Annotated in this window: 93 protein-coding genes and 3 tRNA genes (2 of these 96 only partly in view); 57 read left to right on the forward strand and 39 right to left on the reverse strand. The window is 42.5% G+C overall.

Annotated elements, in window-relative coordinates; translation table 11 throughout:
• A protein-coding gene (locus PSYCG_RS01000; protein ID WP_020442561.1) for an NADPH-dependent 2,4-dienoyl-CoA reductase crosses the window boundary here: on the forward strand, positions 1–785 show its final stretch. 1,351 nt of this gene lie to the left of the window's left edge; only the last 785 of its 2,136 coding nucleotides appear in the window; its start codon lies beyond the left edge, outside the window; it ends in the stop codon at positions 783–785.
• A gap of 74 nt (positions 786–859) precedes the next feature.
• Here PSYCG_RS01000 and PSYCG_RS01005 read toward each other — a convergent pair whose 3' ends face one another.
• Positions 860–2,221, reverse strand: a complete 1,362-nt coding sequence (locus PSYCG_RS01005) for a HEPN domain-containing protein (protein ID WP_020442562.1) — start codon at positions 2,219–2,221, stop codon at positions 860–862.
• Between the two features lie 182 nt (positions 2,222–2,403).
• Here PSYCG_RS01005 and PSYCG_RS01010 point away from each other — a divergent pair, with 182 nt between their 5' ends.
• On the forward strand, positions 2,404–3,603 hold the full coding sequence (locus PSYCG_RS01010; protein WP_020442563.1) for a serine hydrolase domain-containing protein: 1,200 nt from the start codon (positions 2,404–2,406) through the stop codon (positions 3,601–3,603).
• Positions 3,604–3,650: 47 nt separating this feature from the next.
• On the opposite strand, the gene PSYCG_RS01015 is transcribed toward PSYCG_RS01010, so the two are convergent.
• The gene (locus tag PSYCG_RS01015; RefSeq protein ID WP_020442564.1) at positions 3,651–4,655 is read right to left on the reverse strand and encodes a lipoate--protein ligase; all 1,005 of its coding nucleotides are present in this window, start codon (positions 4,653–4,655) and stop codon (positions 3,651–3,653) included.
• A gap of 330 nt (positions 4,656–4,985) precedes the next feature.
• On the opposite strand from PSYCG_RS01015, the gene trpB reads away from it, so the two are divergent.
• The 3 genes from trpB (at position 4,986) to PSYCG_RS01030 (ending at position 8,965) form a co-directional block, all read left to right on the forward strand.
• The gene (trpB, locus tag PSYCG_RS01020) at positions 4,986–6,212 is read left to right on the forward strand and encodes a tryptophan synthase subunit beta (protein ID WP_020442565.1); all 1,227 of its coding nucleotides are present in this window, start codon (positions 4,986–4,988) and stop codon (positions 6,210–6,212) included.
• A 100-nt stretch (positions 6,213–6,312) separates the two neighbouring features.
• Positions 6,313–7,209 carry a DMT family transporter gene (locus PSYCG_RS01025; protein WP_020442566.1) on the forward strand — a complete coding sequence of 299 codons (897 nt, stop codon included), beginning with the start codon at positions 6,313–6,315 and terminating at the stop codon, positions 7,207–7,209.
• Between the two features lie 652 nt (positions 7,210–7,861).
• Positions 7,862–8,965 (forward strand): alkene reductase, encoded by a 1,104-nt coding sequence (locus tag PSYCG_RS01030; RefSeq protein WP_020442567.1) that lies wholly within the window; start codon positions 7,862–7,864, stop codon positions 8,963–8,965.
• A gap of 74 nt (positions 8,966–9,039) precedes the next feature.
• Here PSYCG_RS01030 and PSYCG_RS01035 read toward each other — a convergent pair whose 3' ends face one another.
• Positions 9,040–10,341: an NAD(P)/FAD-dependent oxidoreductase gene (locus PSYCG_RS01035; RefSeq protein WP_020442568.1), complete on the reverse strand. Its 1,302-nt coding sequence runs from the start codon at positions 10,339–10,341 to the stop codon at positions 9,040–9,042.
• 222 nt (positions 10,342–10,563) lie between these two features.
• Here PSYCG_RS01035 and PSYCG_RS13390 point away from each other — a divergent pair, with 222 nt between their 5' ends.
• The 5 genes from PSYCG_RS13390 to pgsA all read left to right on the forward strand — a co-directional run bounded on the left by PSYCG_RS13390 (position 10,564) and on the right by pgsA (position 16,031).
• Positions 10,564–10,713, forward strand: coding sequence for a hypothetical protein (locus tag PSYCG_RS13390; protein ID WP_181209436.1), 150 nt, complete (start codon positions 10,564–10,566; stop codon positions 10,711–10,713).
• 15 nt (positions 10,714–10,728) lie between these two features.
• Positions 10,729–12,696 carry an acetate--CoA ligase gene (gene acs / locus PSYCG_RS01040; RefSeq protein WP_020442569.1) on the forward strand — a complete coding sequence of 656 codons (1,968 nt, stop codon included), beginning with the start codon at positions 10,729–10,731 and terminating at the stop codon, positions 12,694–12,696.
• A 357-nt stretch (positions 12,697–13,053) separates the two neighbouring features.
• Positions 13,054–14,223, forward strand: coding sequence for an NAD(P)/FAD-dependent oxidoreductase (locus tag PSYCG_RS01045; RefSeq protein WP_020442570.1), 1,170 nt, complete (start codon positions 13,054–13,056; stop codon positions 14,221–14,223).
• A 98-nt stretch (positions 14,224–14,321) separates the two neighbouring features.
• The gene (locus PSYCG_RS01050) at positions 14,322–14,753 is read left to right on the forward strand and encodes an MgtC/SapB family protein (protein ID WP_011512578.1); all 432 of its coding nucleotides are present in this window, start codon (positions 14,322–14,324) and stop codon (positions 14,751–14,753) included.
• A gap of 597 nt (positions 14,754–15,350) precedes the next feature.
• A complete protein-coding gene (gene pgsA, locus PSYCG_RS01055; RefSeq protein ID WP_011512579.1) occupies positions 15,351–16,031 on the forward strand; it encodes a CDP-diacylglycerol--glycerol-3-phosphate 3-phosphatidyltransferase in 681 nt (226 codons plus the stop codon).
• A 147-nt stretch (positions 16,032–16,178) separates the two neighbouring features.
• Here pgsA and PSYCG_RS01060 read toward each other — a convergent pair whose 3' ends face one another.
• On the reverse strand, positions 16,179–16,673 hold the full coding sequence (locus PSYCG_RS01060; protein ID WP_020442572.1) for a pyridoxamine 5'-phosphate oxidase family protein: 495 nt from the start codon (positions 16,671–16,673) through the stop codon (positions 16,179–16,181).
• A 436-nt stretch (positions 16,674–17,109) separates the two neighbouring features.
• On the opposite strand from PSYCG_RS01060, the gene purL reads away from it, so the two are divergent.
• On the forward strand, positions 17,110–21,120 hold the full coding sequence (gene purL / locus PSYCG_RS01065; protein ID WP_020442573.1) for a phosphoribosylformylglycinamidine synthase: 4,011 nt from the start codon (positions 17,110–17,112) through the stop codon (positions 21,118–21,120).
• Positions 21,121–21,195: 75 nt separating this feature from the next.
• Here purL and PSYCG_RS01070 read toward each other — a convergent pair whose 3' ends face one another.
• The 4 genes from PSYCG_RS01070 to PSYCG_RS01085 are packed head-to-tail and all read right to left on the reverse strand — an operon-like array spanning position 21,196 to position 26,080.
• Positions 21,196–24,258 (reverse strand): ATP-binding protein, encoded by a 3,063-nt coding sequence (locus PSYCG_RS01070; protein ID WP_020442574.1) that lies wholly within the window; start codon positions 24,256–24,258, stop codon positions 21,196–21,198.
• Positions 24,259–24,307: 49 nt separating this feature from the next.
• Complete coding sequence (locus PSYCG_RS01075) at positions 24,308–24,499, reverse strand: hypothetical protein (protein ID WP_020442575.1); 192 nt, start codon at positions 24,497–24,499, stop codon at positions 24,308–24,310.
• A 27-nt stretch (positions 24,500–24,526) separates the two neighbouring features.
• The gene (locus PSYCG_RS01080) at positions 24,527–25,411 is read right to left on the reverse strand and encodes an N-acetylmuramoyl-L-alanine amidase (protein ID WP_020442576.1); all 885 of its coding nucleotides are present in this window, start codon (positions 25,409–25,411) and stop codon (positions 24,527–24,529) included.
• A gap of 6 nt (positions 25,412–25,417) precedes the next feature.
• Positions 25,418–26,080, reverse strand: coding sequence for an MOSC domain-containing protein (locus PSYCG_RS01085; RefSeq protein ID WP_051130952.1), 663 nt, complete (start codon positions 26,078–26,080; stop codon positions 25,418–25,420).
• On the opposite strand from PSYCG_RS01085, the gene PSYCG_RS13730 reads away from it, so the two are divergent.
• A complete protein-coding gene (locus PSYCG_RS13730) occupies positions 26,079–26,312 on the forward strand; it encodes a pentapeptide repeat-containing protein (protein ID WP_227500750.1) in 234 nt (77 codons plus the stop codon). The genes PSYCG_RS01085 and PSYCG_RS13730 overlap by 2 nt on opposite strands.
• A gap of 202 nt (positions 26,313–26,514) precedes the next feature.
• Here PSYCG_RS13730 and rsfS read toward each other — a convergent pair whose 3' ends face one another.
• From rsfS to PSYCG_RS01105, 4 genes are all read right to left on the reverse strand, one after another.
• The gene (gene rsfS / locus PSYCG_RS01090; RefSeq protein ID WP_011512587.1) at positions 26,515–26,928 is read right to left on the reverse strand and encodes a ribosome silencing factor; all 414 of its coding nucleotides are present in this window, start codon (positions 26,926–26,928) and stop codon (positions 26,515–26,517) included.
• Positions 26,929–27,068: 140 nt separating this feature from the next.
• Positions 27,069–27,977, reverse strand: coding sequence for a nicotinate-nicotinamide nucleotide adenylyltransferase (locus PSYCG_RS01095; protein WP_020442578.1), 909 nt, complete (start codon positions 27,975–27,977; stop codon positions 27,069–27,071).
• A 196-nt stretch (positions 27,978–28,173) separates the two neighbouring features.
• Positions 28,174–30,330, reverse strand: coding sequence for a phosphate acetyltransferase (gene pta, locus PSYCG_RS01100; protein ID WP_020442579.1), 2,157 nt, complete (start codon positions 30,328–30,330; stop codon positions 28,174–28,176).
• 110 nt (positions 30,331–30,440) lie between these two features.
• Positions 30,441–31,673 carry an acetate/propionate family kinase gene (locus tag PSYCG_RS01105; RefSeq protein WP_020442580.1) on the reverse strand — a complete coding sequence of 411 codons (1,233 nt, stop codon included), beginning with the start codon at positions 31,671–31,673 and terminating at the stop codon, positions 30,441–30,443.
• A gap of 601 nt (positions 31,674–32,274) precedes the next feature.
• On the opposite strand from PSYCG_RS01105, the gene lptM reads away from it, so the two are divergent.
• From lptM to PSYCG_RS01125, 4 genes are all read left to right on the forward strand, one after another.
• Positions 32,275–32,586, forward strand: a complete 312-nt coding sequence (gene lptM, locus PSYCG_RS01110; RefSeq protein ID WP_020442581.1) for an LPS translocon maturation chaperone LptM — start codon at positions 32,275–32,277, stop codon at positions 32,584–32,586.
• Between the two features lie 103 nt (positions 32,587–32,689).
• A complete protein-coding gene (lysA, locus tag PSYCG_RS01115) occupies positions 32,690–34,021 on the forward strand; it encodes a diaminopimelate decarboxylase (protein WP_020442582.1) in 1,332 nt (443 codons plus the stop codon).
• A gap of 200 nt (positions 34,022–34,221) precedes the next feature.
• Entirely contained in the window at positions 34,222–35,109 is an 888-nt protein-coding gene (dapF, locus tag PSYCG_RS01120) for a diaminopimelate epimerase (protein ID WP_020442583.1), read from the forward strand.
• A 57-nt stretch (positions 35,110–35,166) separates the two neighbouring features.
• Positions 35,167–36,216 carry a tyrosine recombinase XerC gene (locus tag PSYCG_RS01125; protein ID WP_020442584.1) on the forward strand — a complete coding sequence of 350 codons (1,050 nt, stop codon included), beginning with the start codon at positions 35,167–35,169 and terminating at the stop codon, positions 36,214–36,216.
• A 75-nt stretch (positions 36,217–36,291) separates the two neighbouring features.
• Here the strand turns inward: PSYCG_RS01125 and PSYCG_RS01130 are convergent, their stop codons facing one another.
• Complete coding sequence (locus PSYCG_RS01130) at positions 36,292–37,188, reverse strand: nitrilase-related carbon-nitrogen hydrolase (RefSeq protein WP_020442585.1); 897 nt, start codon at positions 37,186–37,188, stop codon at positions 36,292–36,294.
• Positions 37,189–37,511: 323 nt separating this feature from the next.
• Here PSYCG_RS01130 and rpoN point away from each other — a divergent pair, with 323 nt between their 5' ends.
• On the forward strand, positions 37,512–39,209 hold the full coding sequence (gene rpoN, locus PSYCG_RS01135) for an RNA polymerase factor sigma-54 (RefSeq protein ID WP_020442586.1): 1,698 nt from the start codon (positions 37,512–37,514) through the stop codon (positions 39,207–39,209).
• Between the two features lie 402 nt (positions 39,210–39,611).
• Positions 39,612–39,980: a ribosome hibernation-promoting factor, HPF/YfiA family gene (gene hpf, locus PSYCG_RS01140; protein ID WP_020442587.1), complete on the forward strand. Its 369-nt coding sequence runs from the start codon at positions 39,612–39,614 to the stop codon at positions 39,978–39,980.
• Between the two features lie 298 nt (positions 39,981–40,278).
• Here hpf and thiS read toward each other — a convergent pair whose 3' ends face one another.
• From thiS to PSYCG_RS01160, 4 genes are all read right to left on the reverse strand, one after another.
• Complete coding sequence (gene thiS / locus PSYCG_RS01145) at positions 40,279–40,479, reverse strand: sulfur carrier protein ThiS (protein ID WP_011512598.1); 201 nt, start codon at positions 40,477–40,479, stop codon at positions 40,279–40,281.
• Between the two features lie 111 nt (positions 40,480–40,590).
• Positions 40,591–40,959 (reverse strand): DUF423 domain-containing protein, encoded by a 369-nt coding sequence (locus PSYCG_RS01150; RefSeq protein WP_020442588.1) that lies wholly within the window; start codon positions 40,957–40,959, stop codon positions 40,591–40,593.
• Between the two features lie 65 nt (positions 40,960–41,024).
• The gene (rpoH, locus tag PSYCG_RS01155; RefSeq protein ID WP_011512600.1) at positions 41,025–41,888 is read right to left on the reverse strand and encodes an RNA polymerase sigma factor RpoH; all 864 of its coding nucleotides are present in this window, start codon (positions 41,886–41,888) and stop codon (positions 41,025–41,027) included.
• A 241-nt stretch (positions 41,889–42,129) separates the two neighbouring features.
• A complete protein-coding gene (locus PSYCG_RS01160; protein WP_020442590.1) occupies positions 42,130–42,597 on the reverse strand; it encodes a sulfurtransferase TusA family protein in 468 nt (155 codons plus the stop codon).
• Between the two features lie 409 nt (positions 42,598–43,006).
• Between PSYCG_RS01160 and PSYCG_RS01165 the strand changes: the two genes are divergently transcribed.
• Complete coding sequence (locus PSYCG_RS01165; protein WP_020442591.1) at positions 43,007–44,668, forward strand: M48 family metalloprotease; 1,662 nt, start codon at positions 43,007–43,009, stop codon at positions 44,666–44,668.
• Between the two features lie 74 nt (positions 44,669–44,742).
• On the opposite strand, the gene PSYCG_RS01170 is transcribed toward PSYCG_RS01165, so the two are convergent.
• Together PSYCG_RS01170 and rpsU are read right to left on the reverse strand one after the other, a co-directional pair.
• Entirely contained in the window at positions 44,743–45,192 is a 450-nt protein-coding gene (locus PSYCG_RS01170) for a GatB/YqeY domain-containing protein (protein WP_011512603.1), read from the reverse strand.
• 191 nt (positions 45,193–45,383) lie between these two features.
• Positions 45,384–45,599 (reverse strand): 30S ribosomal protein S21, encoded by a 216-nt coding sequence (rpsU, locus tag PSYCG_RS01175; RefSeq protein ID WP_010195908.1) that lies wholly within the window; start codon positions 45,597–45,599, stop codon positions 45,384–45,386.
• Between the two features lie 392 nt (positions 45,600–45,991).
• On the opposite strand from rpsU, the gene PSYCG_RS01180 reads away from it, so the two are divergent.
• The 4 genes from PSYCG_RS01180 to PSYCG_RS01195 all read left to right on the forward strand — a co-directional run bounded on the left by PSYCG_RS01180 (position 45,992) and on the right by PSYCG_RS01195 (position 48,545).
• Positions 45,992–46,378, forward strand: coding sequence for a hypothetical protein (locus PSYCG_RS01180; protein ID WP_020442592.1), 387 nt, complete (start codon positions 45,992–45,994; stop codon positions 46,376–46,378).
• Positions 46,379–46,444: 66 nt separating this feature from the next.
• A complete protein-coding gene (locus PSYCG_RS01185) occupies positions 46,445–46,960 on the forward strand; it encodes a c-type cytochrome (RefSeq protein ID WP_020442593.1) in 516 nt (171 codons plus the stop codon).
• 96 nt (positions 46,961–47,056) lie between these two features.
• Positions 47,057–48,115: a tRNA (adenosine(37)-N6)-threonylcarbamoyltransferase complex transferase subunit TsaD gene (tsaD, locus tag PSYCG_RS01190; RefSeq protein ID WP_020442594.1), complete on the forward strand. Its 1,059-nt coding sequence runs from the start codon at positions 47,057–47,059 to the stop codon at positions 48,113–48,115.
• Between the two features lie 58 nt (positions 48,116–48,173).
• A complete protein-coding gene (locus PSYCG_RS01195; RefSeq protein WP_020442595.1) occupies positions 48,174–48,545 on the forward strand; it encodes a CrcB family protein in 372 nt (123 codons plus the stop codon).
• Positions 48,546–48,618: 73 nt separating this feature from the next.
• Here PSYCG_RS01195 and PSYCG_RS01200 read toward each other — a convergent pair whose 3' ends face one another.
• The 4 genes from PSYCG_RS01200 to potA all read right to left on the reverse strand — a co-directional run bounded on the left by PSYCG_RS01200 (position 48,619) and on the right by potA (position 52,519).
• Positions 48,619–49,509: a LysR family transcriptional regulator gene (locus PSYCG_RS01200; protein ID WP_020442596.1), complete on the reverse strand. Its 891-nt coding sequence runs from the start codon at positions 49,507–49,509 to the stop codon at positions 48,619–48,621.
• A gap of 93 nt (positions 49,510–49,602) precedes the next feature.
• Complete coding sequence (gene potC, locus PSYCG_RS01205; protein ID WP_020442597.1) at positions 49,603–50,433, reverse strand: spermidine/putrescine ABC transporter permease PotC; 831 nt, start codon at positions 50,431–50,433, stop codon at positions 49,603–49,605.
• Complete coding sequence (gene potB / locus PSYCG_RS01210; RefSeq protein WP_020442598.1) at positions 50,433–51,311, reverse strand: spermidine/putrescine ABC transporter permease PotB; 879 nt, start codon at positions 51,309–51,311, stop codon at positions 50,433–50,435. Before potB ends, potC begins: the two co-directional genes overlap by 1 nt.
• On the reverse strand, positions 51,311–52,519 hold the full coding sequence (gene potA, locus PSYCG_RS01215; RefSeq protein WP_020442599.1) for a spermidine/putrescine ABC transporter ATP-binding protein PotA: 1,209 nt from the start codon (positions 52,517–52,519) through the stop codon (positions 51,311–51,313). The genes potB and potA overlap by 1 nt, the downstream gene beginning before the upstream one ends.
• Before the next feature lie 449 nt (positions 52,520–52,968).
• Between potA and PSYCG_RS01220 the strand changes: the two genes are divergently transcribed.
• Positions 52,969–53,607 (forward strand): carbonic anhydrase, encoded by a 639-nt coding sequence (locus PSYCG_RS01220; RefSeq protein WP_020442600.1) that lies wholly within the window; start codon positions 52,969–52,971, stop codon positions 53,605–53,607.
• 96 nt (positions 53,608–53,703) lie between these two features.
• Positions 53,704–54,270 carry a lactoylglutathione lyase gene (gene gloA, locus PSYCG_RS01225; RefSeq protein ID WP_020442601.1) on the forward strand — a complete coding sequence of 189 codons (567 nt, stop codon included), beginning with the start codon at positions 53,704–53,706 and terminating at the stop codon, positions 54,268–54,270.
• 80 nt (positions 54,271–54,350) lie between these two features.
• Here gloA and PSYCG_RS01230 read toward each other — a convergent pair whose 3' ends face one another.
• From PSYCG_RS01230 to ribA, 3 genes are all read right to left on the reverse strand, one after another.
• On the reverse strand, positions 54,351–54,821 hold the full coding sequence (locus PSYCG_RS01230) for a c-type cytochrome (protein WP_020442602.1): 471 nt from the start codon (positions 54,819–54,821) through the stop codon (positions 54,351–54,353).
• A gap of 574 nt (positions 54,822–55,395) precedes the next feature.
• On the reverse strand, positions 55,396–56,406 hold the full coding sequence (hemF, locus tag PSYCG_RS01235; RefSeq protein ID WP_020442603.1) for an oxygen-dependent coproporphyrinogen oxidase: 1,011 nt from the start codon (positions 56,404–56,406) through the stop codon (positions 55,396–55,398).
• Between the two features lie 18 nt (positions 56,407–56,424).
• On the reverse strand, positions 56,425–57,099 hold the full coding sequence (gene ribA / locus PSYCG_RS01240) for a GTP cyclohydrolase II (protein ID WP_020442604.1): 675 nt from the start codon (positions 57,097–57,099) through the stop codon (positions 56,425–56,427).
• A gap of 563 nt (positions 57,100–57,662) precedes the next feature.
• Between ribA and dxs the strand changes: the two genes are divergently transcribed.
• Positions 57,663–59,705, forward strand: a complete 2,043-nt coding sequence (gene dxs / locus PSYCG_RS01245) for a 1-deoxy-D-xylulose-5-phosphate synthase (RefSeq protein ID WP_020442605.1) — start codon at positions 57,663–57,665, stop codon at positions 59,703–59,705.
• Between the two features lie 368 nt (positions 59,706–60,073).
• Positions 60,074–60,901, forward strand: coding sequence for an inositol monophosphatase family protein (locus tag PSYCG_RS01250; RefSeq protein WP_011512618.1), 828 nt, complete (start codon positions 60,074–60,076; stop codon positions 60,899–60,901).
• 48 nt (positions 60,902–60,949) lie between these two features.
• Here the strand turns inward: PSYCG_RS01250 and PSYCG_RS01255 are convergent, their stop codons facing one another.
• Positions 60,950–62,389 carry a WS/DGAT/MGAT family O-acyltransferase gene (locus PSYCG_RS01255; RefSeq protein ID WP_020442606.1) on the reverse strand — a complete coding sequence of 480 codons (1,440 nt, stop codon included), beginning with the start codon at positions 62,387–62,389 and terminating at the stop codon, positions 60,950–60,952.
• A gap of 50 nt (positions 62,390–62,439) precedes the next feature.
• A complete protein-coding gene (locus tag PSYCG_RS01260) occupies positions 62,440–63,264 on the reverse strand; it encodes a thiazole synthase (RefSeq protein ID WP_020442607.1) in 825 nt (274 codons plus the stop codon).
• Between the two features lie 161 nt (positions 63,265–63,425).
• Between PSYCG_RS01260 and gspE the strand changes: the two genes are divergently transcribed.
• The gene (gene gspE, locus PSYCG_RS01265) at positions 63,426–64,994 is read left to right on the forward strand and encodes a type II secretion system ATPase GspE (protein ID WP_020442608.1); all 1,569 of its coding nucleotides are present in this window, start codon (positions 63,426–63,428) and stop codon (positions 64,992–64,994) included.
• Between the two features lie 22 nt (positions 64,995–65,016).
• Here the strand turns inward: gspE and PSYCG_RS01270 are convergent, their stop codons facing one another.
• Both PSYCG_RS01270 and PSYCG_RS01275 read right to left on the reverse strand, forming a co-directional pair.
• Positions 65,017–65,538 (reverse strand): RidA family protein, encoded by a 522-nt coding sequence (locus PSYCG_RS01270; RefSeq protein ID WP_020442609.1) that lies wholly within the window; start codon positions 65,536–65,538, stop codon positions 65,017–65,019.
• A gap of 146 nt (positions 65,539–65,684) precedes the next feature.
• Positions 65,685–66,395 (reverse strand): DUF4442 domain-containing protein, encoded by a 711-nt coding sequence (locus PSYCG_RS01275; protein ID WP_020442610.1) that lies wholly within the window; start codon positions 66,393–66,395, stop codon positions 65,685–65,687.
• Between the two features lie 287 nt (positions 66,396–66,682).
• Between PSYCG_RS01275 and PSYCG_RS01280 the strand changes: the two genes are divergently transcribed.
• The 21 genes from PSYCG_RS01280 (at position 66,683) to PSYCG_RS01380 (ending at position 90,235) form a co-directional block, all read left to right on the forward strand.
• Positions 66,683–68,140, forward strand: a complete 1,458-nt coding sequence (locus PSYCG_RS01280; protein ID WP_227500751.1) for an McrB family protein — start codon at positions 66,683–66,685, stop codon at positions 68,138–68,140.
• Positions 68,141–68,152: 12 nt separating this feature from the next.
• The gene (locus PSYCG_RS01285) at positions 68,153–69,649 is read left to right on the forward strand and encodes an McrC family protein (protein WP_020442612.1); all 1,497 of its coding nucleotides are present in this window, start codon (positions 68,153–68,155) and stop codon (positions 69,647–69,649) included.
• Between the two features lie 248 nt (positions 69,650–69,897).
• A tRNA-Pro gene (locus tag PSYCG_RS01290) sits at positions 69,898–69,974 on the forward strand.
• Between the two features lie 92 nt (positions 69,975–70,066).
• Positions 70,067–70,143, forward strand: a tRNA-Arg gene (locus PSYCG_RS01295).
• A 40-nt stretch (positions 70,144–70,183) separates the two neighbouring features.
• Positions 70,184–70,259: transfer RNA gene (locus tag PSYCG_RS01300), tRNA-His, on the forward strand.
• 346 nt (positions 70,260–70,605) lie between these two features.
• Entirely contained in the window at positions 70,606–71,541 is a 936-nt protein-coding gene (locus PSYCG_RS01305) for a helix-turn-helix domain-containing protein (RefSeq protein WP_020442614.1), read from the forward strand.
• A 283-nt stretch (positions 71,542–71,824) separates the two neighbouring features.
• Positions 71,825–72,913, forward strand: a complete 1,089-nt coding sequence (locus PSYCG_RS01310; RefSeq protein WP_020442615.1) for a hypothetical protein — start codon at positions 71,825–71,827, stop codon at positions 72,911–72,913.
• A gap of 83 nt (positions 72,914–72,996) precedes the next feature.
• On the forward strand, positions 72,997–74,199 hold the full coding sequence (gspF, locus tag PSYCG_RS01315) for a type II secretion system inner membrane protein GspF (RefSeq protein WP_020442616.1): 1,203 nt from the start codon (positions 72,997–72,999) through the stop codon (positions 74,197–74,199).
• A gap of 620 nt (positions 74,200–74,819) precedes the next feature.
• Positions 74,820–75,248: a type II secretion system major pseudopilin GspG gene (gene gspG / locus PSYCG_RS01320; protein WP_041772381.1), complete on the forward strand. Its 429-nt coding sequence runs from the start codon at positions 74,820–74,822 to the stop codon at positions 75,246–75,248.
• A gap of 269 nt (positions 75,249–75,517) precedes the next feature.
• Complete coding sequence (locus PSYCG_RS01325; RefSeq protein WP_020442618.1) at positions 75,518–76,078, forward strand: protein-disulfide reductase DsbD N-terminal domain-containing protein; 561 nt, start codon at positions 75,518–75,520, stop codon at positions 76,076–76,078.
• Between the two features lie 59 nt (positions 76,079–76,137).
• Positions 76,138–78,372 (forward strand): protein-disulfide reductase DsbD domain-containing protein, encoded by a 2,235-nt coding sequence (locus tag PSYCG_RS01330; RefSeq protein ID WP_020442619.1) that lies wholly within the window; start codon positions 76,138–76,140, stop codon positions 78,370–78,372.
• A 536-nt stretch (positions 78,373–78,908) separates the two neighbouring features.
• Positions 78,909–80,264 carry a phospholipase A gene (locus tag PSYCG_RS01335; RefSeq protein ID WP_020442620.1) on the forward strand — a complete coding sequence of 452 codons (1,356 nt, stop codon included), beginning with the start codon at positions 78,909–78,911 and terminating at the stop codon, positions 80,262–80,264.
• Positions 80,265–80,306: 42 nt separating this feature from the next.
• Positions 80,307–81,149 (forward strand): ComF family protein, encoded by an 843-nt coding sequence (locus PSYCG_RS13500; protein WP_020442621.1) that lies wholly within the window; start codon positions 80,307–80,309, stop codon positions 81,147–81,149.
• 302 nt (positions 81,150–81,451) lie between these two features.
• The gene (locus PSYCG_RS01345) at positions 81,452–81,958 is read left to right on the forward strand and encodes a GspH/FimT family pseudopilin (RefSeq protein ID WP_020442622.1); all 507 of its coding nucleotides are present in this window, start codon (positions 81,452–81,454) and stop codon (positions 81,956–81,958) included.
• Positions 81,958–82,524 (forward strand): type IV pilus modification protein PilV, encoded by a 567-nt coding sequence (pilV, locus tag PSYCG_RS01350; RefSeq protein ID WP_011512635.1) that lies wholly within the window; start codon positions 81,958–81,960, stop codon positions 82,522–82,524. Before PSYCG_RS01345 ends, pilV begins: the two co-directional genes overlap by 1 nt.
• A complete protein-coding gene (locus tag PSYCG_RS01355; protein WP_020442623.1) occupies positions 82,524–83,528 on the forward strand; it encodes a prepilin-type N-terminal cleavage/methylation domain-containing protein in 1,005 nt (334 codons plus the stop codon). Before pilV ends, PSYCG_RS01355 begins: the two co-directional genes overlap by 1 nt.
• Before the next feature lie 22 nt (positions 83,529–83,550).
• Positions 83,551–84,411, forward strand: coding sequence for a PilX N-terminal domain-containing pilus assembly protein (locus tag PSYCG_RS01360; protein WP_020442624.1), 861 nt, complete (start codon positions 83,551–83,553; stop codon positions 84,409–84,411).
• A 42-nt stretch (positions 84,412–84,453) separates the two neighbouring features.
• Positions 84,454–88,428, forward strand: a complete 3,975-nt coding sequence (locus tag PSYCG_RS01365; protein WP_020442625.1) for a pilus assembly protein PilY — start codon at positions 84,454–84,456, stop codon at positions 88,426–88,428.
• A gap of 12 nt (positions 88,429–88,440) precedes the next feature.
• Positions 88,441–88,989 (forward strand): type IV pilin protein, encoded by a 549-nt coding sequence (locus tag PSYCG_RS01370; protein WP_020442626.1) that lies wholly within the window; start codon positions 88,441–88,443, stop codon positions 88,987–88,989.
• Positions 88,989–89,438, forward strand: coding sequence for a type IV pilin protein (locus PSYCG_RS01375; protein WP_020442627.1), 450 nt, complete (start codon positions 88,989–88,991; stop codon positions 89,436–89,438). The genes PSYCG_RS01370 and PSYCG_RS01375 overlap by 1 nt, the downstream gene beginning before the upstream one ends.
• Before the next feature lie 308 nt (positions 89,439–89,746).
• On the forward strand, positions 89,747–90,235 hold the full coding sequence (locus PSYCG_RS01380) for a pilin (RefSeq protein WP_020442628.1): 489 nt from the start codon (positions 89,747–89,749) through the stop codon (positions 90,233–90,235).
• Between the two features lie 426 nt (positions 90,236–90,661).
• On the opposite strand, the gene fdxA is transcribed toward PSYCG_RS01380, so the two are convergent.
• Both fdxA and mutS read right to left on the reverse strand, forming a co-directional pair.
• Positions 90,662–90,985 (reverse strand): ferredoxin FdxA, encoded by a 324-nt coding sequence (fdxA, locus tag PSYCG_RS01385; protein WP_020442629.1) that lies wholly within the window; start codon positions 90,983–90,985, stop codon positions 90,662–90,664.
• A 92-nt stretch (positions 90,986–91,077) separates the two neighbouring features.
• Entirely contained in the window at positions 91,078–94,161 is a 3,084-nt protein-coding gene (gene mutS, locus PSYCG_RS01390; RefSeq protein WP_020442630.1) for a DNA mismatch repair protein MutS, read from the reverse strand.
• Positions 94,162–94,559: 398 nt separating this feature from the next.
• Between mutS and secA the strand changes: the two genes are divergently transcribed.
• Positions 94,560–97,340: a preprotein translocase subunit SecA gene (gene secA, locus PSYCG_RS01395; RefSeq protein ID WP_020442631.1), complete on the forward strand. Its 2,781-nt coding sequence runs from the start codon at positions 94,560–94,562 to the stop codon at positions 97,338–97,340.
• A gap of 234 nt (positions 97,341–97,574) precedes the next feature.
• A complete protein-coding gene (locus tag PSYCG_RS01400) occupies positions 97,575–98,099 on the forward strand; it encodes a hypothetical protein (protein WP_020442632.1) in 525 nt (174 codons plus the stop codon).
• A gap of 94 nt (positions 98,100–98,193) precedes the next feature.
• On the opposite strand, the gene PSYCG_RS01405 is transcribed toward PSYCG_RS01400, so the two are convergent.
• From PSYCG_RS01405 to PSYCG_RS01425, 5 genes are all read right to left on the reverse strand, one after another.
• On the reverse strand, positions 98,194–98,862 hold the full coding sequence (locus PSYCG_RS01405; protein WP_020442633.1) for a YsnF/AvaK domain-containing protein: 669 nt from the start codon (positions 98,860–98,862) through the stop codon (positions 98,194–98,196).
• Positions 98,863–99,033: 171 nt separating this feature from the next.
• Entirely contained in the window at positions 99,034–99,882 is an 849-nt protein-coding gene (locus PSYCG_RS01410; RefSeq protein ID WP_020442634.1) for a DUF2382 domain-containing protein, read from the reverse strand.
• Between the two features lie 387 nt (positions 99,883–100,269).
• Positions 100,270–101,451 carry a thiolase family protein gene (locus PSYCG_RS01415; protein ID WP_020442635.1) on the reverse strand — a complete coding sequence of 394 codons (1,182 nt, stop codon included), beginning with the start codon at positions 101,449–101,451 and terminating at the stop codon, positions 100,270–100,272.
• Between the two features lie 58 nt (positions 101,452–101,509).
• Positions 101,510–102,856 carry a homoserine dehydrogenase gene (locus PSYCG_RS01420; RefSeq protein WP_020442636.1) on the reverse strand — a complete coding sequence of 449 codons (1,347 nt, stop codon included), beginning with the start codon at positions 102,854–102,856 and terminating at the stop codon, positions 101,510–101,512.
• 214 nt (positions 102,857–103,070) lie between these two features.
• Entirely contained in the window at positions 103,071–103,928 is an 858-nt protein-coding gene (locus PSYCG_RS01425; RefSeq protein ID WP_020442637.1) for a DsbC family protein, read from the reverse strand.
• A gap of 400 nt (positions 103,929–104,328) precedes the next feature.
• Between PSYCG_RS01425 and PSYCG_RS01430 the strand changes: the two genes are divergently transcribed.
• Positions 104,329–105,252 carry a DUF808 domain-containing protein gene (locus PSYCG_RS01430; protein ID WP_020442638.1) on the forward strand — a complete coding sequence of 308 codons (924 nt, stop codon included), beginning with the start codon at positions 104,329–104,331 and terminating at the stop codon, positions 105,250–105,252.
• A 124-nt stretch (positions 105,253–105,376) separates the two neighbouring features.
• On the opposite strand, the gene PSYCG_RS01435 is transcribed toward PSYCG_RS01430, so the two are convergent.
• A complete protein-coding gene (locus tag PSYCG_RS01435) occupies positions 105,377–109,717 on the reverse strand; it encodes an Rne/Rng family ribonuclease (protein ID WP_020442639.1) in 4,341 nt (1,446 codons plus the stop codon).
• Between the two features lie 567 nt (positions 109,718–110,284).
• On the opposite strand from PSYCG_RS01435, the gene PSYCG_RS13300 reads away from it, so the two are divergent.
• From PSYCG_RS13300 to PSYCG_RS01445, 3 genes are all read left to right on the forward strand, one after another.
• Positions 110,285–110,542, forward strand: a complete 258-nt coding sequence (locus PSYCG_RS13300) for a hypothetical protein (RefSeq protein WP_144061740.1) — start codon at positions 110,285–110,287, stop codon at positions 110,540–110,542.
• 381 nt (positions 110,543–110,923) lie between these two features.
• Complete coding sequence (locus PSYCG_RS01440) at positions 110,924–111,940, forward strand: RluA family pseudouridine synthase (protein WP_020442640.1); 1,017 nt, start codon at positions 110,924–110,926, stop codon at positions 111,938–111,940.
• 135 nt (positions 111,941–112,075) lie between these two features.
• A complete protein-coding gene (locus tag PSYCG_RS01445) occupies positions 112,076–112,780 on the forward strand; it encodes an HAD-IA family hydrolase (RefSeq protein WP_020442641.1) in 705 nt (234 codons plus the stop codon).
• Positions 112,781–112,887: 107 nt separating this feature from the next.
• Here PSYCG_RS01445 and yihA read toward each other — a convergent pair whose 3' ends face one another.
• Positions 112,888–113,658 (reverse strand): ribosome biogenesis GTP-binding protein YihA/YsxC, encoded by a 771-nt coding sequence (gene yihA / locus PSYCG_RS01450; RefSeq protein WP_084674207.1) that lies wholly within the window; start codon positions 113,656–113,658, stop codon positions 112,888–112,890.
• A 411-nt stretch (positions 113,659–114,069) separates the two neighbouring features.
• Here yihA and PSYCG_RS01455 point away from each other — a divergent pair, with 411 nt between their 5' ends.
• Entirely contained in the window at positions 114,070–114,405 is a 336-nt protein-coding gene (locus tag PSYCG_RS01455) for a c-type cytochrome (protein WP_020442643.1), read from the forward strand.
• A 342-nt stretch (positions 114,406–114,747) separates the two neighbouring features.
• Positions 114,748–115,343: the 5' portion of a c-type cytochrome gene (locus PSYCG_RS01460; RefSeq protein WP_011512659.1), read on the forward strand. The gene runs 73 nt beyond the window's last position; the window shows 596 of its 669 coding nt (coding positions 1–596); the start codon lies at positions 114,748–114,750; its stop codon lies beyond the right edge, outside the window.

Consider the following 115,343-nt stretch of genomic DNA (forward strand, 5'->3'; position numbering starts at 1 on the left):
AGCTTGAGCACTTAGGTGTTGAAATCAAACTCAATACCAAAGTCGATAAAGCCATGCTTGAGAAAGCCAAATTCCATCACGTTATCGTCGCAACTGGTGTTGTTCCACGAAGCCTCGCTGGCAAACTGGAAGGCGCGGATTTGCCACAAGTAATGAGCTATGCTGAATTACTCTCTGGTGAAAAATCAGTTGGCGAAACCGTTGCGGTCATCGGTGCTGGTGGTATTGGTTTTGACGTTAGTGAATATTTGACCGCCAAACATGGTCAGCCGCTTGATGAGCTAGGGCCTGAATTGCTCAAAGACCCAAGCTATCGTCCAAAAGCCCAGTCTATCGAAGAATGGCGTGAAGAATGGGGCGTCACTTCTGCGACCGACTATCAAACCGAGGGCGGACTAATCAAGCCTGAAGCCATTAAGCCTATCCGCCAAGTGTACTTGATGCAGCGTACCAAAGGTCGCTTGGGTAGTGGGCTCAATAAAACCTCTGGCTGGGTACATCGTGCTCATGTCAAATCACACGGCGTCATCCAAGTATCAGGTGCGAAGTACGATAAGATCACCAATGAAGGTATTTGGATCACTAATAACCAAGGTCAAAGCCAGTTGCTCCGTGTCGATAGTGTCGTGGTCTGTGCCGGTCAAGAGTCGGTCGTTGAGCTGATGCCAAACGTTGGCGATGCGCCAGATGCACAGTATCATCTTATCGGTGGTGCAAAGCTTGCCGCTGAGCTGGATGCTAAACGCGCGATTCGTGATGGTGCTGAGGTTGCGGCAGCGATTTAAGGTTTGATTTAAAAGCTTAGTTCGAACATAGAAGCGGTGAGATTAATTATCTCGCCGTTTTTTTGGTTTGGTTATTATGAATTTATAACTTTATTTATTTTATATTGCTCATCTTCACATATTTCGGATATTTCAGAATACATATTTTTTAGCTTTTTTTCATAAGGGTTCAGATCTAGGCCTAACTTATAAAATCCTATACATGCAGAAAGTATAGTTGAGGATGCCAATTGAAACGGATCAAACTCTAATTTTGTTTCATAAGTCTTATAAATGCTTTGTGATCCGTGTACAAGGTCTGACCTTAATTGATATACTTTTTGGGCTTTACTTTTCCACTTATCGATTTCGCCACGATATATAGCAATCAGACAGGAGACTCTACGACAAAAATTTTCTGTTATACCTTTGTTTTCTTCCTCATTTTTCATAGTGACTAGTCTCTCCATTGCTGTTACTAGCTTAACAACTTGAGCACTACTATTATTGTCTCTAGAAGCATCACCGAACCAATAAAAAGCATCAATTAGACGATCAGCCAAATACTCTTTATTAGTAGGAGATGCTGCTCGTAATATAAGTTTTTTAATGACGAACCCTAAATCTGTTTTTAAGTCTTCTTCAAAATAGTTCCAAAAATCTTGTAAATCTTCGCCAAATGCATATGAACCACCAATCCAATATTCATCGCGACTACTGGCAATATAATGATTGATATTATTTTTGGTGGGATTATTCATTAAGTTTACTTGATTAGCTTTGATCTCATAAGAAGTAGTAAAAACTTTAATAACGCCATAGATAAGTGCTGCAACATTCTGCGCTCTACTTTCACTCATTTTATCTGAGCATTTTGGTATTGTAATACTAAGAAGACAATTGAAACTATCAGGGTTGTTGTTTTTTATAAAAAGATCATAGTAACTATTATCTTTGACTTTCGCATAAATATTATCCTTGTGAATTATTTTCGCACCACCTATCTGTATTTCTTTTTCAGGGCTGAGACTAGGTGCATTAAAGGGGAAGAAGTATGTAATATCCTTAGCTTCTCTATCTATATTTTTACGTACTTTTGATATCAACTTCATGCATCCAGACGTATCAAAGCTTCCATTATTTTTCAAATGCAAATACAGTGTATATCTAATTTCATAAATACATTCATTGACTGTTATGTTTTCTAGCGATAAACACTGTCTTTGAGCAATTTCATGTAGTTTCCTTTGAGCTTTAGAGGAAAGAAAGAACTGAACTTGATTTTGAATTGGTTCTGCAGCATTCTGAGGTGATTGTAATAGAGCTGTCATAAGGTCAATATCGCTATCAAACTCCTTTTTATACAATTCGGAAGAACGCTTAAAAATATTTCTTAAATTTTTTATCTCTTCAAAAATAATATTGAGGTCTTTAATGTCTTCATTAGTGGCACTCATGGGATGAAGTCCTTTTTTATAAAAATTATGATTTTAGCACGTGTAATTTGGGATTTTAGCCCAGCCTACAATCTAAACTCACTATTCAAAAAACCCCCTCCCAAAACACCCTATCCATGCTAAATTAAACCCTATCAACGATATTCATATCTATCAATCACACCATAAAAAAGGATTTTATAATGGTAGTGCTAAAAACACTGTTTAAATGGATCGTTTTGCCTATTTTAGCGCTACTCATTATTATCAGCTTGGGCTTAGTAGTGACCGGTAATGCTTATATCTTTCGCGGTTTACAGCTCACTTATTTGAAAGGTGAAGCCACTGCCAATATTGATGATTATATCGATTTTGACAATCGGACTATCCGTGCAAAAGACGCTATCGAATGGGAAAAAGATTCCAATTTTGAGCAAGTCAAACTCACCACAACGTTGCAGAATGCTTTAGACACAGACCAAACGGTGGCCTTTGCTATTATCAAAGATGGCAAGCTACTGTACGAAAACTACTGGCAAGGTTATGGCAGCGATTCGCACACCAACAGCTTTTCGATGGCAAAAACCGTCACGACTATGCTCTATCTCAAAGCGGTGGAGGACGGCTATATCGGTAGCGTTGATGAGCCGATTACCAAGTGGTTGCCTGAATATGCGGACAAGCAATATGCGCAAAACTGTACCCTCGCGGATTTATCAGCGATGACCTCAGGCTATGATTGGACGGAGGATTACTACTTTCCAATTAACCCCACCGCAGAATCCTACTATGGTCATGACTTAGTTAAGCAAATGGTCAATCGAGATTTCGTCGAAGAATGTGGAGGTCAGTTTGAATACTCATCGGGCGATACGCAAATGCTCGGTATTGCTCTATCACGTGCGTTAGAACCTCATGGGTACACACTTTCTAGCTATTTGGAAGAGAAGTTTTGGCAGCCACTTGGTATGCAAGGTGACGCCTATTGGTCGCTTGATGGCTCAGAGAGTATCGAAAAAGTATATTGCTGTCTAAACGCTAGTGCGCTGGATTTTGCTAAATTTGGGCAGTTATTATTGAACGGTGGCGAGTGGCAAGGTGAGCAACTGCTTAGCAAAGCGCATGTTGATTTTATGATTACGCCAAACGCGGGTGCATTTGCAGAAGGGCAGGCGCAAGTTTATGGACATTCAGTGTGGACGGATATGGACAGTCCGATTCCGTTTTATGCAATGCTTGGTCATTTAGGTCAGAGAGTATTAGTGTTGCCTGAAGAGAATGCAATCATCGTCAGATTGGGCAAGCAGAAAGGTTTACCCACACCAGTAGAGGGATTTCATTTAGAGCCAGATTTGGGTCAATATGTGACGGAGGTAAAAATGATTTTGGATGGCTTAGAATAAAAATAGGAGCGGTTGCAAATATTTATTTCACTTGCAACCGCAAGGCTTTAACCTTCCATCTCTCCAATTAGCCACTCCGACACATCGTCAATCTGCGCTGCCAATTCAGGATGCGCTCTGTTTAGCTCATCAAACTTAGCTTTAATCTCATGCTTGTCGTACTTAACATCTGCCAGTAATTCTTTTAACAGATCAATCAACTCAACATTTAGGGCGTCAGAGAAGATGACCACTTCGCGTATCACTGCTTGCTTCACATCAAGGTGCAAATCAATGATACCCCAATCAAAACGCGTCTCAATGTGATGGGTGAACTCAGGCGTCTTGCCAAAGCGCCAATCCCAATCTGCCATTTGTTGATAGTATTTATTAAGCGTCGGCTGCTGCGCGAGACTGGCTTCATCCAATTCTTCTATCGGCGAAGTATCGCCATAATACTCACAAAACGCTTCGATAATTGCCTTGGATAAAGTCTCATGATTGATGTCTGCATTAAACTCAACCAAATTAGCAACGCGCGCACGGACGGAATTAATGCCTTTGGCTTTCAGCTTTAGCGGATGCGGATTGAGATAATCGCCCAGCTTTTGCATATTGGCATTGACTAGTAATGTGCCATGATGAAAGCTGCGATCTGCTGCATGTTTAAAGGCGCTACCTGATATCTTCTTATCACCGACTTGCATGTCGTTACGCCCAGATAAATCCGCGTCTATGCCCAACTTCTTTAGCGCATTGATAATAATGGTAAAGTTCGCTGCTTGGTCGTAATCGTCTTTGGGTGATAAAAAGGTAAAGTTGGTATTGCCTAAATCATGAAATACCGCACCACCGCCACTCTGACGTCTTGCTAAAAACACATCGTCGGCTTCCATCTTATCGATTTTGCATTCCACCCATGGGTTTTGCGAGCGCCCAATGACCACGGTCTCGCTATTGCGCCATAAGAATAACGTGTGCGAGTCTGGGTCGAGGGTATTAAATATCCAATCTTCGGTCGCGAGGTTAAACCAAGGGTTTTTCACGGCAGACTTTAAGATGCGCAGTTTCATTATTTATCCTTTTTCTCGAATGATTTTCTAGATTGGGTGTTATAAATAAATACTATCATTCTCACCGATGCGAGGTTGGAATTCAATTGCTGTGTGGTAGGTATGGTTAACAATTGACACCATCACTGCCGGTGCTTAAGGCGTGAGCTACTTGCTTTAACATGTGTCAGTATTATGTACAGACTTGACCTTCTAAATAATTTACCTTATTATCTTGTTTCAATGTACTAGAACACAAATACATATAAAATATTTTTATCATCAAAAATGCTAAATAATTTGGCAAAAATATTAATGCTAATACTCATTTTAAAATAATAAGGCTTAACTATGACAACGCAAAATACCGCCACTGGCTACGGTTTACATCAATCAATTTTGCCCAATGACGATGGTCTATATGGTGAGTTCGGTGGCAAAATCGGTCATCCTGAGCTTGCCAAAGCCATGGCAGAAATCGAAGTGGGCTTTCGTGAAATCATTAAAAATGACGATTTTATCGCTGAGATGAAGCGCTTGCGTGAGACCTATGTTGGTCGTCCAAGTCCTATTTATCATGCACAGCGTTTGACCGAGCATTGCGGCGGCGCGCAGATTTATTTTAAGCGTGAAGATTTAAATCATACGGGTGCGCATAAGATTAATCACTGTTTGGGTGAAGTATTATTAGCCAAGAAATTAGGCAAAACCAAAGTGATTGCCGAAACGGGCGCGGGGCAACATGGCGTAGCATTGGCAACGGCAGCGGCATTGATGGGCTTGGAATGTGAGATTCACATGGGTGTGGTCGATATTAAAAAAGAGCATCCAAACGTCAGTCGTATGAAGATTTTGGGTGCCAATATCGTGCCAGTCTCGCGCGGTGCTGGTACGCTAAAAGAAGCGGTTGATAGTGCTTTTGAGACTTATTTGGATGAGCTCGATAGCAGTATGTTCGCGATTGGCTCGGCACTGGGACCTGCGCCCTATCCTGAAATGGTCAGCTATTTTCAGTCAGTGGTTGGTCATGAAGCGCGGGCGCAGTTCTTAGCGACGACGGGTAAGCTACCTAATAAAGTGGTTGCTTGTATTGGCGGCGGCTCTAATGCTATCGGTATGTTTAGCGGCTTTTTTGATGATAAAGATGTAGAAAAAATAGGCGTGGAACCCGCAGGCGAAGGTCTGGATACTCCTAATCATGCGGCGACAATGTCACTGGGTGTGAAAGGCGAGATTCACGGTTTTAAATGCTATGTACTGCTCGATGAAAAAGGTGAGCCAGCTCCCGTACATTCGATTGCTTCTGGTCTTGATTATCCAGGGGTTGGACCACAGCATTCGCATCTGCGAGATTTAAAATTGGCTACGTATGAATCAGCGACTGATGCAGAATGTTTAGAAGCGTTCATGGCATTGTCGCGCCTTGAGGGTATTATTCCTGCCTTAGAGTCGGCACATGCCATCGCTTATGCGATGAAAATCGCCAAAGATATGTCAGCGGCTGAGACGATTTTGGTCAATTTATCAGGGCGCGGCGATAAAGACATCGATTTTATTTTGGATAAGGTGGATTTATAAAATAAATCTGTGATAAGTACAGAAAATACAATACCTATTGAGCGCTTAACCAGTTATCATCGAGGTTTTTTTACTGTCTAATGCTCGATAGGATCATCTCATGTCTAACCGCGACCTCATTATTTTTATCACCTTATCCTTTATGTGGTCGCTGTCTTTCATTTTTTATCGTATTGGCGTGCCTGAGTTTGGTTCGTTAGCTTTTGCCAGCCTACGTGTGGTCTTGGCTGGACTGACGATGTTGGTGTTTGTAATACTAAAAAAGAAAAATAGAGTAGGCATTCGTGAAAATTGGAAAGTATTAACGTTGGTTGGGCTGTTCTCCGCAGCAGTGCCCTTTATCCTGTTTGCATTTTCAGCGCGCTCGGTAAACGCTGGCGTATTGGCAGTGCTTAATGCATCTGTGCCAATGATAAGCGGCTTTATTGCCAGTGTATTTTTTAAAGACAGACTGTCAAAAAAGCAAATTCTCGGTCTGGTCATTGGTGTGATCGGTGTGATGATTCTAATGAGCGAGAACTTATTTGGCGGGCAGGGCGCTGGGTCAGGTTCTGGGTTATTGCCGATGGGCTACGCATTACTGGCCTGTGTTGGCTACGCGCTTGGGGCAAATATCACTCGAAATTACTTGGAAAATGTCTCTCCAGTAGCGATTACCGCAGGCTCGCTTATCATTGCCAGTGTGATTATGTTGCCTGTGGCGGTTTATGAGTTTCCTTATGGCAAGAACATCAGCGTAACGGCTTGGATTTCTGTTATTTGTATCGGTGTGTTTTCGACTGCCATCGCGCTGATTTTTATGAATCAGTTAATCAAAAGTATCGGTCCGGTACGAGCGACCAGTATTACTTTGGTGATTCCGATTTTTGCCATTATTTTAGGCTATCTGCTGCTTGGCGAGGCATTGGATACACCCGCGATTATCGGCTCTATGGTGATATTATTTGGTACTTATTTGTCTTTGAATTTGTCTTTTAAAAAGATGCTCAAATCATAAAATATTTACTATTTTTAAATTTCATATAAAAAACCTGTGTAAAATCAGGTTTTTTTGTGGCTAATGTATTCGGTTAACGGTTAAATAAAAATGATCCATATTTTGGATGCTTTAGATTTAGCCTTCGACACGTTTATTTTGGCAGAATAGCCCTTCCAAGCACTCCCTATTGTCGCCATCGGCACGCCAAATCGAAGAAAAGCGCATTGCGATATACATCCAATAAAAATTTGGCGTCTTTTATCGCGTAGCCATTGAAATAACGTTACCCATAATCTTTCCAAAATACCGCCCGTTCGACCAGCTCTTCAAAAGTAGTGGTACTGGGCAGCAGCGCTCCAAAAAATCTCTTGATTGTCTGTTGCCATCAGCTGGATAAAGGCTTAATGAAATAATCAGCCAATCTGATTAAAGTCATTCGCTTAATATGCTAGTAAGAGGCTTTGAATAATGAGTATTATCAATACCGATATCATGCCATATTGATATTTTTGTTTGTAATTTTTCCTTGGAATTACCATATCTACGCCCTATAAAGAACACGGCTTATGAATAGCGTGCTTAATGCGTTTTGGACGTAATATTAAGTGTGAATTATTCATCATTAACAAATTCTATAACCGTATTTTTATAACAGCAAATAAGGCTTTTTATGGCACATGATAATTTATTCGAACCCGTCAAAATGGGCACCCAAACCCTAAAAAATCGCATCATTATGGCACCTTTGACGCGCTTGCGTTCTGTCGAGCCCGGTGACGTCCCTACAGCGCTTGCTGGCGAGTATTACTCACAGCGTAGCGGTGCTGGGCTTGTCATTGCTGAAGCGACACAGGTTTCTTTTCAAGCAAAAGGCTATGCGGGCGCGCCTGGTATCCATACCGAGGATCAGACGACAGCGTGGAAAACCATTGTCGATAATGTCCATGCAAAAGGCGGCAAGATAGTAGTACAGCTCTGGCACACTGGTCTGGTAGCGCACGAAAGCGTTCAGCCTGATGGTAAGGCGCCGATCTCTGCCTCCGATGTTCATGTGGGAGTACGTACTTCACTGCGCGATAGCAACAACCAAGCCATTCGAGTTGAAGCGACCACACCGCGTCCTGCGACACTGGAAGAGATAGAGCAAGTTATTGCTGATTTCGGTCTTGCGACCAAAAACGCTAAAGAAGCGGGCTTTGATGGGGTAGAGATTCACGGCGCGCATGGCTATCTATTACATCAATTTTGGGCTGAGCATACCAATCAGCGCACTGATGAATATGGCGGTAGCCGTGAGAACCGTGCGCGCTTGATGCTGGCTGTGATTGATGCTTGTGTCGACGCATGGGATGCGGACCATGTCGGTATTCGTATTTCACCGCTTGGTACGTTTAATAATGTGGAAGCTGGATATAACGAAGATGAAAACATTTGGCTGATTGAACAAATCAATCAACGCGCTATTATGTATTTGCATTTATCTGAGCCTGATTGGGCAGGTGGAACGCCTTATAGCGATGCGTTCCGTCAGCGTGTTCGCGATGCCTTTGATCAGACAATCATTGCTGCAGGTGGGTATACAGCGGAAAAGGCTGAAAGAAACATCAAGTCAGGCTACATCGATGCCGTGGCGTTTGGCCGTGATTATATCGCCAATCCTGATTTGGCTGAGCGTATCCGAGAAGGCGCGCCGCTAAATGAACAACATCCGCAGAGCTTCTATGGTGGCGGCACAGAAGGCTATACCGATTATCCGTTTTTAAACCAAGCATAATGGTTTGACAGTCAATAAAAAGGCCACCTTGCGATAATTCATAAGGTGGCTTTTTATGGTTTGGTCAATATGATTTAAGCTATCTCACCGCAGACAAAGCCACTTGCCCATGCCCATTGGAAGTTATAACCACCGAGCCAGCCTGTGACATCCAGCACTTCACCAATAAAATACAGACCATCTTGATAATTACTTTGCATAGTCTTTGATGAGACTTCATCAGTCTTGATGCCGCCACGCGTGACTTCAGCGGTACGATAGCCTTCGGTGCCAGAAGGTTTTAGCTGCCAACCATTAAGTGTTTCACCAAGTTCAATTAAACGCTCATCTTTAATATTGGCAAGCTCTTTGTCTTTAATGTCATCCCACAGAGTCGTTTGTAAAGCCGCAAGCAATTTTTTGGGTAATGCATTATCCGTATAATCAGCCAATACCGTACGGATAAGCTGTCTTGGGTGTGATTTTTTATGTGCAAGCAATAGGGTGGTTATATCGATATTGGGGAGCAAATTGATACTGATGGTTTCGCCTGTATGCCAGTAGTTGGACAATTGCAACATGGAAGGACCAGAGAGTCCGCGATGGGTAAATAGTAGGGGCAATTTAAATGAGATGCGATCATTGCTGGCAATCACAGGGATACTAATACCAGCAAGCGTACGAATCAACTCGCCAGTTTTATCGGTAAAGGTAAAAGGCACTAAGCTGGCATCAGTCGTTATTAGACTATGACCAAATTGCTGTGCCAACTCATAGCCTAAACCGCTCGCACCCATGGTTGGAATGGACAGTCCGCCCGTTGCCACGACCAGTGACTCACAGTGAAAGCCCGTTTGCACAGGCTTAGTGTTCTCTGGAGCCTCTTTTTTCTCTTGCTTTTCTTTTTTGCTCAGCGCTTTACTGGTTAGTAACTGAAAGCGTGCCTTCTTATCGTTTTCGAGTGCTTGCACGCTGTCGACTTGAGTGTTGAGCCTGACTTGTACACCGACAGCGGTACATTCATCGAGCAGCATCGTCAAGATGTCTTGCGCCGAATCATCACAGAATAGCTGACCATGCTCGCGCTCATGGTAGGGTATTTTATGCTGCTCAACCATACCGATAAACTCCCAACTCGGATATCGACTGAGCGCTGATTTACAAAAATGTGGGTTACTACCGATAAAATGCTCAGGCTCCACAAAATAATTGGTAAAGTTACAGCGCCCGCCACCAGACATAAGGATTTTTTTGCCGGCTTTATTAGCGTGGTCCAGTACTAATACACGGCGACCACGGCGACCGGCGGTTAATGCGCAATATAACCCTGACGCACCAGCACCAATGATGATGACATCATAATGCGAGTATTGTGAGGCAGTACGGTGCTTGTCCATGGTCGGTAGTTCCTGATTTTAAAAGTGCAAATAAGTCTTATAGAGCCTATTGTCATATAAAGAATGGCGATATCAATTATAGCGCTTGATATCAGGTTGCTATTGTCCATGTTTTATAACAGGTTACAAGGATTAAATAGCATTGTCGCAACTGCATTTTCAAAAAAGAGCGGTAAAAAATATCTACCATAGAATCTGCACTGTTAAACATACTGATGTGATATGCAATTGTTGCGATTAGTGGTTGATGCCTTGCAACCATTCAGCATATTTGTCAAACTGTCTTTGAGTGTCACTATTATGGAAGATGACCCTTATTGCCTGTGCCAATCCTCGCTATCAGCGATGTTTGCTACAGGTCATAATAATTAAAAAAGGATGAAGCTCATGACTCAAAAATCATTTCCCATTGCGCCTGAATTCCTCGCCGCAGCCAATATCACCGCCGAGCAGTATGCTGAACAATATAAGCAATCGATTGCATCAGCTGAGGCGACAGATGCCTTTTGGGCGGAGCGTGCTGAGCTGATTGATTGGATAAAAAAGCCCACCAAAATCAGCGACGTCAGCTACGACTTAGAAGACTTTCGCATTAAATGGTTTGAGGATGGCGAGCTGAATATTTCAGTCAACTGTCTTGATCGCCACGTCAAAAACAACCCTTACAAGCCTGCCATCATTTGGGAAGGCGATCATCCTTCCTTGCATAAAATAATCTCATTTAAAGAACTGCATGAATCCGTTTGCCGCTTAGGTAATGCCATGCGCAAGCTTGGGGTCAAAAAGGGCGACCGCGTTACCTTATATATGCCGATGATACCAGAAGCGGTGGTTGCCATGCTGGCGTGTACGCGTATTGGCGCCGTGCATTCGGTGGTCTTTGGCGGCTTTTCTGCTGAGAGCTTGGGTAATCGTATCATTGATAGTCAGTCCAAACTTGTCATTACCGCTGATGAAGGTATCCGTGGTAACAAGCGTACGCCGCTCAAAGCCAATGTCGATCGTGCTCTAGATATGGATGGCACAGACAGCGTCAGCAATGTCATCGTCGTCCATCGTACAGGAAATTCTGTGCCGATGAGTGGTCGCCGTGATATCTGGTACCACAGCTTGGTCGATGGTGAGTCGCAGCACTGCGAACCTGAAGTTATGAATGCAGAAGACCCGCTATTCTTATTATATACCTCTGGTTCAACAGGCAAGCCAAAAGGCGTGTTGCATACCACAGGTGGATATATTACTTATGCGCTGTCCACGTTTCGTGATGTTTTTGATATCAAAGATGATGACGTATACTGGTGTACCGCAGATGTCGGTTGGGTGACGGGTCATACTTATGCTACTTATGCACCGCTTGCCAATGGCACCACGACAGTGATGTTTGAGGGCGTGCCAGAGTATCCGACATGGGCACGCATTGGGCATATTATCGATAAGCACCAAATTACTGTCTTGTATACTGCACCGACCGCTATCAGAGCCATGATGAAAGAGGGCGATACCTTTGTACGTGAGTCGGATCGCTCAAGTCTGCGCTTACTTGGGACAGTTGGGGAACCCATCAATCCTGAAGCGTGGGACTGGTACTATCATGTTGTCGGCGGCAGCAAGTGTCCGGTCGTCGATACTTGGTGGCAGACAGAAACTGGCGGTATTATGCTCGCGCCAATACCGGGGACGGTCGCAATGAAGCCGGGCGCGGCTATGAATCCTGTATATGGTATCGTCCCTGAAGTCATTGATACTGATGGTGTTGCGCTTGAAGGTGCTGCTGAGGGTAATTTGGTGATTAATAGTAGTTGGCCCGGTCAGATGCGTACCATTTATCAAGACCACGCGCGCTTTTTAGCAACGTATTTTACCGAGTATCCCGGCTATTATTTTACCGGTGATGGGGTACAGCGTGATGAAGATGGTCACTACTGGATTACTGGTCGTGTCGACGATGTGCTCAATGTGTCAGGACACAGACTGGGCACAGCAGAGATTGAAAGCTCGATAGTCGCACACCCAGCGACGGCAGAGGCAGCTGTTGTAGGAATGCCGCACGACATACGTGGCATGGGAATTTGCGCTTTTGTTATATTAAAGTCGAGTGAAACGGCAACTGAATCACTAAAATCGGAGTTAAACCGTCACGTACGCTCTGAGATTGGTCCGATTGCCAATCTAGATGCCATCTATATGGTCAATGTACTACCCAAAACCCGCTCCGGTAAAATCATGCGCCGTATTTTGCGTAGTCTAGCGGCAGGACAGTATGTTGGACTGGGTGATTTATCTACCCTTGCTGATAGCTCTGTCATCAATGAGTTGGTCGAAGTGGTTAAAACCGAACGGGCAAAATCACATTGATTGTTCAATATCAATAAAATTTGAATAGGGTCAATGCTTAAAAATGATTGGAAGCTGAGGTAAAAAGCCATGCTATAAAAGTAGCATGGCTTTTTACCGAAATATCATGGATATAGTCGGTCCTAAATAGAAGAAATACAAACATTATAAAGTACTACTGGGGTTAATTTTTCTTGCTTGCTGTGCCTGCGCAGACAGAGGCTGCAAATAATTAACCCTAGTAGTTCTGTACCCTTTTTTAAAATGGATTTACTATATTAGCAGGCTTTAGAGGTTCAATATTTTTTAGAATAACCCCCTTACTTTCACCTGACTACTTACTATTTTGCTAAATATTTTATAAGGTTTATTGTCATTATGACTGACTCTACTTTGCATACGACTGAACAATCCATACCAAAAATTGCGATTATTGGCGGGGGTTTGACTGGCTTATTTACGGCTACGTTATTGGAGCGCATTTTTATTGAAGCAAACGGTAAATCAGTATCACCTAAAATTACTATTTTTGAGAAATCCCGTAGCGTTGGTCGTTTAGCGACACGCTATCGCATGGACAGCGCAACGCATAAAAACTGGCAATGGGCATTTGGCGCGCAGTTTTTTACTGCCAAAAGTGCTGACTTTCAGCAGTTTATCAAGCCTTGGATACAGAGCAAATTATTACAGCCGTGGTGTGCCAATGTGGTGGATTTAATACCTTCTGACGATGCCGCTCAGAATGCTGACATACAAGCCAAGGAGCAATGGAGCAGTACCCAAGCGCGTTATATCAGCACGCCCAAAATGACCAGTTGGGGTCGTGCCTTGGCTGATGAACTAAAGCATACAACTATAAACTTTAAAACTCGTGTGGCGCCATTACGCAAAGAAGATTTTGTAGAACAAAATGAGGCTAATAACAAAACTGAGCTGTTTGATGAGAATGGCAACAGCCTTGGCAGCTATGATTGGGTAATTTGTACAGCCCCCAATGGTCAAGCTGTAGAGCTGATGGCGGATAGCAATTTTAAAGAGCTTGCAAAAATTAGCGAAGCACAGATGCAGGCCTGTTATACCTTGATGCTTGGGTGGGATAAAGAGCAGCCTTTACCTGAATCATTAAAGCATCAGGAAATGGTATGGGATGTGGCGTATGTGCAGGATTCTATACTCGATAGAATCTTTATCGAGCAGCAAAAGCCTGCCCATGATGAGCTATTACCCAGTATTACTATTCATGCGCGCAATGATTGGTCAGAGCAGCACGTCGATGCCGATATAGATACGATAAAAGTGCAGTTATTAGCAGCCGCCAAGCAAGCATTAGGTTGGAAGGCGGACAGTATACCGAGCCAAATTGACTGTCATCGCTGGCGTTATGCTGCAACCCTTAAACCGCTTGATAATACAGATTTTGGTATTTTAGTTGATGAGCCGCGTCAATGGATTGTCAGTGGCGACTGGTGTGGACAAGGTAACATCGAAAGCTGCTATCAGATGGCAAAACAAACCGTAGCAAAAATCTGTGCTGACCAAATCAGTTAAAAACGATGACTGAAAGCGTATTTTTTAGAACGGTAAACAAGCTCATAACCAACACTAAAAATTAAAACGTTTATCGTTATAAGAGGAGGTAGAACGCTATGTCTGGATTTGATATCGATATGGAGCTGATGCAATTTCATTTCTTTCAATTAGGAATTGCCTTTATTCTTTCCTTACCGATTGCACTCAACCGCGAGATGAAAGACAACGGCGCAGGGCTTAGAACCTTTCCTTTAGTGACCATTGCTTCCTGTGCTTTCATGCTCGTTGGTATGGATATTTATGATGCGACTGGTGAGGCGAGAATCATGTATGCCATCATCACCGGTATGGGTTTTATCGGTGGCGGCGCGATATTTAAAAATGAACAAGGCTCAAAAGGCACAGCAACGGCAGCAAGCCTTTGGAATACCGGCGCTATTGGTATTTCAGTCGCTTATGGGCGTTATGAAATTGCGATTATCTTGTCTGTGGTTGGTTTTTTGATCTTGCAATTCTCTGAGCCGTTTAAGTCAAAAGAAAAGCTGTAGAAACCAATGAAAATACTGCGAGATGATGTATAAAGGAAAGGGCACCCAGCGAATAAAACGACTAAATAGCAGACAAAAAAAGAGCCCACGGAGGAGATACCGTGGACTGAGGAAAACTTATCATGCGATCAAATGAAAAATCATAAGCCACAAATAAATTGATACAAATTTGTTATTACTAGGGGTTATTCTTATTATTTATATTTGGTTGAAAAGAGAAAGTTCAAGAAACTCTTACATCTGCTTACAATTTTTAGTGTACAAGTGTATCGATATCATCGGCTCATAATAACCGACATTCAGTTATTTTCCTAAGCTTGCTTACATGTTATTACGTTTTAGACGGTGTATATATGAATGTATCTAGGCATTTAATAGAATAACGATATTTTTGCAAAAAAATAGCGTTAAGGATAAGTAATGAAAATCAGCTATCACTCATTAAAATGCCTAAATACGCCACATCTAGGATAAAAATTGCTCGATTAGAAAAATATACGCTTGGCATCAACGATACCTACATAGAGGGCATGACGACTTGGCTGAAAAATGCTAAGCTATCCGTCATTATTAGGTCAATATTAAACTGGGTTTGCCATGACTGAGAGCACGCATTTGCATCCGCAGGAGCCGTCAAGTACGCAGAATAACAAAAGTATTTTTAATTTGCCCAATAACCTGACGATTGCGCGTATCTTGATGATTCCGCTATTTGTTGCGATTGCCTATTGGCCACCTGCTATGGGGATCGGCATGCCAGCAATCTCTGACAATGTGATTGCAAAGGTTGGTATGAGTGACTTTAGCGACAGTCTATTGCGTCACTTGTTATTAACAGGCGTTTTTATACTAGCAGCCATTACCGATTGGCTCGATGGCTATTTTGCCCGTAAGCTCAATGTGGTATCAGCCTTTGGTCGATTTTTAGACCCAGTCGCTGATAAGCTGATGGTAGCAGCCGCGCTGATTATCTTAGTGCAATGGCATCCCAATATCATCATGGCGATAGCAGCAATTGTGATTATCTCGCGTGAAATCGCCGTATCGGCACTGCGTGAATGGATGGCAGAACTGGGTAAAAGTACCAGTGTAGCGGTGTCTTATGTAGGTAAGCTCAAAACCACCTTTCAGATGATAGCGATTACGGTGCTTTTGTTAAATTGGGAATCGCTTGAAACCATCGGCTATGTCTTGATGGTAGCGGCAGTGATTCTAACGTTATGGTCGATGATGATTTATCTTAAAGCTGCGTGGCCGTATTTAAAGCAAAGTGGGTAAAAGGTAGTTAAATGGATAGCGGTTAAATCTTATACTTTATTCTAAAACTATAAAGCCCAGTCAATAAAAAACGCCAGTCGCATCAGCCACTGGCGTTTTTTATTGATAAAAATTTTGTTTTTATCTACTTGATAGTTTAATGATAAATTATAAAGAAACGGAAAAGGTCTCGCCCATATCTTCAGCAGTTTTGCCGTCTTGTACGGCTGCCGCTGCCATCTTAAATATATTCACCACTGTACTACCGCTAAGCCAGCATTCGGCACCATGAGGAACTACTTTAATCAATTGTACGTTTTCATCTTCTTTACCATGCTCAAAAAAGGCATTGTAAACTGGCGACCAAAGCTCATCCAATTTAGCTTTGTCTGTCGGTAATTCAGCGTTAGCACTGATAGAAACAAAGTTCTTTTCATCTTGAGTGGCATAAGTCAGCCCGATTCTTGCATCATCCTGAATATCTTTGACGACATCTGATTTTTTATCGCCGATAAACCAGATCTCTTTATTATCAAGGTTAACCTCACTTGTGGTCATTGGCCACGCATGAATATCGCCTTTTTTGTTGCTGGTACTCATCATGGCAAATTTCACGTCTTTGATGACGGCTTGGATTTTATCGAGATGCTCTTGGTTACTCATGGTGGATATCCTTTTTCATTATTGTAAATAAATTTTGAATTTATAGTTGTTAGGGAAATAATCATTAACAGGTTAATGTATAAAAACCGTTTATTTCATAAAAACTGGCTTTATAAAAACTAGCTGGTCAAGAACTGCTATCTAGAATAGCGATTTCTGCTGGGCTATTTATATAGGTTGCCCGTAAGGCGATGTGAGGGTTTGTAAGGATTATAAGCTTTAGGTAAAAATTGTGACGCTGTGCCGTCAGCCTTGCTGTTTTGATAGCAAATCGTCAGTATTTGCTCAATGCTTTAGCATAATATTACCGAATCAATTGGCAATTTATCTTGGTTTTGTCCTGCTTATTACAGGGCTTCTTGTTATAATACGCGAACCATTTACTTAGCATGGCAGAGATGCCTGTTATTGCCTATATCCTATGGAATATGCCTTTATGATGACCATCGCCGGACAACCGTTTCTTACCGATTTTCAGACGCAGCAACTCATCAGTCAGTTTCAGCAAAAAACCGAGCTAAATGTCAGCCAAATTCATACCCAGCAAGTGTATGTGTTATCACGAGAACTCGAAGGTGATGAGCATAAAAAAGCGCTAGACTTACTTGCTGTCGATAGTAGCACTGTCCTTACAGCCCCGAAAAACAATCAACTACAAGTTATCGTTGGTCCACGTTTTGGTACGATATCGCCATGGGCAAGTAAAGCGACCGATATCTTTAATAACTGTGAAATTGCCATCAATTGTGTTGAGCGTGTCATTGTCTATACGCTAACCGTCGATGGAAAAGCAGAAGGCGAAGTGAATGCAACGCTACCTAAAGCCGCTGAGCAACTATTATTTGACCGCATGACGCAAAGCTTGGTTTATGATTTAAATGACGTAAATAAACTGTTTGACGATGAAAAGCCAGCATCACTGAATCACATCGACGTGATTGGACAAGGTCAGTCGGCACTAGAATCAGCTAATAAAGAATTTGGCTTTGCGTTATCGAGTGAAGATATTGACTATCTGATGAATGCTTATGTCAATGAGCTAAAGCGTAATCCGACTGACGTTGAGCTGATGATGTTTGCACAGGCAAACTCAGAGCATTGCCGTCATAAAATATTTAACGCTGAATGGACGGTAGATGGTACAGTTCAGCCAAAGTCACTGTTCCAAATGATTAAGAATACTTATAAAGCCAATCCGCAAGGCATCTTGTCTGCTTATAAAGACAACGCTGCTGTAATGGCAGGGTCTGATGGTATGCGTTTTTACCCAATTCCTACTGATGCGATGGACGTAAACTCTGCCCATCCTTATGATTTCCATCAAGAAGAAATCGATATCTTAATGAAGGTCGAAACTCATAACCATCCAACTGCTATCGCGCCGTATGCAGGTGCAGCAACAGGTGCGGGCGGTGAGATTCGTGACGAAGGCGCAACCGGTCGTGGCGGTAAGCCAAAAGCCGGTCTCACAGGTTTCCATGTGTCACATCTTCACATTCCAGAGCTTGCGGAAAAATGGGAGCAGTCAGGTCAATTAAGTACGCAGGATTATGGTACGCCGGATCGTATGGCAACCAGTCTTGAAATTATGACTGAAGCACCATTGGGCTCAGCCAATTTCTCAAACGAGTTTGGTCGCCCGAACCTTTGCGGTTATTTCCGTAGTTTTCAGCTTGATACGTCAGCGGCAAAAGATGGCAGCGAGATGCGCGGCTATCATAAGCCAATCATGCTTGCAGGTGGTTACGGCAATATCAAACGCAACCTCATTGAAAAAAACGCCATTCAACAAGGTGACCTGCTTATCGTCCTTGGTGGTCCTGCGATGCAGATTGGTCTTGGTGGCGGTGCAGCATCTTCGGTCGATAGTGGCTCACTTGATGAAGGCTTGGACTTTGCTTCAGTTCAGCGTGATAACGCTGAGATGGAACGTCGCTGTCAAGAAGTGATGGATCGCTGCTGGGCGCTAGCTGGTAATGACGTTGATGCAAGCAATAATGGTAAAGATGGCAACCCAATCGTCTCATTGCATGATGTTGGCGCAGGCGGTCTATCAAATGCGATGCCAGAATTGGTCAATGACCATGAGATGGGCGCGGTATTAAATCTACGTAAAATTCCGTCGCTAGAAGCTGGCATGTCGCCAATGGCAATCTGGTCAAACGAAGCACAAGAGCGTTATGTGCTAGCGATTCGCCCTGAGAGCAAGGATCAATTCGATGCCATCTGTGCTCGTGAGCGCTGCCCGTATGCCATCTTGGGTGAAGCTACGGAAGTACGTCAACTGGTCGTTAATGACGAATTACTGCCTGAGCAACCAGTCGATATGCCGATGCAAGTATTGCTTGGCGGTACACCACAGATGAAGCGTAGTTTTGAGCGTCAAGAAATTACCTTACCAGCTTTAGAGTTAGACGAAGTCAATCTGGCCGAATCAATCAAAGACGTGCTACGTCATCCAACTGTCGCTAGCAAATCATTCTTGATTAGCATTGGTGACCGTTCTATCACTGGTATGGTAGTCCGTGATCAGTATGTTGGTCGCTATCAAGTTCCGGTTGCCGATTGTGCCGTTACAGCTTCAGGCTTGGTTGCTTTAGATGGTCAGCCAATGAGCGGTGAAGCGATGAGTGTTGGTGAACGTACGCCAGTTGCCCTAATCAGCCCTCAAGCCTCAGCACGCCTTGCAATTGGCGAAGCGATTACCAACATCGCTGGTGCGCGTATTGCTCAGTTGTCTGATATTACGATGTCAGCGAACTGGATGGCCGCCTGTGGTGGTGATGCAGAAGATGCAGCCTTATTTGACGCGGTCTATACAGTCGGTGAAGAGCTGTGCCCAGCATTGGGTATCGCTATCCCAGTTGGTAAAGACTCGCTATCGATGCGTGCCAATTGGACTGACAACGACAATGGCGACAGCAAAGAGAAATCAGTTGTATCTCCAATGAGCTTGGTGATTACGGCATTTGCTCCTGTGGTTGACGTGGCAAAAACGCTAACCCCTGAGCTAATCAATGGCGACAGCGCGTTCTACCGTATCGATTTGTCTAAAGGTAAGCTGCGTCTAGGCGGCTCAATCCTTGCGCAAACGCTGAGCCAATTGGGTAACGATTGCCCAGATTTAGCACAGCCAAGCGACTTGGTCGACTTCTTTAACTTTGTCCAAGCGGGCAACGCGCAAGGCGTCATCAGCTCCTATCACGATATCGGTGATGGTGGTCTACTAGCGACCATCGCTGAGATGCAGTTCACTAGCCGTCAAGGTATCAAACTGTCATTGACGGATGATAACTTACTCGGTCAACTGTTCAGTGAAGAGCTGGGTGCAGTCATCCAAGTATTACCAGAAAACGTCGCTGCTCTCATGCAATTGGCAGAAGAGTTTAACGTTGCTGATATGCTCAGCCTCGTGGGTCAAAGCTCGGAAGAAGACAGCTTACTTATCCAAACGCCAACGCTCATGGGTAATGACACTCTCAGCTTTAGCCGTACTGAATTGCAGCAAGCGTGGACTCAGGTCAGCTATCAAATCGCGCGCCGCCGTGATAACCCAGCGTGTGTACAGCAAGAGTATGACTTGATTGCTGATGCGAGCCATCAAGGTCTCATCGCTGCGCCAAACTTTGATCTCAATCAAAAAGTTGAAGAGCCGTACTTAAACAGCCGCGAAACTAAGCCAAGAGTTGCAATCCTGCGCGAGCAAGGCGTCAATGGTCAGACCGAAATGGCGGCAGGCTTTACCCAAGCTGGTTTTGAAGCGGTCGACGTCCACATGAGCGATTTACTTGAAGGTCGCATCAATCTACGTGACTTCGATGGTCTGGTCGCTTGTGGTGGCTTTAGTTACGGTGACGTACTCGGCGCAGGCTCTGGCTGGGCAAACTCTATCTTGTTCCATGATGAGTTGCGCATGCAGTTCGTGCGCTTCTTTGCCCGTCCTGATACCTTCTCACTCGGTGTCTGTAATGGTTGTCAGATGATGGCGCAGTTAAAAGATCTTATCCCAGGCGCGGAGAATTTCCCACGCTTCATCGCCAACCAGTCAGCTCGCTTTGAAGCGCGTACGGTCAACGTAAAAGTCGAGCGTACCAAGTCTATCTTGTTCAAAGGTATGCAAGACAGTATCTTGCCAATCGCTATCGCGCACGGTGAAGGCTATGCCACGCTGGACAATACCGAGATCGACGGTATGGCAAAACACGGTCAGCTCGCCATGCGCTTTGTCGATAGCCAAGGTCATCCAACTGAGACGTATCCGCTCAATCCAAACGGTTCGGTCGGCGGTGTCACAGGTCTGTGTAGCACTGATGGTCGCGTCACTATCATGATGCCACATCCTGAGCGTAATCTAAAAGCCTATAACCATAGCTGGAAACCAGAAGAGTGGGATGAGGACGGCGCGTGGATGCGTATGTTCCGTAACGCTCGCGCTTGGTTTAGATAGGCTGAGTTGGTTTAGAGTATTGTTGTAAGCATAAAAAAAGGTGGGCGTAATGCTCACCTTTTTTTGTTCGAATACTTACGTTGTGGGTTTATATAATACTTCTAAAGGTGTGAGATCTAACGGTTTGAATTCTTTTCCTTTTTCATAGTACTCATACCATTTCGGGCTTGTATTCTTAGAGTTTTCAATAATATACTCTTTTATTCTTAGATATAGCTTATCAAAGTCATTAAAATTATATATCTTATAGATATCCGTTAAGCTATATATGTATTTATTATCTATCTCAATTATTTTGTTTTTATGAACTATGAAAGGAAATATTATGTCTTTTATTTCGTTAAAAACCTCTATTACTTCTTCTTTTTCTGAAATTACTAATTTCTGGTAGATTTCTTTTGTTATATATCTCTCAATTGTATAATCGATTCCTTTTTCTAATTCATATAAATTGAAATTATATAGGTATTCTAAAGATAACTCTTCGGAGTAACTATCCTCATAAAAATTAAAGACGTTCCAGTTTTCTAGTTTTATTTCTGATCTAGAGAATAATATGTTTTCTAGATTGTGTTTTTCGTGCTTTTCGAATAAAATTTCATTACAGTAGGTTTTAAAATTATTTATCTCTAAGATGCCTTTCATAAATCTTGTGTGAATTATCTCTTCAATTATGTTACTACTTATACATATAGTATTCTCTGGTATATCCGTAACTCTTGTATTTTTGTTAAAAATAAAACATTCAGATTCATCTAGCTTGTATAAACTAAAATCCTTTCCTATTTCAAAACTCTTCCATTCATTATCATTATTATTTAGATTAGTTTTTAATCCGATATCTAATATTTTAGTGAAAAATGACTGTGCATACGTAGATTCAAATAAACTATATAGTAATTTCTTGTCTTTCTGAGATTCATCTATTAAGTTTAAAAAAGTTTTCTCAAATATTTCAAAGGCAATTTTTGACTTGGTAAAGCTATTTCGGCTTATATTTAGTAATTCTTTTGCTTTACCTTGATATATATCTATCTTGAAATTCATAAAAATAGTATCTAACTTACCTTTTTTAAATTCTTTTAATCTTCTTATAGGTAGTCTACACACGTACTGGCCTCTATAGTAGAAATCTATAAGGTCGTTGTCTAAATCGTAGATTTGGCTATCAATTTCTGAATAACTACTTTCTATCATAGAAATATTAATACTAGATTTCGAATTTTCATCCCAATAATATTTTTTAACTGATTTTTTATTTATAATTGATGTTTCTATTATATCTTTTATTTCATTTTTAAATCTTATATTGAATAAAGGGTGTGATATTTTATTATATATATCTAGTAGTGTGTTTATAATATAAAAACCACCATCATTGTACTTATACATAGATTCCTGTTTTATTTTGAAGAAAATCTCCATATTATTAAGTGGAGTATTATCTTCATATTTCATAATTTTTATATTTAATACTAATTTTGTTCCATAACCTTCTCTGTTTTGTAGTTTTTCAATAAAGCAGTATCCAGACTTACCGGATAAGGGAGAGTTTAACTCGATTTTTAAACTTTCGTGAGTAAGACGACTCTTTGTGAAAATAGTGATTTTTTGTTGCTCTACTGGTAAGTCTTTCACTAATAGAAATGCACTATGAAGCCCAATACCAAATTCACCAGAGGGTTGCATCCATTCTGGCATCTGACGAATTATTTTTTGCTTTTCTTTATTGTTTTTAGATCCTGCAATTTTTTGCATATATTCGAGATCTTTACGAGAAATACCAATACCATTATCTTCAATACTAAACTCCCAGAGGGTTGAGTCTTCGAAATCGGCTACTTTTCTACAGTCTAGCTCAATAGGGTATTTTTCAAACATTTTGCGAGTGCTTTCATCATATGGATTAGCCTTAGGCGGTAAAGGTTCTTGAGACTTTTCTATTCCATGTTCTAACCAAACACGAATCATCGTGGCATCAATGGCATTTTGAATCAGCTCTCGATAGATACTCATATCATCTTTATATAGGTTATTACCTTGCAATAACTCAATAGCACTGCGCTCGTCAAGTGAGAATTTCATCGGCTTATCATTCAACAAAATCTTTTTGTCGGTCATCTCAACATCAAGCTTATTAATCGTTGGAAGTAGACCAAAATCACGACTAGGCACGATGTTTTTCCACTGTGACATTTGATTTTGAATCTCTTCACGAATCCAATTAAACCAGTTACGACATTCAATGTATGCCATTTCGGTACTACAAACAGCCGTTATGCTAACCGTTTCATTATCTAGCTGAAACTCACGAATCGCTTGATGCTTATGTTTATGCGTTTCACTGAACGATGGCATATTGCCAACCTGCCTTGCCATAACAGGGCAGAAGCGGTTGTCATCAATATCGAATAAATCACCTAAACGTAGTAAGCAGGCGACAAAACGAGGGTGACAGTTTTCTGTACCCATACCTGTTTGACGGAAAGGTAGTGTTTTCATCACATAATCATCAAAACCAAGCCCATGCGCCCAGCATATTTGACCAAGATAACGATAAATGCGCTTGGGAAGTAGCTCAGTACGAGGGGAGCTAATATTAAGTTTTTCAAACGGTTTCATAACTATATCGTTTGAATTTTTGGCATGACCACGACGATACCATTCAGCTATCATTTGGCGATATTTTTCAACGCCTGTATGTGGGTCTGAATGATTAACAAGTGCTTTATTCCAACCATCTTCATGCCACACTTTGGCAAACTCATGTAAATCTTGCGTATTATCATTAGCTAGGCTTTCGACATATTCTTTAAAGTCATCGTCCTCAAAGACCTTTTGAACTTCATCAGCATTGAATAGCATACCGATATCATGCCAGTAAGCCGCTTCTAAGATTAGCCATGTGTCTGTCGCTGTCAGCTTTTCAATGTTGCTACCTAACAGGCGCTCGATATTGACAAGGATTTGCTGTGAGTGCGATTCATTGTGGCTACTGAAATGTGGGTAATAACTACCCACATTTTCAAGCGACTTACCGACGAGCTTTTCATCAAATTCCCATTGCGACATCAATATTTTAGTATTGCTGTCTTCATCAGTCTTCTTTCTTAGATGTTTGATTAAGCCTGCGCTCATGGTAAGTCCTTTTTATTATTTCATCTTTGGGATTTTTTATTGTACAGACTTACTTTTTACCTTCTTTCTGAGCCTCAGCAATCAACTCATGAATCTTAGCGCTTTCTTTTAACACACAAGCCTCATAAGCAGAAAGCGGCTCGGATTCTTGATCTTTTGCTTGCTCTTGCTTAGCTTTTTCTTCTAGATATTTCTGAAGCTCGTCTTGTTCATTTTGCTCGTTGTATTGAGAGTTACTCATATTGATATTTCCTAATGTTTTTATCGATTAATAAAAGTCATCACGACCAGCATACTTCTTATTGAGTGCCTTTAAAATAGCATAAGTTTCTAAATCCAGCTCACCCGTTGGCTGCTGCGGTCTGAAATGCAGTTGAAACGCATAGACGACATTGCGACTGGCTTTATCCCACTCAGCGCTGTCATTGATTTGATAACCGTAATCGCGAAACGCTTGCTTGATCTCGGGTATCGTTGCTGCTGCAAATGCGTCTTGATTCATAAAGAATTGCTTATCAAACTCATCATACCAAGCGCCAATGCCGTAATCGAAATACAGTCGCTGCCAAGGGAACTTCGCACCGGGATCGATTTTACGCGAGGGTGCCATATCCGCATGACCGATGATATTCTTTGCAGAAATATTATATCTTTTTGCCAAGTCTTGCACCAGCTGAGCCACTTTCTTAATCTGTAATTCATTAAATTCTACATAGTGCTCATAAGGATGATAGTCGAGCGCGCTGTTTTTTAAGGCATCTCGATATTCAGGCTTAATCCCTGCATTTACAATCTCGATGCCGATAGAGGTATCGTTAAGTATCGTTCTACCTGCAAAGCCGCCGTTACCAGCATGCCAAGCACGTTCGCTTTCAGGCACTAAGTTATAAATTTTATTATCGTTATTATCCAAGATCAGATAGTGGGCGCTCACATTTCCAGTGGTCAATGTTTTTATAGATCTGGCATTATCTGAAACGGTATAGTGCAGGACGATGGATTTAATCCGCTCGCTTTTACCAGTGGCTTGATAGGTTTCGCTATCAATAACGAAGGGTTCAGTATTCGCTATTTGAATGTTATTAGTGGTCATGCAGCCAATTAAAGGCAGCGTTAAGGCACATACTAATGCTAAAAAGATATTTTTTGCCATGAAATGCTAACCCTTTTTAATCTTCTTAGCCAAAACCTTCTTCCAGCTCTCTTCCAAACACTCAATCGCAAGCCAAGGTTCAATAACTTCTGCTGCAAATGTCTCTTTTGAGTTTGATAACTGCCACAGTTTCTCAAGTGTCGCAAAAGAATAGGGGCGTTCGATAAGATAAACCGGTAAATCAGCACTGATCGTGCCATCACGAACGACTTGAAAATACCAACCAGCGATGCCTTGTTTGCTGACCCAAGACGCAATATTTGGCACTTTAGTAAATTGTCCGATTTGGTCATTGATTTTGTAGCATGGTCGTCGCGGTTGAACGATACGTACTTGCACGCTGTCGCCCCCATTCCCATCAATGATTTCATCTTGACCATACTGAAAAACGTCACCAATACAAACTGTCGCTTCCGTCATTTCTAGCAAACCATTTACTGCTTCTGTAGTGAGGTTTTCACCCAATGTGCCAACACGCACTTTCAAGCTAAACTCTGCATTAATCTTGTCATAAGTCGCCGTCGCTAGTTGATGTACCGCTTTTAGTGGGCCGCCATGATGACGTCTATCGGCTTGCTCATCAGTTGTGAGACCCATAAAGTCGACAGCGACGGGCGCGTTAATTGGTGCTTTATCAATGGCGCTCATTTCTTCACGGGTAAATGGCATGGCTTTGCCAGCGCGAACGCAGGTGAGGGTAGCGATATGTAGCGGCAAGGTTTGGTTAAAGTCAGCAGTATTTTTTTGGCTAGAAGATGCTATTGTTTTTGAGTTTATAGGTTGTACGTTCATAGGTTGTACGTTCATAGGTTGTACGTTCATAGGTTCTAAGTTCATAGGTTCTAAGTTCATAGGTTCTAAGTTCATAGGTTCTAAGTTCATAGGTTTTCCTAATCTATAGGGATTCATTAGGGGAGAGGTTATATCGATATTGGCATTAATAATGCGTATTATCTTAGCTTAATCATTCCTCTAATGGTAAGAATTCAGCCGTTTAAAATTTAACCGTATTTTGAATTTTATTAGCACAGTAAATTTTAGACAAAAAAAGACCAGAATAGATATCTGGTCTTTTTCTTAAGCAGCTTTGGCAATAAATAAGATTATTTATTTTTATTGCGACGACCGGCTGTTTTCTTCTCACGCGGTACAGCAACCAGCTCAGCCAATTGTTCAGGCGATGACCATAGACCTTCTAGGTCATAGAACTCGCGGGCTTGTGGCGTCATCATATGCACGACAACAGCGCCCAAATCAATCAATGTCCAGTCAGAATCGATACCGCCTTCACGACCCAGTGGCATAAAGCCACCCAGTTTGGCTTCAGCGCCGACACTGTCAGCCATTGCACGTACATGGCGCTTTGAGGTACCGTCAGCGATGATGATACGCTCCATTACGTCTGTCAATGCTGCTACATCCATTACGGTGATGTTCTTAGCTTTCATATCGTCTAGCGCGGTTTGAACAAGGGTCAAACATTCTTGTAAACGTTCGTCAGTCATGGTGTTGGTCATAAATTTTAATCTCTTAAATCGTAAATATTAAAAATAAAATGGTAAATCGTCACAATGCATTCTCTAACGAGCCAGATAGGGGCAGACGTTTTTTGAGAAAAAATGATCAAAGTGGGCAAAATTCAAAGTATAAGGCGATTTTAACGGAATTGAGCAGCAGAATATAGCTGATGGGCGATAATATATTGATAAACAGCAGGATTTAGCCATTTAGCTAATGAATTGGGTGCAGTATTGCCTATGATATCATTTATTGGTTGTAAAGATGCAATTTGCATGTCAGTGCTGTGCGTTATATTTAATGATTTAGGTGCTTGCGGCAGCTGCTGATTAAGTTGCTGACGTATGTGTGTGCTTGATATTGCTGTCACAGGGCGCGGGTCGATATAAATATGACCTTGATGGCTATTTTTTACACAAAAGCTGTTTGTTAAAGATTGAGGGTTAGCGGCTAATAATTCAGTTATAGAATCGATGGTTAAAGGTTGTAGCAGTTTTGGAAGTTGGGAGGTTAAAGAATGGTGCAACTCAGTCTTAGAGAAGTTTTTACCAATTTTGATATCAATATCTATATTGCTATCAAAGTTTTCTTCACGGTCAAACACCCATAAACTGACATAATCAGTCAGTTGCAGCCCATTTTTCCAGTGTTCCAAACTACGCGCGCTGTCCATCCCCATGACAAATATCAGACTGTCATGCGGGTAGCGTGCGCGCAGCGTTTGCACACTATCGATAGTATAGACGGGTGGCGCCTGCCACAGCTCAAGCTCGTTAATGTATAAGGGCGACTGTTGTGTTGCCAGCTTTAGCATCGCCAGACGATGCTTAGGATCGGTGCTATCTTCTTTAAAGGGCGAGCGCGCATTGGGCAGCAACGATACATACAGTTCGCGCTGTTGCTGCTCAGCTATTGGTAATAAACACTGATAAACGGTCATCGCCATTTGCAAATGACCATTATGCACAGGATCAAATGAGCCGCCCAAATAAGCACGGATGGCAGACTTAGTATTTTGGCTTTGATAACTGTTAGAAGTATTTGACATAAATGAGTGAGTAAAAACTAATGCAGATGAGCGTTGTAGTTGATTTATTTTAAATCGACTATAGCATGTGATTATTTACTTATCCCGATTATCGATTTTATTATGCTTAATTATAGCGTTTAACAGCCATAAAAAAGCCGACCATCATTATGATAATCGGCTCAATAATACGTGTTTTGAATGAAGCTTTAAATGCTTAAATAACGTCGCTATGTGCTTGAATGGCAGTGAGGGCGATGGTATAAATAATATCATCGACCAAGGCACCACGTGACAAGTCATTGACCGGTTTGTTTAAGCCTTGCAGCATCGGTCCGACACTGACCACATTGGCGCTACGTTGTACCGCTTTATAAGTCGTGTTACCGGTGTTTAGGTCAGGGAAGATAAAGACGTTTGCTTGTCCAGCAACAGGCGAATCCGGCGCTTTTTGCTTGCCGACGCTCATGACAGAAGCCGCGTCATACTGTAGCGGTCCGTCGACTTTTAGATTCGGCGCACGTTCACGGACGATTTGGGTCGCACGGGCGACTTTTTCGACATCAGCGCCAGTGCCTGACGAGCCCGTAGAGTAGCTAATCATTGCCACTTTTGGATCGATGCCAAAGGCAGCAGCAGACTGTGCTGATTGAATGGCAATCTCAGCCAATTCTTCTGCATTTGGATCAGGATTAATGGCGCAGTCACCGTAGACAACCACTTGCTCAGGCAACAGCATAAAGAAGACTGACGATACAAGTGAATACTCAGGAGCCGTTTTAATCAACTGAAACGCTGGGCGGACAGTATTCGCCGTGGTATGAATCGCACCAGAAACCAAGCCATCGACTTCGTCCATCTGTAGCATGGTCGTACCTAAATAAACGGTATCTTGCAGATATTCAGCAGCCACTTCTGCGCTGGTTTTACCTTTGCGACGCTCGACTACAGCGGCGATATATTTGCTCATATCTAAGCTGTCAGGGTCGATGATTTCAAGCCCTTCAGGTAATACCAAGTCGCGGTTTTTGGCGACTTGTTCAACATCAGCCCGCTTAGCGAGTAACACACAGTCGGCAATACCGCGGCTTTGACAAATACAGGCGGCTTCGACCGTACGCGGTTCAGAGCCTTCTGGCAGCACGATGCGTTTTTTGGCGATTTGCGCTTTTTTGACCACTTGATGACGAAAAGCAGAAGGTGACAAGCGTGGCTCATGATTTTGGCTAAAATATGCTTTAATCCAGCTAAGATCTAGATGCGCCGCGACATAGCGCGCCACTTCTTCAGCGCGTTCAGTATCATCACTTGGAATCTCAGCACTCATGTGTAATAGACTCTGTACCGTCTCAAAGCTGTCATCTTCGACACTCATCACAGGAATACCAGTTTTGAGTGCAGATTGCCAAAGCTCAGCGACGGTTGGACTAGGGACAACGCCGCCAGTCAATACCAATCCTGCTAGCGGAATACCATTGATACAGGCAAGACCCGCTGCCAAGAGTAAATCGTCACGGTCGCCCGGCACCACGATAAGCGTACCACGTTTGAACACTTCATCGACACGTGCAATTGAGCGTGCGGTCAAGCTGATGCGATTGATACGGCGCGATTTTGCCTCACCAACGTTGAGCCAAGTGCCATCAAGTTCAGCAGCGATATCCCACGTACGCGGCACGGATAATGAGTCACTGAATGGTACGACACCAATTAAGCGGAATTGTTCGGTATTAAAGTGCGGCGATAAGCGTTGTACTTCTTGTATAAAGCCGCTATCCAAGCTCACAATCGCTTCACCTGGGGCAACGATTTGATTTTCTAAGGTGCTTTGCGTATTCGGCAAGTCATGCATACGCATCAAGATACAGCCAAGCGTACGATCACTTGCCATACCACCAAATTCACGCGCATGGACATCAAGCTTATCGGCTAAATAGGCAGGTTTACTGGTATCGGCGGTGCTAACAAAGATGATTCGGGCATCGAGTGCATGAGCAATCGCACGGTTGATCTGTGAGGCATAAGAAGTTTCAGTCGTCGGTACTAAGCCTTCGCAAATCACCACATCGTAATCATCACCAAGAGTATGGTAGTTAACAACCACTTCTTCCATCAAGTCATCAAGATTGTCATCACCAATCATACGCTCAACATGTTGACGGCTGATCGATTTAGGTGGCTTTAGGCCAAAGGCATGCATGGCTAATGCGCTTGAGCTGTCTAGACTGTTTTGCTTATCCAGCGTATCGTCTTGTAAAAACGGCTTCATAAAACCCGCTTTGATACCGTTATAATCGAAAGCACGAATCAAGCCTAACGCCGCTGACGTCACACCGATACCGCGGCTAATGGGTACAAGTAAAATAGTTTGCATAATATATCCTACTGTTTATTATATTTTTAGAGAGATTGTCATCCTTGAGCGTATAAGAATCAACTTGTGATTCTTATCGCAGGCATATGAGTCTTATTTTAGACCTAGTTTTATTTTAGACCCAAGGCTGCACGAGTTTCTTGTGCGATACGGCATTCTTCATCAGTTGGGACAACCCACAGCTCAATACTGCTATCGTCAGCATGGAAACTGCCTTCATTGCCACCGACCAAGCCAGCGTTCTTATCGGCATCTACTTTGATGCCAAAATGACGCATGACTTCTAAAATACGCGTCCGCGTGGTCACAGAGTTTTCGCCGATACCACCAGTAAAGACAATACCGGTAAAGTTAGGGAGCGCGCAGCTTAAGCTGGCAAGGTATTTACCAACACGATAGCAGAACATCTCGATAGCCAGCTTCGCGTCTTCATGACCTTCATTAGCCGCTTGCTCAATGGTACGCAAGTCATTCGATAAGCCTGAAATACCAAGTAAACCACTTTCGCTATTGAGCATCTTGTCGATTTCTTCTAAGCTCATACCAAGTTGGCGCTTGAGATGAATATGTAAGCTTGGGTCAACATCACCGCTGCGCGTACCCATCATAAGACCTTCAAGCGGGGTCAGACCCATACTGGTATCAAGGCTTTTGCCGTCGTAGACAGCCGTTGCTGAACAGCCGTTGCCCAAATGCGCAGTTAACCAACCATGTGGTCCTGTTGCGCTGGTAATGTGGCTGGCGCGTTCTGATACATAAGCATGAGAGGTACCATGGAAGCCATAACGACGGATTTTGTGTTCTGAATAGAGTGCCTTTGGTAGCGGATAGCGGAAAGCAACGGGTGGCATGGTCTGGTGGAAGGCAGTATCAAAGACCACCACTTGCGGAATATCAGGATAGATTGCTTGTACAGCTTCGATACCTAGTGCGTTTGCCGGATTGTGTAATGGGGCGAGGACTTTTAGACGTTTGACTTCTGCTAACACATGCGCATCGACACGCACCGCTTCTGAGTACTCACGACCGCCATGTACCACTCGATGCCCAACAGCAATAAAGTGATACTGCTCAAGTAGATCAAGGATTTTCTGTAAGGCAAGTTCATGACGACCACCAGCGATTGCAATTTCTAACTTTTCACCATTTAATGTGGTGTGTTTAATACGGGCAGTATCGAGACCTAAGTTTTCGGCAAGACCTGTGATACGAGTGCCTTCATCCTCACTAATTAAGGCGTATTTGATTGAAGAGGAGCCGCAGTTTAATACTAAAGTAGGATTGGTCAGGGTCGATGCTTCAGAATGTTTGTCATCAAAAGTGGTGCTTACGCCAGCGCTCATACTCTATCCTTAGATTGTCTTTTATAAAAGGTGCCGCATCTTGACGATCACCTGTTGAATAAACGAAAACCAGCGATATCGGTGCTGGTATAGGTTGCACGGTTTGGAAACATAAACCATAGCCGCGCTGATTTTCGTTATGCTTGAGCCATCCCTATGTCTAACAGAGGTTCAATGTAAAGCAAACGCCTGCTAGCGTTGCCTTATAGCTACAAGGGTTGACTATAATGTATCATATTTTGGCAGTGACACCACGATAACTCTAAGGCTTTGATCAGCCAGTTCTCGATTGATGGTTACAGGTGTGCACCGAAGACAGTGAGGGCTTATTAGATAAAATAAGTAAAAATTTACCTTTATAAAAATTGTAAGTAAGTTTGTCTAGCTTTAGATCAATAACATTGTTTTATATTTATATTGGATTCTCTATCACTACATTTCAGCAAATTTACTACGCAAACATATTCTATAGGCGCACAGCTTTATAGAATAATGCTATGATTAAAAAATCTTCCTATTTTCCCTATTGCAGCCTTGGTTGTTTTCGCTGATAGTGATTTTTATCGCGTACACCGTTGCAAGATTACAGGTTATCTATCCTATGTTTACGACACGATATACCTCAAAACCCAAGCACTCTCAGACAGTGGGCAGCGCCATTCGCCATAATATGTATAACATCATGCTTGGCACGTCGATCACGATAGCTTCAGCGGCATTGTTGGTTGGCTGCGGACAAAAAGGCGATTTATACCTTGTAGACGCTGGTAGTAAAGCAGTGCGAGATAGCACGGCAATATTAGATAGTGGCAGTAATCCACAAGATACCGCCTTTGCTAAGATTGACAGCGACCAGCAAAATACAGAGAGTTTTCAGCTGCCTGAACCGAGTAACGATCCTAACGATTACTAATAAGTAATCATGGATTATTAAAATGTAAATGTTCAAACGATTTTTGAGTAAGCCCAATACTTTATTGTTACCTTGATAACTTGATTATATTAGAGATATTTATATGAGTCAGTCAGTCACGACCCAAACTGAGCAAGGCCTGTACATCAATCCTGAAGCCTTAACCGCCCATTTACCCGCGCTAGATTATCGCGACAGTGCACTGTATATGGAACAGGTCAGTATTGATGAAGTGGTTAAACACTATGGTACGCCTTGTTATGTGTACTCAAAGCAAGCCATTTTGGATGTCTATCAAGCTTATACCGATAGCTTTGCCAGCTTAAATCACCAGATTTGCTATGCGGTAAAAGCAAACTCTAACCTTGCTGTACTTGGCGTATTGGCGCAAGCAGGCGCAGGGTTTGATATCGTTTCACGTGGCGAGCTAATGCGGGTATTGGCGGCAGGGGGCGAAGCTGCACGTGTGGTATTCTCAGGCGTCGGCAAAACCTATAGCGATATTGAATATGCGCTTAACCAAGGTATTGGTTGCTTTAATGTTGAGTCGATTAGCGAGCTGACTCTAATCAATGAAGTCGCCGCGCAGCTTGATAAATCAGCGCCGATATCACTACGTGTCAATCCTGATGTGGATGCCAAAACCCATCCGTATATTTCAACAGGTCTCAAAGACAATAAATTCGGGATTGCTCACGAGGATGCGCTGGTCGTTTATCAACAAGCCGCCAAATTGTCTCATATCGATATCGTCGGTATTGACTGTCATATCGGCTCGCAGTTGACTGAAGTTGCGCCATTCGTTGCGGCATTGGACAAAGTAATTGAGCTGGTGCATAGCTTACGTAAAGCAGGTATTGAACTGCGTCATATCGATTTGGGCGGTGGTCTGGGTGTGCGTTATATTGATGAGACACCAGTGTCTATTGATGAATTTGCCAATGCTTTATTACCAAAACTTAGTGAGCTTGGCTTGACGGTATTTTTTGAGCCGGGTCGTAGTATCGTGGCAAATGCTGGGGTGTTATTGACGCAAGTTGACGTGCTTAAACCAACTGAGCATAAGAATTTTGCCATTGTTGACGCGGCAATGAACGATTTAATCCGCCCTGCTTTATATCAAGCTGAAATGGCAGTGATTCCAAGTGTCTTGCCTAATAATGGTATTGACACGGAAGGTACACAGCCGTGGGATATCGTTGGCGCTATTTGTGAAACGGGTGATTTCTTAGCAAAAGATCGTTTGTTGTCGCTTTCGACAGGCGATATTCTCGCAATCACGGGTGCTGGTGCTTATGGCTTTACTATGAGTAGCAACTATAATTCACGCCCGCGAGCTAGTGAAGTCATGGTAGCTGATGATCGCCACCAGCTGATTCGCAAACGCGAAACCGTTGAAGCGCTATATGCAGACGAAGTATTGTGGCAAGGCTAACTGCTAAGCAGCATAAAGTATCTCAAAAATCTAACCCATTATCATGATGATAGTGGGTTTTTTTATGGCAAATTTTGATCGAACACCTGAATAATAAGTGTGGAATATAACTTGGCATTTGATAACGGTGATAGTTATGATTGTAACTGACAGCGTGCTAATATAAGACATACATAAAAATAGGATAGGATATCAGGGATATGCTAATAGAATTTACTAAGATGCATGGGTTGGGCAATGACTTTATGGTCATCGATTTGGTGACTCAGCGTTTGGACTTGACCAAGGATTTGGTGCAGTTACTGGGTGATCGTCATTTAGGTATTGGTTTTGATCAGTTGCTCGTCGTTGAGCCGCCAATGCGCCCCGATGTCGATTTTAGTTACCGTATTTTTAATACTGATGGGTCAGAGGTTGAGCAATGCGGTAATGGCGCCCGCTGTTTTGCCCGTTTTGTGCAAGCGCGCAAGTTATCCTTTAAACAGCGTCTCCGTGTTGAGACGGCAAGCGGCATTATTTCGCTGACGACCGATCGTTATGGCTGGGTAGAGGTTGATATGGGCAAGCCCAAGTTTGAGCCAAGTGAGATTCCATTTACCCCAAGAGCCATCACCAAAATCCAAAATGCTTATCATCTGGACGTAAATGGTACGCCGGTGCAGCTTTATGTTGCCAATATGGGCAATCCGCATGCGGTGATAAAAGTTGACGATGTGCTTGATGCTGACGTTGAAACCTTGGGTAAAGCCATCGAATCGCATCCAGCATTTCCAGAACGTGTCAATGTCGGTTTTATGCAAATAATGAATCAGCGTCATATTCGTCTGCGAGTGTACGAGCGCGGTGTCGGTGAGACGCAAGCCTGTGGTACGGGCGCTTGTGCAGCCGTTGCCATTGGTATACGCGAAGGCTGGCTTGACGAAGGCGAAGATGTGCGTGCTCAGCTCTATGGCGGCAGCATGGTAATTAAATGGCAGCCGGGCTATTCGGTCATGATGACCGGACCAACCGCATTTGTGTATGAAGGTGTCTTTAGTCCAGATGGCTTGATGGCACAAGCCGGTATCAAGCCCAATCCAGAAAGTTAATAGTAAAACATAAGTGACAGTTATTTTTACTGGATAAGTAATAGGGTTGTTTTCAATATGGTGATGTCTTATAAAAAATCTCAAGTGACAGACGCACGATCTGATAAACAATCCGTTTCACCGTCATGGCTATCAGCAGAATTGGCAATCACCATAGAAGCGGATGCCGCGTTAAGTGAATTATTAGCCCCTGTGCATCGTTGGCTAAATGTCTTATCTGTGCGCAATCACTCGCCGCATACATTGACGGCCTATTTTGCAGGCTTGAATCAACTGGCGTTATTCCTGCGAGGTAAATGCCTGACATGGACACGTTGTGATAAGCGCCAATTAGCCCAGCATATCAGCCAACGCCTTGATGAAGACAAACTATCCCTCGCCAGCGTTCAGCAAGAGTTATCAGCTATTCGTCATTTTTATGGCTGGCTGATAGAAGAGGATTTGGCACGTATTAATCCAACTACAGGCTATCAGCTCAAGCGCAGCCCTAGACCATTACCCTCTATCGCTGATGTGGATTTATTGACGCAATTGCTCGACCAAGAAATCCCTGATACACCTGAACAAGCACGCTTGTGGCTACGTGATAAGGCGATGTTTGAATTGCTTTATAGCAGTGGTCTACGTGTCGGTGAGCTAGTCGCGCTAGATATAGTAGACGTCGACTTAGCTGATCTACGGGTACGCGTGACTGGCAAAGGTAATAAGACACGCCTAGTACCTTTAGGAATAAAAGCGGCTGACGCCATTCGTCGTTATTTACCGCACCGCAATCTGTGGGTAGAGCAGATGGACCAAGCATTATTTATTAGTGAAAAACTGGGTACGCGTTTATCAACACGGGCTGTGCAGCAGCGTCTCAAAGTTGCTGCTACTCGTGCTGGTATTGCTCAAAACATGTATCCGCATCTATTGCGCCATTGCTTTGCATCACATATGTTGTCAGGAAGTGGCGACTTGCGCGCTGTCCAAGAGATGCTTGGGCATAGCGATATCAGTACCACGCAAATTTATACCCATGTCGATTTTGCTAAATTGACCCAAGTCTATGACCGCGCCCATCCTCGAGCCACTCACGCATCCAAAGACAGCGATTCAACCCTTTAATTTTAAAAGTGTCTTTCATCGCAAATTGCTTTGATTGAAAAAACCTTTTATCAAGACGCTTTTATAAAAATTATTTTATGCCAAACGATGACAATCAAAGATAGGCATCTTTTGTCGTCCCTGATTTTGCGCTTGTCTATCTAACGTCGATAAGACCAAAGCATAATTTTTATGGTCATTATTTAAAGATGGGTTCAATTCGCTATTATTGTAGCTGCTCATTACAGTTCCATCATAAGAGCTAATCGTTGTATGTCCCCACGTCTGACGTGTATGACCGTCTTTGTACGCATGCTCACCGCCTTGTGCTGCTCCAATGACCATACATTGACTGTCTAAAGCTCGCGCTTGCAGTAAGAGCGACCAATGGGCTTGTCCTGTTAGATACGTAAAAGCAGATGGCGCACTTAATAGTTCTGCGCCTGCTTGCCGCAGACGCTGCGCCAATGCAGGAAAGCGTAGATCAAAGCAAACCATCATACCGAGCTGATAAATATCATCATTTACTTCGAGCGCTGCCACGACCGTCTGCGTACCTGGCTCAAACGTTGCCGCTTCGTTATAACTGCCTTGTTTGTCCGCGACAGTCGCAGTGAATAAGTGAATCTTGTCATAGCGTGCCACTTGTGTACCATCCGGCGCAAACAATAGGCTTACTTGGCGCAATCTACCATCAGGCACAATCATACCGTCAGGGCGATATGGGCAGGGCAGAGAGCCCGCTAGTACGTATATACCATACGTACATGCATATTCCGCTATCGTCGCTGACAGCGCATCAAAGCGCTCTGCTGTCGCAAACTGTCTACCCATGCTACAGCAGTTTTCTGGTAGTACGATAAGCTGCGCGCCTTGTGCACGAGCATCCATAATAGCGGATTTTATATCCGACAGATTGTCTTCAATGCTTTGCTGGCTATTCATTTGGATAGCAGCAACGGTCAGCTGTGTGTTATTGATATGTTCATTCATAGCAGGCTTCTCAATATTGTTAATGTTATATATCTCTTATAAAACGTTTTCAGGTTTGTCATTATTAATGGTTTATTTGAACCTTACTCCGCAAATCATTCTATGCAACTATGCACAGGTATAAATTTTTATTAAAGTATTCTTTAGAAGCTACCAGAAAGCTACGGACAGAGGTTTGTCATTCACTTATCTGGCAAGGGCATAAATTATCATAGCAAAATTGTCGCAAAAAATGCTATCGTCATGTCCTGTTAAGGGTAAACCGCTCACTAATCAGCATTACAAAGACAATATTACCAAGACTGGAGTGTAATAAACTGCCCATGAGTATGTCGTTCGGATTGGCGACCACGCTAAGCACCTCACAAAAACTGACCCCGCAAATGCAGCAAGCTATTAAATTGCTGCAGCTCTCTAGTCTTGAGCTGGCGCAAGAGGTTCAAGCGAAGCTGGACAGTAATCCATTACTAGAACGCATCGAAAACGATGAAGATGAGTACGAAAGTATGGATAAAGACGCATTAGATGAGTTTGGCGAGCCACTAACGTTAGACAGTTGGAATCAGAGTACTGCTTCTGATACGTTTTCTATATCTCCTTCATCAAATAATGAAGATGGATTTGACTATGATGACAGTACTAGCGATAGCTTTACTAATGATAGTCTAGATAAATTGCAGCAAGACGGTTTTGATACGGATGCCATCGACAGTTATACGCTTGAAGACTTTGAAGGCTCAAACTATGATAGCCCTAATGCAAATTATGACGGTTTTAGCACCGCCAGTACTGGTTCAGGCGGCATATCAGCGCGTCCAGATTCTGAGGACTTTGATCGCTATGAGGGCAGTACCAATGCGACGATTCAAGACCATGTGCGTTGGCAGCTGAATTTTAAACGTCTCTCAGAGACAGATACTCTTATCGCTGAGTATTTGATGGATTCTATGGACGACATGGGTTTTGTAAGGCTCGATATCGAGGAGTTGCTACAGAGCTTTGATACCATTGCGAGCTTTTATCAGTGGGATGAGCGCGTTGAGCAGGATGAAGTAATGGCAGTACTGCGCATGATTCAATCCTGTGATCCACTGGGGGTCGGCGCACGAAATCTAAGTGAATGCTTAGCGATTCAGCTATCTAAGCTCGACACTGATACGCCTTATCTAAAACAAGCCCAAGCGCTCTTATCTGCCAGTGAGCATCTGGTCAGTAATAATATTAAAGCTTTAACTGAGCGTACAAGACTTGCGGCTCATGAGATTACCCCTGCGCTTACGCTGTTGCGTACTTTAAATCCTTCACCAGGATTGCTATTTCAAAGCCGCCAACCGGATTATACTCAGTCGCCCGACAGCTATGATATCCCTGATGTATTGGTGACGCCTATCCGTCGCCATGATGCTCATCAAAACACCACCATATCTACTCAAGAAGATGGCTGGCAGGTACGTCTAAACCCTGAAACCTTGCCAAAACTACGAGTCAACCAAGAATATGCCAACCTTGTTAAGCGCGGCGATAATAGCCCTGATAATCAATATCTGCGTGAAAATCTCATCGATGCGCGCTTGTTTATTCGCAGTATCGAAGAGCGTAATCAGAACCTTTTAAAGGTAGCCACTAGCATCGTGCGCTACCAGCAATCTTTTTTGCAGTATGGCGCCACTGCTATGCAACCGCTTATTTTAAAGGTGATTGCAGACGAAGTCGATTTACATGAATCAACGGTCTCGCGCCTGACCACTAGCAAAACCATTTTGACACCGCAAGGACTGTTTTCGCTCAAGCATTTCTTTTCATCACATGTTAGCAGCAGCGATGGTGATATCTCATCAACTGCTATCAGCGCGATGATTAAGCAGCTTATCGCTGATGAAGAGCCCAAAAAGCCATTGTCTGATAGTAAGATAAAAGATTATTTGTTAGCAGAAGGTATCGATATTGCCAGAAGAACAGTCGCTAAATATCGTGAAGCAATGAATATTGGCTCATCTACACAGCGCAAACAAAAATATTAATGGTCTGAATTCAATAAGTTATCTAAAGAGTCGATCAATAATCAAAATATTCTATAGGAGATATAAAAAATAAAATTTTCTGATTATATAGAAACATTAAAGAAACAACCGATTTTATTACATTTACTTACAATATAAAGCCTTGCTACTAGCAGGTTTTCATGACAAATTAGAGTCATACCAACAACAAAATCAGAGTGTCGATTTAGCAAATTTATGTAGTCAGTCATTAGGGATGAGATAAAAAAGATGATAAAAGGATACGTCGATATTTTATTAAAAGCACTGCTATTAAAGGCGTTGAGGATAAAGATACAAGATTATTTTGTGGTAAGGCAGGATGATAAGAGCAGCGATGCGACCTCATCTGTTGATTGTAAGTACTAATAAGAGGACAATAATATGAATGTTTCTATCAGTGGTCACCATATCAGTATTACCGATGGCATGGACACCGCAGTTCGCGAAAAACTTGAAAAAGTCGAGCGTCACTTTGATCAGATTCAAAGTATTCAAGTGATTCTATCGCTAGATAACAGCGGTGCTAAAAAGAGCCATAAGGCTGAAGCTATCATGCGAGTCTCGGGTAAAGAGATGTTTGTCCAAGCTCTTGATGATGATATGTATAAAGCCATAAATGAGATGGCAGACAAACTTGATAGACAAGTACGCAAGTATAAAACAAAAATGGAGAGCAAAAAAACACAGGGTGCAGGGCGTGATGCTCGCTATGAAGATTTGATGACGGCTGAAGCTGAGCCTGCAGTTTAGTGATAGCTTGCTGTGTCATAAAACTTTAATCATTATTAGCCAGTAAATAAATGCGTAAATAGCAAGGTTATTAAATTGAACAGTATTCCTGAGTAATTTGAATACGTGACATGCTCAAAAATGAGCAATTTAGCAAGCCTAAGACGCTAAGTAAAAAAAAGACCTCAAACGAATAATCGTTGAGGTCTTTTTTATAATAAAATTAAAAAGGAAAGTGTTGTAAACGTTAGGTTTTACACTGTGATTTTCTAAAATGCTATATATCAAAAACGACTATCTATTTCAATGGTTAAAAACCTTAGCCACCGCCTACAGCCTGTACTACTTCAATAGTCATGCCTTCAACAATATGTAGCTTATCAAGCTCACTTTTAGGAATTAGTTCACCATCGACTTCTACCGCATAACGACCGTTACTAAGCCCAAGCTCATTGACAACCAATTGTACCGTTTGATGAGTCGTCTGTAACTTCTTACCATTGACACTAATATTGCTCATAAATCGTGCTCCCTAATAATCCAAAATTCCTATTTAGCCTTACTATTTTCACTATTACCAAAACTAACGTAGCCGATTGATTGCAATAAGATTATTTCTTATTTAAATCAATCAGCTATTTGTTAAGCGTGCTGAAGATAGCGCAAGCCATAACCAACCTGCAATCATCAGCACACCGCCAATAGGCGTAATGGCACCGAACCAACGTGGCGCGCCAAGTGTCATGGCGTATAAACTACCCGCAAAAATAATGACACCAATTTGTAACAACCATGCGGCGGTTTGGGTTGCATAGTTTAAGCGAATAAGGATACCAACAAGTAATAATCCAAGCGAATGGACGAACCAATATAGGGTTGCCGTCTGCCACCATTCTAGCTGTTGAGTGCTGACCATAGCTTTGAGACCATGCGCGCCAAACGCGCCTAAAGCAACGGCGATGGCCATATTGATCGCCGCGATACTTATCCAATTGAACATGGTTGTACTCGTATTGTTGAATAAATGCTTACTAGGCAAAAACAGTTGTCTTACTGATAGGCAACTTATTGAATATCATCAGGCAAAATCACACTGTCGATGGTCATCGCTTCACGGATTTTATCCATGGCATTTTTCTCAATTTGGCGTACGCGCTCAGCAGAGATGGAGTAGACCGCTGCCAACTCATGCAGCGTTGATTTTTGCTCAGATAACCAGCGCTGCTCGACAATATCACGTGAGCGATCATCCAAGGTTTCCATTGCAGCAATCAGGGCTGATGAATTATTTTCTTCCCAGTCAGATTCTTCGACGATCTCGGCAGGGTCAATGCCATCTTCCAAAAATAGCTGCGGCGCATAACGTCCATCGTCATCGTCACTTGATTGCGCCTCAAATGACGCATCATAAGAGGTCAGGCGCGACTCCATCTCAAGCACTTGCTTACGAGTAACGTTTAAGTCATTGGCAATCGCATCGGCTTCTTCGAGGGTCAACTGATTGTTGGTCTTTTTCAAACTGCGTAAGTTAAAAAACAGTTTACGATGCGCCTTGGTTGTAGCAACTTTTACAATACGCCAGTTACGGATGACAAATTCATGAATTTCTGCTTTAATCCAATGCACTGCAAATGATACTAGACGTACGCCTTTGTTAGGATCAAAACGTTTTACCGCCTTCATAAGTCCCAAATTACCTTCTTGGATCAAATCTGCTTGCGGTAACCCATAGCCTGAATAGCTGCGGGCAATATGAATGACAAAACGCAAATGCGACATGACCAGTAAACGCGCCGCTTCCACATCGCCTTCATCATAATAGCGATGGGCAAGCTCTTGCTCTTGCGTCGGAGTCAAGATAGGGATTTGGTGCACGGTATTAATATAAGCACCCAAATTCACCCCAGGTGCGGACAAATGCGTCGGCATGGCAGGTACCAGATCACGGGTACTGGTATCGCCAAGCGCGCTGGCATCATAAGGCGGACGCTCAGCTGCCGCTTTCAGTGCTGCATCGCGCGCTTCGTTTATTTCAGGAACAGCGCTGTCTTTTTTACGGTTATTTGCAGCGTTAGTAGTGGTATTAGCCATATTCTTGACCTTGGTTAAATAGATAAGCAAACAGTCAGATAAAAATCTTTATAGTTGTAATTGTAAAGGATAGCGACGCTTAGTTGCTATCAGTTTTGGTAATGATAAAGTGATATATTGTATCAACAGAATATTTAGATTGGCTGGCACTAAATCCTTCACTGTCTGATACGGTGGCTTGATTAATACTAAGCAATAGCGGGTTAGTGGCTTTTGTTTGTAGGCTTTGCTGACAAAAAGCCATAATGTCAGCTTGAGAATTTGGGTCAGTTGCCACAACGTACAATGACTCCCCAGAGACAACACTGCGTAATGCAACCTTAGTTTTTAACAGTGGCATCGGGCAGGCAAGTCCGCGACCATCGACCATATCTTTGATAACAAGTACCGGTTTACTCACATCTGTTTTATCATTTAAGTTGATGTCATCTGTTGGTAATAAGTCTAGGAGCTGCCTGATTGACTGGTGCTCGCTCTTAGACAAAGTCTCTCCCAAACATATTGGATAAGAGGCTCGTACCATGATGGATGGACTATCAGCAGACATAAAATAATCCTTTAACGTGGCTAATATTAAACCTTGTGTTTCAGTCTAATGCTTAGCATTGCAATATTGATGGATAATACTATCTTAATACAACATGGCGATTGTGCTGCGACGCCGACGGTTTTATAAGCAACCATTATAGCAAATTGCCTGTATTCAATTGCAGTTGAATATAGTCATCATCGCGTTTAATCAATCAGAACAACTGAGTAGTATTGATCTTCATATTTTTATATTAGACTTATCTAATAGGTTCACATAACCATGTTGCGCAATAGTGACGCTCTGCGGAGTTATTAGTAGCGACAGGCAGACGGCAATTGACCTTCAATAGACAAGCTCGTATAGTCAAAGCACGTTATGATTATACATATAGGGTACGCACTTGGATTATTCTAAAAGACAATCAATGCTTGATAAGCCGCTAATAAATGCACGGAATAAACGTCCTATCACTCACTATGCAAGCATACATACAGGGTCATTTTCTAAGCAGGTAAACCATCATCTGTCGCGATCACTTGCGATAAAATTAGCACTGTCAACGATACTATTGGCCTGTACAAGCGCCGCCTATAGCAAAAGCCAAGCGGTGCCATTGAGCTATGATTCATGGCAAACCACTAACACAGAAGAGCTAAGTTTGCCCAGTTTACACGGGCAAGGGCTGAGCTTTGATGAGCAATATCAAAATAAATTGCTTGGTGAATGGTCATTAAGAAACATCAATGGTCGTGTAAAGATGGAGCATGACCCTTGGATTCAAGAAACGGTCAAAGAACTAACATGGCGGCTCAATGCCCAAGCGCGCCAGCAAGCACCGCTTGGTTTGGTCATTATCGATAACCCAAGTATTAATGCATTTGCGGCTCCAGGCGGCGTAATTGGTCTTAATACCGGCACTATATTGGCTGCAAACAGCATGGATGAGCTGGCAAGCGTTGTGGCTCATGAGGTCGCGCACATCAGTCAGCGTCATTATGAAAGCGGCGTTGATGAGCGCAAAAAAGCCTTGCTGATGCAAATAGGTGGCATGCTCGCCGCGATTGCTGCATCGACCGTCGATGGTGATGCGGCAGCAGCAGTGATGATGGGTAGCCAAACTGCCACGATGAATAGTAGTATGGCGTTTAGTCGTAATAATGAACGTGATGCTGATCGGGTCGGTATGCAAATCATGAACCAAGCTGGCTATGACCCACGGGCGATGCCGCGCTTCTTTGCGACCATGAATCAAAAAAGTCAGATGAATCAAATCGCCAATCAGTTTTTGCCAAGCTTTATCCGCTCTCATCCACTGAGCAATGAGCGCTTGAGTGAATCTCAAAGCCGCGCGCAGCGTTATAATACGCTGCCGTTAAATCAACAGCAGCGCCATCAAGCTTTGTTTGATCTGCTGTATTGGCGCGTACAAAGTACCGGAAAGCATGCTTCAGAGACCGCCTTGATGACTGCAGCAAAGAATAGCGTCGGGGCAAAGCTTGCGCTGATGCACTGGTATGGAGAGCAGCAGCGCTTTAAAGAAGCCGACAATTTATTTGTCGAGCTTTCCACATTACCGATGGCAAAGCGCCAAGTATTAGAGCCTTTATTGTCCATTACCCAAAGCCAGATTTTAACTGAACAAAATAAATGGCAACAGGCTGCTGAAATACTAGAGAGTCAGCAGCGCTTGTACCCTGAGCGCCGTGATTTACGTCTTTATCTGGCGGAAGCATTGACCAATAGTAATCAGCCAACCAAAGCCCAAGCCTTGCTTAAGCCATTGACTGAACAGCAACCAAGCGACCGTTATGCTTGGCAAAGTTTGCAATTGGCCAATGAAAAATTGGCAAAGACCACCAATTCTGCACCGCTAAAAAGTATTGCTACTATTAATGCACTACGCTACCGCAGTCATGACCAACTATGGAGTGGAAGCTACGAGCGTGCGTTAACTTCTTTGACACAAGCCAAAAAATTGACAGAAAATTTGCAAAATACGGCTCAAGCCAATAGCGCTCGCCCACTGCTTGCCAATATTAACGCCGAAATCAAAGCCGTAAAAACCGCCAAAGACTTTAAGCCTTAGGCGGTTCTTTGATAACTAACTGCTATAAAGCACTATATAGAAAAAGCGTTAATTTTATCAATATGCTGTAGCGATTAACCTTGTAGCGCGTCTTTGACCAGCTTTGAGATTAAGGCAGGGTCAGCACGACCCGCAGTTTTCGTTTTTAATATACCCATCACGCTACCCATATCACGCATTGACGTTGCGCCTTGCTCAGCGATTTCTGCGTTTACCAAGGCAGTAATTTCCGCATCATCCATCTGTTTTGGCATATATTCATTGATAATATCAATCTCAAACTGCTCTTTGGTCGCCAAATCATCACGACCGTTTTCGGTAAAAATAGTCAGTGACTCATGGCGCTGTTTGAGCTGTTTTTGTAATATCTCCAAAACTTCGGCATCATCAAGCTCTATTCGACGGTCGATCTCAATTTGTTTGATAACCGCTTGTACGTTACGCAGTACTTTGACCCGTTCAATCTCACGTGCTTTCATAGAGACTTTGATGGTGTCAGTTAGCGTCTGTTTAATTTGGCTCATTGTTGTTATTCCTTATGATTATAGGTAAAAAGTTTGTATAAAAAGTCTACTAATCAGAACAAGCTTTATAATAGAAAGTGTTAGAACCAATGATAGTAATAACAAAAATTGTAGCATAAAAAACGCCACTGATATCATCGGATAACAGTGGCGTTAGTGTAGCGCTGGTACTTAGCTAATCGACTTATCGATTAGTACATACGAGTGGTACGAATAGTTTCGCGTTGTAATTTTTTCTTATAACGCTTTACTGCAGCAGCTTTTTTGCGCTTGCGTACTTGCGTTGGTTTTTCATAAAATTCACGCTTACGTACATCTGACAATACGCCAGCTTTTTCACAAGCACGTTTAAAACGACGGATAGCGATATCAACTGGTTCGTTTTCTTTAACCTTAACTGCAGGCATGAAGACTCCTCGATTAGGATGAGATATAAGGGCATTAGTTTGGCTGTGTATTAGTATTTAGCCGTAATATCTCAAGATTACTGGCATCAGCTCAAACTAGGACAATCTTGCGCAATAGCACAAGGGCGCCTATTTTAATAAAAAATCGCAATAAAGTCAAAGGCTTTTACTTATTAATCTATAACTATCATTAAGTTGCAAACTGCTGCCAGCAATAAGGGTCGTAAGTCATTTATAGCTAAACGTTCTTTAGGAAGGATGAACGGGTTATTTACTAAATAGCATCAGTATAAATAAAACCCCTACTGTCTATAACGGTTTAGGCCAAGTTTATGCTATGATAATTTGCATAATATCAATCGTTTTATGTGCACTTTATTAAGGATGTTGGAATGAAAAAATCAGTACTCAATACGGCGCTAAGTACAGCATTTATCGTCGCTCTTGGTTTTGGTGTCAGTGCTTGTAGTAGTGAGAAAGAAGGTGAAGAGTCAGATCACATTTTAGCCGTCGATCGTGTTGATGAGGCAGCAGAGATTGCTCGCGCGAATGCACCTGCAGCAGAAAAGATGGATTTCCCAGCAACAGCGCCAATGCCAGCAGCTGATGCGACAACAGATGCGACGATGAGTACTGAAGAAGGGGCTGTCGCAGTAGAGGGAACAGCAGCTGATGCAACGGTAAGCGCCGATAGTTCTGATACCGCTGTGGCGACTGCCGATACTGCCAATAGTACTGAAGTGCCAGCGACGGATTCAGCTGAACCTGCAACCAATTAATCCTGCTTGAAGGCAGTATTCAATAATGAGCGGTGTCACTCACCATCTATAGATGAGGAAACAACCATGACTGTTAAACAAGCTGTAATAAGGAAAAAATCAGTTGTTAAGTTAGCGCTGTCTGGTCTAAGTCTTAGTGTGTTATTGACACTTAGCGCCTGTAGCGGTGGTGACAACACTCCCACTGATGAGCCTGCAGTGGTTAATGAAACCGAAGCTGTGGTTGTGGAGCCAGCAGCGCCTGTTGAAGCTGAGCCTGTCGTTGAAGTAGAAACAGTTGAGGTGTCAGAAGTAAAAGCGGAAGAAGTAAGTGCTGCCGCTGCTGAGCCTGAAGTGTTGGCTGCTGATGCAGGTGCTGCATTGTATGAAAAACAATGTAAAGTCTGTCATGAAAAAGGTTTATTAGCCGCGCCAGTATTCGGTAATAAAGAAGCGTGGGCACCACGAATCGCCAAAGGTATCGATACACTACATATGCACTCTGCCAAGGGCTTTAACAAAATGCCTGCGCAGGCAAGCGCTGAAGTCAGTGAGGCACAAGTTCATGCGGCTGTTGATTATATGGTTGCTGCAGCTAGCTAAATATTATTGATTGAAATTTGCTAAACTGACCGCCATTGTAAGCTTACAGTGGCGGTTTTTTATTCACGCTACAAGGCAAAATATAAAGGCACACAGATGAAAGTATTGGGTTTAGAGACCTCTTGCGATGAGACGGGTCTAGCGATTTTTGATAGCGAACAGATAACGAGCGATAATAAAGGTCTGCTAGGGCAGGTACTGTATTCACAAATAGAGCTGCACGCCCTTTATGGCGGCGTGGTGCCTGAGCTTGCTAGTCGCGATCATATCCGTAAGCTGGTGCCTTTATTTAATGAGCTTTTGCAGCAATGCAATATCACTAAAGATGAGATTGATGCCATTGCTTATACCAAAGGTCCTGGGCTTATCGGTGCGCTGATGACGGGCGCATTATTTGGTCGCAGCTTGGCTTATGGTTTGGACGTACCAGCGATTGGTATTCACCATATGGAAGGGCATTTATTAGCGCCGCTCATGGGTGCGAATCCGCCAGCTTTTCCATTTGTCTCGTTACTGGTTTCTGGTGGTCATACTTTGCTGATTGCCGCACACGGTATCGGACAATATGAAATCCTTGGCGAGTCCATTGATGATGCGGCAGGTGAGTGTTTTGATAAAGCGGCGAAGATGTTGGGCTTGCCATATCCGGGTGGTCCTAATATCGCTAAATTAGCGGAAAGTGGCAATTCGGATGCCTATAGTTTACCAAGACCAATGTTACATCGTGGTTTGGATTTCTCTTTTAGCGGTATGAAAACGGCAGTGCATAATCTGATTAAAGATACCAATGGTTCAGGGGGCTCAGGAAATAGCTCTGATAGCGACCCGCAAGTCCGTGCTGATATTGCCGCCAGTTTTCAGCATGCCGTCGTTGATACCTTGGTGAAAAAATGCGTCAAAGCGCTTAAGCAAGTGAATATGAGCCGATTGGTTATCGCAGGCGGTGTCAGTGCCAATAGTCATTTGCGTGAAACTCTCGAGCGGGAGCTTGCTAAGATAAATGCGACCGTACATTATGCACCTCCTGCTTTATGTACCGATAATGGTGCGATGATTGCGTATGCGGGCTACGAGCGTTTGCAAGCGGGTCAAGCAGATGATTTGGCTGTCAGTTGCGTGCCACGTTGGCCAATGACCGAGTTGCCAGCGGTATAAGCGCTAGAAAGTCGCTTGTATCCAATTTATTAAACTTTATATCACTCAAGGATAACTTATGCAGTGGCTTGCGATTGGATTAGGTGCTGCCATTGGCGCTTGCCTGCGAGGGTGGCTAGCGCGTTTTAACCCGATGCACCACTGGATACCACTTGGGACGCTTGGCGCCAATGTTTTAGGTGGACTATTGATAGGGCTGGCCTTGGTGTGGTTTGAACGTGTGGGCAGCGGTTTGTCTCCCAATATTAGACTGTTTGTGATAACTGGCTTCTTGGGTGGACTGACGACTTTTAGCACCTTTAGCGTTGAAGTATTTACCTTTATCCATAATGGCAAACTGCTTGCAGGCTTAGGACTGATTGGGCTACATGTGGGGCTGACGTTATTAGCAACCGCAATTGGATTTTATTTCTTTAAGTTGGTTTTGTAATAACAAAAATGCAGCGATAAAAAAGAGCCATATTAATTTTTTAATACGGCTCTTTTTTTAGTGATAATTACTTCTAGACAGGTTTTACGATACCTTCTAATAAACTCGCAAACCCTTGCATATAGGCAATCTCTTGGCTCGAGGTGCGCGTTGCCGCATACAGCTGACAGTAGACGCCGCTACCTAATGGACGCGAAACTACCCAGCCTTTTTTTTCATATTCAGCGACCACCCAGTCGGGGAGTGCTGCCACCCCGCGTTCACTAGCAACCAACTGAATCAACATAGCGGTTAGCTCGGTGGTACGCATACTTTTAAAGCTGACCTGCTCAGGACTCATAAAATTGGCAATAATATCGAGGCGCTTAGCTTCCACCGGATAGGCAATCAAAGTTTCATCGACTAAGTCTTTGGCATGGATAAATTGTTGCTCCGCCAAGTCATGAGTCGGCGACAGTACCAAACGACTTTCATATTCAAATAAGGGCTGATAGCTGATACCTTCTATCGGTAAATTACTGGTAGTAATCAATAAATCAATATCACCTTCCATCAATAAATGATGCGGCTCAGGCTCAAAACCGGTGGCAAAGTCCAATTCGACATCCGACCACTCACGGCGATAATGATTGAGAATGGGCATCAGCCAATCAAAACAGCTATGACATTCAGAAGCTAAGCGCAATCTGCCTGCTTGACCATGGGCTAAGCGTTTTAAGTTGGCTTTGGTGCGCGTGACCTGCGGTAAAATGCTGTCAGCGAGTGCCAATACCGTCTTGCCAGCTGGCGTAAAGGTCAACGGACGCGTGCGCCGATTGACCAAACTAATATCGTAATAGTTCTCTAGCTCTTTTAACTGATGCGAAACTGCAGAGGCAGTGACATGGAGCTCATCAGCAGCAGCGGCCAATGAGCCATGTGCTCGCAGCGCAGTTAGCGTATTAAGATGACGGAGCTCAAGCATAATGCAACCTAACCGCTAAAGTGAGAAAAATTTATTATAATCAATATAGCGCTGACTTTCACTCATAGCTTATTATTAATAAATGATGGACAGCTAACGTCGACGTAGCAATAGCTGTGAAATCACTGCCAAGATTAATGAAGCAACCAACAGAATCGTACCAATCGCATTGACCTCGGGTTTGAGACCTACACGTACCATAGAATAAATACGTAGCGGCAATATCTCATAGCTAGGACCGGTGACAAAGGTCGATACCACCACATCATCGAGCGATAAGGTAAAAGCAAGTAGCCAACCAGCCATCACTGCCGGGAAAATCACCGGAATCAATACTGTCCGTACCATTATTGATTCGCTAGCACCCAAATCACGCGCCGCTTCCATCAAACGCTCATCCAAACTACTTAAGCGCGCAAAGACAGTTATAACGACAAACGGCAGGCAAAAAGTAATATGCGCTAATAGCAGCGAGACAAAACCGAGCTGCAGTCCGATTAATAAAAACAGTGCCAGTAGCGATATCGCCAAGACAATCTCAGGCGACATCATTAGCACAAATAGCAGCCCGTTTAATAAACCTTTACCGCGAAAGTCATAGCGATGTAGCGCAAGCGCCGTTAATGTACCGATAGCGGTAGAAACCGTGGCGGCAACCAAGCCCAAGACAATAGAATGCCAAAAGGCATCAAGCATCGCCTGATTATTAAAGAGCGACTCGTACCACTTTAAACTAAAGCCGCCCCAATTATAGCCAATTTTTGACTTATTAAATGACATCACTACCAAGACGATGATAGGTAGATATAGCAAGGTATAAATCAGCCCAAGGTAGCCTTTGGCGACGATATTGCCAAACCTTATGGGATTTTTGTTTTTCGGCGATTTGTTATTTGTTGAGCCATTTAGTGAACTATCAGACATTAGGCCACCTCGCTAAAGTCAGTCTTGCCGATACGGCGACTACTAGCGCGATAGGCAAGCAATAATACCGCCATAGCAAGCGTCAATAGGACACTGGCAGCCGCGCCAAATGGCCAATCACGGGCATCTAAAAATTGGTTCTTGATAATATTTCCAACGAGTAGATTGCGTGAACCGCCCAAAATATCGGCAACATAAAACATACCCATTGCTGGTAATAGTACCAACAGCACCCCTGAGATAATACCAGGTGTCGTTAATGGTAGTACCACATGCCAAAAGGTTTGCGGTTTCGATGCGCCCAAATCCTGCGAGGCAAGCAGCATATCATTGCGCAAATCGCTAAACACCGCATATAGCGGCAGCACCATAAACGGAAACAATAAATACGTTAAACCAGCAATCACAGCGCCTTGGGTATATAAGATATCAATGGGCGCATCAATAATGCCTATGGCTAATAAGGATTTATTAATTAACCCGTTATTGGCAAATAATAATTTAAGCGCATACGTCCGTACTAGGGAGTTGGTCCAAAATGGCAATATCAGCATGAGCATTAACAAAGGCTGCCAGCGTTTGCTCACGCGTGAGACAAACCAAGCAAAAGGATAACCGAGTAATAAGCAGATTATCGTAGTAATGCCTGCCATCCATAATGAGTGCACGAAGACATCAAAGTACAGCGGATCAATCATACGCACGTAGCTGTCGATACTGATAGGTAAGCTGATAAAAGCCGTGCTATCACGGGTCAGAAAACTGACGGCAATGACCAATATATTGGGTAATAGCGCAAAGATAAGAAGCCAACCCCAAATCAGCCATAGCGTTGCCGTACGAAAAGGGCTTTTATTGCTGATGCCAGTATGTGCCATTAGTGGATATCCTCTTCTGGCAATACCCATTCCCAACCATCGACCCACGACACTTTTACACCTTCATTAAGCTTATAGTCAAAACTTGGGTCATCTTCATCAAAGAATTCTGATGCTTTAATAATATGACCGTTCGTTAGCTCAATAATCGAGTCTAAGGTGCTGCCTTTATAATTACTTTCAATTACCCGCCCCAGTAGGCCGCCATGCTCTTTATCATTGGGATCATAAATGCGCAAATCTTCCGGACGTAGCAATAAATTGACGATATCGCCGACTTGGACATCGTTGGCAAAATCGGGTCGACGCAGATTACGCACAGGCGTTGGTCCGTCTTGAACTTGTGCTTCGCAGACTTCAACCTCAATACGACCATTGGTCACGCGACCATCACGATCTGGCTGCTCAGGATAAACACCTTTGACTTCCGCTTTAAATAAATTGGTCTCGCCAATAAACTTAGCAGTAAATAAATTGGCAGGGGTTTCGTAAATCTCAATAGGCGTACCAATTTGTTGGAATCTGCCGTCTTTCATCACTGCAATGCGGTCTGACATCGACAGCGCTTCTTCTTGATCATGGGTAACGAAGACAAAAGTAATGCCAAGCTCACGTTGCAGGCGTTTGAGCTCAGACTGCATTTGTAGACGCAGCTTATGATCGAGCGCCGATAAAGGCTCATCGAGCAATAGTAATTTAGGACGATTGATGACTGCACGTGCAATCGCAACGCGCTGCTGCTGCCCACCGGATAAATCCTGCGGGCGACGATTGGCTAAATGTTCTAGCTGTACCATCGCTAGCATCTCACGTACCCGCGTTTGAATCTCAACTTTAGGGACTTTTCGTAGCTTTAGACCATACGCCACATTTTGCGCGACGGTCATATGCGGAAACAGCGCATATTGCTGAAACACGGTATTGACTGGACGTTTATCAGCGGGCAAGCCTGCCATCTGTACGCCATCCAAATAAATCGCCCCTGCACTTGGCTGCTCAAATCCTGCAATCAGTCGTAGTAAGGTAGTTTTACCGCAGCCTGAAGGACCGAGTAAGGTAATAAACTCGCCATGCTGGATATCAAGATTGATGTCTTTTAAGACCTCAGTATTATCATAGGTTTTCTTTAGACCGGTCAGTTGTAGCAATACCTTATCAGTGTTTGCTGATGCAGGAGTAGTCGGCGGCGTTAAAAGTGATTCGGTCATAATGATTCCTAGATTACCGACATACATACTAAAATATCAGTGTCAGTCTGAACGCTGTATACGTTAGACATGATGATTTAGTATGTTAAAGCGATGAGTTTAACAGGGGTTGGTCGCAGGCTATTATAACAAACCTTCACTATAAGTTAGCGCAAGTTCCTTGTTGGTTGGTTGACCCTATAGCTATCTTGAAATAGCGATTAGAGATGAGTCTATGCTTTGTTAAATAGACTAAGTAACCACCCTTAAATTAAATAATTTTTACCATTTTTTTGAATTTATTCCTATACAATTGGTTTGCGTATGATAAATATAGAGTGATTTATAAAAGTAAGAATTTAAGTGAGGTTTGCTTAAAGCACCAAACAATATCGAAGACTTAGACTCTATGACAGGATAGTTATAAAGCAATTTACTATGTTAACCCGTTAAATTATCAAGGATTTCTTATGCCTAACAATACACGCCCTAAAACAGGTCAGGAAGCACTGGAGCTGCTTAAGCAAGGTAATATACGCTATGTAGACAGCTTGACCAATACCGATCCCTGTATGCAAAGGCGTCCAGAATTAATCAAAGATCAAGACCCTTTAGCGATTATTTTGGGTTGCTCGGACGCACGGGTACCGGTTGAGATCGTTTTTGATCAAGGTTTAGGCGATTTATTTGTCATACGCGTTGCAGGTAACGTAGTAGCTCCTTCACAAATTGGTTCGATCGAATTTGCTGCTGAAAAATTCAATACTAAACTGGTCGTAGTGCTTGGACATTCGCACTGCGGCGCTGTCACCGCCTGTGTTGAAACATTAATCAATCCTGAGCAAAACTACTCACCAAACCTACAATCTATCGTCGACCGTATCCGTCCAAGTGTCTATAATCTGCATGAACTTGCGACCGCTAATGGGCAAGATGTGGATGCAGACGAGCTGGTTGATCGCTCTATACGTGCAAATGTGCGTATGTCGGTCAGTCAATTAAAGTATGGCTCGCGTGCGTTAGAGGATTTAACCAGTAGTGGTCAGCTATTGATCGTTGGTGCCGAGTACGACTTAGAAACAGGTAAAGTGCGGTTTTTAGATGCTTAATAGTGTTCTATAAAGGCTATGCTAGAAAGACTAAGTGTTATAGGTATGATCATTTAATCTATTAGTGATTAAAAATATTTACATATAGGAATAATCATGAGTAATAATACTTTTAACAACGACCATTTAATACAAGAGCAACCTGAAAGCAGCGTAAAGGCTGATGGCGTACAGCCTATCTCAGCGCAGACGACAGGTTATACTTTTAACCATACGATGCTGCGTGTCAAAGATCCTGTGAAGTCTTTAGCGTTTTATACTGGCGTCTTAGGTATGACGTTACTGGCAGTCAAAAAATTCCCAGCCATGGGTTTTGATTTGTACTTTTTAGCCAAACTGACTGAGAGTGAACGTGAAAACTTGCCGTCAGGTAATGATTTAGAGATTTTTGCCTTCCGTCAGCGTGGCATTTTGGAATTGACTCATAACTATGGTACCGAGACAAAAGCGGACTTTAGCTATCATGATGGCAATCAAGAACCACAAGGGTTTGGTCATATTTGTTTTAATGTACCTGATCTCAATGCAGCGGTAGCTTGGTTTGATGAAAACAATGTCGAATTCAAAAAACGTCCAGATGAAGGCAGCATGAAAAATATTGTCTTTATTAAAGATGTTGATGGTTATTGGATTGAAATCGTACAAGCAGACTTGATGGCTTAATTGATTCATAAGTTAAGCGAATAAAAAAGCCACCTTATTGTTTGATAGGGTGGCTTTTTATATTGCTAAAGGATTCTTATTTAGTCTTTTTCGACTTGGAAATCCGTATGGCAAGATTTACAGCTGTCGCCAACAGGTTTAAAAGCTGGCATCACATCGTCAATGCTAGTTGCTGTCTGTGCAGTAGCGCTTAGCTCAGCAGCGACCTTTTGGAAATTCTCTGCTTCAGCTTTAAAGCCATCAACATTTGACCAAACCTCTGCTTTGGCATTGCCAGCGGCGTCTTTATTATTAAAATGGCTCCAAGGATTTTTAGACTCTTCTGCTAAAAATGCCGCCTGCTCTTTGAAAACGTCAGCATCAAAAGTATCCGGCTCTTTTGCCATGCCACCCATAACCTTCATTGCATCACCGAAGTTCTTCATGATGTCCTGACGAGCTTTGACATCAGGGTCTACTGGTGTACTACAAGCCGTCAGTCCTAAAGTGGCTGCCATCAAAGTAATAGCAAAGATAGATTTTAATGATTTTTGATTCGATACCTGAGTCATGAGTAGTGCTCCTTTTTACGTTGCTAATAAAAAGGTGGCGTAGCATATGCATGCTCGTCACCTGATTAAATGGCTACTATTAAAATAAATTTTATCCGATATTTTTAATATATTTTCTTTATTAACATTCGAAAATATTGTTTTTCATGATGCTTAAATTACATACTATCCTATATTAAACAGCAAGCAGCTTAAGTAGCATAGGGCGAAACCGTGAGTTTTTGTAAAATAGATTAAATATTCTCATAAATTGGTTTTAAATAATCGCTTTCGTTAAGCTATAGTAGATACACTTTTAAAAGAATACAGTGCTACTGGGATTAATTATTCGCAGCCTCTGTCTGCATAGGCACAGTAAGCAAGAAAAATTGATACCAGTAGTACCTTGTAATTTTTGTATTTCTTTTATTCAATACTGACTATATAAACTGCCGTCCTAAAAATTATCATTACTTACTTTGAATAGCGCTTTATTTAAAATAAAAAAAGTCAGCATGATTAGCTGACCTTTTTAACAATAAAATGATTTATATCAAAACCAATAAATACTAGTAAGTTATTATGCCAATCCCGATTATAAAGTTAACCAATCACGCGGTTTTAGGTAGAAGTCAGTCAACTCAAACTCAGGCGTGTCCTCAGCTGGCTCAAGACGATAATGCCAGCTAGCAAGCGGTGGCATACTGACCAAGATGGATTCGATACGCCCATTACTTTGCAGCCCAAATAGAGTGCCGCGGTCATAAACAAGGTTGTATTCAACATAGCGACCTCGGCGATAGAGCTGAAATTCACGCTCTGCTTCAGTATAGGGCACATTTTTACGCTGCTCAAAAATTGGCAAGATACCTTCAAGGTAGCCATTACCGACCGCTTGCATAAATTTAAAGCAGGTTTCAAAATCCCAACCGCGACTTTCAGTATTGACGTCATCATAAAACAAGCCGCCGATACCACGCTGCTCATCACGATGACGTAAATGGAAATACTCGTCGCACCATTGCTTGAAATCAGGATAAATACTATCGCCAAAAGGTGCACAGAGGTCATGACAGACTTGATGCCAATGCACGCAGTCAGCAAGCACAGGATAAAATGGCGTCAAATCAAAACCGCCACCAAACCACCAAATAGGGTCTTTGCCTTCTGCTTCGGCAATAAACAAGCGTACATTGGCATGACTAGTGGGAACGTGAGGATTTTTAGGGTGCACAACAAGAGATACGCCCATTGCCTGTGCTTTACGACCAGCAATGTCAGGATGACGCGCAGTTGCTGAAGCAGGTAGGTTTTGGACGTGTATATGACTAAACATAACGCCGGCTTTTTCTATCACTTCGCCGTCTGCCAATACGCACGAGCGACCACCACCACCTTCAGGGCGCTGCCAATCGTCAGGGACAAAGGTAGCGGCTTTCTGCGCATCAGTGCAGCCATCGCTTTCTTGCGCTTCTAGGGCTTGGCAGATACGCGCTTGTAAATCGACTAGAAACTCACGCACGCGCATGATGTCATGATGGCTTGGTGTCGTTGTTGCATCGGTCGCTGACACATTGATATCGTTATCTATATTTGGGATACTCATAAAATATCTGATTATTTGCTATTTATTAAGGTGTAAGATGGTATTAAAATCTGTGTCTAATAGATGACCCATACGATCGCGCTTGGTCGCTAGATATTCAGCATTCATATCATTCACCCCAACGACTAATGGCACCCGCTCAATGACATCGATACCATGCTCGGTCAAGTAAGCGACTTTACTAGGATTATTGGTGATAAGGCGCACAGCATCAACGCCTACATGAGCAAGCATGGGTCCACACATATCATAGATACGCGCATCAGCAGGCAACCCCAACATAAGGTTGGCATCTAGAGTGTCGTGACCTTGATCTTGTAAGGCGTAAGCGCGGATTTTATTGGTCAGACCGATGCCGCGTCCTTCTTGACGCAGATATAAAATCGCCCCGCAGCCCGTTTTTTGTATCGCATCCATAGCGGTATTTAGCTGTGGTCCGCAATCACATTTTAAGGAGCTAAAAGCGTCACCAGTTAAGCACTCAGAATGAATTCTTATTAACGGAATAGAGCGTTCTGATAAAGCATCATCTTTTTGATTTAAGATGCTGTCGGCAATATCCGTTTGATCAAACACAGGTAGACCTACCGTCAGCATCACATGCTCTTGACCCTCATCATTTTCAAAGATATGAATATCAAACTCGCCGTGACGAGTAGGCAATTTGGCGCTAGTAATAAATTGATATGACATTAATGCCCTGCATAAGCTGATCATCGTGGCGCTAACTGTCTGACATAGCTTTATTATAATAGCTAAGTTCTTGTAAGCTAGCGGGTTTGCAAGATAGTATGCTAATTATATTTATTATAAAAACCACAAATTATAAAAACACACAAAGTTCACAGACGACGCACGATGATTAAAGCGACAATTAAAAATAAATGCTATTATGCCATACTATTTTGACGGATACAGTGACAAGTCTTTGCCCTTACATTACTATGTCGTCACTAACGTCCGGTATGGATACAAAATAATAAGGCATAATAGCCATTATTATGACCTTTGAGGCAGCTATTAGAGCAGTCTTTAGGGTTGTCATTGAACGTTATTATCTTTATATCAAATAGCGTATTTTGGGTTATTGCAGCGATAAAAGCTGTATCACTAATTGTATAGTCGATGCCATCCCTTGTATTAGCAATGATACAAATGATGGCATGGCTATTATTAACGCCACTTAGACTATTGCTATTGCTAGACCTTGTCTAAGGTAGCATCTGGTCAGCAGATTGGTAGGTATCGTACGTTTTATGCAGCAGTCACCTCATTCCCTACAGTCTCAGTCATTATCTGCGTCAGCTGTTGATTCTGCTGTACCGCTATCAAAACTGCAACAAACGTATGCAGTGATTCCACGTGAGCGTCCACAGACGCCATTGCTCGACAGTGTGGATAGTCCTGCTGATCTCAAGACTTTTAGCAGTGCTGAGCTGATGACTTTAGCCGATGAGCTAAGGCTGTTTGTATTGTATTCAGCGGGTCAAAGCGGTGGTCATTTCGGTGCCAACTTAGGCGTGATTGAATTGACTATTGCGCTACATTATTTGCTAGACACCCCACAAGATCAGATCGTTTGGGATGTGGGTCATCAAGCGTATGCGCACAAAGTACTGACAGGTCGCCGTGATCAGTTAGGTACTATCCGCTCTAAAACTGGCTTAACGGCTTTTCCAGAACGCGCCGAATCTGTCTATGATACCTTTGGGGTTGGGCATTCATCTACGTCCATCTCAGCTGGTTTAGGCATGAGCTTAGCGCTACGCTATCAAGGGCGCGCGCAGACGGTTGCCTGTATTATCGGCGATGGGGCGATGACAGGTGGCATGGCGTTTGAAGCGATGAATGATGCGGTGCAACAAGACGCTGATTTGATGGTGATTTTGAATGACAATGACATGTCTATATCCTGCTCGATCGGTGGCTTTTCACGGCATTTAGCAGTGCTTTGGGAGTCAGGGTATCAGGTTGATATCTCTGATGCAGGCGAGCCAATATTATGTCAACGCCCTGATATGCAAGCCTTTGATCGACGTAAGCGTCACAAAGAGCAGCGCGATGTACCGCAACTAGAAGACAATCTCTTTAAGGCGATAGGCTTTACCTATTTTGGTCCTTTTGATGGTCATAATATTCCTGAGCTGCTACGTGTATTGTCGCTTGCCAAGCAAGTCAAAGGTCCAGTTTTGGTCCATATTTATACCACCAAAGGTAAAGGCTTTGCGCCTGCTGAATTAGACCCAGTCGGCTATCATGCTATTAGTAGCTTACCTGCTGAAGATAACGCACCAAAAACTGAAAAAGCAGCGATTAAACCTTCCTTAAAGTACTCGCAAGTATTTGGGCAGTTTTTATGTGACAAAGCGGCACAAGATAATAAGCTGCTTGCCATTACCCCAGCGATGGAAGAAGGCTCAGGGATGATTGAGTTTGCTCGTCAATTTCCAGAGCGTTTCTTTGATGTAGCGATTGCTGAGCAACACGCTGTGACGTTAGCGGGTGGCATGGCAACACAAGGCGTGAAGCCAATTGTGGCGATTTACTCGACGTTTTTACAGCGTGGGTACGATCAGCTGATACATGATGTTGCTTTGCAAAATCTTGATGTGATGTTCGCCATTGATCGCGCCGGCCTAGTTGGTGAAGATGGTGCTACGCATGCGGGCGTATTTGATTTTGCATTTTTACGCTGCGTGCCCAATATGCTGATTGCAGCGCCAAAAGATGAAAACGAATGCTATCATTTGCTCAATACTTGTTATGAATACCAAGGTTGTACCGCAGTGCGCTATCCGCGCGGTGTCGGCACTGGCGCGACTATTACGCAGCCTGCGCAAATTTACAACATTGGTGAAGCGGTTATAGAGTCGGTACTTGGTACAGACGATGCACCCAAGAAACTGGCATTATTGGCATTTGGTACGATGGTCGAAACCGCTCAGAAAGCCGCAGAAATGATTGCGAAATCCCCTTTATTAGCATCAAGCTGTCAGCTGCATGTGGTCAATATGCGCTGGGTAAAGCCTTTAGATACTAACTTGCTTGAAACCCTAGTTGAGGAAGGTGTTACTCATATAGCGACTTTAGAAGAGCATATGACCATGGGCGGCGCGGGTAGTGCGGTCAATGAATATTTATTAAATGAATCGGCTGCTTTTAAAATCCATCGTCCAGCTATCTGCAATATAGGTATCCCTGATCGGTTTGTAGCGCATGGCTCTCAAGCAGAACAGCTAGCAGATTGTGGTCTAGATGTGGAAGGTGTGTTCAATCAGCTTCAAAACTTATTATTTTAACTGATGTGGCTTAAGGTTTAAAAGACGATTAATCAGCTATCTGCTACATTATAAAAATAATAAATACCCATAGTCCGTAAAAAGTTGATAAAATAGCTGTGTAAAAAATAAAGCTGTATTTTTGTGCCAAGATATCGCCTGCTTGCCGTAGGTGTGAACTATTTGACAACTTGAGCGGTGCGACTAATAACAACCATATATTGTGGTTTGCTATGTGGCTTTATTTTTCATTGATTTTATAAGTAGTGTTGGTGCTATAAGTATCTCTTACTTTACATACTTTCTTTATTAATAAGTATCTATCGATTGGTACTTATTAATTAATATTTATCTAGTAATATCCATTTATCAAACAAGCAGGTTATTGTATGGAACCCATGGTCGTCATCGCAGCGCGTGCTGCTGAAAAAGTCGGTAAAGAAATTTTGTACGCGCATCAAAACCGTCACAAAATTGAGTTGGATATCGAGTCAAAAGGACTAGATGGTCTGGTTACTCGTATTGATCGCTTTAGTGAAGAGCTGACGATTGAGACGCTAAAAGCCAGCTATCCAAATCATTCGTATTTGGGTGAAGAGTTTGGTATGCAGGAAGGTCGCGGCGAAGATGCTGACTGGTGCTGGATTATCGATCCACTAGATGGCACTAAAAACTTCGTTCATGGCGTACCACAGTTCTGTGTGTCTATCGCCGTACAGCATAAAGGTGTGACTCAGCATGGTGTTATCTATGATCCCGTCCGTGATGAGATGTTCTCTGCTAGCCGTGGTAAAGGCGCGCGCTTAAACCAACGTCGTATTAGTGTCAGTGAGCGTAAAACGATCGATGGTGGTTTATTTACTACTGGACATCCTCTTGAGCGTAAGCGCAATGGCGAAGTTATCTCATATGCCAAAGAGCACTACGAAAGCCTACAAAAAATCACTGAAGCGGGCGGTCAAATCCGTCGTTTAGGCTCAGCTGCTCTTGATTTATGTTATGTGGCTGCTGGTCGCTTTGATGGCTACTTTGAGATGTCAATCAAGCCTTGGGATATCGCAGCAGGCGAGCTTATTGTCACCGAAGCACGTGGCGTGGTCGTTGATCATACCGGCGCACACAATTCGATGACATCAGGCTCTATCTTTGCTTGTAATATAAAACTGCTAAAACCTTTGATGCAAGTGGTTGTGCCAGCATGGGGCGATGCGCTTTAATCCTCCCCTTTTAGATAGCTAAGTATGACAAACAAAAAGCTGGTTCCGTTACGGAGCCAGCTTTTTTGTTTTACCATTATCTTTATAGCCACTTTTATCTTCAACTGTAATACCATTGAATTCAAGCTCTTTACTAACCTTTTCCAGCAGCTGCAACTCTTCTTCTATTAGCATCAGCATATCTTGCACATGAGGTAAGGCCTTGCTACAGGCAGTAATACCAAATTCAATCTTATCCAAATAACTTGCCAGCGTAATATTCATCGCTTGCCCGTTGAAGACAATCGAGGCAGGGTACAAAGATTGTAGGCGCGCGCCATTCCAATACAATGATTTTTCGGAGCCTGGCACATTTGAGATAATGAGGTTAAAGGCTTGTTTTTTAGGAAACAAACCAGTCGCCAGATTAATCCCTTCCCATGCATAAGACACCACACTGTAGTTAATAACTTGCGCTTGATTCATACGTCTAAAACGGCGTTTGCCATTGTTCATACTGCGATGAATTAGCTTGATTCTACTCAATGGATCATCCAGATGAGTACCCAGATTGGCAAGAACAAATGACAGCTGATTGCCCGCGACGCTATCGTCAGTTCGTAAAGACATGGGCACGAACGCAATCAGAGGCTTGCTAGGTAGTGCATCCATCGAAATCAAATAACGCCGGATAGCACCAGCACAAACGGCTAGTACTACATCGTTTTTGCTAATATTAATGCGCTCAGCAATATCATTGAAGCGTTTGATATCATAAGATTGTGCCGCTATGCGCCTCGATGCTGAGATGCGTCTGTTTAAAATACTTCTCGGGGCATCAAAGGTACTGACATAGCTGTCGTCATTATAATTTTTAAAATTATCCAGTAATTCTGTGAACACAGGTTTAATGGTAGATACTTGCTCTTTCAGGATGCGTAAAGCGGAGCGCTCTTTGGGCAAGATAGCATCGATCTGATTGCGATGGCGTGCCATTAATGACCAAATAGGCAAAGTAACCGGCTCATTGGGCGATTGTGACAAGGATTTTTTGACCAAACGCATGGCAGCGATGCCATCAACCAGCGAGTGATGGATTTTGAAATACAGCGCAAAGCGCTCTGGGCTACCTTCGCTCTCTGGCTGAATGCCTTCAATCACATGGCATTCCCACAGTGGCATAGCACGGTCCAATAGACGACCATGCTCTCTTGAAACATACATCAAAAGTTCGCGCACACGGGCGGGCTTGGGTAGGGCGACATGATGCAAGTGGTGCTCGACATCAAAATTTTTGTCTTTTTTCCAAAATACCATATGCTCAAGTACTTGGTTGAACGGAAACGTTGGCGGTACATCAGAGTCTTGCATCTGCTTTACAAGCTGATGAACGAAACTGATATCGGCATCTTCTGGTAATTCAAATAAAAATAGACCTCCAACATGCATGGGTTGTTTACGCGACTCAAGAAGTAAAAACAACTGGTCGACTGCTGTAAGAAGTCGCATAATAAATCCTTTTATTTATAATGAAAAATATAATCACCTAACCTTTAATACTACTGAAAAAAGTATCCCGTCTGTGGTGAGCTGGCAGTTGCCATTTTGCGCATCGGCATACGACCCGCCAAGAAAGCCTGACGACCTGCCCATACCGCATGTTTCATTGCTTGAGCCATCATCACAGGATTTTGCGCATTGGCAATGGCTGAATTCATCAGTACGCCATCACAGCCAAGTTCCATGGCAATTGCAGCATCAGAAGCCGTACCGACACCAGCATCAACCAATACGGGTACTTTCGCATTTTCAATAATCAAGCTTAATGTATGGCGATTGAGCAAACCAAGACCAGAGCCAATCAGACTACCAAGTGGCATAATTGCCACGCAGCCCATACTCTCTAATTCTTGAGCAACGATAGGGTCGTCTGACGTATATACCATGACCTCAAAACCGTCATCAATCAACACTTTTGCCGCTTTGAGTGTTTCCATCACATTAGGGTATAAGGTTTTTTCGTCCCCTAATACTTCAAGCTTAACCAGATTATGCCCGCCTAATAGCTCGCGAGCAAGCTTACAAGTACGAACCGCCGTTTCTGCATCAAAACAACCCGCTGTATTTGGCAAAATAGTGTATTTATCTGGTGAAATGACATCAAGCAAATTGGGCTCATTGCTATTTTGACCGATATTGGTACGACGAATAGCGACCGTCACTATCTCTGCTGCTGACGCGCCGATGGCGGCACCCGTTTCAGTCATATCTTTATACTTACCCGTACCGACCAATAATCGAGAAGAAAAAGTCCGACTGCCTACCGTAAAAGTATCTTGCAAAAGGGGTGTCGATTGAGTGGCAGTGCTAGTGTTATCTGACATAACTGAAAATCCTAATGGCGAGTAAAACAAAATGCTATTATAACAAAATCATGCAATCTTACTTGCAGTCTTTTTGAGTTGAGCCAGTTAAGAATAATACATTTACCATGCTTTGATACAAGTTTTTTTCTGAGTTTTTCTTTATCTATTAGGTCGTTTTTATGATGCAACTGCCGTACAGTTTTGCAAAACGCCATCAGATTTTGGTTATTCTAGCCATTGATCCTGAGCTGCCACCGACATTGCTATTGACCAAGGTGACGCCGCTTTCAGCAATCAATGAAGCGGTGCGATTTTTACAGCAGCAAGGCATACGCGGTGTGCCAATATATGAAAGTGTCAGCTCGGACGATTTTGAGAAACGCATGAATGCCGCTTATGCAGGTAACACTGGCGAGTCACAGCATATCGCAGCTGGTCTTGAAGACCATCCTGATCTTGATAGCTTGGCAGATAGCGTGCCTGAAACTGAAGACTTAATGGACCAACAAGACGATGCACCTATTATCCGTCTGATTAATGCATTATTGTCCGAGGCGATACGTCTAAACGCCTCAGATATCCATATTGAAACCTTTGAAAAACGCTTGGTCGTTCGCTTCCGCGTCGATGGTGAGCTTAAAGAAATCATCACACCAAAACGTCAATTAGCGCCGTTATTAGTATCGCGCATTAAAGTGATGGCAAAACTGGATATCGCCGAAAAGCGCGTGCCGCAAGATGGGCGTATTAGCTTGCGCTTAGCGGGGCGCGAGGTTGATGTGCGGGTATCGACATTGCCGTCAAGTTTTGGTGAGCGTGTGGTCATGCGCTTACTAGATAAGCAAGCAGGTCGCTTGACTATGACTTATTTGGGGCTATCTGATAATGATTATAGTGAGCTTAAGCGCTTAATCCATCGCCCGCATGGCATTATATTAGTGACAGGACCGACAGGCTCGGGTAAAACCACCACGCTATATTCTGCACTAACTGATTTGAACGACCAAACCCGTAATATCTTGACCGCTGAAGATCCAATTGAATTTCAGCTTGATGGTATTGGGCAAACGCAGGTCAATAACAAAGTCGATATGACCTTTGCTAAGAGCTTGCGTGCAATGTTGCGTCAAGACCCAGACGTGGTCATGGTGGGTGAAATTCGCGATTTAGAGACAGCAGAAATCGCTGTACAAGCGTCTTTAACAGGGCATTTGGTCTTATCAACCCTACATACCAACACCGCTATTGGAGCGGTTACGCGCTTGCAAGATATGGGCGTTGAGCCGTTTTTATTATCATCATCATTGATAGGCGTGGTCGCCCAGCGTTTGGTACGTACGTTATGTACACATTGTCATGATTGGCAGATGGCTGACCATGAACAAGCCAAATTGTTTACTGAGATTGGTATTCAATCAATGTCTGACAATATTGTAGCTAACAATGCTGCTGATAATCTGACAGATAAAGCTATCAAGCTACCTAGAGCAGTCGGCTGCGATAAGTGTAACCAATCAGGCTTTAAAGGGCGAACAGCGATATATGAAGTGGTGCCCGTTGATGATGCGCTGCGACGCATGATTCATAGCAATACCGCTGAGTACGAGCTAGAAGAGTACGCCCGCCAAAAGACACCATCGATTCGTGCTGATGGTTTGCGTAAGGTAATCGCGGGACGTACGACATTAGAAGAAGTGCTACGCGTGACCAAAGAAAGCGCCCTACTAGAGGACGCTTTGATTGTTTAGAGTAATATTTTCAGAGACATTTTTATTTGACAGCGATACATTCAACTTCAACGCTGGCACCTGCCGCCAATTCAGCTACGCCAAAGGCTGAACGGACGGGATAAGGCTTTGCCAGTTCAGCTTTGTAGATTTTATTGAAGTCATTAAAATCGTCCATATCGGTGAGCATCACCATACACTTCACGATATCTGACTTTTGGTAACCATATTTCAATAACGTAGTATTGATATTATCCATTGTCTGTTTGGCTTCGGCTTTAACACCGCCTTTGACCAGCTTGCCATCTTTAAAGCCAATCTGACCAGACATATACAAAGTATCGCCGACACGGACTGCTTCTGAAAAAGGATAATTGCCGCCGTCACCTAAAAACACAGGGCTAGACTTAGTGATAGTTGCTGCATGATGTGTATGAGTTGAAGTTTTTTCGGGTGCAGCAGTGGCACTAACGGTAAATCCTAATGCACAGATACTGACGAGAAAAGCCTTGGATAAATTAGTAAACGCTGTTTTAGAAGTAGCTTTAGAAATCATTTTGGACATCATTGTCTCCTTATTATAAGTTTATAAATCACTGCTATACGAAGTGCGCTATAAAAATGCTTTAACATGGATAGCGCACTACTTTACGTATTCTTAATATATGAGTTATCTTAAACAGCCTCATCATTATCAGCTAATTGATTGTCTTACTTAGTTTCTACTTTTGCGTCTGTTTCTACTACTTTGGTATGAGACTCAGTATCAGCCTCTGCCGACTTTTCATTAGCTTTGCCTTGACGACGCGCTTCTAACTCAGACTTAGGTATCCAAGCCCATGTCATCTCGACTACGATTGGGTCGCGATCACTGTCCGACTCACGGTCATGAATGACACATGGAATAATCATTTCGCCTTTCGGAGTATTTAAAATATCTAAACGCTGCTCATCAGATAAGCTTGCGATGGCAGCCATTTGTCCTTTTTTAATCGGTCGATAGAAATTCACCGAATAAGACTTAATCAATAGTACACGATCAGCAGGTAAGTTTAAGCCTAAAATGAATCCCGTTGCCGTTTCAGCAAGCAAAGTAATGGCAACTGCATGGACGGAGCCGATATGGTTTTGCACCGCTTTGGTATTATTTAAACTGACCACCACTTGGTTTGGCTCGACCGTTTCATAGTAGATACCCGTTGTGCCCACATAAGGTACCACCTTACCAAATGCTTTCGATAAAATGCTCGAACGTGCGCCAGCAGGTAAATATTTGGTGATAGATAACAGTTTGGTAAATTGATTGCTGATTGGTTTAAGCGTGCTATTGGATTTTTCGACTGCAGGTTTTGTGTTCTCAGATACTTTGGCTGGCAGTTTATTGGTTCGTTTGATCGGGAGTTTTTTTAATAATCCTGACATACAATATTCCTCATTTAAGTAGGATTTACAATGCTAATGATACTAGGGTTAAAAGGCTCATGTCATAAATGAGTCACCGAATAGGCTTTATGCTAGCAGCTATTTTAGTTATGGTACATTAACTGCTCAGTCGCTACTATTATTACCATGTACTGCTGCGCTTACAAAATAACAGTGACGTAACGGCATCTTAGGCGTTAGTAATTTAAGCACTGATACCCTGTAGAGTGAGTAGCTATAATGATAAAATGTTAGCGCTTTTTTATACTTTTTTGCTGGATAATGTTATGCCTGATATATGTGATGATAAGCCAACCAATATTATTTATACGGGCGTCGCGGGTACCGGTAAAACCTACCGATTGCTCCAAATTGCTAAAGAATATACGGACTATCTGCCTAGAGCCAATAATGAGGATTTACTCAAGCAGTTATTGCAAGAATTGAACTGGCGTGATGTGGTGTGTTTGGTATTTTTAGATTTTCAATCGCAAAAACAGGACTTAGTAAAAGTACCTGAAATCGTCAATCATGAGTTTTTTATCGCCAAAGCATTACAAAACGCACGTGAGAAAAATTTAAGTAATACAGCGTGGTCCGTACTGCAAATGCACAGTCCAACCAGCTCACAGACGGTTGCGTATAAAAATAGAGCCAGCCAAGCGTATTTTGATAAAGACCCTAGCGGTGCGTGGTATTTACTGCCTGACAGCCTGATGCTATTAAGCGAATTGTCAGAGCAATTGTCAGAATTTCAGCAGGCGCAACGTGATAATAGTGCCAGCCAAAACCAACGCTTTAGCCAACAGCGCTTTAGTATGGTCAGTTTCCATCAGGCATATGGCTATGAAGAGTTTGTCGAGGGCATTCGCCCGGTAATGGCAGCTTCTAATCAGTCGAATAACAGCTCATCTCAAATGAGCTACGCCATTACTGATGGCGCCTTTTTAAAGCTCTGTCAGCGCGCGGCAAATAATCCTCAGCAGCGTTATGCGATGCTGATTGACGAGATTAATCGTGCCAACGTCTCACGGGTTTTTGGTGAATTGCTCAGCCTTATTGAACCTGATAAACGAGCGGGTACGACCAATGCGATGACAGTAAGTTTGGCATACTCTGGGCGAGCGTTTAGCGTGCCTGCCAATGTTGATATCTATGCCACCATGAATACCCAAGATCATTCGTTAGCGCCACTAGATATGGCACTGCGTCGTCGTTTTCGCTTTATTAACTGTCCGCCGCAGCCTGAGCTATTACCGATTATCAACCCAAATAAAGGATTAGAAATAGTCGACGAAGCGGAGTCCGTCAATTTAGCCAAAGTATTAACGGGTTTAAATCATCGTATTAGCCAAACGTTAGGGATTGAGGCGCAAATGGGTCATGCATTTTTATTCTCCGTGCATAGTCTTGAGCAGTTACAAATGGCACTTACTGAGCAAATTATTCCACAATTAGTCCAAGCAGCTGGTGGGCAAGTGGCTGTCTTGCAGTATATTTTTAGAGATGAACAGCAGCCAATATCGGCACAATTTATTCATGATAGTCAAACGTTAATACATAACGGTATGTCCACTCAAATGGCTAGCGAAAATGGCGTATCTGCTCAAAACTCAATGTTTGCAGGACAGCAATCCTATTTTACTCAATCTATAAATGCCGGAAGTTATACAATTAATACTGACCTTATTGCCAAGACTGGCAAGTTCACCCAGCCTGCCGTCTATCAGCGCTTATATCCATGAGGATGTTAATCGGTGGTAAATAAGCATAAGCACACTCAAAGCTCTGCAATGAATATCATGACGGTATTTGAACATCAGCGTTTAATAGCGTCTAATTTCTTGTACGACTCTGATTTTCAGTGGCTGATAACCCAAGAGCTGTCAGTATTTAGTATTAAACGCAAGCAAGGACAGTGGCAACTCAAGGTTGGACATTATATTGGCGTTATTGTACTGCCTAGTGGCATGACTCTTGAAATACTGCCAAAATTTATCGCAAATACTGCTAGCAACTCTATTAAGCAGCCATATCAGTCAAATGAATCGCCAGTAGATACGGATATTTTACAAACCCGTCACTGGGTACAAAATATGCTGTCAGACCTAATGAATAGTAACGATAACAAATCGCCTCACAGCAAAAATTTTGGGCAATTCAGCCGCCAGTTGACAGCGCTGCCAGTCACCGCATTGCCTTTATCTGATTGGCTCAGTATGCAGCTTTTGCAGCGTTTAACGAATTATCAACCGACCAAACAGTATCAAACCCAAATCCATAACCAAGCAGCAATTCAAGGACGTTTACTCATAAAAGAGCAATTACGCCATAACAGTATGCAGCCACATAAATTCGTTTGTGAGCGCAGTGTGCTGAGCCAAGACATGCTCGGCAATCGCATGATTAAGAGCGCACTGACGCTGCTGATGCCTTTGTTGTCTCAATCAAATCTGCTTTTACATTTACAGCCGTGGCAGCAAGTGTCTGTCCTACATCAGCATGAAATACGCCAGCTAGAGTCGATATACCTTCAAGCAAAGCGTGAACTTGCCATTCAGCCGCTGCAAGCAAAGCAATTACAAGCCGCCTTGCAACTGGTAGATTTCGCTTATTGGCTGCTTAGTCAATCAAATATGGAAATCGGTCATAGTATTAATGCACCAAAACCATTTGGTAGTAGATCTACACCGCCACGCTTATGCTTACTGATAGATATGAATCAAGCGTTTGAGCAATGGGCAGGCCAGCGTATCGCTTTGTCTTTTCAGCAATTAAGCGACGACTATAAACCATTATTCCAAGCGCAACGTGTTTGGCTTAATGATGCAGAAGGGCAGGCGTGTTTGTCTATTCGCCCTGATTTATTGATTTACCGCCAGATGCGTTCGAATACTAAAAATAAAGAGAAGCATGATGATGCTTTACCAATAAAGAATTTACGAGCAAATCCATCACCAGAAAAACAAGCAGGTCAATATAGTCACGTGATCGATATTAAATGGAAGCCTTTAGCGCATGCCAGCGCCATTAGTGCCAGCGACGCTTATCAACTGAGCAGCTATGCGCAGGCTTATCAAGCAGAGCAAGTCTGGCTGGTATATCCAGTGCAAGACAATCAAAGACGAGCGGTTGTATTAAAGCAAGATACTCAGGACATATACAATAGTGAAAATGCACCCTATGCTCAGTTATGGCTGATACCTTTTAATGTGCTCACAGGTACGATAAACATTGACTTGCTTCCGACATAAGATTTAGCATAATATGCGCTTAGCTCATAAGGCACTATGTTGAGTAGCGCTTGTTGTCGACGCTTAGTTTATAAGAAATAAGCCTTTTTTAAATAATTTAGCAGTTATTTCAAATTAATTAAAAATAGGTGTTGACACCATCGGCGTTTCCCCTTAATATGTGCACCTCGATAGCAAGGAACGTTAGCCAGTTAGTGGCATTGCCAATAACCAGTTAATCAACAAACTATCGTGTTAATAGAGAATTTCGGAGTGTGGCGCAGTTTGGTAGCGCATCTGGTTTGGGACCAGAGGGTCGTAGGTTCGAATCCTATCACTCCGACCATCTATTTAAGAGCCTTACAGGCTTTTTTTTATGTATAATGGTTTGGTTTCTTGTATATCAAGCGGACCAAAATATGTAAAAGTCCTCTAAGAGCGCCTGTAGCTCAGTTGGATAGAGCATCTCCCTTCTAAGGAGGTGGCCGCAGGTTCGAATCCTGCCAGGCGCACCATTTAGCCTGCATATATTGCCGAATTTTGGCAACAGTTATGGCGGTTGTAGCTCAGTTGGTAGAGCCCCGGGTTGTGATCTCGGTTGTCGTGGGTTCGAGTCCCATCAGTCGCCCCATTTTTTGCTGTATCCCTTCTATTTATATCTATATTAAAATCATTTAAAAAAAGCCGCTGCCATTTTTGGCATTTTTTTGTACCTGTCTGTTTTATATCTTTTTGCCTCTGTGATAGTCCTAAACCTTTTAAGTCGCTCATGATCTAACAGTCTACTGGCGTTTTTTATCATTTTTTTATGATACATATTGTGTCGTAAGGGCTTTATAAAGGTATATTAGCTGTACTGTCAAAGAAAAATTTATCTCAGTAGTACTATATTTTTAAATAAAATCGATCCTCATATTAGTGCGATTTTTTTATTAAAGTGGCGCGTTATTGAGCAGCTGTTATTGAGGAAATGGTTAATGGACGCATTAAGCGTGTTACTACAAAATGTGCATTTATTCGATACGAAATACTATCGCTTAAATGGTACAGGCAATTGGTCTTACTCACTCACTAGACAAGATACGATTGTGTTTTATTTGGTGATGTCTGGTAGCTTTTGTATTGATATGGGCAGTGGACTCAGAGAAGCGCATGCTGGCGACATTATTATGATTCCTAGCTCGCACAATCATGTCAGTTACGCGCTCAACCATCATGGTGAGAGTGCCAAACCTTTGGATGAGTTGCTTACTAATTGCACGGAACAAGTGCTTGATATTCAGGGCGATGGTGATGCCCAATCATCTTTGATACTGATTGAATGCAAGTACGATAAAGAGATGATTCGTCCTTTATTATCAGTACTACCAACGATATTGCCTGAAATTAACGATGAATCTGATGGTCGGTTCGAGGTGATTGATGTTGAGATTCGACTGCTGACGTTGGAAGCTGAGCATGAGCGGATGGGTAAGACAGCGATTATCAATCATTGGGCAAGTATTATGATGATTGAGTGCTTGCGGGTTTATATCGAAAGTTTGCCTGAAGCCACGGACAGTTGGCTAAAAGCCATGAAAGACCCGTTTTTAACCAAGGCATTGGTGGCCATGCACGAAAATCCAAGCCAAAACTGGAGCATTCATGAACTTGCTGAAGTTGCAGGTATGTCACGCTCGAGTTTTGCGCAGCGTTTCAAAGACGTGGTTGGTATGCCGCCGTTGACCTATCTGATTGACTACCGTTTGCGGCTGGCAGCACGTTATTTGCGTTTGCAGCAAAATAGTATCAGCCGTATTAGTGAGCTAGTGGGTTATGCCTCAGACTCAACCTTTAGCCAAGCCTTTAAGCGCGTATATGGCATATCGCCAAAAGCGTACCGCCAGCAATATCAAAAACAAAACCTTGCTTAGCTGCTACTTCACAAATAAATAGTCATCTAAGCTGTGTGATATTTTCTAAACTGAGTCAGTGATATAATAGCGTCTATCTGATAATAATTTTTCATCATTAGTATTTCGATCTTGCACAGCTGACAATGAGTGTAGGTTCAGGTACTATGGAATGACAATGAAGTAATAAGTCGCCTAGTTGCGACAGTGTTTTAGCGACCTATATTTTATGCTTCTATATTACAGTCTATCCATAATATAGTATGACTTAGGTGATGTTTATTTTTGCAGCTGATGGTGTTTTATGACTGAACCGACCGCAAAACCAAGCGTAAAATCAAATGATCTACAAGATTCTTCTGCGTCTATTAATCATAAAGACAAACTTAATAGCAGAGTCAAGGCTAACAATAATCAGCATGACTCAAATCTTCAGCAGGAAAATAGCGCACAGGCAGGTATGGCTATTCGGCTTGATAAAACGGCATTATTAGCCTTATTTGTTTTGCCAAATGCGGAGGGCAGCTTGACAGAGACTAGCTCCGCTAATATAAATACTGCTAATCATACTCTAATAAACCAAAGCTTATCTATCTCTGCAAGTGACAGTAGTATTGCTACTCAGCGCGTGGCACTTTATCGCGCGCAGCATGAGCGCACGCAGCAATTATATTTGGCTTCTGCTGCTATCCGTCCGACTTATCTTGTACATACCCTTAAAAAACAATTTGCCGAATACCAGCAATATTTGCTTGCACAGCAGCTTGATAAACGCGGTTTGATGGATACGGATGCCATTGAGCGCTTATGGCAGCAGCTGCATGTGGTCGATGACATTATCGAAGATATTGTACGCCATATGCCAGCTCAGCAACCTGCAGGTTGGCAGTTGACAACACAGGATGGGCACAATCCATTATGCTTTGCCACCGTCGGCAAGCTAAAGCATAATAAACCTATCTTTGATCAAGGCAGTTTGAACAGCTATGTGCTCGGGCACTTTGGCGTCAGTAGCTTTACTTACGATCGTGGCTATTATATAGGACATGTGGTTGGCTATTTATTCAGCTGTTATTTTTGCGCCCATTTATCTATTACCTATGGCGTGACAGCACTTGGTCAGGATGTGGTGAGTGATTATGATTATGCCAGCCTTGAAACCCCGCACATGGTCAGATTGCTACAAGGTTTAGACGGTTATTGTAAAAAACGCATTTATCAATTGGCGGTCATTTGTGCACGTCTCAGTGTGTTTGCCAGTGATAAGCGCATTGAGCGTATGCTGATCGCTGAAGTCAATGATTTTGATAAAAAGCTACAACAACAGCATTTAGATGTTCTATTATTGCAAGGCTTGATGCCGGATAGTAACGATTCTACGCCGCTTCTTTAAGTCGTCTATTCTTTTAATAAGCCAACTTTTCAAATCTTGATCCATCCTCTTTTATTCTTGACCGTCTTAGGATATCCGCTGCTATGCCCGCTTATCATTATAAAGCGCTTGACGATCGTGGCGGCATCCAAAAAGGCTTGCTTGAAGGTGATTCTGCGCGGCAAGTACGCCAGCAGCTGCGTGATAAACAATGGACGCCTGTCGAAGTCAACGCCGTCAATGATAGGCAAAGTCAGCATAAAAGCCGCTATAAAAAACCCTCTGCTTATGAGCTGGCACTGCTTACCCGCCAGCTATCTGTGTTACTTGCTGCTGGTATTCCGTTAGAGGAAACTTTGGCAGCTGTCGCCAAACAATCGCCAAAAACCCATATCAAATCTTTAATGCTTGCCGTTCGCTCGCATGTCTTAGAAGGTCTCAGTTTGGCGCGCGCTTTGCAGCAAGCGGCGAGCTTTCCGCCACTATATATCGCTACCATTGCAGCTGGAGAAAAATCTGGTCATTTGGACTTAATCTTAAATCAGCTTGCCGATTACACCGAAAATCGCTTTGCCTTACAGAAAAAAATACAAGGCGCTATGGTTTATCCCATCGTGCTGATGGTGATGGCAGTTGGCGTAATTATGGGGCTAATGAGCTTTGTAGTACCAAAAATTGTCAAAGTGTTTGAGCAGTCCGAACAAGCCCTGCCTTTAATTACCCAAATTGTCCTTAGCTTATCGAATATTATTACCCAGTGGTGGTGGCTGATGCTGCTGGTGTTGGCAGGAACGGCATTTTTATTCTATCGCTTTGCTCAGACGCAAGCGGGCAAACTTGCCGTAGATAGTGCTGTGCTAAGATTGCCTATACTGGCACGTTTATCGAAAGGGTTGAATGCGGCGCGCTTTGCCAGTACGCTCGCCATATTGGTGCGCTCTGGTGTGCCATTGATTGAAGCGCTCCATATCGGCGCTGCGGTCACCACCAATTTGCATATTCAAAAAACCATCATTACCGCTGCCGATAGAGTGACAGAGGGTTCAAGTCTGTCGAGCCAATTAGACAAATCGCCCTATTTTCCACCGATGATGGTGCAAATGATTAAAAGTGGTGAAAACTCGGGCGAGCTTGAAAATATGCTTAGCCGTGCTGCCAATATGCAAGAGGCAGAAGCCACCAATTTTATCAGTACTTTATTGTCATTACTTGAGCCTTTAATGCTGGTGCTGATGGGTGTGGTAGTCATGATTATCGTAATGGCGGTGATGCTGCCAATTGTGAATATGAATGACTTGGCTGGCTAGTTTTTATTACCCTTAAATATACGCTCCTGTTAGTAATAGTTGTTTTATCACCCGTATACTTAACGGCATTTCTGTTTCTATACTTTCTGTTTTCAAATACAACGTCTATACTTCTGATGTTGTGGTTTATTTTTTTACTTATATTTTAATAATTTGACTTCAAATTTGGCTACGTTTCTTAAGTTTTGCTTACTGTTGTATATTATTGACCGACCAACGCTTTTACTGTTGTCAAATCTAACCTTGCGTTATAGTAAGTATCAGTTATAAGTAACAGTCAAACGCTATTTCAAAAGGTTAGTTATCATAGATTATTAATAACACATTGACCCAAATGACAACCTGCCTTCAATGCTGGATAAAAGTAAAACCATGGTTTATAGTAATAATCGTTTCAGTGCTCCTTAAGACACTGTAAATATGCCTATTATGAATGTGACGATAAAGATAACTTAAAAGCCATTTTCATTATTTATATAACCTTGACGCGAAAAGCGATGCCAGAAGCGATGACTATGACTGATAATATTCGAGTAAGTACGATTTCACCAAGTGATATGGATGATAAGCCAGAGTGTTTAGCGGCAGCGCAAAGTCAGAAAGCTGTTGCTTTATCAAGCATTCAGCGCGTAAGCAATCTCCAATCAGGATTTACCTTGATTGAAATCATGGTGGTGATTGTCATTTTGGCCATTCTTGCTGGTCTAGTGGTGCCAAAGGTGGTCGGACAAAGTGATAAAGCACGGGTTAAAACCACTGAAACAGCGCTATCAACAGTATCAAATGCGCTAGATATGTATAAAGTAGATAATTCACGCTATCCAACGACGGCTCAAGGTTTAGAAGCACTCACCACGCCACCAGCGGAAGCTAAGAACTATCCTGACGGTGGTTATATTAAAGGCGGATATCCAACGGATGGTTGGGAAAACGAGCTGCAATATGTTGCCCCAGGTAGTGAAGGTCGACCTTATGATTTATTTTCTCTAGGGGCTGATGGCGAACAGGGCGGAGAAGGGCAGGACGCTGATCTTTATGCTCAGCTATAAGCTCTAGCCTACTCAGTTATTTAGGTATTGTTTGCAAGCGATACCATGATAAATACCTTGGCGCTAAAAGCATCTTTAATGAGATTAATATATCAACCAATAAGACGTTATTGGTTGATATTTTTTATGACTATCGCTAACTATAAATATCACTAACTTTAAATTCAGATAAACGGAATCTTAACCCTGCTATTTATTATTAAAACGATTGACTATTTTCTATTGATTGTAAAAAAACAGCTGTTCTTCTAGTAATCCGAGGTAATCATATGTCTATCGAAACATCAGAATCGAAATCAATTATCATGAATAAACAATCAACTAAAAAGCCTTATTTGCTTGCTATAAAAGTCACTGCTTTGATGACTACTTTGTCAATGACGTCTGTTGCGACTCAAGCTGCAGGTCTGGGGGAATTGTTTAGTAATAATAGTGCTCAGCAATCAAAATTTTTGCCCGTTGACAAGGCATTTCAAGTGACTAGCAGTACCAAAGCGACCACTAAAGGCACGCAGTTATCGATCGCTTTTGATATCACACCAGGTCATTACGTGTATAAAGATAAGCTGACCTTAAGTTTTCCAAAAGGTATCAATGCGACGCCATTTACCTTTAGCCAATCGCCAGTTTCTATTGATGATCCAACCTTTGGCAAGGTACCCGTATTTACGCAAAAGACCGTTGTAGCAACGACTATAATGACGACCAAAAATGGTAAAGCGGCAAAGAATGTGCCGGTTGTGATTGGCTGGCAAGGTTGTGCTCAAGCTGGACTATGCTATCCGCCAGAAAAGATCAAAACCACGTTAAACATTGCAGTCAAACGTTAGTCATTAATAGATAGCGCAAGTAGGTTGATTTATATAGTCGTTATAACAGGTAGTCCTTTATGTCCATTAAGACAGCAAAAAGTATCTCGTCATTTAAAGCGGTATCCACCAGAAATCAGTCTTCAAAAAATTTGCCATCAGTTGTAAATAAAGTGCCAAAGAAGTCTTATTTACTGGCATTGACTATAGCGAGTAGCTCGTTATTTTTAGGATTGACTGCGACGACTATGACGACGCAGGCAGCAGGATTGGGCGATCTTTTTAGTAGCAATCAAAGCGCTGGACAATCGAAATTTCTGTCAGTGGATAAAGCCTTTCAAGTCACGAGTAGCAGTAAAGCTGTCAAAGCTGGCACTCAGTTATCGATTAATTTTGATATCACTCCAGAACATTATGTTTATAAGAATCAGCTTAAACTCACTTTGCCTGCTGGGGTTACGGCGGCACCGTTTACTTTTAGTCAAACGCCTGTCTTAATTAATGATCCAACTTTTGGTAAAGTGCCAGTATTTGATCAAAAAAATATGGTAGCCACTACTACTCTGAGTATTAATGGAAAGAGCGTTGACAATGCAGCGGTGGTGATTGGTTGGCAAGGCTGCGCCAAAGCAGGACTTTGCTACCCGCCTGAGAAAATAAAAACCACTGTCGATATCGTTGCAAGCTCGCCGCAAGCTGTGGTCAATACGACAAGTAATGTCACTGGTGTTGCTAAAGGCGATGTCAATCAAGAGACTACTACTAATGCAAATTCGGTAAATAATAGCAATAGCGTCACAACATCAGAGGCGCCAAATGCCACAAGTATAGACAGTACTGAGGCAATGAGTGCTGAAGCAGAGCAAGCGCTTGCAGAAGAAGGTGAGGTCGTTGATTATGCGTTGTTGGATGATGAGGCTTTAGATGGAGAGCTTGGCGCCACCAATACGATTTCTGGCGCTGATACACTGTTAGCAGATAATGCTGTTCCGACAAATGATACACTAGCTACCGCAGATAATTTGGCTGATGGTGATCCGTTTGGCTTAGCCAAGCATCCTTGGTTGGCATTAGGATTATTGTTTTTGGCAGGGCTTGGCTTAGCGCTTACGCCGTGCGTACTACCTATGTTACCTATCGTCGCAAATATTGTCGCCCGTCAGCAAAATCCAACGGTTAAAAAAGGTGTCATTTTAACGACAAGTTATGCGATTGGGGTGTCGATTGCTTACGGAATACTTGGTGCTGTCATTGCTGTATTTGGTGAGTCACTCGGCATCATCGGCTGGCTACAAAACCCAATCATCCTGATCAGTTTTGCAGTAATATTTGTTTTGTTAGCCCTTTACATGCTTGAAGTATTTACCATTCGTTTGCCGCATTTTATCAGTAGTAAGATGCAGGGCTTAAGCCAAGCAGGCGATAGTAAGCTCGGTAGCGCTGGTGGCAGTTTAGCTGCTGGATTTTTATCAGCATTGGTAGTATCGCCTTGTGTTTCTGCACCATTATTTGGCGCTTTACTTGCTGTCTCAACGATTGGTAATCCGCTATTGGGTTTTGCTGCCCTATTTATGCTAGGCTTTGGCTTGTCAGCGCCACTGATTTTGATTGGTGCTACCCAAGGCAAAATTATGCCAAAAGCAGGCGCTTGGATGAACTGGGTCAAGCAAGGTTTTGCCTTACTGTTATTTGCCGTAGCGTTACTATTAATAGAGCGCGTTTTTATATCGTCAGTAATGTTACTGGTATGGGCATTATGGTTTATGGTTGTGGCAACATGGGCATGGAGCTGGCGTGGTAAAGGTCGAATGCTATCGCAAGCCATCGGTTTGATAGCTGGTATTTGGGCTGCTACGTTAGTGATTGGCGCCGCACTTGGTAATGATGATAGCTTACATCCGTTAGCTTCATTAAGTGCCACCCCTATGTTATTGCAGTCAGCTAACGGTCAAGCTGGCGCTCAAAATAATGCGACGAATAACTCAGATGAGCATATAACTACGTTGGCAGAATTGGATGTTATCACTGCCGCCAATCCTAAAGTTTTGGTCGATTTGACCGCTGATTGGTGTATTGAATGTCGCATTATGGATAAGAATTTATTTACCAATCGTCCCACACAAATGCAAGACTGGCAATTGGTACGACTCGATATTACGGAAACCACGGCGGATTCTAAGGCAATTTTAGCGCGTTATAAATTATTTGGACCACCAACTTTATTGTATTACCAAGATGGTCAATTGGTACAAAAACAAGTAGGTGAGATTGGTCGTGCAGAGTTTGAGCAGACTTTGACGGCATTAAATAAATAATAGTTATATTGGAAATCTTTTTTTTATTTCTTTAGATGCCTTAATACGATTCCTATAAAAAAGTCAACGTACTGTCATAGTATGTTGGCTTTTTTATTTTTTCTTAGAAGAAGGCTTGCAGCACTCGATTAGTTGTATTTCGTGCTAAATAAAGCAACATTACTTTGAGAGTGTCATTAGCAAGATACTTTTTAAAGGGTCCTTTTTTTATTCTGTACTCATTATAAGCATTTGGTTTTATGCTACTTATATCTATTTAGCGCTACATTATGCAGCAATAAAGCTAGTATAGTGTGTACGTTTTCATTACAATAAAGCAACATTGCTAAATGCGCATTATTCAGCGTAACAGCAACCCTTTATCTCCAAGTTATATTGATTTTTTATGCCAGTTTAGCGTCGATGCTAATTGTTATATCAATCACCTCATATATTCTATTGACAGTAATGATCAGTTGAATAAAGGATACTTATGTTTTCCAATATTACTTCGCAGCGCCCCTCTGTAAATAAACTTGAAACGCCAAAAAAAATAGATGCTTCGAACGACTAAATGCTCTCTACATATCGCTGTTGGTATAGCGCTCACTTGTTTCACAGTACAAGCTCAGGCTGCTGATACAGCTCAGACTAAGAGCTTACAGCCTATAAATACCAGTACTGCTGTTCAAAATAGCAGTGCAGTAAGCGAAGATTTTATCGCTCAGCAGGCTGCTCTGTTCTTTGAATGTACTCAAGTACAGACCAGTTCTGCCCGTTTGGCATGCTTTGATAAGGTTGCAGAACAAGGCAAAACGCCAAGTTATGTCACAAGTAAACAGCCAGTAGATTTGGCAAAAACGGTTATAAGTACGCTGTCAGGCAACCCTCAAGTCATACTGGCTGAAGAAACCAGTACCATTACTGCCAATGGCAATGTCATCGCTAAAAAGGTTTCGAGCAATTATCCTCAAGATATTGAAACAAAACCGCCCGCTGAGACTGAAAGTTTAGATACGGTTGGACTGACGCAAAGAGAAGCAGAGGTATTGGAAAGTGTCGGCGTGACTCAAGCAGATATTGAAAAATATACGCCGCTAAGCTTGGCATATGATCTTGATAAAAACAGTGAACGTGGTACATGGACCGTCAGACCGTATCGTCCAACCTATGTTATGCCACTGTTTTATACCTTTGATCCTAATTTAGGCCCAAGTACACCCACTCGACCTCAACCGGACAAACCTTTTACATCTAATGACACTCGTAATACGGATCTAAAGTTTCAATTGTCATTAAAGACTAAAGTTGCAGAAGATTTGTTTAATACCAATGCTGATTTGTGGTTTGGTTATACTCAAGAGTCGCATTGGCAAGTTTATAATGAAGACAATTCACGACCATTTCGTGCAACCGATTATCAGCCAGAAATATTTTTGACCCAGCCTGTGACCGCAAATCTGCCTTTTGGTGGGCGACTGCGAATGCTTGGAGCAGGTGCTATTCATCACTCAAATGGTCAAGATGATCCATTATCGCGCTCATGGAACCGTGCTTATGTGATGGCAGGGGCAGAGTGGGGTAAATTGTCTGTCATACCGCGATTCTGGTTACGAGTGAACAATGAAAATGACAGTAGTGAAGACAATCCTGATATCGAAGATTTCATGGGTTATGGCGATATCAAGTTCTTATATGATTTACCGAGTCAACAAAGCCTAAGTGGTACGTTGCGCTATAATCCAGGCACCAATAAAGGCGCTGCGCAAATCGATTATATTTATCCATTATCTAAAAATGTTAATGGTTTTGTGCAGGTATTCCAAGGGTATGGCGAATCTATCGTAGATTATAACTATGAGAATACTTCTATCGGCTTTGGTATCGTACTCAATGATTGGAAAGGGCTGTAACATTAGCGCTTTAAATATCGGTGCCTATAGTGACAGCAAGTCATGCGTCACTTAGCGCCTTATCAAGCCGGACTATGGCTGGCAGAGTATATAAACTTACGCTGCCAGTTATGTGCCGTTTATCGTAGTACTCCGCAATCACAGCTGTTACAAAATCCCTCTTCGTCAAATACTCCATTATTCAGTCAAAACAGTTTATTAGCTGAAAACGCATCGTACTCTTTATCAAGTAGCCATTCTTCTTTTAGCAAAATCCGAAAGCAACTCTATAGCCGTTTTAGTAGTGGACTATTATGCGCCAGCTGCCATAGCAGTATTGCGTGGTTGCCCAAGCCATTTGAAGTCGATATTACTGCTGGCATGACGCTCACCATTCAAGCAGCAACTTACTATGACTATCCCATGCGCCAAGCTATTAGAGCCTTTAAGCATCATGAGGATATGACAAAGCTGCCATTATTGTTACATGTGATACGTCAACTACCACGACCTCATGGTTGCCATCATGATAATAGTGTGATTGTCGCTATGCCAACGACCGATGTGCGTCTCATTAAACGTGGCTTTGATCCTGTCAGTATTTTGGCCGCGCATTTATCTAAGTATTGGGACATTCCTTTATGGCAAGGTATCAAGCGTATTGATAATACGGTCAGTCAGCAAGGACTCACCCGTGCCGAACGCTTGAGCAATCTAGACAATGCCTTTACTTTACTAGAGCCTTCTCCCGTTAAACGCCTTATCTTATTTGATGATGTGGCAACTACGGGAGCAAGTTTACAAGCCTTAGCTCGCATTCTATCAATTTACCCTTCAACAACTCCTAACTCCAATAATAAATACTATCTGTGTGCCTATGCATTAGCGCATGGTAGCCAGTCATAGATGCTAATAAAACTTGTTGGCAACTACTATTATGTTGCTATTATGTTGCTAATATTTTAATCCCACGCTATATTGACAATAACATAGACTATAAACATATGCTGCTAATAGCCAATAGCTAGCCTGCTTTACATATAGAGAAGTAAAGTGTTTAAGCTGATTAGATAACTTGTTTTATGGAACAAAAATTGCATGGCTATAGTTGACTATTTTATATTAAAGCCTGTTTAAATATTAGGTATTCACTACGACTGTAAAGCCAGTCATGCTTGAATATGCCAGCAGCTATATAGGAATTTAACGTGAAAGCATCGGCTAACAATCGACCACAGAAATTGAGTATAAGTAGCTCAGGGTTTACTCTGATTGAGCTGATGGTAACGATTGCCGTGCTTGCTATTATTGTCGGTATTGCAGCACCTAATATCAGTACTCAGCTTGCCAATCAAAGAGTTAAGTCGACTGCGGCTACATTGGCAAATGCTTTAACAGAAGCAAAGGTAGAAAGCGTCCTACGCCGTCAGAATATAATGGTTGTATATGGTAATAGCAGCGCGCCTAAAACGATCAAGTTGCAAGCTAATGGTAACGAAATATCTAGCTATAATATTAGTGATAAAAGTACTGTTACCCAAATGATTACTCCATCTACAGTAACCAATATCGTTTTTCAACCAAATAAGAGAATAGCTAACAATGCCACAGTAGTATATACCATCTGTGATAGTGGCTCTAATAGTGAAACGCCCAGACAAGTAAGCCTTACTAACATTGCTAACGTTAATACTATAAATGCTGGGATCTGTTAATGAATATACAAGACACACAGTCAGGCATAGGGTTAATAGAAGTGATGGTCGCATTGCTATTATTAGCAGTGGCTGTATTAGGGTTCAGCGCCATGCAAATGTCCGCTATAAAAGCGACAGACGAAAGTTTAATGCGTACTCGTTCTTTAGCTATTATGCGAGGCGGTGCAGAGACGATGCGTACTAATCCTAGCGGTATTGCTGCTTTTAAGACGGCAATAAACGGATCTTCAGACACTGTTAGTGTTGATAGTAAGAGCATAACTAAAGACAGTTGTCTGACAAGTGGTAATACCGCACCTGCAGCATCAGCCAGTTGTACTATTGACCAACTTGCGACACGTGACGGATTGTTATTAAAGTCATATGCAAGCGCCAATGACATTAATATTGGTATGGTTCCAAATGGCTGTCCTGGTACATCAGGTAATCAAGAACTCCAGTGTTTTGTAGCAAGTTGGGGAGACACCACAGTTGGTTTAAGTGATACTGAAGCTAAAGCTTGTGCCAACGCAAATGGCAGTTATAAAAACGGCGCAGAGTGCTTTATTATGGAGGCTTACTGATGTCATATAGCCATAAAAATAATTATATTAATGATTATCAAGCAGGCTTTACGTTAATAGAGCTGATGATTTCTTTAGTGCTTGGCTTGATCGTATCTGCAGCCGCTATTCAAGTATATCTTATCAATGTAAAAACAAGCAGTATTCAGGCAAGTGGTAGTGAGCTACAGGATGCCAGTGTGTTCGGATTACAACAATTAGAAAAAAGTATTCGCCTAGCAAACCTTGGTAATCCAACCACCAGAATTGATGGTACCACTCCCAGTGGCGGAATTGTCTTAACGGGTCTTAATATTGGCGTTCCGAATCCGAATGAACCGAATCCTTATCCTAATACGGGGTATCTGACAAGACGTGCAGGAGATAGTGCCGTTGGTGCGAATGGGTGGACAGGCATATCAAATACTAATACCAATAGCGATCAGTTGACGATTCAATATATCAACATAACAGGCGCTCCAATGACAGATTGTGAAGGAGCGGTTGCTGCTGTCAATGATATCGTTATTGAGCGTTATTTTGTACGTCAGGCAACAGGGGATACCAGTACTGGCGCTATCAAAAAATTAGTATTGGCTTGTGATGCAGGACGCGTTAAAAAGACTGGTGGTATAGATACTGTGACACCATCAAGTGATTCAAGAAACTTTGGTCAGGCTGGCCAAGAATTTATTGTCAATATCGATCAATTCAAGGTGTTATTAGGTGCTCAGTACACGACTGGTACTAATGCAGGACAAATCATTTATCTTCCGAGCAGTGCCTATTCATTGATAACAACTGGTAATCCAGTACTTACCGCTGTCAAGATCGGTTTAATTGTTCATGGTAGTACACCTATTATAGGAAGTGCTGAACAGTCAGAATTTGCTTTGTTAGGGCAATCGTCAACAGAGAATAAATTAAAGGCAGATACTAGTAGCAAAAAGAAAGTCCGTAGCACTTATGAAACCACAACGTTGTTACGTAATGCTCGTGTAGTCAATATAAATACCAGCCTATAACCTATTGGTAAGGAGACTAAAAGTGATTCACTATCGTGACTTATCAAGTTCGACACAAAAACATATCAATATAGGTTTGGCATACGGGAGAGCGGAGCAAGGAGCAACGCTAATAGTGGTGTTATTGTTTTTAGTGCTGATTATGTTGGCAGGGGCTATTGCAGTTAGACAAAGTACGACAGATCTTAAAATTGCGACAAGTGATCAGATCAATACAGTATTACTGCAATCAGCAGATAGTGCTAATCAAAAAATAGAGACCATGGTAAATGGTAGCCCAACATCTAATGGATACCAAGATGTAACAAGTGCGACAGGGGCACTCGGTCATTTTTTATTATTTGAAGATAATAAAGCTAATGAATTTATTTATTGTTTTAATCCGCGTACCCAGAGATATTTAACCAATAGTGCAACAGTCAGGGTGCCTGCTGGTGGGTATGTAGATGGTATTAATAACGGTATCTGTAATTATGCAAATGCCGCTGATTACACTAGTGCTAGGCAGGCGGTCATGACACAGGTAAGTATTGCGATTACTCCTCCTAGTGCAAATATAGAAGCGTTTGAACATGTTGTCATTGGTAAAGAAGTTGAAGATAGAACAAGCAAAAAGTTTAAATTTGATATTCGACCAACATCTTCATTGCCCGCTTATAATGAGCCCAAATTAGGGACTGAAAAGTGCTTTGAGCAGACCAGTATTCGTAACAATGTAGCAACTGGCAAAAAATCATTAGATGAGTGCCTATTAGCGGCTAGCACACCGAGCAAAATGCTGTATGAGCAAGCAGATGTTGAAAACGTTTCTTCTTCTACCAAATGTTATCCCTTTGGTAAAGGAACACTAAATTCCAAGTGTGTACTTTCAACAGCGCCCTAGTCTGCTTACTCATTGCACTGAAACAATATAAGGATAGATGTCATGAAGCGATTTGATAACGTACCGACAATAAATAAAATGATTGCAGTACCACTAAAGTATTTGGTCGTTGCCATGGCATCCATGATAGCAATGCCAATCTCACAGGCAGATGTGGCAGATAAAAAAATCGGTGATTTAGAGATTTATAAAGCGGCAGAAAGTGGTAAAACTACTATTACTATGATGTTAGATACCTCCGGTAGTATGACGTTAAATCAAGTAAATTATGCCTGTGATCTTCCAGGAGGGGCAACTTTTTCTGCAGTTGGAGCAGAATGGTCAAATACCAACCCTCAATATATAAGAAACTTCTGTAGTAATAATGCTCGATATTTTTATCGTTTAGATGTAAATGATAAAAACCAATGGTACCGTTGTGGTGGTAGCAATGGCTCTGGATCTAGTAATTATAGCTTTAACGATTGTGATAGCAAGCTTAGTAAAGCACCATCGACTGTAGGATATGACTATATAACCTCTAGTAGTGGCAATCAGTATTATTTTACAGGTGAAAAAGTATACGATCGCCTTACTCGTCTTAAAGATGCAATCTTTACTCTAATGAATAGCACACAGTTAGATCCTAAAAAAGTCGCCATTGGCATTGGCCAGTTTTCTTCACAAAGCGGCAGTGATAATATTGTAGAGTTTAATGCAAATGGGACTGCTAAGAATGCTGATGGCAGTAGTGGTAAAATACTTTTACCCGCAGCATTATTAGATGAAACACAGCGTCAAAAGATTCGCCAAGTTGTAGCTGCTGCAGCTGGAGGAGGCGGTACACCGACAGCGAATGCTTATGCAGAAGTTGGCGCCTATATGCTGGGTACCAAAACCAGTGGTACTGGTAGTGGTTTTAGCAAATCCACTATATCTTCTAAAAGTAATAGTGGTAGCAATTATATCAGTCCACTTTTAAAGCCTTCCAGCTGCGACGGACGAGGCATCTACTTCTTGACTGATGGAGCACCAAATAACTCTGAAAAGCCTTTAGATCTAATGAAGCTGGCTTTAAACCGCAGTAATTTTAGCCAATCTAACGACACATTGCCGAGTGGCAGTGGTAATAATAACGGTATGCCCGAAGTTGGTTCGTTTGCCAAAGCCTTACGTGACTCGACGGTTAGCCCATTAGGTACAGATCAAGAAATCTATACCGCAGTGGTTGGCTTTGGTTCAGATTTCGATGTCGATAGAGTGGAAGATGCAGCGAAGCCGGAATCGCAGCGAGTTATTCGTAACTTACCTTATACCAATCCAAAAACTGGTGTTATATCAAATCGTGATTTTTATAACTGTGCAAATATAGTTGGTAAAGATAATGACGCTACTAAAGATGCAAGAAATGCTTGTAACTGGGGAGAAAAGGCGCATCCTTCATTACCAGGGGTTGGAGGCTTTGGGGAAGGTGGATTCTACTCAGCGCAGTCTACAAATGATATTGTCAATAGTATTATATCTTTTGTAACCGATTTGGATAACACCTTACCTTCGACACCTTCAGGAACTATCATTATACCTGACGACCCTTATCGAGCGGATAGTCAACTAGCAGTTGCATATTACCCAACTTTACAACCCAAAGTCGGTGATAATTCCGTAATTTGGGAAGGTAATATGAAAAAGTATAAATTAAATGAAGGTACGCTATTTGGTAAGGGTGGTTCTAAACTATTTAAAAATATAGCAGGTGAGCTAAATCCAGTAACGCCAGATTTCTGGTCAGATCAAGATTATCTTAACAAAAATGATAAAGTAGAGTCGGGTGGTTTTTACGCTCAGTTAAAGACACCTGTTAATGGTGTTACTTCGGTCAGAGCATTGTATGTCGAAGATTGGAAAAGTGCGACTGATCAATCTACAGTTTTAAGAAAGGTAGGAGTAAATATTGCTGGAAAAATGACTGTAGATAATAATGTCTTAACTGATACTACCTTTAAAGATACAAGTACCTATAGCACAGCAACCCTGAGAAAACTACTAAATTTTTTAGGATTTGATGTACTTCCAGCTACAGGCATGGCTGTAAAAGATATGACGCTTAGTACCGCTAATGTATCAAAAGCCATTAAGGTGCTAGGTGCTACTATTCACTCTACACCAGCGGCAGTTTCCTATTCAGCGACTCTCGATCCTACTACTGGTAGAGTCACGGACACACGCGATGACTATGTATTATTTGGCTCATCCGAAGGTGGCTTGCATTTGGTAGATGCAGGTGATCAAGGGACTGGTGATGGTGGCAAAGAAAAGTTTGTTATTATACCAAGAGAGATGTTAAGAGATGCCAGTAAGTCTGATGCGCTTATTAAAGACGCAAAAAAAGCTGAAATAGGATCTCCAAACTTTGGTATAGACGCCCCTTGGTTAGTCACTGCTGACTATAAGTATGATTTGTCTAATAATAGGGTAAACGTCAATAAGACAGGGGGTAAGGGTGTATTCGCTTATGGTGGGCTGCGTATGGGCGGTGAAGCATTTTACGGGCTAAACCTCAATGATAGTGATAATCCGAGTATGATGTTTACGATAACGCCAGCCACTGCAGGCTTTAGTCGTATGGGTCAGATATGGTCAAAACCTACTAAGGCCAAAATAAAAACCAGCAATACTGATACAGGTACCGATGTATTAGTGTTCGGTGGTGGCTATGATATGTGTTATGAAAAAGAAACCTTCCAAGTTGGCGTGATAGATGCCCAATTATTAAGTAGTTGTTCAAACATATCGTCTACCAAAGGTAACTCGGTATATATCATTAACGCCAAAACAGGCGCTCTAATATGGTCGGCTTCTAACGTTTCTAATTCCACAGGTGCATCCAATACTGTATCTGCTATGACTAATAGCGTCGTCGCTGGTGTGACTACCTTAGACCGTGATAATGATGGCTTTATGGATCATATGTATTTCGCAGACTTGGGTGGTCAGATATTCCGTGTTGACTTTACCAATGCAGGTTTTATAAAGCCAGTCACGACAGGAACCGCATCAGCAGAAACTTCTTTTACCAATACTAGAGTCACTCGTGTACTCAAAAGTGCCTATACAGGCACTGATAAAAAGTATAACTACCGTTTTTATGAACGCCCAGTTGTCAGTTTCTATCGTAACGATACGACTAATAGACTATTCGCATTGGTTAATGCCATCTCAGGTGATCGTAGCTCACCTTTATCAAAAATACGTGATAATACCAAAGCTGATCGGCTATATGGCATTATAGACAGTGATGTAACTAAGGCCAACAGTGTTTTTTATGCTAGTAATTTCACGACTACGGGAACATCTGGTGGTCAAGAAATCGTGGATTTGGAAGCCAACAATACTGCCTCAAGTCATTTAGCTGAGTTGCCTTCAACCCTTGGAAGTTCTACAGCTACCGAGTATACTTTAGCTCAAAAAAATGCAGCCATTAATATCCAAAAAGCTGGCACAAAAAAGGGTTGGTACTATCCTCTGACTCGTTTTGACGGCTACGGTAATGTGAGATATGGCAAAGGTATTGGTAAATCTGAAGTGGTTGACAGCTTTATATATACCACGGTTTATAACCCAGATATGAGCTATGGTGACGTAGATTCTTGCTCTGCAAAAGTGACAGGCGGTTCAGAAAGACAGCTCTATTGCTTACCTTATGGTATCTGTACCGATGACGCCTCTAAGAATGGTACTGGTGGATATGTGCAGGCAGGCAAAGGTATTCAAGAGTTGACGCTCGGACCACGTAGCTCCAGCCTCTCCAACCAACGTCTCCTTATTGGGACACGTACATTGACGGAACGTGCTAATGATCGCGTAAACTTTGGGTCTGATAATGGCAAGGGACTTTTCAATGCTCTTACGAACCCTAAAGGGCTGAACCAAAGCAATTTAGTAGCAACTGATAGCAGCATTGGTAATGGTACAGCGCCTGATATGATATTTAACGAGCGCTTTACGCTACAGCCGAAAACGTGGTACGAAGTAGACTGATAGGATGGTCGTATGAATATGAAGACGTTAAAACGACAAGTAGGCTTTACGCTTATAGAGCTGATGATAGTCATCATAATCGTGGCTATCTTAGCGGCGATTGCGATTCCGTCTTATCGGCAGTTTGTGGTGCGTAATGCTGAATCACAAGCACAGGCACGAATGCAAGAGCTTGATATAGAGCTGAACCGCTGGCGTGCTAGTGCTTTAACTTATAAAGGCTTTAAGCCCAAAAAAATAGCAAGTAATGGCGATATCAGCTATGCATATGATGCAACTGACAATAAAACTATCTACGTCCCTAAAGGTAGCGATAGCACGAATTACCGTTATATGATTGCGTTAGTAGATGGCAGTACAGGTAACACCTTAGCTCCTACAGGCACTGGTTATTCCACCGCAGGCAGCTCATGGCGCATGTTAGCAGAGCCAAATACTTCATTTAAAAATTCAAATGCTCATATTTTGATGATAAATAGTACGGGTGTGAAATGTAAAAGTAAGGATAGGACAGTCACTACGGCTTCTACTAATTGCGGCATTGGAAAGGAAGACTGGTAATGTTGTATTCTAACAAATCATCTAAAGCAATATGCAAAAATCAGCAGGGCTTCACCCTGATCGAGATGATGATCGTCGTCGCCATCATCGGCATTTTGGCAGCAATTGCTTACCCAAGCTATCAACGCTACGTCATTAAGACGAAACGCACGGACATGATGAGTGAGATGCAAAACATCGCCTCAGAGATTGAAAGCCGCAAGCTAGCGCAAGGTAGTTATAGTGCTATTAGTGCAGCTGTCAAAACAGATTTTGCTACCGCATATCCAAGGCAGGGTACTCAGCTATATGATGTGACCATAACCGATCCACTTGTTGCTAAGTGGACAATTACTGCCCGTCCTAAGACAGGGACGCAAATGATAGGTGATAGTAATCTTAGTCTCAATTATCAAGGGATTAAATGTCGAGCAGCAGTTTGTGGTACTGGTGATGATTGGACCAAATAAGATAAATAGAATAGAAATGTTGAGAATTTGACAAAAAACGTCATTTATCTTTACCTTTCGTGACTCATGATAAGCAGACTGACAATTTTTAGTGGCTTGGGCGTAACATTCGAACTTGATTAAGATAAAAAAAGGGAAGCGTTAATAACAAATGGCAATGATAATTAAGTATTTAGCTAAAAAGATAGAGATAACCATAACTTTGGCACGCTAAATGCATTATATATATTAAGAAACAAATTCATTATATCCCTAAAGATAAACGCACTATTAGCGGGTTATCTTTATATACCTCTAAAGGAGTTCATATGAACACTGCTCAAAAAGGTTTTACCTTAATCGAACTAATGATCGTTATCGCTATTATCGGTATCTTGGCTGCGATTGCTATTCCCGCATATCAAGATTATACAGCTCGCTCTCAAACCACAGCAGCTTTGGCAGAAATTTCTCCTATTAAAACTAATATCGAAGAAAAGCTTGCGCAAGGTGTAACTACTGCTGAAGCTACAGCTTTGTCTGGAAGTAGTGCAGCAATTTTGCAATCATTAGGTCTTCCTGATGCTACTACACAGCGTTGCAGTGCGTTCTCTTCTAAAGTTTTAGCAACGGGTTCAGCGTCAATAACATGTACTATTAAAGGTAGCACTCAAGTTAATGGTCAAAAAATTCAATGGAAACGCTCTGCAGATACTACTGCAGGTGTAGCGGGCAAATGGGTTTGTAATACGAATGCAGTAGTAAAGTTAGCTCCAAAAAGCTGTACTGTTGCAACCACAATTACTGATGCAGCGTAATCATAACTATAAAATGCTACTTTGATATAGTAAAGCAAGTGTAGGCTGGGCTTTAGCCCAGCTCAAATCACGCAAGGTTACGATGTTGGGCAAAATGCCCAGCCTACAAAAAGCCTTATTTAATATCAAAAAACCAAACGCTCTGTTTGGTTTTTTTTGTGTTTAAAGGTAATGAAAATATTGATGAACTGAATTTTTAACGGTTATAAAATGTTGTGGCTCTAGCCTCGCTTAAATCATGCAAATCTATCATGCTGAGCAAAATGCCCAACCTACAAAGAGTTTCGTTTAAGAATTTGCGTCAATCATTAACTGCTGTGCTGAAGCCGCAGCTTACGGATCGCTCAGCGCAGCCATGCAGACAATAAAAAGCTGGGGTAAACCCCAGCCTCCACAGTATTCAATATTTAAAGTATCAGTTGTTGCCTATTTCTCTAAATACTGAATTTTGCCTTCCACGCCATCCCACTTTTCAGCTTCTGGCATCTGTCCTTTCATCTCAGTGATGTTTGGCCATTTTTGTGCCAGCTCCTCGTTTAGCTGAGTGAACACCTCTTGCCCTTTGGGTACTTCATCTTCTGAGAAAATCGCATTGGCAGGACATTCAGGCTCGCATAGCGCGCAGTCAATACACTCATCGGGGTCGATGACGAGGAAGTTCGGTCCTTCATAAAAGCAGTCGACAGGACAGACTTCCACACAGTCGGTGTATTTGCAAAGAATGCAGTTCTCTGTAACGACAAAGGTCATAGTACTGTCTACCTGTTATTGGATTGAGCGAAATAGAATAGATTAAAAATAAGGCACATTTTAGCGCTTTTGAGATAATTTAACAATTCCCTTTAATAACTAATGATTTTCTTCAGATGATATAGTAAATCATGCGCCTGCTTTGGCGTTAGGCTATCAGGGTCGATAGCCTGTAGTTCGTCTTGTAGGCTAAATAGCTGATTTTGTTGTGGAATATCTATGTTTTTTTGTTTTTTATCAAGATTTCCGATGTTTGGTTTCTCTATACTACTATCATAAGTCTGCTGGCGTTTATCCTTTACCGACTTAGCTAATTCATTTTTGTCATCATCAATACTTTCGTTATCTGGTTTTAGATCATCTATGCTTAAGTTATCTACTAAATAACGCTTGGCATCATTAAGCACTTGAGTTGGGATACCCGCCATTTTTGCCACATGTAACCCAAAGCTAGAGCTTGCAGCACCATCTTTGATTTGATGCAGTAGTAGCAACTGACCATCAACTTCACTGGCGGCGACATGGACATTACGGATGTTGCTGTGATTATCTTTATTGCTTTCTGCCAATTTTGTCAGCTCAAAATAATGGGTGGCAAATAACGTCAGGCAGCCAATCTCTAGCAGCCGATTGACGCAAGCATGAGCGATAGCCAAGCCATCAGTGGTAGCCGTACCGCGTCCCACTTCATCCATCAGCACCAGCGATTTATTCGTTGCTTGATTGAGGATGTTAGCGGTCTCAATCATCTCAACCATAAAGGTGGATTTGCCACCTGCTAAGTCATCCGCGGAGCCAATACGAGTAAAGATACGGTCGATATCACCGATATGAGCGCTAGCTGCTGGCACAAAGCTGCCACAATGGGCAAGCAGGACAATTAGTGCAGTTTGACGCATATAGGTAGATTTACCGCCCATATTAGGACCGGTAATCATTAACAGTCTTTCAGGATTGGTATGACTGCCCAATGCACAATCATTGGCAACGAAATGGCTGCTATGTTTGGCAGGATTATTTTGATGAGTATGAATAGGATTTAGTACAGCTTCTACAACAACATGACGACCTGCTTTGATATCAATACTGGTTTGACTGTTATTATTCAAGCCATTTTCTGAGTGACTGTTTTCTAAGCTGTTATCTAGGATGCTGCTCTCTTTTGAGTCGTTACTCATGACTGGACGCTGCCAGTTATAAGTGATCGCAAGTTGCGCCCAATTACTGAGTACATCTATCTGGGCGATAGCAGCGCTAAGCTGTTGTAATTCAGCTAAATGGCTACCTAATTGTATCAATAGCTCATTATATATCTGCTTTTCTCGAGTCAATGCTAAGCTTTGCGCGCTTAGATATTCAGTTTCGACTGTCTTTAGCTCGTCAGTGATAAATCGCTCGCTACTTTTCAGCGTTTGCCGACGGATAAAATGCGCAGGGGCATTCTTCGCCTGCATCTTTGGCAATTCAAAATAAAAACCGCTCACTTTATTAAAGCCTACTTTTAGACTGGGTAATTGGCTCTCTTGACGCGCGCGTTCCACCATCTCATCCAATGTCACTTGGATATTGTCATGCAAATGGGTAAGGCGATCAAACTCAGCATCATAGCCTGCGGCTAGCATGCCACCGTCACGGATATGGGCAGGCGGCTCAACGATAATGGCTCGCTCAATAAGCTCGGCGATGGATTGTACGACATGTAGCTGCGCAGGCAATTGCTGCATTAGCATCGGCAATAGTCCCGCTTGCTCATGGCTGATACCCGCATTCGTCAGTAGCGTCGTAAGCTGGGCGCTACTAGCAATACCGTCTGCAAGCTTACGTAAATCGCGTGGCTTGGCGCTCATCAGACCGATACGGCTACTGATACGTTCAATATCGCCGATAGCATCTAAGGTTTCGCGCAAGCTGGTAACTAATAAGATATTTCCCGAGCATTGCTCAGACTGTTTATCAGTATTTAACAAGCTGGTTATCGCATCTAAACGCAAATTAATACGTGCATGCTGACGCAGTGGGCGTTTCATCTGCTGCACGAGTAAGCGTCGACCCATCGGCGTTTGACAATGATTGAGGACAGATATCAATGACGTACCATTACTGCTAACAGGCGTAAATAGCTCAAGGTTTTGCTGACTATTGGCATCAATGATTAAATAGTCATCATTATATTCAACGATCAGCTGATTAAGTTGTGGCACATGACGCTGCTGAGTTTGCCGCGCATAATGTATTAGCGCCGCACAGCTAGACTGGGCAAGTGGTGCATCGCTAATACCAAGCCCATCAAGACGCTGAACCTCAAACTGTTGGCACAAAGTTTCGCTGGCATGCTCACGGTGGAAATCATTGCCCGCAACTTCAATAATAGGGCAGTCGAGATGTTGACGTAGCCACAGCGTCCAATCTTCACCGATACGGTCGTTAAGTGCTTCGCTAACGATACATTCGCTAGGCGCAAAACGTGCCAGCACCGTGAGCATTTGGGTTTGTAAAGCTTCAATATCATCGTGATTAGCGCTGATCGTTTGCGTCGTCAAAGTCCCAGCGGCTAAATCCATTTGGCTAACGGCAGCTTGCACAGGTTGTTTGCTGTTCGATTTAGGAATCTCGATATCAATAGCGACCACAGTGGGCGTATGGTTGGGTGCAATTAAGGCGTCATCAGTAATCGTACCAGCGGTCAGGGTTTTTACCACTTCACGGCGCATAATAGTGCCAGCAGTAGATTTGCTCTTATCTTTCTTCTGTTTATCGCCTATGGTGGGAGAGTTGGAAATATTAGTAGCTGATTCATCAATTTGTTCACAGACAACCACGGTTTGCCCAGCAGCGATCAATCTTGCCATATAACTATCTGCAGCATGAAAAGGGACACCTGCCATCGCAATCGTATTACCTGCTTTATCGGTCCCTCGACGAGTTAAAGTAATGTCCAATATCTGCGCCGCACGTTTGGCATCATCAAAAAATAACTCGTAAAAATCACCCATCCGGTACAGCAATAACGCTTGGGGATAGTTAACCTTCATATTGAGATATTGCACCATCATCGGCGTATGATCTGCTAAGTGATAGATGGCATCACCTATGACCAATGAGTCAGAGTCAACTGGCACAGATTTTGAAGTGGGTTTACTAAGATTGTTATTTTGAGCAGAAGGTTTAACTGGCATGCAGAATCTCTTAAGTTGTCTTTTTTATTTATTGAATAGGGGTGTTTAAATAAGTTTGGCTAGATAGAAGGCTTTAGATATAAAGGCTAATAATAATCGGTTCAAAATAAAATAGATCATCTAAAAAGTGTGCTGGCAATAAGCAAAAAAACTGAAAAACATAGGTTTATAAGTGTTATTTTAACACGTCCTATCACCTTTTTACGTCGGCAAATATCTGCTAACTGCCCTTGTATCCATCGCCGTCATAACCATATATAATGACGTCACACTTAATTGGGCGATATTTTATTGGACTGTCTTAAATTGGACAGTAACCAGCCAAATAATTAAAAAAACAGCGAGTAAAGCGTTGTCATGCGCACTAATTATCGAATATTTCCATAGGTCAAAAAATTATGTTATCAAAGATTATAGGCAGTGTCGTTGGCACCAAAAATGAGCGTGAGCTTAAACGCATGCGCAAAGTGGTCAGCAAAATCAACGCATACGAGGCTGCGATACAAGCCCTGTCTGATGAGCAATTACAACAAAAAACTGAAGAATTTAAAGCAAGACACCAAGGCGGCGAAAGTCTAGATGCCTTATTGCCAGAAGCGTTTGCGGTTTGTCGTGAAGCGTCCCTGCGTGTTAACGGTATGCGTCACTATGACGTGCAGCTGATCGGTGGTATTACCTTGCACGAAGGCAAAATCGCTGAGATGAAAACTGGTGAGGGTAAAACCTTGATGGGCACCTTGGCCATGTACCTGAATGCCATCAGTGGCAAAGGCGTACATTTGGTGACGGTTAATGATTATTTGGCGGCACGTGATGCGGAATTAAACCGTCCCTTATTTGGCTTTTTGGGCATGACGGTTGGCGTGATTTACTCGCAGCAACCACCACAAGAAAAAGTCGATGCTTATCAAGCGGATATCACTTACGGTACCAATAACGAGTACGGTTTTGATTATTTGCGCGATAACATGGTCTTTAGTTTAAAAGAGAAAAAGCAGCGCCCGCTAAACTTCTGTATTATCGATGAAATTGACTCTATTTTAATCGATGAAGCTCGTACGCCGTTGATTATCTCGGGTCAAGCTGAAGATTCATCACGCATGTATGCGCTGATTAATACCATTATTCCCGTGCTGATTCGCTCAAAAGACGAAGAAGCTAATAAGAATAATGAAGAAGAAGATTTTTGGATTGATGAGAAAAATCGCCAGATTGAGATTAGTGAAAAAGGCTATGAGAAGATTGAGCGCTTCTTAATCCAAGTCGGTGAGCTTGGCGAAAACGAAAGTCTTTATAGCCCAAGCCGTTTGCCATTATTGGCTCACGTACAAGCGGCGATTCGTGCCCACCATGTCTTTGTCAAAAATATCCATTATATTGTCGATGATGGCGAAGTGGTTATCGTTGATGAAAACACCGGTCGTACTATGCCGGGTCGTCGTTGGTCAGAAGGTCTGCATCAAGCCGTTGAAGCCAAAGAAAATGTTGAGATTCAAGCCGAAAATCAAACCCTTGCAACCACCACATTCCAGAATTTTTTCCGTCTGTATGACAAACTGTCTGGTATGACGGGTACCGCTGATACTGAAGCGGCAGAATTTAAATCAACTTATGATTTAGACGTCATTGTGATTCCAACGCATGAGCCGATTGCTCGTGTCGATATGGATGACCAAATTTTCTTAACCAAGTTAGGCAAATACAAAGGCATCATCCGCGAGATTCAAGAGATTCAAGCTAAAGGCGCGCCAGTATTGGTTGGTACGGCAACGATTGAAGCCAGTGAAGAATTGTCCTATCTGCTCGATCAAGAAGGCGTTAAGCATAATGTGCTAAACGCTAAGCAGCATGAGCGTGAAGCTGAAATCATTGCGCAGGCAGGTAGTCCAAAATCGGTCACGATTGCTACCAATATGGCAGGTCGTGGTACCGATATTATCCTTGGCGGTAACTGGCAATCGTTTATTGAAGATATTGATGCGGTTAGCCCTGAAGAAATGGCGCGTCTAAAAGCCCAATGGCAAATCAAGCATGACCAAGTCGTTGCGGCTGGTGGTTTGCATATTATTGGTTCTGAACGTCATGAATCACGCCGTATTGATAATCAGCTGCGTGGTCGTGCGGGTCGTCAAGGTGATCCTGGGATGTCACGTTTCTTCTTATCACTTGAAGATGACTTAATGCGTATCTTCGCCGGTGACCGCGTCGTGAATATGATGCGTGCCATGGGTCTCAAAGAAGATGAAGCCATTGAACATAAAATGGTTTCAAAGTCGATTGAAAACGCTCAAGGTAAAGTAGAAAGTCGTGATTTTGATGCGCGTAAAAACCTACTGAAATACGATGATGTGGCCAATGATCAACGTAAAGTCATCTATGGTCAGCGTGATGATTTGTTGGCTGAGATGGATTTGTTAGAGGCCATTAAAATCATGCATCAAGAAGTCTATAATGCCATGATTAACCAGTTTATTCCGCCAGGTTCTATCGATGATCAGTGGAATATCGATGGGTTAGAGGATGAGCTTGAGAACGAATTTAAGATTGCAATGCCCATTAACGATTGGCTTGATGAAGATCGCCGCCTAGATGAAGAAGGCTTACGAGCCAAGATCATCGAAACAGCATTGGATCGTTATCACAGTCGCCGTGAGCAAATGGGCGAAAAAGATGCTGCCCAGCTTGAGCGTCATTTTATGCTGCAAAGTTTAGATAAGCACTGGAAAGAGCATTTAACCCAGATGGATCAGCTGCGTAAAGGTATTCATCTGCGTGGCTATGCACAGAAAAACCCTGAGCAGGAATATAAGCGTGAATCATTTGAGCTGTTCCAGATGATGCTTGGCGCGATCAAGTCTGAAACAGTACAAGACTTATCACGTGTGCATATCCCAACCAAAGAAGAGCTAGAGGCGTTAGAAACACAGCAACGTGAAAATGCAGCCCATATGCAAATGCAGTTTGAGCATAGTGATATCGATAATATGGATGGCGGTGTGGAAAGAGCAGCAGTGCAAAGCCGCAATGTCGTTGGCGGTGCTACGGGTGCTGGCGTGGCAGGTGCTATGGCGGGCAGTAGCGATGATACAGACCCATATGCTGGTATGAATATCAGCCGTAACGCCCCATGCCCATGTGGTTCAGCACTTAAGTATAAGCAATGTCATGGCAAAATCTAAACCTAGCTAACATTCCTTGATTAAAAAGTCCTTATCGAATAGATAGGGGCTTTTTTATAGATATAGCCTTAGTACTTATATCGAATAATTAATATGAGTATAAGTATGAGTATGAGTATGAGAATTACGATTATAAAAGTATCAGTGTCTTTTTGGCGATTAATTACAAATCCAACATAGGCGTGAATTTACGGGCGCGCTATAGTGTTTAACATCTTTATTTGGGAGAGTGTGATGAATGTAGAATTATTAAAAAAATTGCGTACCTCTATCGTCCTAACCAGTTTACTGGCGGGTGCCATGACGCTTAGCGCTTGTCAACAACAGCAAGAGACAGAGCCAAGTCTAGAAGACAGTATCAGTGAAGAGCAGTCTGTACCCATGTCCGCTGATCCTGCCGAGCCTAGTGATGTGGTGGTAGATGCGCCTGCCAGCGACGTAGAAGATGATACCGTAGCTACAGTAAATACTGGCGTCAATCAAATAACGTACTTGTGCTCTCCTGAGCTAGAAGTCGAAGCGACTTATAAAGATACGGATAGCCAAGTGGTACTTGCAACTGCTAAAGGTACTGTCACTTTGACAAAAACCAATGAAGCCAGCAATCCTGAAGTATTTGAGGGCGCAACGGCTATCGATGGGACGACAGGCTTTGTACAATGGCGCGTAGCCCATAAAGATCGCGAAACAGGTGTAATGCGTACCGCTGGCACTGACACTACTAACGTCACTACTTATGAATGTAAAAAGACTCAATAATGGCTAGAACGTTGATGGATAATTTAATATAAAAAAAGCAACGTTCGCGTTGCTTTTTTGCTTTTGCTTTCCACAAAATTCGAAATTCGACAGCTTATCTCTTATGAGCCGTATTTTGTTCATGTGCCAAAAACCCTTCTTCAGTAACATCGAGTTCCTCATGTTTGAGTTCGACTTCAATGCTGTCAGTATGCGTATGTGTGGTTTTTTCAATGGCTATTTCTTGGATAACATAAGTGTCCTTAGTAATGGTTGCGATTTGACGCGATAAGACAATTTCAATAGGCGCATCGCCAATCTCAACTTGTGTGCCATTGATAGTAACGACGGCTTTACTGTCTAATGAAGGCTCCACATGACGCAATATGTCTTTATCATCATAGTTCCCTGACAATAGATCCTGACTTTCGGCATCCTGATAATCGGTACGTACCGTGATATATTCTTCTACCAGCTCAATAGGTACTTGAATAGTTTTGGTGCGAAAATGCTTGGTGACAGTTACTTTACCAACATCCAAGCGCTCTTTATTGACTACTGGGCGCTCTTCTAATAATTCTAGATAACCACCGTTATTGTTATTAGTATCAGGTAGATTTTCTGAAATACTTTCTTGTTGATTGCTTATTATTGTTTGCTTCTGACTATGATCAGATGATAACAAGTCAGATGAGGTTAAATCATCTTGCGTGCCACTAGCGGTATTATTGGTAAAATCAGGATAGTTGGTATTAGGATAGTTATTTTCATTATTAGCATTCATGGTTGTTGTCCTTATTATTGTATATAAAAAAAGACCAGAGACGAGCTCTGGTCTTATCTACTGAGCAAATCACTCAGTGGCTAATGGCTGTCGTATGGTATTGATTTAAATAGTATATAACAATATCACAAATACTATTTAGATTACAAAGGCATACGAATGGCTAGCCTATTACATACCACGAGCGCGGCGTACATCTTCAGCAGTGATATCATCACGGGTAAACAAATTGCCATCACGATCAATCACGTTACCATTATTATCGACATCTAGCTCTTCACGTTGAATAGTATCTACGATAGTCTCAGTATGACGCTCTGTCGTTTTACCAACATTCACTTCTTCTGTGACATAGGTCTCTTTATTGACATGAGCACGCTCAGCTTCTAGCTCAACTTCGATCGTATTATTGCCATCGATATCACCGATACGGCGTTCAGTTGGGCGATTAACATTGGTACGTTCAATATTGGCATGCTCTTCTTCCAAGTCAACATTGACGTTACGCTCTTCAGTCACGACATGTTTACCGACTTTTACCAAACCTGCCACAATACGATCTTTATTAACAGTCAGACGTTCTTCTAATAGCTCTAACGTATTTGGTGCATCGTAATTATGATCGGCAATTTCCATACGCTCAGCTTCTGGGATACTGTCAGCGACAAATGCCTGACGGTCTCTTTCATACTGTTCTTTATAGCTATATTGATAATCATGGTCATAGACTTCCATCGCTTCGACCTGCGATTTGGTCAAGCTATCAAAGAATACGTCATCACCAACGATACGTGCTAAACCTGCTGGTACCAATACTTCTTTTGAGCTAAACCAGCCACCTGCATCGACGATTAAGTAACGAATGCGACCAGTAGTATCTTCTACCAATGCGCCTTCAATTTTACCGATTTTTTCTTCATTAACACCAAAAGCAGTCTTGCCAGTTGGGTCATAATAATCATCACCGATCAGATCACGGTGAGTTGCTTGGATATCTCTTAAACGAATAAGTTGGCTCATTATTATCTTCCTTTTGTATGAGTAAATTTCTTTTTATAAAATGGTTTATTGATATTCTTATATGAACTGTTATTAGATAAACGGTTCAAGCAATAGTATTTATTATAGCCAGTCGCTATCTCGACTTGTTGTTATCGTAACAGGACGATTTGGCATGAGATATATAAGCAAGGTAGCAAAGTGTGCGCTTGACGTAAGGGTGTGTAATAGGCTGTAAAGAGCATAATCACTATATAACCTTTAAGTTAAGGCTTTCCTACGCTAATACGTTTAAGCAGACGGGTGTTAATATTTTGACATAAAAAAACCGCATTGCTCAAAGCTACGCGGTTTTAGATTCTAATAATAAGCTAAATATTTACAGCATACCGATCATTTTAAAATAGCTTAAGCCAATTCGATTGCTACTGCTACTGCTTCGCCGCCACCGATACACAGTGTAGCAACGCCTTTTTTGCCACCAGTACGCTTTAGAGAGTTAATAAGCGTCACTAGGATACGAGCGCCTGAACAGCCCACTGGATGACCAAGGGCACAAGCACCGCCTTCGATGTTTACTTTAGCATGTTCGATGTTTAGCTCATCCATTGCTGCCATCGTAACCATGGCAAATGCTTCATTGATTTCCCATAAATCGACATCAGCGACTGACCAGCCAGCACTTGCCAATACTTTTTCAATCGCGCCAACTGGGGCAATAGTGAACTCGCTTGGATGACGAGAATTAGAGGCAGTCGCAATGATACGCGCTTGATACTCTAGACCTTCTTCTTTGGCTTGTGACTCTTTCATCAATACAACAGCTGCAGCACCGTCTGAGATAGAGCTGGCGTTTGCTGCGGTGATGGTACCGTCTTTTGCAAAGGCAGGACGCAAAGTAGGGATGCGCTCAGCATTAGCAAGGGCAGGCTGCTCATCGGTATCAACCGTTTGCTCGCCTTTACGAGTTTTGAACGTAACTGGTTCAATTTCATCTTTGAAATGATTGTCTTTGATCGCTGTAAGTGCACGATTTAGCGACTCAATAGCAAAATTATCCATTTGTTCGCGCGTATAGCCTTTTTCATCCGCCATTTCTTGTGCAAATTGACCCATTAACTTACCAGTATCGGCATCTTCTAGACCGTCTAAGAACATATGATCTTTGACTTCTTTATGTCCCATGCGATAGCCACCACGCGAACCTGGCATGATATAAGGCGCATTGGTCATCGACTCCATACCGCCAGCAACAGCAACCTTAAAGCTTCCGGCTTTGATACCGTCATGAGCTTGCATAACTGCTTTTAGACCTGAGCCGCACAGCTTATTGATGGTAACTGCACCCGTCGCATCAGACAAGCCAGCTTTGCGCATCGCTTGACGCGCAGGACCTTGACCCAAACCTGCGGTTAAGATACAGCCCATAATAACTTCATCAATATTATCAACATTAACGCCTGAACGCTCAACAGCTGCTTTGATAGCCGCTGCGCCCAAATCTGTGGCGCTTATGTCTGTCAATGCGCCTTGGAAGCCGCCCATTGGGGTACGAGCGCCGTTTAAGATTACAATTGCATCATGTGACATTGTTATTTCCTTTTTTGAGTATTTTAATCCAACATATTTGATTGATTAAAGCATATTTTTACGCCAGCTCATCTAAGCGTATGCGTACTACTTTATCAGTAATGGTGTCTAACTTCTCGATTTTTTCGATGGCAAGATTCATCTGACTCTCAACCACTGGCAGCGTTAAAATAATCACTGGCACTTGCCCAAGCTTATGCGCCGGTTTTTGTAAAATAGCATCGATATTGATACCGGCATCACTCAAGATACGGGTAATATCTGCCAATACTCCAGGACTGTCATAGGCATGTACACGTAAATAATATCCGGTAATCATTTGTTCAGCACGCAATATCGGCGTATCTGACAATTTTTCAGGGATAAAGGCTAAGTGCGGTACATGATGACCATTGCTGTTTTGTTGGTCAGCATCTTTACATCCTAATACACGCACTAAATCCATCACATCTGCCATCACTGCAGAAGCCGTTGCGCCTGCACCCGCGCCGTCACCGCAATATAACGTCTGACCGAGAGGGTGAGAGTTCACCAGTACGGCATTCTTTACGCCATTAACATTAGCAAGTAGGGCGTTCTGTGGAATCAGCGTTGGGTGTACACGCAGCTCAATACCGGCGCTGTCGTCCCCGCTGCCATTTCCTGCACGGCGAACTGCAAAGCCCAAGTGCTTAATACGATAGCCAAGCTCTTCAGCGTAATTGACATCCTGCAAAGTAATACCGGTAATACCTTCACAGTAGACTTTGTCAAACTGCAATGGAATACCAAAGGCGATAGAGGCAAGTAGCGCCAGCTTGTGCGCCGCATCGATACCTTCAACGTCAAAAGTAGGGTCGGCCTCAGCATAACCAAGTGCTTGCGCCTCGTTCAGTACATCGGCAAAAGGGCGACCTTTATCGCGCATCTCTGTCATGATAAAGTTGCCCGTACCATTAATGATACCCGCTAGCCAATCAATTTTATTGGCAGCTAAACCTTCACGCATGACCTTAATAATTGGAATACCACCTGCTACAGCTGCTTCATAGGCGACATGAACATTATGCTGCTCAGCAAAAGCAAAAATCTCATTGCCATGCTCAGCCAATAACGCTTTATTGGCGGTCACCACATGCTTGCCATTTTTGATAGCGTGCATAATAACGTCTTTTGCAAGGGTCGTACCGCCAATCAATTCGATAACAATATCGACATTGTCACTGGCAGCGGTTGCCATCAAATCACTGTTTTGCATAATATTGGGATTAATGTCATCACGCTGACGACGAATACCAACTTCGGTAATCACAATGTCGCGTCCGCTACGACGTTTTAGTTCATCTAAATTATCATTGATTAGATTGACCACGCCCGTTCCGACGGTGCCTAAACCAAGTATCGCTAGTTTGATGGATTTGCTCACAGGATCCTCAAGAGATTAAATAGTGGGATAAAAAACGCTGCTATGAAAGATCTTGAAACTACAAGAATCACTAACATAAATAAGCGCTTATATAGAAATTATATGGCTAAGTTTGCCTAGCGCTTTATCCTATCATACCGATAAGCAGTTGTGACGTCTACACAATGTCGCCACCGTCATACATATCACAAATACTTAAATCATATAACCGTTTTTAGTTAGCACCAACTGCTTCTGCCAATTGAGCTGCAGGTAGATAGCCGCCTACTTGCTGTCCTGCTTCAGTAAAGATAGCGGGCGTACCTCGCACACCAAGTTTTGCCCCTAATGCCATCTGTTCTTGTACAGGATTGGCACAGCTAGGCGCTTGCACATCGGCGCCAGCTTTCCCCTGATTCATTGCCGCCTTACGATCTTGACTACACCAAATAGCTTCCATTTTTGGCACTGATTCTTGGCTACGTGGCCATGCCAAATAACGTACCTCGATGCCACGTGTATTAATATCATCCATCTCTTCATGCAATTTACGGCAATAACCACAATCTGCATCTGTAAAGGCGTAAACCACAGCTTTAGTCGCGCCTTTTGCTGGATAAATAACCATGTCTTTTTTGTCGACTGCTTTTAACGCTTCTTGGGCAGTATTGGCCAACAACGCGGCACTAATATCCACAGGCGCTTCTGCACCAACCGCGATGATTTGCCCTTGAATAATATGCTTGCCCGCCTTATCCGTAAAAAAAGAAGGCAATCCTTCAGCTGTCACCCAATAAATACCAGTCATATCGGTTGGTACAGCTGAGAGGACAGTCTCTTCAATACCAGAAGCCTTTAAATTGGCTTGCAAAGACTTTACTACTTTAGCATCGCTGTCCTTAGAAACCGCAGCAGTACTCGTTTTGGATTTGCTGCTATTGACAAGATCTGTATTGTTGGTCGCATCTGCTGCATTATTAGAGCAGCCAGCTACAACGATAACCAGCAAGGCAGCACTCATAACACGAGTAAGAGGACTGCGAGAAAACGTATCACGGTTGGGATTGGTTTTAGAAAAAGGTGCTAAGAACATAGGATGTTTCCTTTAGGCAGTCATGCCTAATCAAGATTTTGGTAGCAAAAGGTAATGAAGATTTTTTGGAATTTTGATCTAACATGATGACTAGATCGAGCCATAAGAGGTAATAAATTTTTACAGTTTATTGATAACAAAAGATAACTAATAATCAGCCTTATATTAGCATATTTTTATAAATAACCGCGAAAGCCTGTATAACGGTCTTGTTAAATACACAATTTGTAGCTATTCGTTAAGAAAACATAAATAAAATACATTTGTGCTATTTCATATCATTTTATGTCTAGGTAGGCTACTGCTTATAACTGTATCTTTTGACTGATCATATTTTACGACAGAGTCATCTGTTATTTGAAAATTTACTTATTGAAGCAATTTAGCTTAAGGAGCGACTATGGCAGGTGCCAGTTTACTAACCTTACTTGATGATATCAGTGTGATCTTGGATGACGTTTCGGTCATGACCAAAATCGCCGCCAAAAAAACGGCAGGGGTGTTGGGTGATGACTTAGCGCTTAACGCTGAGCAAGTCTCAGGCGTCAAAGCAAACCGTGAGCTTCCCGTTGTTTGGGCGGTTGCCAAAGGCTCATTTATTAATAAGCTCATTTTGGTGCCAGCGGCATTACTTATCAGTGCCATTTACCCGCCATTAATTACGTTTTTATTGATGTGTGGTGGGTTGTTTTTGGTGTATGAAGGTGCTGAAAAAGTCATTCACCGCTTTTGGCCACATGCTTTACCGCATGATGAAGAGCAAGAAGCTCGTCGAAAAGCCAATGCTGATGAAAAGGTAGATTTGGTTGCTTTTGAAAAAGAGAAAATCAAAGGAGCAATACGTACCGATTTTATTTTATCAGCAGAAATCATTGTGATTGCACTGGGTGCCACTGCTAGCGCAACTTTGCTAGAGCGCAGTTTGGTGCTGTCTATTTTAGCGATTAGTATTACCGTTGGTATTTATGGTCTGGTTGCTGGTATTGTCAAGATTGATGATGTTGGTTTACATATGATGGAAAAAGAAGGCGCATTTACCCAAAAGGTCGGTAAGGTTTTATTTGCTGCAGCGCCCAAATTAATGAAATTTCTATCTATCGCTGGTACCTTGGCGATGTTCTTAGTCGGTGGTGGTATCTTAGTGCATGGTATTAATTTCTTATATCATGGTGTTGAAGATATTGCCCATTTGACCGGTATCTTTGAAAGTTTCACTACCGCCTTATTGAATGGTGTCATTGGCTTTATTATTGGTGCGATCATCGTTGCACTCTTGACGGTTATTGGTAAAATACGCAACAAGGATGAATCTGCTGCTCATTAATCGCTTTGGTTGTTAATCGACAATATTAAATAAGCTCTTATATTCAATCAAATAGAAAATAAAAAAAGCCCCAAAGTTGCTGACAACTTTGGGGCTTTTGCTTTTTAGACAGGGTAACTTACGATTAGCTCTCTCTATCTGAGTTATCTGAATCATCTGACTCAAGTTTTTCAGCTTGCGTCAGCTTTTTATGGTCAGCTTTTGGCTTACGGGCACGAGCCTTTGGTACTTTAGGCGTTGTTAAGTTGAACATGCCTTTTTGTGGTAGTAATTGCTCTGCCACATTTTCAATCATGTTTTTATAACTGGCTATGGTCGTTTTTGACTTGGCTGCTTGACTGTCGTCTTTCAGAGAAGGCGCTACTATTGATTCAGCATCTTGTACATTCTCACTTTGCTCGACAGTAATGTTTGCAACCTCAGCAGCGTCGACGTCGGTCATTTTGATTTCAGCTATATCATTTTCGACACTTTTGATACTTTCGATATCAGTGCTCTCGATATTAGCTTGCACTGTATCTACTTCTGCTAATTTTTGCTCAGCATCTAATAACTGCTTGCTTTGATCACTGACAGCATCTGCTTGAGCTTGATTGGCCAGAGCATCGGCTTCTACTTCATGCGCATCAATATCGATACCCGTTTGAACGGGCTCGTTATTTGCCGCATCAGTCACAGCCAATACCGCTGATTCTTTATAATCAGGATGCTGACCACGTGGATCGTTGCTAGCACGTTTACTGATAGCACGAGGCTCTACTGATGTTTTACCTTGGGACGCTGCAAACTGACTGACGGCTTTTGTCATTGACTCAAACCGTGCAATGTAGTCCGCTGCTAAAGGCTGATAGCCGTAGTTACTAAAGTCAAAGTCGCTATGAGCAACTGGTTTAATAGCCACTTGTTTGTCAGCGCTGTCTTTAACTGGCGTTTGCTCTAGATGCTTAGCGATAGCAGCATTAAAGCAGCTGATGACACCGTCTGTCGCTAAGCGATTTTCTGCCTCTGCTAAGGTTGCACGGATAAATTCACCAACCGTACCACGAATGGTAGGAGCGCGCTCACTAGCTTGCGCATCCTGCTCATTTGCGTGAGACGCTTTAGCAAATGATGCTTGCACCTGTTGAAGACGTACGACGCGTGGGTCATTACTGGCTTGACCAAACTTATTTGCCGCAACGTAGCGTTCAGCAAATAAAGAATCACGGCTAAGCTCAAGTACTGCCTGACTGCTACTATCCTCGGCAGCAACTTCGTTAGAATCCACGACCACATTTTCTTCGGCAGTATTTTCAGCAACATGAGCCTTCTGAGTGGTTTCGATTGGCGCTGCCTTTTCTACTTGTACCGCTACCACTTCTTGAGTTGATGCAGTATTCTCGGCTTCACTGTCCATGCTAATTTTTGTATTAGCTCGTTCATCTACAGCAGGTTTGTGGCTACTAATTTTATCGCCGCTTTTATCGTCTTCTTTCGAAGTGGGTTGATTCGCTTTGTCGGGATTAGCGCTTTTTTCTACTTGATCGATCTGAGTAGTATTGACGTGTGCAGAGACTTTTTCAGAAGTTTTAGCTTGGACGCTACTGTGTTGTGTGTTATCAGATGCAACGCTACTGGTATCAATCGTTTTAGAAGTTTTTTGAGCTGGTTTGTTATCGACGGACTTTTGCTTATCCGCACGTTGCTCATTATTATTCTCTGAACGCTCATTTTCAGCATCAGTATCACTTTCAATTACTGCTTGCTTGTGAGTCGCTTGGCGTGATGCAGACTTGCTATCATCTAATGACAAATGTACCACTTCTGGTGATTTGAGCTCACTAGTAGCTTCATTTACCTGTAATACTACTTCATTAGGGTCTTGGTTGCGACGCGCATTAGAATGGTGTTTGTTGCTGTTAGCATTTTTAGAGGCTTGCTGATTGTTTTGCTTAGAGTCAGCTGCCGTTAAAGTTTCACCGCGCTCAAGCTTGCCACGTGATCCACGTTGACTGTTCGATTTGCGCTTAGTACGAGTTTGCTCTTCTACTACATTATCAGAGCTGTCAGAACGACTGCTGTCGCTGACACTGGTTGCATTAACACTGGTCGGATTAGCGTTGTCTTCATTTGTATTACGATTATTGTCTTGGCGATTGTTGCGATTACGATCGTTATGACGTCTATTATCCTGCTGACGTTTATCTTGATTATTAGCTTTGTCATCAGTGCTAGCGCTGCTGTCAGTCGTATTGCTAGTGGCACTATTCTCAGTTTCATCTGCCTGCTCTTTTCTTTGACGCGGCTTAGATGGTCTTGATTTGCGTGGTTTACGTCTTCTTCTTTCTTCAGCATCGCTGCTATCATCAGTACTACTCTCAGCAGAACGTGTCAGTTGACGATTCTGCTCATTACTACTTTGCTGATTAGTTGCTGGCTGAGGCGTTGCAGTATTTTGACTATTGTCATTGTTCGCTAAAGCCGTATTATCCACTTGGCCAAACGAGCCTAGACTTTGTGCTCCGGTATTGACCAATGCTTCAATAGCTTCAGCTGCGTCTCGGCTACTAACACTTGATGTCGTTTGAGCTTGCGGTGCTTGCGCAAATAAATTAGACAACCAAGCAACTGCTTGTGGCTGTGCAGCGGCAATAGCAGTAGGTTGTGGTGCTACTGGCGCTGATGGGGTCACAATGTTTTGAGAGCTCTGAGGGTTTTGAACGCTTGGAGTCTCTTTAGTCTGTGGCGCACGTGCTGATGTCACATTGCTACTATTGTTATTACTGCGATGTTCATTGCTATGACTGGTGCTATTCTGTTGCTGCTGCGTAGGCGTACTTTGCTGGACGTTAGGACGAGCCTGCACTTGATCGCTGCTATTTTTATCCGCAGCTTGACGAGGCTGTCGAGTTGGCTGTTGCTCAGGGCGCTCTTTTTCAGCCGTTTGCCAATCAACATTGTAGCCAAGCTCGCTATGTTCTTGCAGCTGAGTATCGGTGATACGCTCATAGCTTGACGGGGCAAAGCCATCGCGATTAAAGTGAAGTTTAAAGTTTGGCGACTCTAAGTGCGCATGCGGCAAAATAGTGATACGCGTACCACTGTCTTGCTCAAGATAGACCAAGCTGTCGCGTTTCTCATTCAGCAAAAACGCTGCGATATCAGTCGGTACTTCTGCTTGAACTTCACCTTGACGCTCTTTTAGCGCGATTTGCTCAATCTGACGCATGATAGATAATGACAATGAACGCAGGTCACGAATCATGCCATTACCATGACAGCGTGGGCAGATATAACCGGTTGACTCTTCTAATGAAGGACGCAGGCGCTGACGGCTCATTTCCATCAAACCAAACTTGGAAATATCACCAAACTGAACGCGGGCACGGTCATATTTGGTGGCATCAATCAGACGTTTTTCAACTTCTTTTTGATGCTTGTTGTCATTCATATCAATGAAATCAATGACAATCAAACCGCCCATATCGCGCAGGCGCAATTGACGGGCAATCTCATCGGCGGCTTCTAGATTGGTATGGTAAGCGGTTTCAGCAACGTCTGAACCTTTAGTAGACTTAGCAGAGTTGATATCGATAGATACCAATGCTTCTGTCTGATCGATAACAATTGAGCCACCTGATGGTAGGCGAACTTCACGCTGATAAGCAGTTTCAATCTGTTTTTCAATATTAAAGCGCGAAAACATCGGCTCATAATCGGTATATTTGCGTAGTTTTTCAGCCTGTTTTGGCATCACAGCATCGATAAAGCCCGCAGCTTCAATATAAGCGTTTTCGTTATCAATCCAAATCTCAGAGATGTCATCACGTAGATAGTCACGGACAGCACGCGTAACGACGCCCGCTTCTTGATGCACTAGGCGCGGTGATGGATATTTTTGGTTTTGTTCTTGAATGGCTTGCCAGATGTTTAGCAAATGATTTAAATCGTGCTGTAAGTCTTCTTGGGTTTTACCAATACCAGCAGTACGTATGATGACACTCATGCCTTTTGGCAGATCTAAGCTGCCAAGCATACGTTTCATATCTTCACGCAATTTGCCTGAGATTTGACGCGAGATACCACCACCGCGAGGATTGTTTGGCATTAATACCAGATAACGACCAGCCAATGACACATAAGTTGAAAGGGCAGCGCCTTTATTGCCGCGCTCTTCTTTTTCAACTTGGACGATGAGCTCGTCACCTTCTTTGATCAGCTTTTTGATGTTCTCATCACGTGGATTGCCGCTTAAATATTCGGCAGAGATTTCACGAATCGGCAAGAAGCCTTGACGCTGTGAGCCGTATTCGACAAATACCGCTTCAAGCGAGGGCTCGACACGGGTCACATGACCTTTATAGATATTAGATTTTTTTTGTTCGCGGGTACGGTTTTCGAGATCGAAATCGTATAGATGATTGCCTTTACAGAGGGCAACACGAATCTCTTCGTTTTGGGTGGCGTTGATTAAAATGCGTTTCATAATAGTATCCTATGAGTACGCATAATAACGAAAAGACAGGCTCTAGGGTAAAGTGGCAAGTACTTGCTAATAACAAAATTAGCATGAGCAGATATAAATTAACGAGAGAACGTAAATAAAGCGCGAAAACACTCTTCAAAAGCTTAACTTTGGACCAGTGATAGTAACTTCAATATAGAAGGTATAGGGTGTAAGTCTATGTCTATGTCTATATCTTAATATAAGCAGGCTTGTTATAGCGATTAATGCATAAGCAGGTTAGTGATCGTTTATTATCAGTATTTTGAACCATATTGGTGGTCAGCGCACTTTGTCATTTCGTCATAGTGGCGGATGGTTACTGATATATAAAGGTATTACTGATGCCAAAAAAGCATCGTGCTGGCACAATCAATCAAGGTCTAGCAATCATATCGCTGTTGACTGTATAAATTACAATTCAGCGGTTATCCGTCCAGATTAAGCAATTAGTCATTCTTTATTTATCGTTCTTTTGGATATAACGTTAATAATATCTTGGGCGTCTCAAAGCGAGTTCTTGCTGCGTTAGTCATCAGCGGGGCGTACTTGGCAAACAGAATAAATGACCGGCTTATCGGCACGGTGTCTCATGTCTATTCTACTTATCGTCCTCTGTTTGACCACCAATACTCAGGCAGTTATCGAGGTTTACAGGGTAATACTCGATTGCACTCTCAACGACCCATACTTGCTCAACTGCACGCGGCTAAAGGACTGTTAGATAATAAATCATCAAATCAAGTCGTTATCATGCGGGTAGTGAGTAAAGGGTGTATGGTTGGTTATCGCTTAATAAAAGGCTAATGCCATATTTATAAAGTCGATACTATCTATTGTCATAATATCCTGTAAGAAATGCTTCATAAGAATAAATAGTTTTTACTAAAAAATAATTTTTTACTGATAAATATCAGTCATGTTCTTTCAATTTATTAGGTATTATAAAGTATATCTGTTGCTATAACACCCTTAAAATCAGATGAAGCGCCGAGCTTGCATAGGTTGTATGAGTCAGCCGATTATATTGACAAGTGATTAGCCAGTCATAAAATCGATATTTTCCACCTAAAACAACAATCAATTAGCAATGAATTATTGTCTCAGCCTCTGCTTAATTGGCGCTCAACATGTTAAACTATAGCAAATCTTTATGTAATTGCCTAACTAAAAATGACAAACTCAAAAATGACAAACGACGAACCTATCCACGAAGCGCCAGCTATCTTTAATAGCAAAACGCGCCCACAAAGTGCTGACGATGAGATTAGCAACTTCGGCAAGGTCAATTACCTTGAAGTCACGCGTCATCAGCACGACCAGCGCTTGGATAACTTTTTGCTTAATCGCTTAAAAGGTTTGCCAAAACCGCATATCTATAAAATGATTCGCTCAGATGAGATTCGCGTCAATAACAAGCGCTGCAAGGCTCATGACAGAGTGCAGCGTGAAGACGTGGTACGTATTGCGCCAGTGGTACTTGCCACTCGTGAAAAACCTATCATCAGTACCGAATTTGCCAAAAGCTTATTGGCGCGTGTGGTCTATGAGGATGAAGGTTTGATCGTGCTTAATAAACCATCCGGTATTGCGGTTCATGGCGGTAGTGGTCTTGCATTTGGTGTCATTGAAGCCATGCGTGAAGTCACAGGCAAGAAGTATTTAGAGCTGGTGCATCGTATCGATAAAGATACTTCAGGTTTATTAATGATCTCTAAAAAACGCTCTGCACTTAAAGTATTGCAGCAACATCTGGTCGACAAAACCATTCAAAAGCATTATTTATGTATTGCAAAAGGTCAGCCTGCACTTAACGAACAACGTATCGATGCGTCATTGTTGCGTTATACACTGGCAAGCGGTGAGCGCCGCGTTAAGGTAGATACACAAGACCCGCAAACCAAAGAGAGTCAGACTGATATCGTCGTTCATGGTCGTTTTATGATTGCTGAGCAGCCCGTTAGCTTGATTGAAGCCAAGCCGCTCACCGGACGTACCCATCAAATTCGTGTACATTTGGCGCACATTGGTCATGCTATCTTGGGCGATGATAAGTACCATGTACATGATAAATCTGGTGTGCATCGTCTATGCTTACATGCGTGGCGTCTAGATATACCTGGTTATGAGACTATCACTGCGCCTTTACCAGAAGAGATGCTCGACTGGATGCCAGAAGAGATTAAAGCCAATTTGCCTAAATAATCTGATGCTTAAACAAGCTTTGATTAGATGCTATGTTAAGCATCAGATTTAAACGTCACGATAGCTTATGAAACATAAGTCGCCGTGACGTTTTGCTATCTGCCATTTATTATGATTATTCATAAAGGTCTATTTATGAGCCAAACTACTACAATGATTCCTGCTCAGAGTTCTCAGTCAGCCAACCCGCATCATTTAGCCGATAAGACCTTAATCATATTTGATTGGGACGGTACGCTAATGGATTCGATTGGCTTGATTGTTGAAGCTATGCATATAGCAGGTGAGGCACATGGCTTCAAGACAACTGATAAGGCCGTCAAAGATATTATTGGGTTAAGTTTAATGAAGGGCATTGAGCTTTTATATCCGTATTCAAGCGATAAGCAAAAACTGTTAATTCAAAAAAGTTACGCAGATTATTATATTGCTAACAGCCAGCGTACACCGTTCTTTGCGCCGATAGAAAATATGCTACAAACCTTGCAGCGGCAAAATCGTCAGCTTGCAGTTGCGACAGGTAAAAAACGTAAGGGTCTAGATCGTGTTTTGGACGCTTCAGATAGCCATCATTATTTTGTTATGACGCGCTGTGCGGATGAAGCAGGCTCCAAACCTGACCCGCAAATGCTGACGGATATTTTACAATATACCGAACAGCAAATCTCTGATGCTGTATTTATCGGTGATAGCATTTATGATATTCAGATGGCAAACAGTCTGGGCATGACCAGTATTGCAGTTAATTATGGTACCGCCAGCAGCGACGAGCTTGCCGCACAGCAGCCCACATATCAGGTGGACACGCCACAAGCGTTGGCACAATTATTATGTGCTTAAATATAAATCGGCGTAAATGATAATCTGCTTAAATGGTAAAAAATGATAACAAAAAAAGGGTTTATCGATAATAACGATAAACCCTTTTTCATTGAAAGATATGAGATTTATTTGCTGTCTTCTTGATAGCTGTCTTTTTGAAGCGCATCCTGTTCGATTGCGTCTTCTAGCTCATCGCCTTCTAGCAATGCAAAAGAGGACTCGATAATTTTGTCTGCATCTAGCTGATACTCATACCAGTTGCCCATAACCCCTGCTAATTCATCCAGCCCTTCTTTTCTTAAGGCTGAAAATAGCTGAATACTACAGTTCAGACCCAGTTCTTTCAGTCTTTTACGAGTATTAAGCAACGCATTTTTAGAGGCACCATACTTTAGCTTATCTGCTTTCGTTAACAAGATATGAACGGGCAGCTCACCATCTTTTGCCCAACGTAGCATTTGCTCATCAAAGAACTTCAATGGATGACGGATATCGCTCATCAGAACCAGACCTGCAAGGCTTGAGCGCGATACCAAATATTCTTCTAGTTCAACCTGCCATTCTTTTTTCATCTCAAGCGGTACAGCGGCATAGCCATAACCTGGCAAATCTACCAATCGTCTATCAGCATCACCAACATTAAAAAAGTTAATCATCTGCGTACGACCAGGAGTTTTAGATGAGCGTGCCAGTTGGCGCTGGTTGGTAAGCGCATTGATGGCAGAAGACTTACCAGCGTTTGAGCGACCAGCAAATGCCACCTCTAAGCCTATATCTGCAGGACACAGGCGAAAGGTTGGTGCTGACATCATAAATTCAGTTTGCTGAATACGCTGACGGGCTTTGGTATTAAAAGCCGCATGCTTGGCGGCGACATCGTTGAACGGGGTACTCATAAATGACTCATTACGGTTAAAATTTAGATACTTAAATTTAGATAAAATAGTAAAAGATTTTGCCATTGCTCGGTCAATAGCACAGCATCTTTGGCTACTAATAACCAACTATCAACCTTTCATAAAATAAGGGTTTTAAATTACTGACTATTCTATACTATTAATGCGCTTAGTTATTGAAATAACGGTTATTAGCCGCATATTAATTATAGTAGAGATGTAATTGATAGGCGGCTAATAACTCATTTTTCGATTCTTTATCCAAGCGTATTAACAAAGTTAAACTATATTCATATATATTAATTTGACATATATTGTTACAATCTCTATCAGAATAGGTTTATTCACAGATGTTAAGGCACAGAAGCAATGAAGCAAACGTCTGGACGAATGAGCCAATGGAGGTGTCTTATGTTATCGATGACCATGATTTTTGCCAAAGGCAATCGCTTTTCAGCCAGCAGTGTTAGCGCGCTTATCATTAGTGCAGCTATGATAACTGGTGCAGGGGCGGCTAGTACTGCAACGACTTATAATGAGTCCTGCGCTGCGTGTCACGACAGCGGTGCCTTGAATGCGATTAAAAAAGGCGATAGTGCCAAATGGCAGCAGCTAATAAAACAAAAAGGCATGCCTGCACTTATTAGTTCGGTCAAAAATGGTATGATTCAGATGCCAGCTGGTGGGTTGTGCGAAGATTGTAGCAATGATGACTATCGTAAGCTGATTGAGTATATGAGCAAATAATTAGCTAAATATCTATTAAATCTTTATTAGCTATTTGCTAAGACATATAAATAAGGCGCAAGGGTCTAGAACCTTTTGCGCTTTTTGCTCTTTATAAACCAAAGATTGAGTGAGTGAGGGGGAAAACTATCCAATGCTACGATTAAGTAGGCAAATAGTAAAAAGTCTTGCTATAATAATCCAAAATAAACCCTGATATTAGTAAGTACTTTCGTGCTGCTTGTGATAAAGACGATAGAATATACGGCTTAGCGAGTAAATAATGGCTTTGTGAATATAATACGTCTACATAATGCAATCACTCTAAACAATGCTTACATCGAGTTAGTAGGATTTGTATCAATGAAAAAGTTAATCGCTGCCGCCAGCTTATGTGTTGCAAGTTTCAGCGTACAAGCTGCTATCACTGTTCCTGAATATGATCTTAATGCCGGCAAACAAATTGCAGAAACTGTCTGTGCTGCTTGTCATGGTGTTGATGGTGTGAGCCCTGTGCCCGCCCAACCAAATCTTGGTGGTCAAAACGTTAAGTATTTATATAAGCAATTGGTCAATTTTAAAGCAGGCTACCGCAAAAACGGTATCATGCAGTCGCAAGTGGCCAATTTGTCGCAGCAAGATTTAGCCAACGTTGCAGGTTATTACTCAAGCCAAAAACCTTGGGGCGTGGCATTTGGTAATCCTGCAACCACGCAAGAAGCCAGTAAGTTGTTTTTAGGTGGTGATAAGTCGCGCGGTGTTATTGGTTGTGCAGGTTGTCATGGTCCAGACGCAGCGGGTAACGTATGGGCAGCATTTCCACGTCTAGGTGGACAACATGCTGAATATATCGCTACTCAGTTAAAGCTTTTCCGTGCCGCTGGTCGTGTAGATGATATCGATAGCGACGAGCAAAAGCGTGTCAATGATGCTGCAAAAGAAGGCGAGATGGGCATGAT

Source organism: Psychrobacter sp. G, from assembly GCF_000418305.1.
GTDB lineage: Bacteria > Pseudomonadota > Gammaproteobacteria > Pseudomonadales > Moraxellaceae > Psychrobacter > Psychrobacter cryohalolentis.

What these genes read in the sequence shown, in the direction of transcription:
- PSYCG_RS01250 (WP_011512618.1), top strand. Translation starts at nt 60,074, where the DNA reads ATGGAACCCATGGTCGTCATCGCAGCGCGTGCTGCTGAAAAAGTCGGT.
- PSYCG_RS01200 (WP_020442596.1), bottom strand. Translation starts at nt 49,509, where the DNA reads ATGCTTGAGCTCCGTCATCTTAATACGCTAACTGCGCTGCGAGCACAT.
- PSYCG_RS01150 (WP_020442588.1), bottom strand. Translation starts at nt 40,959, where the DNA reads ATGTTCAATTGGATAAGTATCGCGGCGATCAATATGGCCATCGCCGTT.
- PSYCG_RS01455 (WP_020442643.1), top strand. Translation starts at nt 114,070, where the DNA reads ATGTTATCGATGACCATGATTTTTGCCAAAGGCAATCGCTTTTCAGCC.
- hpf (WP_020442587.1), top strand. Translation starts at nt 39,612, where the DNA reads ATGAATGTTTCTATCAGTGGTCACCATATCAGTATTACCGATGGCATG.
- gspF (WP_020442616.1), top strand. Translation starts at nt 72,997, where the DNA reads ATGCCCGCTTATCATTATAAAGCGCTTGACGATCGTGGCGGCATCCAA.
- PSYCG_RS01165 (WP_020442591.1), top strand. Translation starts at nt 43,007, where the DNA reads ATGCTTGATAAGCCGCTAATAAATGCACGGAATAAACGTCCTATCACT.
- lysA (WP_020442582.1), top strand. Translation starts at nt 32,690, where the DNA reads ATGAGTCAGTCAGTCACGACCCAAACTGAGCAAGGCCTGTACATCAAT.
- pilV (WP_011512635.1), top strand. Translation starts at nt 81,958, where the DNA reads ATGAATATACAAGACACACAGTCAGGCATAGGGTTAATAGAAGTGATG.
- PSYCG_RS01060 (WP_020442572.1), bottom strand. Translation starts at nt 16,673, where the DNA reads ATGAGTAACCAAGAGCATCTCGATAAAATCCAAGCCGTCATCAAAGAC.
- PSYCG_RS01370 (WP_020442626.1), top strand. Translation starts at nt 88,441, where the DNA reads ATGAATATGAAGACGTTAAAACGACAAGTAGGCTTTACGCTTATAGAG.
- PSYCG_RS01270 (WP_020442609.1), bottom strand. Translation starts at nt 65,538, where the DNA reads ATGTCCAAAATGATTTCTAAAGCTACTTCTAAAACAGCGTTTACTAAT.
- thiS (WP_011512598.1), bottom strand. Translation starts at nt 40,479, where the DNA reads ATGAGCAATATTAGTGTCAATGGTAAGAAGTTACAGACGACTCATCAA.
- PSYCG_RS01160 (WP_020442590.1), bottom strand. Translation starts at nt 42,597, where the DNA reads ATGTCTGCTGATAGTCCATCCATCATGGTACGAGCCTCTTATCCAATA.
- PSYCG_RS01050 (WP_011512578.1), top strand. Translation starts at nt 14,322, where the DNA reads ATGTCTGGATTTGATATCGATATGGAGCTGATGCAATTTCATTTCTTT.
- PSYCG_RS01185 (WP_020442593.1), top strand. Translation starts at nt 46,445, where the DNA reads ATGACTGTTAAACAAGCTGTAATAAGGAAAAAATCAGTTGTTAAGTTA.
- PSYCG_RS01220 (WP_020442600.1), top strand. Translation starts at nt 52,969, where the DNA reads ATGCCTAACAATACACGCCCTAAAACAGGTCAGGAAGCACTGGAGCTG.
- rpoH (WP_011512600.1), bottom strand. Translation starts at nt 41,888, where the DNA reads ATGCCGACGCATTTGTCCGCACCTGGGGTGAATTTGGGTGCTTATATT.
- PSYCG_RS01275 (WP_020442610.1), bottom strand. Translation starts at nt 66,395, where the DNA reads ATGTCAGGATTATTAAAAAAACTCCCGATCAAACGAACCAATAAACTG.
- PSYCG_RS01325 (WP_020442618.1), top strand. Translation starts at nt 75,518, where the DNA reads ATGTCTATCGAAACATCAGAATCGAAATCAATTATCATGAATAAACAA.
- hemF (WP_020442603.1), bottom strand. Translation starts at nt 56,406, where the DNA reads ATGAGTATCCCAAATATAGATAACGATATCAATGTGTCAGCGACCGAT.
- potA (WP_020442599.1), bottom strand. Translation starts at nt 52,519, where the DNA reads ATGACCGAATCACTTTTAACGCCGCCGACTACTCCTGCATCAGCAAAC.
- PSYCG_RS01125 (WP_020442584.1), top strand. Translation starts at nt 35,167, where the DNA reads ATGGTGATGTCTTATAAAAAATCTCAAGTGACAGACGCACGATCTGAT.
- PSYCG_RS01095 (WP_020442578.1), bottom strand. Translation starts at nt 27,977, where the DNA reads ATGTCAAATACTTCTAACAGTTATCAAAGCCAAAATACTAAGTCTGCC.
- PSYCG_RS01280 (WP_227500751.1), top strand. Translation starts at nt 66,683, where the DNA reads ATGCCTGATATATGTGATGATAAGCCAACCAATATTATTTATACGGGC.
- gspE (WP_020442608.1), top strand. Translation starts at nt 63,426, where the DNA reads ATGATGCAACTGCCGTACAGTTTTGCAAAACGCCATCAGATTTTGGTT.
- acs (WP_020442569.1), top strand. Translation starts at nt 10,729, where the DNA reads ATGACTCAAAAATCATTTCCCATTGCGCCTGAATTCCTCGCCGCAGCC.
- PSYCG_RS01085 (WP_051130952.1), bottom strand. Translation starts at nt 26,080, where the DNA reads ATGCCATTTACCCGTGAAGAAATGAGCGCCATTGATAAAGCACCAATT.
- PSYCG_RS01170 (WP_011512603.1), bottom strand. Translation starts at nt 45,192, where the DNA reads ATGAGCCAAATTAAACAGACGCTAACTGACACCATCAAAGTCTCTATG.
- pta (WP_020442579.1), bottom strand. Translation starts at nt 30,330, where the DNA reads ATGCAAACTATTTTACTTGTACCCATTAGCCGCGGTATCGGTGTGACG.
- lptM (WP_020442581.1), top strand. Translation starts at nt 32,275, where the DNA reads ATGTTTACGACACGATATACCTCAAAACCCAAGCACTCTCAGACAGTG.
- dapF (WP_020442583.1), top strand. Translation starts at nt 34,222, where the DNA reads ATGCTAATAGAATTTACTAAGATGCATGGGTTGGGCAATGACTTTATG.
- PSYCG_RS01305 (WP_020442614.1), top strand. Translation starts at nt 70,606, where the DNA reads ATGGACGCATTAAGCGTGTTACTACAAAATGTGCATTTATTCGATACG.
- PSYCG_RS01445 (WP_020442641.1), top strand. Translation starts at nt 112,076, where the DNA reads ATGAGCCAAACTACTACAATGATTCCTGCTCAGAGTTCTCAGTCAGCC.
- rpoN (WP_020442586.1), top strand. Translation starts at nt 37,512, where the DNA reads ATGAGTATGTCGTTCGGATTGGCGACCACGCTAAGCACCTCACAAAAA.
- PSYCG_RS13500 (WP_020442621.1), top strand. Translation starts at nt 80,307, where the DNA reads ATGCGTCACTTAGCGCCTTATCAAGCCGGACTATGGCTGGCAGAGTAT.
- PSYCG_RS01440 (WP_020442640.1), top strand. Translation starts at nt 110,924, where the DNA reads ATGACAAACGACGAACCTATCCACGAAGCGCCAGCTATCTTTAATAGC.
- trpB (WP_020442565.1), top strand. Translation starts at nt 4,986, where the DNA reads ATGACAACGCAAAATACCGCCACTGGCTACGGTTTACATCAATCAATT.
- PSYCG_RS01045 (WP_020442570.1), top strand. Translation starts at nt 13,054, where the DNA reads ATGACTGACTCTACTTTGCATACGACTGAACAATCCATACCAAAAATT.
- pgsA (WP_011512579.1), top strand. Translation starts at nt 15,351, where the DNA reads ATGACTGAGAGCACGCATTTGCATCCGCAGGAGCCGTCAAGTACGCAG.
- secA (WP_020442631.1), top strand. Translation starts at nt 94,560, where the DNA reads ATGTTATCAAAGATTATAGGCAGTGTCGTTGGCACCAAAAATGAGCGT.
- PSYCG_RS01330 (WP_020442619.1), top strand. Translation starts at nt 76,138, where the DNA reads ATGTCCATTAAGACAGCAAAAAGTATCTCGTCATTTAAAGCGGTATCC.
- ribA (WP_020442604.1), bottom strand. Translation starts at nt 57,099, where the DNA reads ATGTCATATCAATTTATTACTAGCGCCAAATTGCCTACTCGTCACGGC.
- PSYCG_RS01025 (WP_020442566.1), top strand. Translation starts at nt 6,313, where the DNA reads ATGTCTAACCGCGACCTCATTATTTTTATCACCTTATCCTTTATGTGG.
- PSYCG_RS01105 (WP_020442580.1), bottom strand. Translation starts at nt 31,673, where the DNA reads ATGAGCGCTGGCGTAAGCACCACTTTTGATGACAAACATTCTGAAGCA.
- PSYCG_RS01310 (WP_020442615.1), top strand. Translation starts at nt 71,825, where the DNA reads ATGACTGAACCGACCGCAAAACCAAGCGTAAAATCAAATGATCTACAA.
- PSYCG_RS01075 (WP_020442575.1), bottom strand. Translation starts at nt 24,499, where the DNA reads ATGAGTAACTCTCAATACAACGAGCAAAATGAACAAGACGAGCTTCAG.
- PSYCG_RS01195 (WP_020442595.1), top strand. Translation starts at nt 48,174, where the DNA reads ATGCAGTGGCTTGCGATTGGATTAGGTGCTGCCATTGGCGCTTGCCTG.
- PSYCG_RS01010 (WP_020442563.1), top strand. Translation starts at nt 2,404, where the DNA reads ATGGTAGTGCTAAAAACACTGTTTAAATGGATCGTTTTGCCTATTTTA.
- rpsU (WP_010195908.1), bottom strand. Translation starts at nt 45,599, where the DNA reads ATGCCTGCAGTTAAGGTTAAAGAAAACGAACCAGTTGATATCGCTATC.
- PSYCG_RS01230 (WP_020442602.1), bottom strand. Translation starts at nt 54,821, where the DNA reads ATGACTCAGGTATCGAATCAAAAATCATTAAAATCTATCTTTGCTATT.
- PSYCG_RS01180 (WP_020442592.1), top strand. Translation starts at nt 45,992, where the DNA reads ATGAAAAAATCAGTACTCAATACGGCGCTAAGTACAGCATTTATCGTC.
- PSYCG_RS01030 (WP_020442567.1), top strand. Translation starts at nt 7,862, where the DNA reads ATGGCACATGATAATTTATTCGAACCCGTCAAAATGGGCACCCAAACC.
- PSYCG_RS01405 (WP_020442633.1), bottom strand. Translation starts at nt 98,862, where the DNA reads ATGAATGCTAATAATGAAAATAACTATCCTAATACCAACTATCCTGAT.
- PSYCG_RS01435 (WP_020442639.1), bottom strand. Translation starts at nt 109,717, where the DNA reads ATGAAACGCATTTTAATCAACGCCACCCAAAACGAAGAGATTCGTGTT.
- PSYCG_RS01380 (WP_020442628.1), top strand. Translation starts at nt 89,747, where the DNA reads ATGAACACTGCTCAAAAAGGTTTTACCTTAATCGAACTAATGATCGTT.
- PSYCG_RS01080 (WP_020442576.1), bottom strand. Translation starts at nt 25,411, where the DNA reads ATGGCAAAAAATATCTTTTTAGCATTAGTATGTGCCTTAACGCTGCCT.
- PSYCG_RS01015 (WP_020442564.1), bottom strand. Translation starts at nt 4,655, where the DNA reads ATGAAACTGCGCATCTTAAAGTCTGCCGTGAAAAACCCTTGGTTTAAC.
- PSYCG_RS13390 (WP_181209436.1), top strand. Translation starts at nt 10,564, where the DNA reads ATGCAATTGTTGCGATTAGTGGTTGATGCCTTGCAACCATTCAGCATA.
- rsfS (WP_011512587.1), bottom strand. Translation starts at nt 26,928, where the DNA reads ATGACCAACACCATGACTGACGAACGTTTACAAGAATGTTTGACCCTT.
- tsaD (WP_020442594.1), top strand. Translation starts at nt 47,057, where the DNA reads ATGAAAGTATTGGGTTTAGAGACCTCTTGCGATGAGACGGGTCTAGCG.
- PSYCG_RS01410 (WP_020442634.1), bottom strand. Translation starts at nt 99,882, where the DNA reads ATGAGCCAACTTATTCGTTTAAGAGATATCCAAGCAACTCACCGTGAT.
- PSYCG_RS01255 (WP_020442606.1), bottom strand. Translation starts at nt 62,389, where the DNA reads ATGCGACTTCTTACAGCAGTCGACCAGTTGTTTTTACTTCTTGAGTCG.
- fdxA (WP_020442629.1), bottom strand. Translation starts at nt 90,985, where the DNA reads ATGACCTTTGTCGTTACAGAGAACTGCATTCTTTGCAAATACACCGAC.
- PSYCG_RS01005 (WP_020442562.1), bottom strand. Translation starts at nt 2,221, where the DNA reads ATGAGTGCCACTAATGAAGACATTAAAGACCTCAATATTATTTTTGAA.
- PSYCG_RS01375 (WP_020442627.1), top strand. Translation starts at nt 88,989, where the DNA reads ATGTTGTATTCTAACAAATCATCTAAAGCAATATGCAAAAATCAGCAG.
- PSYCG_RS01335 (WP_020442620.1), top strand. Translation starts at nt 78,909, where the DNA reads ATGCTTCGAACGACTAAATGCTCTCTACATATCGCTGTTGGTATAGCG.
- yihA (WP_084674207.1), bottom strand. Translation starts at nt 113,658, where the DNA reads ATGAGTACCCCGTTCAACGATGTCGCCGCCAAGCATGCGGCTTTTAAT.
- PSYCG_RS01070 (WP_020442574.1), bottom strand. Translation starts at nt 24,258, where the DNA reads ATGAGCGCAGGCTTAATCAAACATCTAAGAAAGAAGACTGATGAAGAC.
- PSYCG_RS01365 (WP_020442625.1), top strand. Translation starts at nt 84,454, where the DNA reads ATGAAGCGATTTGATAACGTACCGACAATAAATAAAATGATTGCAGTA.
- PSYCG_RS01130 (WP_020442585.1), bottom strand. Translation starts at nt 37,188, where the DNA reads ATGAATGAACATATCAATAACACACAGCTGACCGTTGCTGCTATCCAA.
- mutS (WP_020442630.1), bottom strand. Translation starts at nt 94,161, where the DNA reads ATGCCAGTTAAACCTTCTGCTCAAAATAACAATCTTAGTAAACCCACT.
- potC (WP_020442597.1), bottom strand. Translation starts at nt 50,433, where the DNA reads ATGTCTGATAGTTCACTAAATGGCTCAACAAATAACAAATCGCCGAAA.
- purL (WP_020442573.1), top strand. Translation starts at nt 17,110, where the DNA reads ATGATGACCATCGCCGGACAACCGTTTCTTACCGATTTTCAGACGCAG.
- PSYCG_RS01400 (WP_020442632.1), top strand. Translation starts at nt 97,575, where the DNA reads ATGAATGTAGAATTATTAAAAAAATTGCGTACCTCTATCGTCCTAACC.
- gloA (WP_020442601.1), top strand. Translation starts at nt 53,704, where the DNA reads ATGAGTAATAATACTTTTAACAACGACCATTTAATACAAGAGCAACCT.
- dxs (WP_020442605.1), top strand. Translation starts at nt 57,663, where the DNA reads ATGCAGCAGTCACCTCATTCCCTACAGTCTCAGTCATTATCTGCGTCA.
- PSYCG_RS13730 (WP_227500750.1), top strand. Translation starts at nt 26,079, where the DNA reads ATGGCTTTGCCAGCGCGAACGCAGGTGAGGGTAGCGATATGTAGCGGC.
- PSYCG_RS01425 (WP_020442637.1), bottom strand. Translation starts at nt 103,928, where the DNA reads ATGTTCTTAGCACCTTTTTCTAAAACCAATCCCAACCGTGATACGTTT.
- PSYCG_RS01035 (WP_020442568.1), bottom strand. Translation starts at nt 10,341, where the DNA reads ATGGACAAGCACCGTACTGCCTCACAATACTCGCATTATGATGTCATC.
- PSYCG_RS01260 (WP_020442607.1), bottom strand. Translation starts at nt 63,264, where the DNA reads ATGTCAGATAACACTAGCACTGCCACTCAATCGACACCCCTTTTGCAA.
- PSYCG_RS01355 (WP_020442623.1), top strand. Translation starts at nt 82,524, where the DNA reads ATGTCATATAGCCATAAAAATAATTATATTAATGATTATCAAGCAGGC.
- PSYCG_RS01415 (WP_020442635.1), bottom strand. Translation starts at nt 101,451, where the DNA reads ATGTCACATGATGCAATTGTAATCTTAAACGGCGCTCGTACCCCAATG.
- PSYCG_RS01430 (WP_020442638.1), top strand. Translation starts at nt 104,329, where the DNA reads ATGGCAGGTGCCAGTTTACTAACCTTACTTGATGATATCAGTGTGATC.
- potB (WP_020442598.1), bottom strand. Translation starts at nt 51,311, where the DNA reads ATGGCACATACTGGCATCAGCAATAAAAGCCCTTTTCGTACGGCAACG.